The 114,399-nt window shown below is 60.1% G+C and carries 101 protein-coding genes, 6 tRNA genes, 1 other RNA gene and 4 pseudogenes (2 of these 112 running past the window's edge); 65 read left to right on the plus strand and 47 right to left on the minus strand.

What is annotated here, in order from left to right; genetic code table 11:
• The 3 genes from narJ to VDP81_RS11015 all read left to right on the plus strand — a co-directional run.
• Window positions 1-611 carry the 3' portion of a nitrate reductase molybdenum cofactor assembly chaperone gene (gene narJ / locus VDP81_RS11005; protein WP_322996313.1) on the plus strand. Its footprint begins 82 nt before the window's first position, so the window shows 611 of its 693 coding nt (coding positions 83-693); its start codon lies off the left edge, out of view; its stop codon occupies window positions 609-611.
• 10 nt (window positions 612-621) lie between these two features.
• Window positions 622-1,314 carry a respiratory nitrate reductase subunit gamma gene (narI, locus tag VDP81_RS11010; protein WP_322996314.1) on the plus strand — a complete coding sequence of 231 codons (693 nt, stop codon included), beginning with the start codon at window positions 622-624 and terminating at the stop codon, window positions 1,312-1,314.
• 74 nt (window positions 1,315-1,388) lie between these two features.
• The gene (locus VDP81_RS11015; RefSeq protein ID WP_322996315.1) at window positions 1,389-2,135 is read left to right on the plus strand and encodes a peptidylprolyl isomerase; all 747 of its coding nucleotides are present in this window, start codon (window positions 1,389-1,391) and stop codon (window positions 2,133-2,135) included.
• A gap of 7 nt (window positions 2,136-2,142) precedes the next feature.
• Here the strand turns inward: VDP81_RS11015 and VDP81_RS11020 are convergent, their stop codons facing one another.
• Genes VDP81_RS11020 through VDP81_RS11030 form a run of 3 tightly spaced genes read right to left on the minus strand, consistent with a single transcriptional unit; the run spans window position 2,143 to window position 4,301 of the window.
• The gene (locus tag VDP81_RS11020; RefSeq protein WP_323012318.1) at window positions 2,143-2,568 is read right to left on the minus strand and encodes an Rrf2 family transcriptional regulator; all 426 of its coding nucleotides are present in this window, start codon (window positions 2,566-2,568) and stop codon (window positions 2,143-2,145) included.
• Window positions 2,569-2,581: 13 nt separating this feature from the next.
• Window positions 2,582-3,901 (minus strand): NnrS family protein, encoded by a 1,320-nt coding sequence (locus VDP81_RS11025; protein ID WP_322996317.1) that lies wholly within the window; start codon window positions 3,899-3,901, stop codon window positions 2,582-2,584.
• Window positions 3,879-4,301 carry a group III truncated hemoglobin gene (locus tag VDP81_RS11030; protein WP_322996318.1) on the minus strand — a complete coding sequence of 141 codons (423 nt, stop codon included), beginning with the start codon at window positions 4,299-4,301 and terminating at the stop codon, window positions 3,879-3,881. Before VDP81_RS11030 ends, VDP81_RS11025 begins: the two co-directional genes overlap by 23 nt.
• Before the next feature lie 172 nt (window positions 4,302-4,473).
• Here VDP81_RS11030 and VDP81_RS11035 point away from each other — a divergent pair, with 172 nt between their 5' ends.
• Together VDP81_RS11035 and VDP81_RS11040 are read left to right on the plus strand one after the other, a co-directional pair.
• Window positions 4,474-5,454 carry a glycosyltransferase family 2 protein gene (locus VDP81_RS11035; protein WP_322996319.1) on the plus strand — a complete coding sequence of 327 codons (981 nt, stop codon included), beginning with the start codon at window positions 4,474-4,476 and terminating at the stop codon, window positions 5,452-5,454.
• Window positions 5,451-7,106 carry a glycosyltransferase family 39 protein gene (locus VDP81_RS11040; protein WP_323012319.1) on the plus strand — a complete coding sequence of 552 codons (1,656 nt, stop codon included), beginning with the start codon at window positions 5,451-5,453 and terminating at the stop codon, window positions 7,104-7,106. The genes VDP81_RS11035 and VDP81_RS11040 overlap by 4 nt, the downstream gene beginning before the upstream one ends.
• Here VDP81_RS11040 and VDP81_RS11045 read toward each other — a convergent pair.
• Window positions 7,066-7,458 carry a GtrA family protein gene (locus tag VDP81_RS11045; protein WP_322996321.1) on the minus strand — a complete coding sequence of 131 codons (393 nt, stop codon included), beginning with the start codon at window positions 7,456-7,458 and terminating at the stop codon, window positions 7,066-7,068. The genes VDP81_RS11040 and VDP81_RS11045 overlap by 41 nt on opposite strands.
• Between VDP81_RS11045 and VDP81_RS11050 the strand changes: the two genes are divergently transcribed.
• From VDP81_RS11050 to mobA, 5 genes are all read left to right on the plus strand, one after another.
• On the plus strand, window positions 7,457-8,287 hold the full coding sequence (locus VDP81_RS11050) for a ChbG/HpnK family deacetylase (protein ID WP_322996322.1): 831 nt from the start codon (window positions 7,457-7,459) through the stop codon (window positions 8,285-8,287). The genes VDP81_RS11045 and VDP81_RS11050 overlap by 2 nt on opposite strands.
• Entirely contained in the window at window positions 8,287-8,652 is a 366-nt protein-coding gene (locus VDP81_RS11055) for a TIGR01244 family sulfur transferase (RefSeq protein ID WP_322996323.1), read from the plus strand. The genes VDP81_RS11050 and VDP81_RS11055 overlap by 1 nt, the downstream gene beginning before the upstream one ends.
• 68 nt (window positions 8,653-8,720) lie before the next feature.
• Window positions 8,721-9,182, plus strand: coding sequence for a universal stress protein (locus VDP81_RS11060; RefSeq protein ID WP_322996324.1), 462 nt, complete (start codon window positions 8,721-8,723; stop codon window positions 9,180-9,182).
• A 48-nt stretch (window positions 9,183-9,230) separates the two neighbouring features.
• On the plus strand, window positions 9,231-10,313 hold the full coding sequence (moaA, locus tag VDP81_RS11065; protein ID WP_322996325.1) for a GTP 3',8-cyclase MoaA: 1,083 nt from the start codon (window positions 9,231-9,233) through the stop codon (window positions 10,311-10,313).
• Window positions 10,306-10,893: a molybdenum cofactor guanylyltransferase gene (gene mobA, locus VDP81_RS11070; RefSeq protein WP_323012320.1), complete on the plus strand. Its 588-nt coding sequence runs from the start codon at window positions 10,306-10,308 to the stop codon at window positions 10,891-10,893. Before moaA ends, mobA begins: the two co-directional genes overlap by 8 nt.
• A 5-nt stretch (window positions 10,894-10,898) precedes the next feature.
• Here the strand turns inward: mobA and glp are convergent, their stop codons facing one another.
• The 5 genes from glp to moaC are packed head-to-tail and all read right to left on the minus strand — an operon-like array spanning window position 10,899 to window position 13,862.
• The gene (gene glp, locus VDP81_RS11075; RefSeq protein ID WP_416233249.1) at window positions 10,899-12,107 is read right to left on the minus strand and encodes a gephyrin-like molybdotransferase Glp; all 1,209 of its coding nucleotides are present in this window, start codon (window positions 12,105-12,107) and stop codon (window positions 10,899-10,901) included.
• A 2-nt stretch (window positions 12,108-12,109) separates the two neighbouring features.
• The gene (locus VDP81_RS11080; RefSeq protein ID WP_322996328.1) at window positions 12,110-12,631 is read right to left on the minus strand and encodes a molybdenum cofactor synthesis domain-containing protein; all 522 of its coding nucleotides are present in this window, start codon (window positions 12,629-12,631) and stop codon (window positions 12,110-12,112) included.
• Window positions 12,628-13,098 (minus strand): molybdenum cofactor biosynthesis protein MoaE, encoded by a 471-nt coding sequence (locus tag VDP81_RS11085; RefSeq protein WP_322996329.1) that lies wholly within the window; start codon window positions 13,096-13,098, stop codon window positions 12,628-12,630. The genes VDP81_RS11080 and VDP81_RS11085 overlap by 4 nt, the downstream gene beginning before the upstream one ends.
• Window positions 13,099-13,135: 37 nt before the next feature.
• Window positions 13,136-13,387 (minus strand): MoaD/ThiS family protein, encoded by a 252-nt coding sequence (locus VDP81_RS11090; RefSeq protein WP_322996330.1) that lies wholly within the window; start codon window positions 13,385-13,387, stop codon window positions 13,136-13,138.
• A complete protein-coding gene (gene moaC / locus VDP81_RS11095; RefSeq protein ID WP_323012322.1) occupies window positions 13,368-13,862 on the minus strand; it encodes a cyclic pyranopterin monophosphate synthase MoaC in 495 nt (164 codons plus the stop codon). Before moaC ends, VDP81_RS11090 begins: the two co-directional genes overlap by 20 nt.
• A gap of 71 nt (window positions 13,863-13,933) precedes the next feature.
• On the opposite strand from moaC, the gene VDP81_RS11100 reads away from it, so the two are divergent.
• Window positions 13,934-15,328, plus strand: a complete 1,395-nt coding sequence (locus VDP81_RS11100) for an MFS transporter (RefSeq protein ID WP_322996332.1) — start codon at window positions 13,934-13,936, stop codon at window positions 15,326-15,328.
• Here VDP81_RS11100 and VDP81_RS11105 read toward each other — a convergent pair.
• Together VDP81_RS11105 and bioB are read right to left on the minus strand one after the other, a co-directional pair.
• Entirely contained in the window at window positions 15,245-16,111 is an 867-nt protein-coding gene (locus tag VDP81_RS11105) for an EamA/RhaT family transporter (protein ID WP_322996333.1), read from the minus strand. The two genes, VDP81_RS11100 and VDP81_RS11105, sit on opposite strands and share 84 nt — an antisense overlap.
• Before the next feature lie 7 nt (window positions 16,112-16,118).
• Window positions 16,119-17,108 (minus strand): biotin synthase BioB, encoded by a 990-nt coding sequence (gene bioB, locus VDP81_RS11110; protein WP_322996334.1) that lies wholly within the window; start codon window positions 17,106-17,108, stop codon window positions 16,119-16,121.
• 503 nt (window positions 17,109-17,611) lie between these two features.
• On the opposite strand from bioB, the gene VDP81_RS11115 reads away from it, so the two are divergent.
• The 10 genes from VDP81_RS11115 to lnt all read left to right on the plus strand — a co-directional run bounded on the left by VDP81_RS11115 (window position 17,612) and on the right by lnt (window position 26,022).
• Window positions 17,612-18,937: a cellulose synthase subunit BcsC-related outer membrane protein gene (locus VDP81_RS11115; RefSeq protein ID WP_322996335.1), complete on the plus strand. Its 1,326-nt coding sequence runs from the start codon at window positions 17,612-17,614 to the stop codon at window positions 18,935-18,937.
• Between the two features lie 120 nt (window positions 18,938-19,057).
• Window positions 19,058-19,133, plus strand: a tRNA-Ala gene (locus VDP81_RS11120).
• Window positions 19,134-19,167: 34 nt separating this feature from the next.
• A tRNA-Glu gene (locus VDP81_RS11125) sits at window positions 19,168-19,243 on the plus strand.
• A gap of 16 nt (window positions 19,244-19,259) precedes the next feature.
• A tRNA-Asp gene (locus tag VDP81_RS11130) sits at window positions 19,260-19,336 on the plus strand.
• A gap of 90 nt (window positions 19,337-19,426) precedes the next feature.
• Window positions 19,427-20,395, plus strand: coding sequence for a 23S rRNA (adenine(1618)-N(6))-methyltransferase RlmF (gene rlmF, locus VDP81_RS11135; protein ID WP_322996443.1), 969 nt, complete (start codon window positions 19,427-19,429; stop codon window positions 20,393-20,395).
• A gap of 214 nt (window positions 20,396-20,609) precedes the next feature.
• The gene (gene miaB / locus VDP81_RS11140; RefSeq protein WP_323012422.1) at window positions 20,610-21,974 is read left to right on the plus strand and encodes a tRNA (N6-isopentenyl adenosine(37)-C2)-methylthiotransferase MiaB; all 1,365 of its coding nucleotides are present in this window, start codon (window positions 20,610-20,612) and stop codon (window positions 21,972-21,974) included.
• Window positions 21,971-22,996 carry a PhoH family protein gene (locus tag VDP81_RS11145; protein ID WP_322996336.1) on the plus strand — a complete coding sequence of 342 codons (1,026 nt, stop codon included), beginning with the start codon at window positions 21,971-21,973 and terminating at the stop codon, window positions 22,994-22,996. The genes miaB and VDP81_RS11145 overlap by 4 nt, the downstream gene beginning before the upstream one ends.
• A complete protein-coding gene (gene ybeY / locus VDP81_RS11150; protein ID WP_322996445.1) occupies window positions 22,986-23,468 on the plus strand; it encodes an rRNA maturation RNase YbeY in 483 nt (160 codons plus the stop codon). The genes VDP81_RS11145 and ybeY overlap by 11 nt, the downstream gene beginning before the upstream one ends.
• A gap of 89 nt (window positions 23,469-23,557) precedes the next feature.
• Window positions 23,558-24,439: an HlyC/CorC family transporter gene (locus tag VDP81_RS11155; protein ID WP_323012323.1), complete on the plus strand. Its 882-nt coding sequence runs from the start codon at window positions 23,558-23,560 to the stop codon at window positions 24,437-24,439.
• Entirely contained in the window at window positions 24,436-26,022 is a 1,587-nt protein-coding gene (gene lnt, locus VDP81_RS11160; protein ID WP_322996338.1) for an apolipoprotein N-acyltransferase, read from the plus strand. The genes VDP81_RS11155 and lnt overlap by 4 nt, the downstream gene beginning before the upstream one ends.
• Here lnt and VDP81_RS11165 read toward each other — a convergent pair.
• From VDP81_RS11165 to queA, 6 genes and pseudogenes are all read right to left on the minus strand, one after another.
• Window positions 25,926-28,862: an EAL domain-containing protein gene (locus VDP81_RS11165; RefSeq protein ID WP_323012324.1), complete on the minus strand. Its 2,937-nt coding sequence runs from the start codon at window positions 28,860-28,862 to the stop codon at window positions 25,926-25,928. The genes lnt and VDP81_RS11165 overlap by 97 nt on opposite strands.
• Window positions 28,863-29,307: 445 nt before the next feature.
• A complete protein-coding gene (secF, locus tag VDP81_RS11170) occupies window positions 29,308-30,243 on the minus strand; it encodes a protein translocase subunit SecF (protein WP_323012325.1) in 936 nt (311 codons plus the stop codon).
• A 12-nt stretch (window positions 30,244-30,255) separates the two neighbouring features.
• Window positions 30,256-32,128: pseudogene (gene secD / locus VDP81_RS11175) on the minus strand (protein translocase subunit SecD).
• A gap of 95 nt (window positions 32,129-32,223) precedes the next feature.
• Window positions 32,224-32,571 (minus strand): preprotein translocase subunit YajC, encoded by a 348-nt coding sequence (yajC, locus tag VDP81_RS11180; RefSeq protein ID WP_322996341.1) that lies wholly within the window; start codon window positions 32,569-32,571, stop codon window positions 32,224-32,226.
• Between the two features lie 92 nt (window positions 32,572-32,663).
• Complete coding sequence (tgt, locus tag VDP81_RS11185) at window positions 32,664-33,800, minus strand: tRNA guanosine(34) transglycosylase Tgt (protein ID WP_322996342.1); 1,137 nt, start codon at window positions 33,798-33,800, stop codon at window positions 32,664-32,666.
• Window positions 33,797-34,873: a tRNA preQ1(34) S-adenosylmethionine ribosyltransferase-isomerase QueA gene (gene queA, locus VDP81_RS11190; RefSeq protein WP_323012326.1), complete on the minus strand. Its 1,077-nt coding sequence runs from the start codon at window positions 34,871-34,873 to the stop codon at window positions 33,797-33,799. The genes tgt and queA overlap by 4 nt, the downstream gene beginning before the upstream one ends.
• Window positions 34,874-35,041: 168 nt before the next feature.
• On the opposite strand from queA, the gene dacB reads away from it, so the two are divergent.
• From dacB to VDP81_RS11215, 5 genes are all read left to right on the plus strand, one after another.
• On the plus strand, window positions 35,042-36,415 hold the full coding sequence (gene dacB, locus VDP81_RS11195) for a D-alanyl-D-alanine carboxypeptidase/D-alanyl-D-alanine-endopeptidase (RefSeq protein WP_322996446.1): 1,374 nt from the start codon (window positions 35,042-35,044) through the stop codon (window positions 36,413-36,415).
• Window positions 36,416-36,478: 63 nt separating this feature from the next.
• The gene (gene upp / locus VDP81_RS11200) at window positions 36,479-37,117 is read left to right on the plus strand and encodes a uracil phosphoribosyltransferase (RefSeq protein WP_322996344.1); all 639 of its coding nucleotides are present in this window, start codon (window positions 36,479-36,481) and stop codon (window positions 37,115-37,117) included.
• 90 nt (window positions 37,118-37,207) lie between these two features.
• Window positions 37,208-37,531, plus strand: a complete 324-nt coding sequence (locus VDP81_RS11205) for a DUF883 family protein (RefSeq protein WP_322996345.1) — start codon at window positions 37,208-37,210, stop codon at window positions 37,529-37,531.
• Window positions 37,532-37,539: 8 nt separating this feature from the next.
• Window positions 37,540-37,977, plus strand: a complete 438-nt coding sequence (locus tag VDP81_RS11210; protein ID WP_323012327.1) for a phage holin family protein — start codon at window positions 37,540-37,542, stop codon at window positions 37,975-37,977.
• Complete coding sequence (locus tag VDP81_RS11215) at window positions 37,974-38,318, plus strand: hypothetical protein (protein ID WP_323012328.1); 345 nt, start codon at window positions 37,974-37,976, stop codon at window positions 38,316-38,318. The genes VDP81_RS11210 and VDP81_RS11215 overlap by 4 nt, the downstream gene beginning before the upstream one ends.
• 28 nt (window positions 38,319-38,346) lie before the next feature.
• On the opposite strand, the gene ubiD is transcribed toward VDP81_RS11215, so the two are convergent.
• A complete protein-coding gene (gene ubiD, locus VDP81_RS11220) occupies window positions 38,347-39,894 on the minus strand; it encodes a 4-hydroxy-3-polyprenylbenzoate decarboxylase (RefSeq protein ID WP_323012329.1) in 1,548 nt (515 codons plus the stop codon).
• Between the two features lie 79 nt (window positions 39,895-39,973).
• Between ubiD and VDP81_RS11225 the strand changes: the two genes are divergently transcribed.
• Window positions 39,974-40,843 carry a lytic transglycosylase domain-containing protein gene (locus VDP81_RS11225; protein WP_322996349.1) on the plus strand — a complete coding sequence of 290 codons (870 nt, stop codon included), beginning with the start codon at window positions 39,974-39,976 and terminating at the stop codon, window positions 40,841-40,843.
• 10 nt (window positions 40,844-40,853) lie between these two features.
• On the opposite strand, the gene VDP81_RS11230 is transcribed toward VDP81_RS11225, so the two are convergent.
• On the minus strand, window positions 40,854-42,020 hold the full coding sequence (locus VDP81_RS11230; RefSeq protein WP_323012330.1) for a pyridoxal phosphate-dependent aminotransferase: 1,167 nt from the start codon (window positions 42,018-42,020) through the stop codon (window positions 40,854-40,856).
• Window positions 42,021-42,062: 42 nt separating this feature from the next.
• Between VDP81_RS11230 and VDP81_RS11235 the strand changes: the two genes are divergently transcribed.
• The 4 genes and pseudogenes from VDP81_RS11235 (at window position 42,063) to VDP81_RS11250 (ending at window position 47,035) form a co-directional block, all read left to right on the plus strand.
• Window positions 42,063-43,007 (plus strand): hypothetical protein, encoded by a 945-nt coding sequence (locus VDP81_RS11235; RefSeq protein WP_323012331.1) that lies wholly within the window; start codon window positions 42,063-42,065, stop codon window positions 43,005-43,007.
• Between the two features lie 88 nt (window positions 43,008-43,095).
• A pseudogene (locus tag VDP81_RS11240) lies at window positions 43,096-45,391 on the plus strand (NADP-dependent malic enzyme).
• Window positions 45,366-46,577: a patatin-like phospholipase family protein gene (locus VDP81_RS11245; protein WP_322996353.1), complete on the plus strand. Its 1,212-nt coding sequence runs from the start codon at window positions 45,366-45,368 to the stop codon at window positions 46,575-46,577. Before VDP81_RS11240 ends, VDP81_RS11245 begins: the two are co-directional and overlap by 26 nt.
• Window positions 46,574-47,035 carry a barstar family protein gene (locus VDP81_RS11250; RefSeq protein WP_323012332.1) on the plus strand — a complete coding sequence of 154 codons (462 nt, stop codon included), beginning with the start codon at window positions 46,574-46,576 and terminating at the stop codon, window positions 47,033-47,035. The genes VDP81_RS11245 and VDP81_RS11250 overlap by 4 nt, the downstream gene beginning before the upstream one ends.
• A 15-nt stretch (window positions 47,036-47,050) precedes the next feature.
• Here VDP81_RS11250 and VDP81_RS11255 read toward each other — a convergent pair whose 3' ends face one another.
• Window positions 47,051-47,767 carry a 16S rRNA (uracil(1498)-N(3))-methyltransferase gene (locus tag VDP81_RS11255; RefSeq protein ID WP_323012423.1) on the minus strand — a complete coding sequence of 239 codons (717 nt, stop codon included), beginning with the start codon at window positions 47,765-47,767 and terminating at the stop codon, window positions 47,051-47,053.
• Between the two features lie 145 nt (window positions 47,768-47,912).
• On the opposite strand from VDP81_RS11255, the gene tkt reads away from it, so the two are divergent.
• From tkt to recR, 7 genes are all read left to right on the plus strand, one after another.
• Entirely contained in the window at window positions 47,913-49,958 is a 2,046-nt protein-coding gene (gene tkt / locus VDP81_RS11260) for a transketolase (RefSeq protein WP_323012333.1), read from the plus strand.
• 12 nt (window positions 49,959-49,970) lie between these two features.
• A complete protein-coding gene (gap, locus tag VDP81_RS11265) occupies window positions 49,971-50,981 on the plus strand; it encodes a type I glyceraldehyde-3-phosphate dehydrogenase (protein WP_322996356.1) in 1,011 nt (336 codons plus the stop codon).
• Between the two features lie 146 nt (window positions 50,982-51,127).
• Entirely contained in the window at window positions 51,128-52,315 is a 1,188-nt protein-coding gene (locus tag VDP81_RS11270) for a phosphoglycerate kinase (RefSeq protein WP_323012334.1), read from the plus strand.
• Window positions 52,316-52,334: 19 nt separating this feature from the next.
• An RNA gene (ffs, locus tag VDP81_RS11275) (signal recognition particle sRNA small type) lies at window positions 52,335-52,432 on the plus strand.
• Window positions 52,433-52,464: 32 nt separating this feature from the next.
• On the plus strand, window positions 52,465-54,666 hold the full coding sequence (dnaX, locus tag VDP81_RS11280; protein WP_323012335.1) for a DNA polymerase III subunit gamma/tau: 2,202 nt from the start codon (window positions 52,465-52,467) through the stop codon (window positions 54,664-54,666).
• Between the two features lie 43 nt (window positions 54,667-54,709).
• Window positions 54,710-55,036, plus strand: a complete 327-nt coding sequence (locus tag VDP81_RS11285; protein ID WP_322996359.1) for a YbaB/EbfC family nucleoid-associated protein — start codon at window positions 54,710-54,712, stop codon at window positions 55,034-55,036.
• Window position 55,037: 1 nt separating this feature from the next.
• Complete coding sequence (gene recR, locus VDP81_RS11290) at window positions 55,038-55,640, plus strand: recombination mediator RecR (protein ID WP_322996360.1); 603 nt, start codon at window positions 55,038-55,040, stop codon at window positions 55,638-55,640.
• Window positions 55,641-55,712: 72 nt separating this feature from the next.
• Here the strand turns inward: recR and VDP81_RS11295 are convergent, their stop codons facing one another.
• The 4 genes from VDP81_RS11295 to tal all read right to left on the minus strand — a co-directional run bounded on the left by VDP81_RS11295 (window position 55,713) and on the right by tal (window position 59,765).
• A complete protein-coding gene (locus tag VDP81_RS11295) occupies window positions 55,713-57,203 on the minus strand; it encodes a tripartite tricarboxylate transporter permease (protein ID WP_323012336.1) in 1,491 nt (496 codons plus the stop codon).
• Between the two features lie 3 nt (window positions 57,204-57,206).
• Window positions 57,207-57,689, minus strand: coding sequence for a tripartite tricarboxylate transporter TctB family protein (locus VDP81_RS11300; RefSeq protein ID WP_322996361.1), 483 nt, complete (start codon window positions 57,687-57,689; stop codon window positions 57,207-57,209).
• 5 nt (window positions 57,690-57,694) lie between these two features.
• Entirely contained in the window at window positions 57,695-58,651 is a 957-nt protein-coding gene (locus tag VDP81_RS11305) for a tripartite tricarboxylate transporter substrate binding protein (protein WP_322996362.1), read from the minus strand.
• Window positions 58,652-58,820: 169 nt separating this feature from the next.
• On the minus strand, window positions 58,821-59,765 hold the full coding sequence (gene tal, locus VDP81_RS11310) for a transaldolase (RefSeq protein ID WP_322996363.1): 945 nt from the start codon (window positions 59,763-59,765) through the stop codon (window positions 58,821-58,823).
• Window positions 59,766-59,923: 158 nt separating this feature from the next.
• On the opposite strand from tal, the gene carA reads away from it, so the two are divergent.
• The 5 genes from carA (at window position 59,924) to greA (ending at window position 67,380) form a co-directional block, all read left to right on the plus strand.
• Entirely contained in the window at window positions 59,924-61,087 is a 1,164-nt protein-coding gene (gene carA, locus VDP81_RS11315; protein WP_416233233.1) for a glutamine-hydrolyzing carbamoyl-phosphate synthase small subunit, read from the plus strand.
• A 19-nt stretch (window positions 61,088-61,106) separates the two neighbouring features.
• Window positions 61,107-64,346: a carbamoyl-phosphate synthase large subunit gene (gene carB, locus VDP81_RS11320; RefSeq protein ID WP_322996365.1), complete on the plus strand. Its 3,240-nt coding sequence runs from the start codon at window positions 61,107-61,109 to the stop codon at window positions 64,344-64,346.
• 3 nt (window positions 64,347-64,349) lie between these two features.
• A complete protein-coding gene (locus tag VDP81_RS11325; RefSeq protein ID WP_323012338.1) occupies window positions 64,350-65,120 on the plus strand; it encodes an SDR family oxidoreductase in 771 nt (256 codons plus the stop codon).
• Between the two features lie 158 nt (window positions 65,121-65,278).
• Entirely contained in the window at window positions 65,279-66,598 is a 1,320-nt protein-coding gene (locus tag VDP81_RS11330) for a solute carrier family 23 protein (RefSeq protein ID WP_322996367.1), read from the plus strand.
• A gap of 305 nt (window positions 66,599-66,903) precedes the next feature.
• On the plus strand, window positions 66,904-67,380 hold the full coding sequence (gene greA / locus VDP81_RS11335; RefSeq protein ID WP_322996368.1) for a transcription elongation factor GreA: 477 nt from the start codon (window positions 66,904-66,906) through the stop codon (window positions 67,378-67,380).
• 37 nt (window positions 67,381-67,417) lie between these two features.
• Here greA and VDP81_RS11340 read toward each other — a convergent pair whose 3' ends face one another.
• On the minus strand, window positions 67,418-68,032 hold the full coding sequence (locus VDP81_RS11340) for a YhbY family RNA-binding protein (RefSeq protein ID WP_323012339.1): 615 nt from the start codon (window positions 68,030-68,032) through the stop codon (window positions 67,418-67,420).
• Between the two features lie 17 nt (window positions 68,033-68,049).
• Here VDP81_RS11340 and VDP81_RS11345 point away from each other — a divergent pair, with 17 nt between their 5' ends.
• The 4 genes and pseudogenes from VDP81_RS11345 (at window position 68,050) to glmM (ending at window position 72,956) form a co-directional block, all read left to right on the plus strand.
• Window positions 68,050-68,703, plus strand: a complete 654-nt coding sequence (locus tag VDP81_RS11345) for an RlmE family RNA methyltransferase (RefSeq protein WP_322996370.1) — start codon at window positions 68,050-68,052, stop codon at window positions 68,701-68,703.
• A 131-nt stretch (window positions 68,704-68,834) separates the two neighbouring features.
• Window positions 68,835-70,742: an ATP-dependent zinc metalloprotease FtsH gene (gene ftsH, locus VDP81_RS11350; protein ID WP_322996371.1), complete on the plus strand. Its 1,908-nt coding sequence runs from the start codon at window positions 68,835-68,837 to the stop codon at window positions 70,740-70,742.
• A gap of 20 nt (window positions 70,743-70,762) precedes the next feature.
• Window positions 70,763-71,617: a dihydropteroate synthase gene (folP, locus tag VDP81_RS11355; protein ID WP_322996372.1), complete on the plus strand. Its 855-nt coding sequence runs from the start codon at window positions 70,763-70,765 to the stop codon at window positions 71,615-71,617.
• Window positions 71,614-72,956: pseudogene (gene glmM / locus VDP81_RS11360) on the plus strand (phosphoglucosamine mutase). Before folP ends, glmM begins: the two are co-directional and overlap by 4 nt.
• 17 nt (window positions 72,957-72,973) lie before the next feature.
• Here glmM and VDP81_RS11365 read toward each other — a convergent pair.
• Window positions 72,974-74,473, minus strand: coding sequence for a Ppx/GppA phosphatase family protein (locus VDP81_RS11365; RefSeq protein WP_323012340.1), 1,500 nt, complete (start codon window positions 74,471-74,473; stop codon window positions 72,974-72,976).
• Window positions 74,474-74,540: 67 nt separating this feature from the next.
• Here VDP81_RS11365 and ppk1 point away from each other — a divergent pair, with 67 nt between their 5' ends.
• From ppk1 to VDP81_RS11405, 8 genes are all read left to right on the plus strand, one after another.
• Entirely contained in the window at window positions 74,541-76,610 is a 2,070-nt protein-coding gene (ppk1, locus tag VDP81_RS11370) for a polyphosphate kinase 1 (RefSeq protein ID WP_416233234.1), read from the plus strand.
• 127 nt (window positions 76,611-76,737) lie between these two features.
• The gene (gene pstS, locus VDP81_RS11375; RefSeq protein WP_322996376.1) at window positions 76,738-77,784 is read left to right on the plus strand and encodes a phosphate ABC transporter substrate-binding protein PstS; all 1,047 of its coding nucleotides are present in this window, start codon (window positions 76,738-76,740) and stop codon (window positions 77,782-77,784) included.
• A 115-nt stretch (window positions 77,785-77,899) separates the two neighbouring features.
• The gene (pstC, locus tag VDP81_RS11380) at window positions 77,900-78,835 is read left to right on the plus strand and encodes a phosphate ABC transporter permease subunit PstC (RefSeq protein ID WP_323012341.1); all 936 of its coding nucleotides are present in this window, start codon (window positions 77,900-77,902) and stop codon (window positions 78,833-78,835) included.
• A gap of 7 nt (window positions 78,836-78,842) precedes the next feature.
• Window positions 78,843-79,703 (plus strand): phosphate ABC transporter permease PstA, encoded by an 861-nt coding sequence (gene pstA / locus VDP81_RS11385; protein ID WP_322996378.1) that lies wholly within the window; start codon window positions 78,843-78,845, stop codon window positions 79,701-79,703.
• A 15-nt stretch (window positions 79,704-79,718) separates the two neighbouring features.
• A complete protein-coding gene (pstB, locus tag VDP81_RS11390; protein WP_322996379.1) occupies window positions 79,719-80,501 on the plus strand; it encodes a phosphate ABC transporter ATP-binding protein PstB in 783 nt (260 codons plus the stop codon).
• Between the two features lie 259 nt (window positions 80,502-80,760).
• The gene (locus VDP81_RS11395; RefSeq protein WP_322996380.1) at window positions 80,761-81,099 is read left to right on the plus strand and encodes a PepSY domain-containing protein; all 339 of its coding nucleotides are present in this window, start codon (window positions 80,761-80,763) and stop codon (window positions 81,097-81,099) included.
• Window positions 81,096-81,767: a response regulator transcription factor gene (locus tag VDP81_RS11400; protein ID WP_322996381.1), complete on the plus strand. Its 672-nt coding sequence runs from the start codon at window positions 81,096-81,098 to the stop codon at window positions 81,765-81,767. Before VDP81_RS11395 ends, VDP81_RS11400 begins: the two co-directional genes overlap by 4 nt.
• Window positions 81,764-83,161, plus strand: coding sequence for an ATP-binding protein (locus VDP81_RS11405; RefSeq protein WP_322996382.1), 1,398 nt, complete (start codon window positions 81,764-81,766; stop codon window positions 83,159-83,161). Before VDP81_RS11400 ends, VDP81_RS11405 begins: the two co-directional genes overlap by 4 nt.
• A gap of 4 nt (window positions 83,162-83,165) precedes the next feature.
• On the opposite strand, the gene VDP81_RS11410 is transcribed toward VDP81_RS11405, so the two are convergent.
• The 5 genes from VDP81_RS11410 to VDP81_RS11430 all read right to left on the minus strand — a co-directional run bounded on the left by VDP81_RS11410 (window position 83,166) and on the right by VDP81_RS11430 (window position 88,639).
• Window positions 83,166-83,573 carry a DoxX family protein gene (locus VDP81_RS11410; protein ID WP_322996383.1) on the minus strand — a complete coding sequence of 136 codons (408 nt, stop codon included), beginning with the start codon at window positions 83,571-83,573 and terminating at the stop codon, window positions 83,166-83,168.
• 202 nt (window positions 83,574-83,775) lie between these two features.
• Window positions 83,776-83,852: transfer RNA gene (locus VDP81_RS11415), tRNA-Pro, on the minus strand.
• 39 nt (window positions 83,853-83,891) lie between these two features.
• Window positions 83,892-85,790, minus strand: a complete 1,899-nt coding sequence (locus VDP81_RS11420) for an LTA synthase family protein (protein ID WP_323012342.1) — start codon at window positions 85,788-85,790, stop codon at window positions 83,892-83,894.
• Between the two features lie 22 nt (window positions 85,791-85,812).
• Entirely contained in the window at window positions 85,813-86,964 is a 1,152-nt protein-coding gene (locus tag VDP81_RS11425; RefSeq protein ID WP_323012343.1) for a phospholipase A, read from the minus strand.
• 109 nt (window positions 86,965-87,073) lie between these two features.
• A complete protein-coding gene (locus tag VDP81_RS11430) occupies window positions 87,074-88,639 on the minus strand; it encodes a sensor domain-containing diguanylate cyclase (protein ID WP_323012344.1) in 1,566 nt (521 codons plus the stop codon).
• Window positions 88,640-88,942: 303 nt separating this feature from the next.
• Between VDP81_RS11430 and VDP81_RS11435 the strand changes: the two genes are divergently transcribed.
• Together VDP81_RS11435 and VDP81_RS11440 are read left to right on the plus strand one after the other, a co-directional pair.
• Complete coding sequence (locus tag VDP81_RS11435; RefSeq protein ID WP_322996387.1) at window positions 88,943-89,356, plus strand: cupredoxin family protein; 414 nt, start codon at window positions 88,943-88,945, stop codon at window positions 89,354-89,356.
• Between the two features lie 59 nt (window positions 89,357-89,415).
• Window positions 89,416-89,853: a c-type cytochrome gene (locus tag VDP81_RS11440; protein WP_416233250.1), complete on the plus strand. Its 438-nt coding sequence runs from the start codon at window positions 89,416-89,418 to the stop codon at window positions 89,851-89,853.
• A gap of 57 nt (window positions 89,854-89,910) precedes the next feature.
• Here VDP81_RS11440 and VDP81_RS11445 read toward each other — a convergent pair whose 3' ends face one another.
• The 3 genes from VDP81_RS11445 to VDP81_RS11455 form a co-directional block, all read right to left on the minus strand.
• Window positions 89,911-90,555, minus strand: a complete 645-nt coding sequence (locus tag VDP81_RS11445) for a LysE family translocator (RefSeq protein ID WP_322996389.1) — start codon at window positions 90,553-90,555, stop codon at window positions 89,911-89,913.
• A gap of 78 nt (window positions 90,556-90,633) precedes the next feature.
• Window positions 90,634-91,449, minus strand: a complete 816-nt coding sequence (locus VDP81_RS11450) for an AraC family transcriptional regulator (RefSeq protein WP_322996390.1) — start codon at window positions 91,447-91,449, stop codon at window positions 90,634-90,636.
• Window positions 91,450-91,459: 10 nt separating this feature from the next.
• A tRNA-Arg gene (locus tag VDP81_RS11455) sits at window positions 91,460-91,536 on the minus strand.
• 156 nt (window positions 91,537-91,692) lie between these two features.
• Here VDP81_RS11455 and VDP81_RS11460 point away from each other — a divergent pair.
• Complete coding sequence (locus tag VDP81_RS11460) at window positions 91,693-92,904, plus strand: aminotransferase class I/II-fold pyridoxal phosphate-dependent enzyme (protein ID WP_323012346.1); 1,212 nt, start codon at window positions 91,693-91,695, stop codon at window positions 92,902-92,904.
• Window positions 92,905-92,907: 3 nt separating this feature from the next.
• Here the strand turns inward: VDP81_RS11460 and VDP81_RS11465 are convergent, their stop codons facing one another.
• From VDP81_RS11465 to VDP81_RS11485, 5 genes are all read right to left on the minus strand, one after another.
• The gene (locus tag VDP81_RS11465) at window positions 92,908-93,387 is read right to left on the minus strand and encodes a carboxymuconolactone decarboxylase family protein (protein WP_323012347.1); all 480 of its coding nucleotides are present in this window, start codon (window positions 93,385-93,387) and stop codon (window positions 92,908-92,910) included.
• A gap of 141 nt (window positions 93,388-93,528) precedes the next feature.
• The gene (cls, locus tag VDP81_RS11470) at window positions 93,529-94,983 is read right to left on the minus strand and encodes a cardiolipin synthase (RefSeq protein ID WP_322996393.1); all 1,455 of its coding nucleotides are present in this window, start codon (window positions 94,981-94,983) and stop codon (window positions 93,529-93,531) included.
• Window positions 94,984-94,993: 10 nt separating this feature from the next.
• The gene (locus tag VDP81_RS11475; RefSeq protein WP_323012348.1) at window positions 94,994-95,242 is read right to left on the minus strand and encodes a hypothetical protein; all 249 of its coding nucleotides are present in this window, start codon (window positions 95,240-95,242) and stop codon (window positions 94,994-94,996) included.
• 65 nt (window positions 95,243-95,307) lie between these two features.
• On the minus strand, window positions 95,308-95,736 hold the full coding sequence (locus VDP81_RS11480) for a multidrug/biocide efflux PACE transporter (protein ID WP_323012349.1): 429 nt from the start codon (window positions 95,734-95,736) through the stop codon (window positions 95,308-95,310).
• Window positions 95,737-95,828: 92 nt separating this feature from the next.
• Window positions 95,829-95,904: transfer RNA gene (locus tag VDP81_RS11485), tRNA-His, on the minus strand.
• Window positions 95,905-96,028: 124 nt separating this feature from the next.
• Here VDP81_RS11485 and VDP81_RS11490 point away from each other — a divergent pair.
• From VDP81_RS11490 to bamC, 4 genes are all read left to right on the plus strand, one after another.
• Window positions 96,029-96,652, plus strand: a complete 624-nt coding sequence (locus VDP81_RS11490) for an L-threonylcarbamoyladenylate synthase (protein WP_322996396.1) — start codon at window positions 96,029-96,031, stop codon at window positions 96,650-96,652.
• 63 nt (window positions 96,653-96,715) lie between these two features.
• Complete coding sequence (locus tag VDP81_RS11495) at window positions 96,716-97,369, plus strand: site-2 protease family protein (protein ID WP_322996397.1); 654 nt, start codon at window positions 96,716-96,718, stop codon at window positions 97,367-97,369.
• 97 nt (window positions 97,370-97,466) lie between these two features.
• A complete protein-coding gene (gene dapA / locus VDP81_RS11500; RefSeq protein WP_322996398.1) occupies window positions 97,467-98,369 on the plus strand; it encodes a 4-hydroxy-tetrahydrodipicolinate synthase in 903 nt (300 codons plus the stop codon).
• A gap of 1 nt (window position 98,370) precedes the next feature.
• Window positions 98,371-99,495: an outer membrane protein assembly factor BamC gene (gene bamC / locus VDP81_RS11505; RefSeq protein WP_322996399.1), complete on the plus strand. Its 1,125-nt coding sequence runs from the start codon at window positions 98,371-98,373 to the stop codon at window positions 99,493-99,495.
• Window positions 99,496-99,575: 80 nt separating this feature from the next.
• Here bamC and cysG read toward each other — a convergent pair whose 3' ends face one another.
• From cysG to VDP81_RS11540, 7 genes are all read right to left on the minus strand, one after another.
• Window positions 99,576-101,096, minus strand: coding sequence for a siroheme synthase CysG (gene cysG / locus VDP81_RS11510; protein ID WP_322996400.1), 1,521 nt, complete (start codon window positions 101,094-101,096; stop codon window positions 99,576-99,578).
• Window positions 101,097-101,118: 22 nt separating this feature from the next.
• The gene (gene cysI / locus VDP81_RS11515; RefSeq protein WP_323012350.1) at window positions 101,119-102,780 is read right to left on the minus strand and encodes an assimilatory sulfite reductase (NADPH) hemoprotein subunit; all 1,662 of its coding nucleotides are present in this window, start codon (window positions 102,778-102,780) and stop codon (window positions 101,119-101,121) included.
• Between the two features lie 38 nt (window positions 102,781-102,818).
• On the minus strand, window positions 102,819-104,621 hold the full coding sequence (locus VDP81_RS11520) for an assimilatory sulfite reductase (NADPH) flavoprotein subunit (protein ID WP_322996402.1): 1,803 nt from the start codon (window positions 104,619-104,621) through the stop codon (window positions 102,819-102,821).
• Between the two features lie 103 nt (window positions 104,622-104,724).
• Complete coding sequence (gene mutS / locus VDP81_RS11525) at window positions 104,725-107,346, minus strand: DNA mismatch repair protein MutS (RefSeq protein ID WP_323012351.1); 2,622 nt, start codon at window positions 107,344-107,346, stop codon at window positions 104,725-104,727.
• A gap of 5 nt (window positions 107,347-107,351) precedes the next feature.
• On the minus strand, window positions 107,352-108,617 hold the full coding sequence (locus VDP81_RS11530) for a tyrosine-type recombinase/integrase (protein ID WP_323012352.1): 1,266 nt from the start codon (window positions 108,615-108,617) through the stop codon (window positions 107,352-107,354).
• 23 nt (window positions 108,618-108,640) lie between these two features.
• Complete coding sequence (locus VDP81_RS11535) at window positions 108,641-108,865, minus strand: XRE family transcriptional regulator (RefSeq protein WP_323012353.1); 225 nt, start codon at window positions 108,863-108,865, stop codon at window positions 108,641-108,643.
• Window positions 108,866-108,980: 115 nt separating this feature from the next.
• On the minus strand, window positions 108,981-109,184 hold the full coding sequence (locus tag VDP81_RS11540; protein WP_323012354.1) for an excisionase: 204 nt from the start codon (window positions 109,182-109,184) through the stop codon (window positions 108,981-108,983).
• Window positions 109,185-109,673: 489 nt separating this feature from the next.
• On the opposite strand from VDP81_RS11540, the gene radC reads away from it, so the two are divergent.
• On the plus strand, window positions 109,674-110,183 hold the full coding sequence (gene radC, locus VDP81_RS11545; protein WP_323012355.1) for a RadC family protein: 510 nt from the start codon (window positions 109,674-109,676) through the stop codon (window positions 110,181-110,183).
• Window positions 110,184-110,324: 141 nt separating this feature from the next.
• On the opposite strand, the gene VDP81_RS11550 is transcribed toward radC, so the two are convergent.
• Entirely contained in the window at window positions 110,325-111,302 is a 978-nt protein-coding gene (locus VDP81_RS11550) for a hypothetical protein (RefSeq protein WP_323012356.1), read from the minus strand.
• Window positions 111,303-111,889: 587 nt separating this feature from the next.
• Between VDP81_RS11550 and VDP81_RS11555 the strand changes: the two genes are divergently transcribed.
• Window positions 111,890-112,714: a DUF932 domain-containing protein gene (locus tag VDP81_RS11555; RefSeq protein WP_323012357.1), complete on the plus strand. Its 825-nt coding sequence runs from the start codon at window positions 111,890-111,892 to the stop codon at window positions 112,712-112,714.
• An 84-nt stretch (window positions 112,715-112,798) separates the two neighbouring features.
• Window positions 112,799-114,399, plus strand: a pseudogene (locus VDP81_RS11560) (ParB/RepB/Spo0J family partition protein); it runs 418 nt beyond the window's last position.

Raw genomic sequence — 114,399 nt, forward strand, 5'->3', positions numbered from 1 at the left:
TGGCAGCGCTGCCCGACCTGTCTGATAGCTTGCCGACCCAGGTGCGTCCAGGCATTCAACCCTTGTTCGATTATTTGCGGGGATTCGATGACCTGATCGATTTACAGGAAGAATACGTGGCGACCTTTGATCGGCGGGCCGCGCATTCCCTGCACTTGTTCGAGCACGTCCATGGCGAGTCTCGCGACCGGGGCCAGGCCATGGTCGATCTACAGCACGAATACCTCAAATACGGCCTGGAACCTTCCACCACCGAGCTGCCGGATTATGTTCCGCTGTTCCTCGAATTTCTGGGGCAGATCCCGCCTCCGGCGGCCCAGGAGCTGCTGGGGGATGCCATCCATGTGCTGGCGCGTCTGGGCGATAAGCTGACTGAGGCCGACAGTCCTTATGCCGGCATCTTCGCCCAGCTGCGCAGCATGACCGACGTGCAGCCCGAGGCCCTGCCCGATCCCCCCGAGGGCGAAATGGAGGAAACCATGGTTACCTTCGGTCCGCAGGCCGATGGCACCGAACCCCTGATGATGCGTCGTCCGGGCGATGGTGCGCAGCCCATTGTTATGCACCCGCCCCGTGTGCGAGCCAAACGCCCAAACGGTAGCCAGGCCTAAGGAGACCATCATGAAAGACGCACTCAATTTGTTTTTCTTCGGGGTGTACCCCTATGTCGCGCTGACTGTTTTCTTTTTGGGCAGCCTGATTCGCTTCGAGCGCGAGCAATATACCTGGAAGAGCGATTCCAGCCAGATGCTGCGCCAGGGTAGTTTGCGCTGGGGCAGCAATCTGTTCCATATCGGGATTATTTCGCTGTTTTTGACGCATCTGGTGGGCCTGCTGACGCCGGCGCCTTTGTATCATGCGCTGGGTGTGACCACTGAATTCAAGCAGTTGATGGCAATCATCGTGGGGGCAGTTCTGGGTATTATGTGCCTGATCGGTCTATTGCTGCTGATTCATCGCCGCTGGTCGGAATACCGCTTATTGCATAATTCCAAGGTCTCCGATTGGATCACGCTAATCTGGATTTTGCTCGTGCTGTGCATGGGGCTGGCAACCCTGTTCACCTCGGTTCAGCACCCCGATGGGGCCATCATGGAGCTATTGGCCGATTGGGCTCAGGCCATCGTGACTCTGCGTCCGGAGGCTGCTGTGGCCCATATGATTCCTGTGCCGCTGGTCTACCATATCCATATGGTGCTGGGCATGACCCTGTTCGTCATTTTCCCGTTTACCCGACTGGTGCACGTGTGGTCCGGCTTTGGCGCGGTTACTTTTCTGGTGCGCCCGTGGCAGTTGGTGCGTCCGCGCCGCTGATCCGCTTGTGAGGATCCGGTGCCTGCTCGACACAGGCACCGGCGCTTGCTTAGTCGTTGCATCTAGGAATTTTCATGATCACAGTGAATGACATCACCATTACCGAGGCCGATATTCTGGCCGAGGTGCCCAACCACGAACACGATACTAATCCGCGCTTGGCGGCGGGCCAAGAGCTGGTCCTGCGTGAACTCATTCGCCAACGAGGGGCAGATCTGGATATCCGCGCTGATACCGATGAAGCCCTGCTGGCGGCCGTGCTGGCTGAAGATGTTCGCACCCCTCAGGCTGACGAGGCCAGTTGCCGACGATATTACGAGCAACACGCCGAAGAGTTTCGCGAAGGTGACCTGATTGAGGTCTGGCATATTTTGTTTCAGGCCACGGCGGGACTGGATGTGCAGAAGCTGCGTTCCCATGCCAACCAGCACCTGGCCGAGCTGCATCGCCAGGGGATGGGGCAATTTGTCCATTTTGCGCGGCAGTTCTCCAACTGTCCCACGGGTGCGCAAGGTGGCTCACTGGGCGAACTCACGCGCGGTGAGATGGTGCCGGAATTTGAAAAAGCCGTGTTTGCCATGCCTGAATACACGCTATGGGGCGAACTCATCGAAACCCGTTTCGGTTTTCACATTGTGCGGACTGGCCGCAAGATCGAAGGCCATGTGCTGCCCTTCGAGTCCGTGCACGAACGGCTGGCGACCTGGCTGGAAGAGTCCAGCTATCGGCGGGCCGTGCATCAATATCTGCAGCAATTGGTCGGCGGTGCCCAGATCCAGGGCATCCCCATGCAGGGATCGGATTCTCCGCTGGTGCAATAGGGTTTTATTAGTCAGGTTGCCCGGCTTTTATTTTGCTGGGAGGCAGCACATCTGCCAGCGTGTGGGCGTCCAGATAGTCCATGAATGCTTTCAAGGCCCCGGCGATGACGGGTTTCAGGCCGCAGTGGCTGGCTAGAATGCATTGGTTGTCTGCCCCCATGCATTCGACCAGGGCCAGGTCGTTTTCCATGTCGCGGATCAGCGCACCCAAGGAAATATCAGCGGGGTCGTGGGCCAGTTCCATGCCGCCGTTTTTACCGCGCACTGTCCGGATCCAGCCGTGCTGGGCCAGACGGTGCGTGATTTTCATCAGATGCGGCTCGGAGATCCCATAAAAGCGGGCGACTTCGGCAATGGTGCATAAGCGATCGCGGTGATTGCTGAGATACATCAGCAGCCGCACCGCGTAGTCGCTCATGTTGGTCAGGCGCATGTCTGTGGCCCGCCTATTGAGCCTGTGCCGGCTGGCTGGCGGCAGGTTTTTTAGGGGTGGCGGCAGGGGTGGGTTGGTCTGCGCGTGGTCGGATCAACATCGGAACAAAGCGCCACAGATACAGACCCAGCGACAGAATCCAGGCCACGGCAGCCAGGTGCAGCAGATGCAGGCTGGCCGAAGAAGGCCACAGGGCGGCAAGCCGCAGGATGACGGCAGCGACCATCAGCCAGTGTCCGGCCAGCATGCTGCGGTCCAGCGCCAGGGGGTGGCCCAGGTGACCCAGGGCAGTGCGTGTCAGCATGCCGATGATCAGGATGCAGAAGCCCGCCAAGCCGATCAGGTGGACGTGGGTGGCAGTACGAATCAGGACACCATCGAGGATTGCCGGATCAAACAGGTTGCTGAACTGCCAGGCGGCCGCCAGCAGCCCGATGCCCAGGAACGCATAGCCCAGGTAAAGTATCCACAGCATGGGATTTCGGATGATTGCCAGGGGTTTCCAGTAAAACAGTTGGCCCAGACTGATCAGTCCGGTGATGGCCAGACTGGCCGCCATGATCAGCGGCAATAGATGCGGCCCGCTGCCGGGGGTCATGGGCGTGCCGGTGATTTGGACCAGTACGCCGGCGATAAGCGCCAGGGCGCTGAAGATCATTTGTGCCTGACCGGATTTCATCAGCATGGGGATTTTCAGGCCCTGCACCATGCGCATGGCAAAAAACGGCACCACGCGGCGGGCAATCAGCAGGGCCACGGTCGCCATGCCGATCAACCCCAGATCAAAGCGCTCCATCAGGATGATGTAATTGCCATCCAGAACGGCCAGCAGAAACAGCAGATCGGCAATGCCCAGGGCCAGAATCAGGATGGGCAAACCATAATTGCGACGGCTGCGGCCCTTGAGCATGACGCGTCCCAGCGCGATGGCCGAACCCAGGAAAAACAGCAGCTCGGCAGCCGTGGCGATCCAGAAGCCAGTGATGCCACCCACCAGAAACCCGATTCGGGCAATGCACCAGAGGATGCAGAGCAGCGCCAGTGGCTTGCCGTGCAGGGGGTTGAAGCCTGTCCAGGTGGCGCTGGCCGTCAACAGAAAGCCGATGGCGATGGTGATGATGAAGCCCCACAGCATTTCGTGAGCGTGCCAGGCCACCAGGGTCAGGGGTTCGCCCAGTAACTGCGGGGAAAAAATCCACAAGGCCATCGAGATGACGGCCCAGCTTGCGCCGGCAATATACAGGGGGCGAAAGCCCAGGGCCAGAAAGGCTGCCATCGAAGGCCCGGCGGGCGCTGCGGCAGCAGGCTCTTCAACGTTCAACAGACGAGACATTTTCGTCGAACTCCGTCACAGGTTGGGTGGGCTGGTGGCTGATTTGGTAGCCATACCAGAGGCTGCGCGCGATGCGCTGGGCAAAATCCTGGGCCTGGGCCGCGAAGGCAGGATTATCGAATTCGGCCAGTGTCTGGCGAAACAGATCCAGCCAGCGCACGAACATGGGAGCATCCAGGCCGGGCAGGGCCACATGGCGCGGCATGGGGGTGCCGCTGTACGTGCCTGCACGGCGCAAGAGCGAAGACCAGAAGCGCACCATGCGTTCCAGGTGTTCGTCCCAGTCATCGATATGGGCATCGAATATCGGGCCCAGCACATCGTCCTGGCGTACCCGTTGATAAAAGTGGTGGACGAGGGTGACAATCTCGTCTTCGGTGCAGACAAATGGCTCGTCCATGCAGGTCTCGCAGTCCGTCGATTTTAAAGGTTCCTATTATAGGAATCTTTATGGTTGAACGTAAAGCGAATTAACCTGACGGGCTGTACAGGTTTGCCCCAAGCTTCAGTTATGATCAGCGTCATCTCGTCGGGGCTGGCTCGGCGGGTTTACTGTTTCGATTCTACTTTCTATGCCCCAAACCGTTTTTTTGTCCTGTGTCGTGCCGTGCCTGAACGAACAGGCCAATCTAGGCATTTTATTGCCCGACTTGTTGGCTACATTGGGAACACAGGTGGATGCCCTGGAAATCATCGTTGTCGATGATGGCAGCACAGACGGCACGCCCGATCTGCTGCGGCATTGGTGCAGTCTGCATCCACAGATTCATTATGTGCGTTTGTCCCGGAATTTTGGCAAGGAAGCCGCCCTGACTGCTGGCCTGGAGGCCGCCCGGGGCAATGTGGTGGTGTGCCTGGATGCCGACCTGCAGCATCCGCCCCAAATGATACTGGCTATGCTGGCGCGCTGGCGCGAAGGCATCCAGATGGTCTATGCCGTGCGCGCCACGCGCCAGGACGAAAGTCCCTTCAAACGCATTGGCACCCGCCTGTTCTACTTGCTGATGCGTACGTCCGATGGGCTGAAGGTTCCCCTCAATGCCGGGGATTTTCGCCTGATGGACAGGATGGTGGTGGATGCTTTGTTGCGGCTGCCCGAACGTGATCGTTTCATGAAGGGCTTGTTTGCCTGGGTGGGCTTCGAGGCCGAGCCCATGCCCTATATTCCCCAGCAGCGGCGCCATGGCAGCACGACCTTCAGGCCGCTGAAGCTGCTGCGGTTCGCCGTGGATGGCCTGACGGCCTTCACCACCTGGCCACTACGGCTCCTGAGCCTGGTGGGGGCAGGGCTGTCGCTGGCCACCTTTGCCTATGGCCTGTATATCGTCGTCACGCATTTGATATTTGGCGATCCGGTGCGCGGCTGGGCGACCTTGATTACAGTGGTGCTGTTCTTTGCCGGTGTGAACCTCATGTCGCTGGGGGTGGTGGGCGAATATATCGCCCGTATTTTCACCGAGGTCAAGGCTCGACCCGTTTACCTGGTGCGCGAGCAGATCCGCCCGACGACGGGTGATCAGCCGCCGATGGGGGTGCCGGAGGATCAGCCATGAGGCTCTCAGGAGTGCGTCAAGCCGGCCGTTGGCTGGTGGATGCGGCTGAAGTGGTCTGGGCAGGTCTGCAGGCCCGCACTGCCTGGGGTTGGGTGGCGCTGTGGACATTTTTATGGCTGGCGGCCACCACCTGGACGTATGCCTTGTTGCTGCCGGATGAAGGCCGCTATGTGGGAGTGGCCTGGTCCATGCTGGCCAGCGGGGATTATCTGACGCCCATGCTGAATGGCTTGCCCTTTTTTCATAAGCCGCCGCTGTTTTACTGGCTGACCGCCGGATCGCTGGCGCTGTTTGGCGACAATGCCTGGGCGGGTCGCTTGGTTTCGGTGCTATCGGCGACAGTGATGGTTACCGTCTTCTATGTATTCCTGCGTCGTTACGCCCGGCATTCGGCTGCCCGTCGCACGGTATTGATTCTGGCGGTGCAGCCTTTCTTGTTTGGCGCGGCCCACTATGCAAATCTGGACATGTTGGTGGCGGCGCTCATCAGCCTGACCGTGATGGCGGGGGCGGATGCCGTGTTTCGTCGCGAACAGTCGCGAACAGACCGGGGAGCCTTGTTGTTGATGTACGGGCTGGCAGCGGCCGGGTTTCTTGCCAAAGGCCTGATTGGTGTGGTGTTGCCTGGCGGCGTGCTGTTGTTCTGGTTGCTGGGCAGGCGCCGCTATCGCGCCATCGGCAGACTGCTGTGGTGGCCGGGCATCCTGCTGTTCCTGGTGCTGACGCTGCCCTGGATGGTGGCGATGCAACTGCGCTATCCCGGGTTTTTTGATTACTACATCGTCTACCAGCATTTTCAGCGTTTTCTGGAAACAGGCTTCAATAATCCGCATCCCTTCTGGTTTTATGTGCCGGTGGTGTTGGGTCTGACCCTGCCTTGGTCGATCCAGCTGTGGCGCTGGCTGACTTTGCATGGGCCGCTGCAGGGGGATTTTGTCCCGCCTGCGCATAGCCTGGAACAGGTGGATCGTCGTGTATTGCGCGGTTTGATGCTGTCCTGGCTGGCGGTGGTGTTGGTGTTTTTTTCCATTCCCACGTCCAAGCTCATTGGCTATGTGATTGCGCTGTTGCCGCCTTTGGCCTGGTTCATCCAGGAGACCTTCGAACAACGCGAGGCCGAGACCGCCCCCGGGGTGACGCGCAGTCTGATGCGACATGCGCTGGTCGCGGTGGCGATTTGCCTGACGGCAGTGGTGGCCTTACTGGTTTTTCCTCGGCACAGCACCAAGCCGCTGGCGCAAGTCCTGGCCCGCTCGGTGGTGCCCGGGGAGCAACTGGTGATGTTCAATCTATATGCCTATGATGTGCCGCTGTATGCCAACTGGCGTCAGCCTGTCATTGCGGTGGCGGATTGGGATCAGGTCAAACAATCGCACATTGACGACTGGCGCCGCGAACTGGTCGACGCGGCTGATTTCGCGCCGGTCGCCGGGCAGCAACGTCTGTGGTCTGCCGCCCGCTTGCAGGCGGATCTATGTGGCGCCAGTCATCCTGGTACCTGGCTGCTGGCCTGGCTGGATGAGGTACACCGGCTGCCGGTGCTGGCTGGGCTGGTGCCTGTGGCGCAGGCTGGTCAGATGGGCTTGTGGCATATCCCACCCCTGACAGTGCTCAATGGCTGCGACGGAATGCCCAGTAGCGCCCCAGAATAAATGTCATGCCCGCAATGCCGATCAGGACCAGCGCCAGCAGGATGTCGTAGGGGATGGTGGTCATGGTCAACAAGGTGGCATAGGCGGCCTCGTTGATCGCGAACCCCAGCGCCGATACCAGAAAAAACCGACTGGCCGAGCGCCACAAGGAGGCGTGCTGGTGCCGGAAGGTCAGGCGGTAATGTCCTACGAACGATACCCAGAAAGCCACCAGCCAGCCTGCCACATTGGCCAGTAGCGGAGGCAGGCCCGCTTGAGCCACACAGGTCACGGCCACCGCCCAGTGTGTGGCGGCAGCGGCGCAGCCTACAATGACAAACCAGCCAATTTGGGTAATGAGTTTCCTGAACATGAGTCCTGACTGCGTGAATAACCGCCGCATTGTAGTGTGCGCCGATGACTACGGGATGAGCCCCTCGGTGAATGCCGGCATCCTGGCCTTGGCAGCCCAGGGACGCCTATCGGCCACAAGCATCTTGGTGGATGGCCCGGCGGCTGCCGTGGGCATGCCGGGGCTGCTGGAGACCGGCTTACAGTTGGGTCTGCATCTGAACCTCACCGAGTCCTTTGGACAGCCAGGCCTGTGCCTGCCGTTGCGACAACTGATTCTACAGGCCTATGCTCGTCGTCTGTCGTGTGATCAAGTGCAAAGGGATATCCAACGTCAACTGCAACGATTTCAAGACCTGACCGGTCGCGTGCCTGACTACATTGACGGGCACCAGCATATTCACCAGTTGCCGGGCATACGGACGCCGCTGCTGCAAGCCTTGGATGGGCTCGCCGGGCCGCGGCCCTGGATACGCCATACGGGGCGCCCACGCATGGCGGGACTGCCCTGGCGGCTGCGCTTCAAGGCATGGGTGATTGCCGGGCTAGGGGCGGCCGCCTTGCATCGGCAAGTACAGGCATCAGGGTTTTGTGATAATCCTGGGTTTCTGGGCGTGTATGATTTCACGGGTGGCGTCTCGGCGTATGCCGCTTGGATGGCGCGTTGGCTGGCAGCAGCCCAGGATGGCGACGTGCTGATGTGTCATCCGGCCTTGGGGCTTGATCCCCAGGATGCATTGTCGTCACAGCGCCAGGCCGAATATGCGGTGCTGGCCGGTGCGCAGATGACGCAATGGCTGGCCCAGTACCAGTTGACTATGATGGGGGCGCGTTCCCCCAAGGAGCCCTGATGAGCAACCTACCCATCCAAACCCTCAGTCCGGATTTTTCCGTGGCCCCCCAGTTGCAGGCCGACGATATGCAGGCGCTGGCGGATGCGGGCTTCAAGTCCGTCATTCTCAATCGCCCCGACGGTGAGGGCGGCCCTGATCAGCCCTTGTCAGCGGATGTATTGCAGGCTGCCCAGGCGGCTGGGCTGCAGGCGCGCTACCAGCCGGTCAATGGTGCCGCCATCACCATGGCTGATGTCGCTCAGTTCGCCCAGTTGTTGGCCGAACTGCCCAGCCCGGTATTGGCCTTTTGCCGATCCGGGGCGCGCTGCACAAAACTCTATCAGGCAGCACAGGATGCTGCGCCACATCAATCCCAGGGCTGATCCGACTGTCATTTATGCGACGCAGCAGGTATGCTGAAGTTTCCTGAAACGCTTTTTGGGTGTTCTGCATGTTCAAGAAAATCCTCATCCCCACCGACGGTTCAAAACTCTCGGCCCAGGCCGCCAACAAGGGCGTCTGTTTCGCCCGCACCATTGGGGCTGAAGTCGTGGCGCTGCATGTTTCGCAGCCCTTTGCCGCCACGGTCGGCTTTGATGGCATGGCGGCCGCCTATGCCATTACCGACGAAGATTACGACCGTACTGCGGCCGAACAGGCCCAGAAATACCTGCAACAAGTGCTGGATCGCGCCGCCACCGCAGGGGTCAAGGCCAGCGCAAAAGCCGTGTCCAACTTCAATGTGGCCGATGGCATCGTGCATGCCGCAAAAGAAGAAGGCTGCGATCTGATCTTTATTGGCAGCCATGGCCGCAGCGGTTTGTCCCGCCTGCTGCTGGGTAGCGTCACCGTCAAGGTCCTGGGCTTGGCAAAGGTCGCCACTCTGGTTTACCGCGTCAAAGAAAACGATTAAACCCTTACTTTCGGCCTGGTCGGCCCGATGGCTGGCCAGGGCTGCACCATGAGCCGCGTCATCTATCACCACCCCAAAGACCAGCCTGCGTCCGCGCCCGAGCTCGCTCCCGGCGAGGCCGTGCGTGACACGCACGGGCGGCCGTTGCGCGATTTGCGCATTTCCGTCACCGACCGCTGCAATTTTCGCTGCACCTATTGCATGCCGCGCGAAGTCTTCGGGGCGGACCATGTGTTCCTGCCGCATAGCGCCTTGCTCACCTTCGAGGAAATCACCCAGGTGGCCGCAGTGGCGCTGTCTCAGGGGGTGCGCAAGATCCGCCTGACAGGGGGCGAGCCCCTATTGCGCAAGCAAATCGAAGTCCTGGTGGCCATGCTGGCGGATTTACGCACGCCCGATGGTCAGGTGCCGGAAATCACCCTGACCACCAATGGCACGCTCTTGGCACGTAAGGCCGCATCCTTGGCCCAGGCTGGGCTGAGTCGGGTGACCGTCAGCCTGGATGCGCTGGATGATGCTCTTTTCGAGCGCATGAGCGATAGCGGGGTGCCGGTGGCGACTATTTTGGCGGGTATCCAGGCGGCAGCCGATGCCGGGCTGGCTCCAGTCAAAGTCAATATGGTGGTGCGCAAGGGCATGAACGATGCCCAGATCCTGCCCATGGCGCGCCATTTCCGCCATAGTGGTCATGTCCTGCGGTTCATCGAATACATGGATGTCGGCAACAGCAATGGCTGGCGCATGGACGAGGTCGTCACCGGGGCCGAGATCGTGCGCCTGATCGGCAGCGAATTTCCACTACAGCCCGCGCAGGCACACTATCGGGGCGAGGTCGCAAGTCGCTGGACCTATGCCGATGGTGCCGGTGAGATCGGCCTGATTACCAGCGTTTCTCAGCCGTTTTGTGGGGATTGCACGCGCTTGCGCCTGTCGCCGGAAGGTCGTCTGTTTACCTGTTTGTTCGCTGAACAAGGCCATGATTTGCGTACCCTGCTGCGCTCGGGGGCCAACGAACAAGCCTTGCGGGATCGTTTGGCGGGCATCTGGCAGATGCGCGGGGATCGTTATTCCGAATTACGCGGCCAGGCCCATCGCGACCATAAAATCGAGATGAGCTATATCGGTGGCTGATGCTCATGCCACCGAAGCCTTGGTGCTGGCCGGTGGCCAATCGCGGCGTATGCGCACTCACGCCTTGCCCGCCATTGATAAAGGCTTGATGTATAGACACGGTCAGCCGCAGATATATCACGTTTGCAATTATCTCAGGACCCAGGGGCTGGATCGTGTCTGGATCAGTTCCAACCGCCACGCTCAGGATTACGCGCTATATGGCCAGGTGGTGGCGGATGATCCTGAGTTTCAGGACTGCGGGCCGTTGGCAGGTGTGCTGGCGGGCCTGCGCAATATGCAAGGACAATGGTTGTTTGTCCTGCCGGTGGATGTGGTGCATTGGCCCGATCACATGCTGGCGAGCCTGATGGCTGCAGTCACGCCGTCCCAGCCCGCCTATGCGCGCACGCCGGATGGTCCTCATCCTTTGTGCCTGGTGTTGCATCGCAGTCTGCAAGATGCTTTGGCGGTTTATTTGCGTTCCGGGCAGTGCCGGGTTCAGGCTTGGCTGCGGGTCTGCAATGGGCAGGCGGTGGATTTTCCGGATGCCGACTGTCTGCGCAATCTGAATACGCCAGAGGACTGGATTCAGACCTAGGGCCCCTAGGCCAACCAGTCCGTCAGTGCATACCAATCGACCTCAGTGCCGGGCTGCAATGGCGTGCCAGCAGGAATCCGGGCCAAGCCATCGGCCCAGGCCAGGCTGCTGAGTGCGCCCGAGCTTTGCTGGGTGTGCGGGGTCAGTGTCGGCAAACCTGACGCGGGTTGTCGGGCCTGGATGCGGATGAAGTCATCGCGCTCGCCGCCCAGCGGGCGGTCGCTGGCCAGGATGCCGCGCCGCACGGTGGGCAGGACCTGCTTGCGGCCCTGCAGGCCGCGGATCAAGGGGCTGACCAGCAGAGCGAACACCACAAAGGCGGATACCGGATTGCCGGGCAGGCACACCAGCGTGCGTGCGTGCAAGGTAGCCAGGGCCACCGGCTTGCCGGGTTTCATGCGCACCCGCCAGAGATCCAGGCTGCCGCCCAGGGCCTCGATGGCGGGTTTGACCAAGTCTTTTTCGCCCACCGAGGCGCCGCCGACACTGAGTACCAGGTCGCACTCGTTGGCGAGTTCTGATAGCGCTTGCTGGATGGCGTGATCATTGTCACGGGCATGGCGTAGCTGAACCGGGGCCGTGTGCAGGCCTTGGCATAGGCTGGCCAGCATGGGGGCATTGGAGTTGTAGATTGCTGCGGGCGGCAAGGGCTGACCAGGGGGGACCAGTTCGTCGCCCGTGGTCAGGATGCCGATTTTCAGCCGGGGGAATACAGCCACCTGGTCGATGCCCTGGGCGGCCAGCACAGCGATTTCGCCGGGGGTCAGGATAGTGCCTGCCGCCAGGATGCGGTCACCTTGGCGCATGTCTTCGCCCTGGCGGCGGATATGGCGGCCGACTTGGGCTGTAGCCGTGAAGGTCACGCCGGTTTCATCTTCGTGGCAGTCTTCCTGCATGACGATGGTATCGGCCCCAGCGGGCAGCACGCTGCCGGTAAATAGGCGAATGGCGTGACCGGGCAACAAGGCCTGGGGAGTCTGGCCGGCAAAACAGCGCTGTTGCACAGCCAGGGTAATGGGAATTTGGTGCGTGTCTGCGGCACGCAGGGCATAGCCGTCCATGGCGCTGTTGTCTGCGGGCGGCAGGTTCAGCGTGGCTTGGATATCGGTTGCCAGCACGCGCCCAAGCAGCGCGGCCAAGGGCAGGGTTTCCTGCCCCACCGGGGGCTGGGCACGCTCGGCCAACTGTGCCTGGGCACGATCAAAATCCATCAACATCAGGCATGTCTCCGATACGCGCTGGCAAAATTACAAGGTGGCTGACGACTGTTCAGTTGAGGCTGCAGGATTTTTTCCCAGGCGAGGTGGCAGGCTCCTGTTGAGCCCGGCAGGCAAAACACCAGGGTGTGATTGGCCGTTCCGCCCAGCGCGTCGGATTGCAGGGCCGAAGAACCGATATCCAGCCATGACAGGTGGCGAAAGAGTTCACCAAACCCAGGGATAGCCTGATCCAACAAGGGGCTGACGGCGGCAATCGTGGATTTTTCGTGGGTAAAGCCTGTGCCGCCATTGCAGATGATCACTTCAATGGCCGGGTCGGCAATCCAGTCGCTCAGGACTTTACGAATCTGGTAGCGGTCGTCGACGCACAGCCCCCGGGTGTGCAGGATATGTCCGGCATCTTGCAGGGCGGTACTGAGGTAATCGCCGCTGCTGTCGTCAGCAGTTGTGCGGCGGCTGGAAATCGTCAGTACGGCACAGTGCAGGCTGACGGCGGGAAGAGAGGGGTCGGCTTTCATGGATGGTCGGGGAGAGATTCCCATTGGGCGGTTTTTTGAGCATCGGCGTCTTGCTGCTGGACCCAGAACGCCTGGCCATCGGCCAGGGTTTCGCGTTTCCAGAAAGGTGCCCGGGTTTTCAATGTGTCGATGATGTATTCACAGGCGCGAAAGGCGTCGCCACGGTGGACGCTGGAGACGCCAACAAAAACAATGGGCTCGCCTAGTGCGAGTTCGCCGACCCGGTGCACCACCAGCGTATCCAGAATATCCCAGCGCTGCTTTGCGTGATCGCAAAGTAATTGGATTTCGCGTTCGCACATGCCGGGGTAGTGTTCCAGGGTCAGGCTGTGGGATTGCGTATCGGGGCTGTAATCGCGCACGGTACCAAGAAAATGGACAAATGCGCCTGCCTGGCCCGCGCTGCGTACTTGCAGCTGATTGATCAGTGCAGCCGTGTCAAAGCATTCGGTCTGGATTAGAACCATGGTTGGTCTCGGGGAAAATCGTGCCGTGCGTCGGCCATCAGCCGCCGGTGACGGGTTCGAAGACGGCGACTTCATCGCCGGGGGAAATCAGGGCATCGCGCCCGGCGTGCTCCTGGTTAATGGCGATTTTCAGGCGATTTGCGGCACCCAGGGCTGGGCAACGGGTCGCCAGGGCGTCCAGCCAGGCCCCGGCCTGCACCGGTGCGTTCAATGGCAGAATTTCCTGGCGGGTGCCCAGGTGTTCGGCCACCTGGGCAAAATACAGGACCTTAATCGTGGCGCCATTCACCGCTTTTACCTCCGGATTTATAGACCAGTCGCACCTGATCGATGACGATGCCTTTGTCGGCAGCCTTGCACATATCGTAGACCGTCAGCGCGGCGACGGTGCAGGCGGTCATGGCCTCCATTTCGACGCCCGTTTGATGGTTGGTGCGGCAGGTGCTGCGAATGGTCAGGGTATGGCTGGCATCGTCGGCCACGAAGTCCACCCCCACAAAACTGAGGGGCAGGCTGTGACACAGGGGAATGAGTTCGGCACAGCGCTTTGCCGCCAGAATACCGGCCACGCGGGCGGTGTTCAGGACTTCGCCCTTGGCGTTATCCTGGGCTGAGAGCAGGCGCCATGCGTGTGGGCTGAGACGTACCTGGCCTTGGGCAATGGCGCAGCGCGCCGTGGCAGCCTTATCGCCGACATCCACCATACGTACTTGACCGTTTTCGTCCAGGTGCGTCAGGGTGGGAGAGACTTCGTTTTCTTTCATCGTTCTATCATATCGGATATTTCGTTCAGATTGCCGCCGAGTCGGTCGTGCGGTATCCACCGGATTTGTTCATGGCCAAGACCATCGGCGCTTTCTTTTCCCTTTATCTCGCTACCCTGATTCTGTTGCTCAGTTCGGGGCTGTTCAATACCTATCTGGGGCTGCGGCTGACGGCGGAATCCGTTTCCGAGGTCTGGGTCGGTGCCATGATTGCATCGTACTACCTGGGCCTGGTGCTGGGGGCCAGGTTCGGGCACCGCCTGATCATCCAGGTGGGGCATATCCGTGCTTATGCGGCCTGCGGGGCGATCACCACCATCAGCATCCTGCTCATGGTCATGGTGCATGATCTCTGGTTCTGGCTGGTGTTGCGCCTGATCGCTGGTCTGTCCATGGTGTGCTTGTTCGTGTCCATCGAGAGCTGGCTGAACGAGCAGACCGAAAATGCCTCCCGGGGCACGGTATTTGCGTTTTACATGGTGGCCACAGGATTGGGGACGGTCTTTGGGCAACTCACCTTGGGGTTGTTCCCGGACCTGGATTATCAGCCGCTGGTGTTTGCCGCGATCTGCTGTGTCCTCAGTTTGCTGCCCATCACCTTGACGCGGCGCATGCACCCGGCTTTGCAAGTACCTGCCCCCCTGGCCGTGCGTTATTACCTGGCTCGTGTCCCCCTGTCTCTGACCGTCTTGTTCATCGCCGGCCTGCTGAATGGCGCTTTTTATGGCCTGGCACCGGTGTATGGTCTGCAACAAGGCATGGACAATCATCAGGTGGGGGTTTTTCTGGCGGCTTCGTTGGCGGCTGGCCTGCTCTGCCAGTGGCCAATAGGCTGGTTGGCCGATCGCGTCAGCCGGGTCACCCTGATTCGGGTGGGTGCCTTGGTGCTGGTGGTGCTGGGGGTGCCGTTGTGGGGCTGGTTGCAGTTTTCCTATCCAGCCCTGGTGGGGTTTTCGATTGTGCTGGGGGTGGTGCAGTTCACGCTCTATCCCATGGGCACATCGTTTGCCAACGATAACGTCGATCCAGAACGGCGGGTGGGGCTTAGCGCCCTGCTGTATATGGTCTATGGGGTAGGAGCCTGTCTGGGCCCGCTGCTGGTGGGTCTGCTGATGCGTGTCTGGGGTGGCGATATGTATTTCGTTTTTGTCTCGGCATGTGCGGCGGTGCTGGTGATCTTTATCCGGGAACAGCGTGTTCGCGGCGATCACGTCAGTGTGGATGCGCCGACACAGTTTGTGCCCATGGCCGATACCTTGCAAAATGCCCACGTCATGGCCGTGCTGGACCCCCGGGTCGATATAGAACGCGATATTTCGCATGATCCGATCCCTGAGGCGGAAATTCCTTTGCCCGAAGGCCCAGCAGCGGATCAGGCTGACTCAGCGGGGAAAAAGCAGGACGATGGCAATCAGGGCCAGGGCGATACCGCCCAGGTTGGTTCGGCTAAGCCGCTCTCTGAATAATCCGGCCCCCACCAGCGCTCCCACTGAAATCACCCCGATGTTCATGGCGGCAAACACCAGGGTGGGGTTTTCCGGATAGGTCTGATGGGCGCGGATATAGAAATAAATATTGCTGAAATTCAAGCCTCCCAGCAAGGCGCCGGATGCCAGGCTGCGGATATCCCAGGTGGTCCGACGTAGCACCAGCCACAGCCCCATCAGCGTCCCGGCCAACATAAAGCTCAGTAGCAGCGTACTGGTGAAGCCAGACCCGGTGCGGGCCATTTGCTTGAACAAAATATCGATGATGCCGTAGCCCGCCCAGACCCCCAGCAGGGATAGCCAGAACAGCCGTCCGGTGTAGCTGGCTGGTGCTGTGCTGTCGGCGGGAACCCTGGGGCGGCGCAGCAGGCAGGCCAAGGCGGCCAGGGCCAGCATGATGCCGATGATCTTCTGTCCGGACGGGGACTCGTTGAAAATCAGAAATGCGGCGGCGATCGGCACAATCAGCGAGAGGCGCTGGGCAGTGTCGCTGAGGACAATGCCGGCCTGACGCACGGCCGTCGCCATGATCAAAAATACCGAAGGCAGCAACACCCCCAGCAGGATCAAGATGGTCCAGCCTGTCGGCGTTTGCTGGCCCAGGGTCTCCAGGGGGGGGCGCAGCAGCCACAGGCACAGGGCGCAGGCCATCACGTAATTCATGAAGATAGCCTGCTCGATCTGCAGTCGATAGTGCCGGGCGAGCTTCAGGAAAACGGACACCAGAACGCTGAAGCTGATGCTGAGAATTAATGTATGCATGGTGGGCTCAGGCCTTGTGCAGATCAGAGGACATGGGCATGCTCACCAGGCCAAGGCGCTGGAACAGGCTGGCATCGGCCTCGGCCCTGGGGTTGGCGGTGGTCAATAGCTGTTCACCGTGAAAGATTGAATTGGCGCCGGCCATGAAACACAGCGCCTGGGTGCTGTCGTGCATGGATTCGCGGCCTGCCGACAGGCGCACGACGGTTTTGGGCATCACGATCCGGGTCACTGCAATGGTGCGCACGAATTCCAAGGGGTCCAGGTCCGGCGCGTCGGCCAGCGGGGTGCCGGGCACCTTGACCAGTTGGTTGATGGGGACGGACTCTGGATAGGGCAGCAAGCTGGCCAGCGTCGCAATCAGGTCGGCACGGACTTCGCGGGACTCACCCAGGCCGACGATGCCGCCACAGCAGACTTTCAGGCCCGCGTCACGCACGCGCTGCAGGGTCTCCAGACGGTCGTCATAGGTGCGGGACTGAATGATTTCGCCATAGTAATCCCGTGAGGTATCCAGGTTGTGATTGTAATAATCCAGTCCTGCCGCCTTCAGGCGTTCGGCTTGACCGGGCTTCAACATGCCCAGCGTGACGCAGGTCTCCATGCCCAGGGCCTTGACAGCCTGTACGTGTGCGATCACGCCATCCAGTTGCTTTTCGGTGGGCGAGCGCCAGGCAGCCCCCATGCAAAACCGTTGGGCGCCGGCTGCCTGGGCTGTGCGGGCGGCCGCCAGCACCTGGGGCAAGGGCATCAGAGGGGCTGATTCCACGTCGGTGGCATGGCGCGAAGACTGAGGACAGTAAGCGCAGTCTTCCGGACAGGCCCCGGTCTTGATGGATAGCAGGCTGGATTGCTGCACAGCGTTGGCGGGGTGGTGTTGGCGATGCACGGTTTGGGCGCGTAGCAGCAGATCGTTCAGGGGCAGGGCAAACAAGTCCAGAATTGCCTGGGCGGGCCAGGCGGATTCCAGTGTTTCGTGTCGCAGACAGTCAGGCATGGAAAGCAGCCAAAGAGATGAAAACAGCGGCGATGGTAGGCCGCGCAGGACGTGAATGCAATTGCCCGAGCTTTGTTAAAAATCATTAAGTTTTCTCTATTTCTTTCTAATGTCATTAAAGTGTGTATCTGAAGCGTGTGTTAGGCATTGAATTTCCTGGAGGGGACATGCCAAATTTCTATGTTAATAATTGTAATTTCTGCGAATTTATCTATTTTTTGGCACCACGCGAAAAGGTGCAAGTTGTTTGATAAATAAAAAAAATACATTTTAATTATGTAATTTATGTATTATTAGCTGAATAATATGTTACTTAGCAATACGACTTGGTGACATAATTTATTTTCGTGCCTTGTACGGCCTCTGCATGACAAATCACGTCCCACATGAGTACCAATGACTTCGCATCTCACGCCTGTTTCTGGAAACTCAATCGATCATATTGATCTGCACCTGCAGGAAACGCCTGTCGAGCGTCGGCGCTTACAGGCCGGAGGGGTGTATTGCATTGGTTTGCCGCACATCTCAGCTTTGTCTGTCCCGTGGCGCTGACCCGGGCGACGCGCCTGCGTGATGACGATGATTGGCGCGTGCGTAGCGTGCGCAGCGAAACCGCTGAACTGTATGAGCGCCGCAATCCTACCCTGACTGTGCAGGAAGACACGGCTTTCCGCCGTGATGGTGCGCCTGGCGTGTCACGCTTGTGGTCAGGCACCAGCATTGCGCGTTTGGATATCCCGCTAGGCCGGGGACGGGCATTTATTCAAGCCGATCATGTGCGCCTGGATGCCGGTACTTTTGATACGGATGACACGGGCAGCCACACGGAATGGTTTGGTACCTGCAATATGCAGGGTGCGGATGCAGGCGGGGTCACCCGATCCTTGCCGGGCTGCTCAGGTGGCCTGAGCCAGACCGCCATAGGGACCGGCGTAGCCCTGGGCTATGTCGATGATCGGTGGGCCGTCGATCTGGGGCATAGCCCCTTTGGATTTGAAGTCAGTAATTGGTTGGGGGGTATCAGCTATCGGGGGGATCTGGGCCAGTTGGGCTGGCGCCTGAGCTTGTCGCGCCGCCCCATGAGCAACTCTCTGTTGTCTTATGCGGGAACTGTCGATCCGCGTACAGGGCAGGCCTGGGGCGGGGTGGTGGCCACAGGGCCCAGCCTGGGCTTAAGCTGGGATCAGGGCGGGCGCGACGGCGTGTGGGCTGACATCAGCCATCAGCGCCTGACTGGAAAAAATGTCGCCGACAATACACGCACGCGGCTAATGGGCGGGTATTACCGTCGTCTGATCAATCGGGTGGATACCGAGTTCACCCTGGGATTGAATGCCATGTACTGGACCTATCAGAAGGATCTCAGCGAATACACCCTGGGGCAGGGTGGCTACTACAGCCCGCAACGGTATTTTTCCTTGTCGCTGCCGGTGCGCTACGCCCACCGCACTGCGGATTGGTCTTACACCATCGGCGGCTCTGTCTCCCGATCTTGGTCCAGAACGGCGGATGGGACGTATTACCCGCTGCCGGGCCTGCTGGGCAGTCCACTGAATACGCTGGCAGGCCAAGGCGTTTCGGCGGCCAGCGTGATGGCGGCCAGTCAGACCACGGGTTCTGGTGGCGGGGGCTTTGGCTATCAGTTGCAGGCGTCTGCGGAACGTCGGCTAAATAACCATTGGGTGTTGGGTGCGGCGCTGGACCTACAGAAAAGCCAGGATTATTCTCCCAGTAGGGCATTGATTTATTTGCGTTATACCTTTCAGCCCTGGCAGGGCAACCTACCCTTGCCGGTGTCGCCGATCACCGCCTATTCCGAGTACAAGTAGCTTGGGATCGGCGTTGCTTACAATTTGTTTCCACGTATTTTGGTCAAAAGCCCCAATCGACTTGCACACGTCTAAAAAATTGTGCATAATCTCGCTTCTTCGTTGATGAAGACCTTGTTTGGGGGTATAGCTCAGCTGGGAGAGCGCTTGCATGGCATGCAAGAGGTCAGCGGTTCGATCCCGCTTACCTCCACCAAACTCTTCAACGATGAATGAAGTATCGATGTACTGTCCCCTTCGTCTAGAGGCCTAGGACACCACCCTTTCACGGTGGGTACAGGGGTTCGAATCCCCTAGGGGACGCCAGTTAATGGCATCGCTTGGAGCGGTAGTTCAGTTGGTTAGAATACCGGCCTGTCACGCCGGGGGTCGCGGGTTCGAGTCCCGTCCGCTCCGCCAACTATTCAAAAACCTGATAGCTTAACAGCTATCAGGTTTTTTTCGTCTTCACCGTGGAAGCCGACACTATCCTAAAAATCAGGTGATTCCATTTCCAAGTCAACAACACCTGTCAAAACGACGGTCCAGCTCCATCCACGCAACCGCCATCAAGGCCGTTACGACTTTGACTCTCTCATCGAAGGCACGCCCGAACTGGCCGCTTTCGTCTTCTTGAATCCGCATGGCAACGAAAGCATCAATTTCGCCGACCCTGCTGCAGTCAAGACCCTCAATCGTGCCTTATTAAAGTCCTTTTACGGCATCGAGCATTGGGATATCCCTGCAGATTATCTATGTCCGCCTATCCCGGGTCGTGCCGATTACGTGCACTATCTGGCCGATTTGCTGGCCAACAGCAATACAGGAATCATTCCCCGTGGAGCGTCAGTACGCGTCCTCGATATCGGCGTGGGTGCGAATATCATCTATCCCTTAATTGGTCATGCCGAATATGGGTGGTGGTTTTTGGGATCGGACATCGACACGAATGCGCTGGCATCTGCGCAAACCATGATTCACGCTAATCGTGGCTTATCCGTCGCAATCAAACTACGCCAGCAAAAATCGCACAAGCATATTTTTCAGGGCTTACTGAGTGCAAACGACTATTTCGACCTGACGCTGTGCAACCCTCCCTTCCATATGTCACGAGAAGATGCATTAAGCGGCACGCGACGTAAATGGCGTGGCCTGGGCAAGGCCATACCCAAACAAACACCTTCTGTGTTGAATTTTGGCGGGCAAAGTACTGAACTGTGGTGCGAGGGCGGCGAAGCGCGCTTTATACGCAGCATGATAGAAGAGAGCATAGCCGTTCGCAGTCAAGTGCTTTGGTTCAGTACGCTGGTGTCCAAGGCGTCTAACTTGCCCAGTGTGTTGTATGCCCTAAGAAAGGCTGACGCGTTCGATGTGCGCGTCGTGGAAATGACACAGGGGCAAAAGAGAAGTCGCTTCGTTGCCTGGACGTTTCTAAACGCTGCAGCACAAGCGGCTTGGCGCAATGAGCGCTGGGGCTAGACTCGTACCAACGGCAGCGTCCCATACGCTAAAATGCTCGATTACCCATTTTTTCGCCCCCGGGATATAAACCCGCACCGGCGCTTATTACATGCAAGACATCCCTGCGCGCCGTCCTGGCGTCATTCCCGCCTCTCGTGAATCTGCCGAACATCTGAAAGACCAGGCCTGGCGCCAGGCCCAGGATGAAACCCTGGCCGGTCTGCTGCAGCCCATGGAACCCGGCCAGCATAAAAAACTGTTCATCCGCACCTTTGGCTGTCAGATGAACGAATACGATTCCCAGAAGATGGTGGATATTCTGCGCGCCACTAAAGGCGTCGAGCTCACCGACACGCCGGACGACGCCGATATCATTTTGTTCAATACCTGTTCGGTGCGCGAAAAGGCCCAAGAGAAAGTTTTTTCCGACTTGGGTCGTGTGCAGCACCTGAAGCAGGCCAATCCCAATCTGGTGATCGGCGTGGGCGGCTGTGTCGCCAGCCAGGAAGGCGAGGCCATCGTGCGGCGCGCGCCCTATGTGGATGTGGTCTTTGGGCCGCAAACCCTGCACCGCTTGCCGGAACTGATCGATCGCCGCCGTGCCTCCGGCCGGTCCCAGGTGGATATTTCCTTTCCGATGATCGAGAAGTTCGACGCCTTGCCCCCGGCGCGGATCGAAGGCCCCAGCGCCTATGTATCCATCATGGAAGGCTGCAGCAAATACTGCAGCTTCTGTGTGGTGCCCTATACCCGGGGGGCAGAAGTCTCGCGTCCCTTTGATGACGTCTTGACCGAAATTGCCGATCTGGCCGACCAAGGGGTACGCGAGGTCACTTTGCTGGGGCAGAACGTCAACGCCTATCGTGGCCTCATGGGTGATGCAGGTGAAATCGCTGATTTCGCCATGCTGCTGGATTATGTGCATGATATTCCCGGCATCGAGCGCATCCGCTACACCACCTCGCACCCCAAGGAAATGACCGCCCGCCTGATCGAGGCGCATGGCCGCCTGCCAAAGCTCGTGCCTTTCCTGCATCTGCCGGTGCAGGCGGGCAGCGATCGCGTGCTGGCCGCCATGAAGCGTGGCTATACCGCCCTGGAGTACAAATCCATTATCCGTCGCTTGAAGGCCGTCCGTCCGGACATGACCTTGTCGTCGGATTTCATTATTGGCTTTCCCGGCGAGACCGAAGATGATTTCCAGAAAACGATGGATCTGGTGCGCTTCGTCGGCTTTGATCAGTCGTTTTCCTTTGTTTATTCCAAACGCCCAGGGACGCCGGCAGCCGATCTGGATGACCCCGTTTCGCAGGCTGACAAGCTGGACCGCCTGCATCGTCTGCAGACGCTCATCAATGAACAGGCCGCCGCCTACAGCCAGGCCATGGTGGGCAGTATTCAGCGCTTGCTGGTCGAAGGGCCGTCCAAAAGAGATCCGGCCGACATGAAAGGCCGCACCGAAAACAACCGCATCGTCAATTTTGCCGGTCAGCCGCGCCTGATCGGCCAGATGGTGGATGTGCGGATTACCCAGGCTTTGGCCAATACCTTGCGCGGTGAAATCGTTACCAGCGAAACCGATGGAATCACTGCATGAGCACCCGTCGTACTCCCGCCACGGGCAATCGCCCGTTGACGTTCCAGATCAGTGGCAGCAATACCCAGCTGGCCAATCTTTGCGGTCCGTTGGACGAAAATCTGCGGCGGATCGAACAAGCCCATGATGTCATCATCAGCCGGCGCGGCAATCATTTCAGCATCCGGGGCGCCCGCGCCGCCGAGACCAGCCAGGCCTTGCGCTGGTTTCACGAGCGTGCCGCTCATAAGCCTTTGGCCCTGGACACCCTGCAGCTAGGCCTGGTCGAGCTGGGTAGCCGCGGCGTGGTGGCGCCTGCGGGGGCGGATGATATTGCCAGCCACCTGCCGGAACTGCCCCCGGTCGATGACGAAGAAGGCATCAGCCTGCGTACCCGCAAGTCCGATTTGCGCCCGCGCACCCCGCGTCAGCGCGATTACTTGAAATCCATTCTTAACCATGATGTGACCTTTGGCGTGGGGCCTGCCGGGACCGGCAAGACCTGGTTGGCGGTGGCCTGCGCCATCGATGCGCTGGAACGTGAATCCGTGGCGCGTCTGGTGCTGACCCGCCCGGCCGTCGAGGCTGGCGAGCGTTTGGGTTTTTTGCCGGGTGATCTGGTTCAGAAAGTCGATCCTTATCTTCGACCCTTGTACGATGCGCTGTACGATTTGTTGGGCTTTGAAAAAACCCAGCGGTTCTTCGAAAAACAGACGATTGAGATTGCGCCCCTGGCCTATATGCGCGGACGTACGCTGAATCATGCTTTCATCATCCTGGATGAGGCCCAGAACACCACGCCGGAACAAATGAAAATGTTTCTGACGCGCATCGGTTTTGGCAGCAAGGCCGTGATCAATGGCGATCCGTCTCAGGTGGACTTGCCGAAAAACCAGCAAAGTGGTCTTTTGCATGCGCTGGATGTTCTGGATGGTGTGCCGGGCATCGCCCAGACCCGGTTTACCAGCCGCGATGTGGTGCGTCATCCTTTGGTGGCAAAAATTGTGGATGCCTATGAAAAAGCCGGTGACCATGTATCCTGATTTTTCCCTCAGCATTCAGTACGCCACGGATGCGCCCGAACTACCGCGCTGGCGCTTGCGCCGCTGGGTAGGCCGCGCCCTGGCTGTCGCGCTGGCCGCGCCCGATCCGCGTGCCGGGCAGCCTGTGGCCCTGACCTTGCGGCTGGTGGATGCCGACGAAGGCCGCAGCCTGAATGCCGCCTGGCGGCAGCGCGATTACGCCACCAATGTACTGACTTTTGAATATGGGGCAGATCCTTCCGGCTTGATCAGTGGCGATATTGTCTTGTGCGTGCCGGTACTGCACCAAGAAGCCGCTGAACAAGGCAAGCCTCTACAGCAACACGCCGCTCATCTGGTGACTCACGGGGTACTGCATGCCCTGGGCTATGACCATATTGATCCTGACGAGGCCGAGCAGATGGAGTCGTTGGAGACCGCGATCCTGGCTGGCCAAGGGTATCCCGATCCTTATCTTTCTATATCCGATTAAATCTGCACGCGCGGCACGGAGATTCCGATATCTCTGATGTGCTTGGGTTTTCGGTTATGCTAGAGCATTCCTTACTCGTCCTTCGGACAATGCCAGACCCTCACTCCCCAGACCCCGACCCTCGACCTAAGCCGTCGATCTCTTTATTTTCCCGTCTCAAGGCTTTGTTGCGGCCTGCGCCGCCCGCCGATCGCGAAGGTATTCGTGCCGTGCTGGAGGCTGCCCATGATCATTCCATTCTGGATGGCGAATCCTATGCGATGATCTCCGGGGCACTGGAAGTCGCAGACAAGACCGTCGCTGACATCATGGTGTCTCGATCCCGCATGGACCTGCTGGATGTCACTCAGCCGCTGGCCGAACTCATGCCGATCATCACGGACACAGGGCATTCGCGCTTTCCTGTCTACGAAGGCGACCGCGACAATATCATCGGTGTATTGCTGGCCAAAGACCTGCTGTTGGCGCTATCGGATCATGCCCTGGATATCCGGGCGCTGGTTCGGCCCGCTGTCTTTATTCCCGAATCCAAGCGCCTGAACGAGCTGCTGCACGAATTCCGCGTCAGCCGTAACCACCTGGCCATCGTCATCGACGAGCATGGTGGCATCTGTGGCTTGGTCACCATGGAAGACGTGCTGGAACAAATCGTCGGCGAGATCGAAGATGAATTCGACGACGAAGATGAAAAAACCATCTTTCGCACCGGCGACAATAGCTGGCGGGCCATGGGAACCACCGAGATCGAGGACTTCAACGAGGCCTTCGATGTGAATCTGCCGGATGAAGAATGCGATACCTTGAACGGTTGGCTGGCCGCCGAACTTGGCCATATTCCGCGCCGGGGTGAACGCTACGAAGCCCAAGGGCTGGTCTTTACCGTGGTGGGTGCCGACGGGAAGCGTGCGCGTTGGCTGCATCTCCAGCGCCTGACTCCTCCTGAAGATACCGCCGATACGCCTACACCATGATCACTGTGTTGCTTGCCGGGGCCTTGCAGGCCCTTTGTTTTGCCCCAGGTCCGCTGCCCGGCTGGAGTCTGCCGTTTGTGCAGATCGCCAGTCTGGCCGTATTGGCCACCTATACCTGGAAGGCGCACAGCGTGCGCCGGGCTGCCTGGTATGGCTGGCTGTTTGGCCTGATGCAGTTTTCAATTGGGGTGTACTGGCTGACCATCAGCATGCACCAGTACGGGGGCCTCTCTCTGCCTCTGGCCGTGGCGGCCTTGCTGTTGTTTGCAGCGGCCATGGCTTTGTATGCGGCTGGGGCGTGCGCCCTGAGCGCCTGGCTATGCGCGGGTTGCGCCCAGCCCGAGCAAGGCGCTCCGCGCCAAATCCTGAACGCCCTGACCTGGGCCAGCGCCTGGACTTTATTCGAATGGCTGCGTGGGACGCTGTTCACGGGGTTTCCGTGGTTGAACGCGGGCTATGCCCATGCCGAAGGCATGTTTGCCGCCTGGGCGCCCTTGGTGGGTGTGTATGGCTTGGCCTGGTTGTCCGCCTTTGCAGCGGGCGCCATCGCCCTGATGCTGCGGGCCAAGGACACGGCCTATGATCGCAGCGCCGCCAGCACCATTGCCTTGGCCTTGGCCAGCGGGCTGCTGGGCATTGCCCTGGCGCATATCGAGTGGGGACGGCCCCATGGTGAACCGATGCTGGTGCGCCTGGTACAGCCCGCCACGCCCCAGGAAATGAAATTCCGGCCTGAGGCATTCATGGCGACTCAGCAGCATCTGCTGCAGCTGGCCGGGCTACCCGCCAAGGTGCCTGCCGATCAACCAGCCTTGATCATCCTGCCCGAAACGGTCATGCCTTATATGCAGGACCGCATCCCGCCCGCCGTCTGGCAACCTTGGCTGGATCTGGCCAGCCGCACCCAGGCCGGGATTCTGCTGGGCCTGCCGCTGCACACCCAGGCCGACGGCCGCGACCGCTATACCAACAGCGCCACCTTGATCCAGCCACAGGACACAGAGGCACCGCTGGTATCAGAGCGCTGGCACTATGACAAACACCATCTGGTGCCTTTTGGGGAATTCATTCCGCCAGGCTTTCACTGGTTTGTTCAGGCCATGAATATTCCACTGGGGGATTTTGACCGAGGGTCGCTGGGGCAGGCGCCTGTGGCCGTGCAGGGTCAGAATTTTGCGGTCAATATCTGTTATGAAGACGCCTTTGGCGAGGAGATCGCCACGGCCATCCATGCACAGCGGGAATCCGACGCCAATATTCTGGTGAACATCAGCAATCTGGCCTGGTTCGGCAATACCTGGGCATTGCGCCAGCACTTGTGGATCTCGCGCATCCGGGCACTGGAGACTGCCCGGCCGATGATTCGAGCCACCAATACTGGCATTACAGCGGCTATCGACCCTCATGGCGAGGTGCGCGGCATGCTGGACCCGGCCAGGCCAGGGGTGCTGGACGTGGAGGTTCAGGGGACGACAGGTACTACACCTTATGTGCGCTGGGGCAATGGCCCGATTTTGGGGTGGTTGGCATTGGGTTTGTTGCTGGCGTTCAGGTCGCGCAAACGCTGCTCGAAGGCTGCCTGACAGAGCGGCTGATCCAGCCAGTAGCCCTGGCCCGCATCGCAGCCCATGGCTTGCAGCCGAATATATTGGTCCTGGCTGACGATGCCCTCGGCCACGATGCGCATGCCCAATCGGTGGGCTAGCTGAACGACAGACTCACACACCACCAGCGCCGTATTGCTAGTGCAAATTTCCTTGGTGACCTGGGGTTCGAGCTTGAGAATTTCAAAGTGCAGCTGCTGTGATGCCAGCAAGGCGGGCAGCCCGACGGAGACGGCGCCGATGCTGAAACGCATGCCGGATTGATGCAGGGTCCGCAGGCGGTCCTGGGCGAGAGGCGACAGGTCCAGCAACATGCGTTCGCTGAATTCCAGGGACAGGCTGTCGGCAGGAATTCCCATCGAATCCAGCAGCTCCAGCACCATGTCCAGCCCGGATTGTGCCAGTCCAAACTGCCCTGGTGAAATATTGATGGTCAGTCGCAGGTCTGGTGCCAGGGTTTCGCGCCAGAACCCCAGTTGGGTGATCGCCTGTTGGAATACCCACTCGCCCAGCGGCTTGATCAATTGACGTTCTTCGGCAAAAGGGATGAATTCCATCGGGGAAATCACCCCAAATATCGGGTGGCGCCAGCGCAGCAGGACTTCGGCCTTGAGGATCTGGCCGGTCTCAAAGGAATATACCGGCTGATAAAGCAGAAAAAACTGCCCGGCCTGCAAGGCCTGCGGTAGCGCCGTCAGCAGGTCGTGCTGCATATTGACCCGATCGCGCATGGACTGGTCAAAGAAATAGTACGTATTGCGTCCAGCAGCCTTGGCTTCATACATGGCCATGTCCACGTGGCGCATCAGAGTCTCGGCGTTGGTGGCGTCCTGGGGATACAAGGCAACCCCCAGGCTGGCTGAAATCCGTACGCGATTGCCCGCCAGCAGATAAGGCTCGGTGATCGAGTCCAGAATCAGCTGACACAAAGTATCCAACTGCGATTTGCTTGGGTTATCGGTGACGGCGATGACGAACTCATCCCCGCCCAGCCGCGCGACAAAATGCTGGTCCGTATTGGTGCAGTCTCGCAGCCGTTGGGCAACCTCGATGAGTAGCTGGTCGCCTATCCCATGTCCGAGAGAGTCGTTGACTTCCTTGAAGAGATCCAGATCCAAAAACAGCAATGCCAATGGCTGTTCGTTCTGATTGGATTCTGTCACCAATACGTTCAGTCTTTCATTGAAATACTGTCGGTTGGGCAGGCCGGTCAGGGGGTCGTGGTGGGCCTGGTGCCAGATCGTGGCTTCGATATGTTTTTTCTGGGTGATGTCACTGAGCATCACGACCCGGCAGTTCACCGAGCCGTCGTGATTCCAGGCCGTATCCAGTACGACTCGCTGGGCGTATTCCTCGCCGGATTTTCGCTGCAGCCAGTATTCTCCTTCCCAGCGGCCCTTGGTGTTGATGGCATGCCACATAGGGTCGTAAAAGTCACGGTTATGGCGTCCTGGGCGCAACAAGAGCAGTTGTTCGCCGGCCACTTCGTCGGGCCAATAGCCAGTCATCCGGGAATAGGCTGGGTTCACGTCGATGATGACCCCGGTGGCATCGGTGATGACGATGGCCTCACTGCTGTTTTCATAGGCAATCGCCGCCAGTTGGGCGGAGGACTCCGCCTGTTTGCTTTCGGTGATGTCTTGCACCAGCCCGATCACAGCCGTGTCCTGGCCTGACCCCACCCAAGTGATATAGACCTCGATGTCGAACAGGCTGCCGTCCTTGCGGCGCCCGTGGCGCTCAAAACGCAGTGTCGTGGATCGGTCACCGCCTGATTTCAGGGCTTCGTCGACCAGATAGCGTTCGCGCGGTGCAATCACCGACAGCAGCGTCATGTGCCGGATCATTTCATCCGGGTCATAGCCAAAGATATCCGCCATTTTTTGGCTGACGAAGCTGAAGCGATCATGCGCCAGCAGAAAGATCCCCACAATGGCGTTGGCGGCCAGTCCTTGGAAAATGATCTCTGCGCGTTCCAGGCCCACCTGTTTCTCGTGCATTTGGGTCAGCAGGTCATGGACCTGTTGGATGCCCAGATTGTAGTTTTGGGCGATCTGGACAAGCTCGGGCGCGCCTGCCGGGACAATACGGGTGGTGTAATTGCCCCGGGTCAGATCCTGCACGGCGCGGCGTAGATCGGTCAGGGGCAGCACCAGGCCGCGACGCACGAGCACGAACACCAGCAGCAGCATCGCTGAAGCGACCAGTAAAAGGCTTGCAATCCAGGCCAGGGCCTGGCTTTTCTCTTTGCGTAGCAGCGGCACCAGTACGTCGGATGCCGTGTTCAAGCTGGTCAGAAAAGCGTTGGCATCATCGGCAATCCATTGACGCTGGATGCCAAAGGTATTTTCCCGGGAATCGTCCCGTGTGCTTTCGGTCTGCGAATAGGAGGCCAGTATGACGGCGCGTAGCCGACTTTTCAGGACCATCCAATCGCGCTGGATTTTGGGCAATAGCTGGCGCGCCTGGGGTTGCCGCAAAGCGGAGATTTCGCGGTCGTTGACAACGCCTCCGCGCTCCAGCGCCAACAAGGCCTGATCCAGATCCTGGGTTTCCTGGGTGATCTGGCTGGTTTGCAGCAAGCCGCCATCGGATAGCTGCATGGCGCGTACCGCCACTTTTTGGCTGAGCGTGCGCATGGCGTCCAGTGTCATGGTCTGGTCCAGGACCCTGTCGTAGCGCGACAGCGCCGTCACCATGACAGCCGTATTGCCCAGGACGAACACCAGCATCACGACGTAAAACGCGATAGACAGTGCCCTAAGCCCGGGGAACCTGAAGATGGTCAAGCCTGATTTTTTGGACAATGGTGAACGCATGCAATTGGGTGGAGTCTTTTGACAGACAACGGCACGACAGCAAAGAATGCATTGACAGTCCTGTCGCTATTGCTCATGTTAGCGGATAAACAGTCCTGCTGAATTGAACAAAAGCCTGACTCCCAGGGGGGATATCAGGCTTTTGATGGAGGGGGGAATATGAGGCTTGCTTAAATGCGTAGCGCCCCCCACGTCGTGGCCTGCAGGCCACTCCGATAATTCCTGCACAAAAGAGTCCGCAGGGGAGGGATAGGGGATTGCTTAGATGCGTGGCGCCCCCCACGTCGTGGCCTACAGGCCACTCCGATAATTCCTGCACAAAAGAGTCCGCAGGGGAGGGATAGGGGATTGCTTAGATGCGTGGCGCCCCCCACGTCGTGGCCTGCAGGCCACTCCGATAATTCCTGCACAAAAGAGTCCGCAGGGGACTCTTTTGTGTCTGGAATTATCCCAATTCCACTTCGGGGCCTTCTTTTTTGATGGGCTTGATCAAGTCTTCGCGTTGGATGCCCATCCACATGGCCAGTGCCGCCGCCACGAAGACTGAGGAGTAAATCCCGAACCAGATGCCGATGGTGAGCGCCAGGGAAAAATTATGCAGGGTGGGGCCGCCAAAGAAGAACATGGACAGCACCATCATCTGGGTGGAGCCGTGGGTGATGATGGTGCGCGAAATGTTCTGTGTAATGGAAGTATTGATGATTTCGCGTACCGAGGCCTTGCGCTGTTTGCGGAAGTTTTCCCGGATACGGTCCATCACCACCACGGACTCATTGACCGAGTACCCCAGCACGGCCAATACCCCGGCCAGCACCGCCAAGGAGAATTCCCACTGGAAGAAGGCAAAGAATCCCAGGATGATCACCACGTCGTGAAGGTTGGCAATGGCGCATGAGGCCGCCAGCTTCCATTCGAAACGCACCGCCAGATACGCCATGATTCCGGCCACGACAAACAGTAATGCCATGAGGCCGTTATGCAGCAGCTCCTCGCCCACCTGGGGGCCGACGAATTCCACCCGGCGCAGTTGGACATCCGGGTGCTGAACCTGCAGGGCCTGCAGCACGGTGCGGCTTTGGGCCGAGGCGTCTTCACCCTGGCGTATTGGCAGGCGGATCATGACGTCCTGCGAGGTGCCGAAGTTCTGGACTTGGAAGTCTGAATAGCCCAGCGTTTCGATGGCGCTGCGGATTTCGCCCACGGGCGCCGTCTGGCTGTAATGGACTTCCATCACGGTGCCGCCAGTGAACTCGATCGACAGGTGAAAGCCGCGGGTGGCAATGAAGAACACGGCGGCGATGAAGGTAAGCAGGCTGATGAGGTTCAGGATCAGCGCATGCCGCATGAACGGAATGGTGCGATGGATGCGAAAAAATTCCATGATGAATCCTGATTAGTCCTGATTGGGTTTCCAGATCTGGCCGATAGAGACGGTTTTGAGTTTGCGCTTGCGACCGTAATACAGATTGGCCAGGGCGCGCACTCCCACCACCGACGAGAACATCGAGGTCAGAATGCCAATGCAGTGCACCACGGCAAAGCCGCGCACCGGCCCGGTGCCGAAGGTCAGCAGGGCAATCCCCACGATCAGGCTGGTCAGGTTGGAGTCGAAAATCGTGGCCCAGGCGCGATCAAACCCCAGGTGGATGGCCTGCTGCGGCGGTAGTCCTGCTCGCAGTTCTTCACGGATGCGCTCATTGATCAGCACGTTGGCGTCGATGGCCATGCCCAGGGTCAGGGCGATGGCGGCAATACCCGGTAAAGTCAGGGTGGCTTGCAGCATGGACAGCACGGCCAGCAGCAGCAGCACATTAAAGGACAGGCCCAGCGTGGAGAACAGGCCAAACAGATGATAGTAGGCAATGATGAAGATCGCGATGGCGACGAAGCCATACAAAGTCGAATCAAAGCCTTGTTTGATGTTGGCGGCACCCAGGCTGGGGCCGATGGTGCGTTCTTCGATGATGTGCATGGGCGCGGCCAGCGACCCCGCACGCAGCAGCAGGGACACATCGGCGGCCTCTTGGGCCGTCATGCTGCCGGAAATCTGTACCTGTCCGCCGGGAATTTCAGAGCGGATGACCGGAGCGGTGACGACCTCGCCCTTGCCGTTTTCAAACAGCACGATGGCCATGCGCTTGCCGATGTTGTCACGGGTGACGTCCCGGAAAATTCGGGCGCCCTTGGAGTCTAGCGTCAGGTTGACGGTGGCTTCCTGGGTTTGTTGGTCACGGCCGGGTTGGGCGTCCTGCAGGTTTTCGCCGGTCAGGATGACTTGCCGGCGCAGCAGCAGTGGCCGACCGTCGCGGTCGGTATAGCGCACCAGGCCGAAGGGCACGCGGCCTGATTGCAGCGCAGCTACGGCGGCGGGTGAATCATCCACCATGTGGATTTCCAGCGTCGCGGTGCGGCCCAGGATGTCCTTGGCCTTGGCCACGTCCTGCACACCAGGTAGCTGGACGACGATGCGGTCCCCCCCCTGTTGCTGGATCACGGGTTCCGCCACGCCCAGTTCGTTGATCCGGTTGTGCAGGGTCTGGATATTTTGTTTCAGGGCGTTGTTCTGTACCTGCGTGATGGCGGTTGCGTTCAGCTTGCCATCCAGCAGCCAGCTGTTGCCGGACTGGGCGGTGGTGAAATCCATCTCGGGCATGGAGCGGCGCAGGGCGTCGATTGCCTCGTCGCGGGCGTCTTGGGTGGCAAAGCTTGCCCGGACGGATTGCTGGTTGCGCTCGACGTCCTCGAATTTCAGCTTATTGTCCCGCAGCGTGGTGCGGACCTCGCTCGCCATGGAGTCATAACGACTGGTCAGCGCGCCTTCCAGGTCCACCTGCAGCAGGAAGTGCACCCCCCCCCCGCAGATCCAGCCCCAAATACATGGGGTGGGCGCCTAATGCCGACAGCCAGGCGGGCGAGGCCGACATCAGGTTCAGGGCGACGGTGTATTCCGGTGCCTTGGGGTCGGTATTCAAGGCCTGTTCCAGCGTGTCTTTGGCCTTGAGCTGGGTGTCGGTGGAATCAAAGCGCAGGCGTACCGTGCCCACTGGGCCATTCATTTCGAACGAGCTGGCGGTGGGGTGGATATCAGCCTGTTGCAGGATCTGATTGGCCTTGTCCAGCGTATTTTGGTCGATCTTGATCGATGTCTTCGCCCCCGCGATCTGGACGGCAGGTGACTCGCCATAGAGATTGGGCAGCGTGTACAGCACGCCGATCAGGGCGGCCGCCAGCACGATGAGGTACTTCCAGAGGGGGTAGCGATTCATGGTCTGTCGAGAGGGAGAGCGGAAAAGACCGGGCGCCGATTGGATACTGCCGGATCAAACGGACAGAGCACCGAAGCAGCGCCGGATGGGACGGATCAGAGCGCTTTGATCGTGCCCTTGGGCAGCACGGAGGTCACGGCGCTGCGTTGCACGATGGATTCGATGGCTTTGTCGCCAGACTGACCGATCTCGACAGTAATGTAGCTGTCGCTGACTTTGCTGATCTTGCCCAGCAAACCGCCGGACATGATGATTTCGTCGCCCTTGGCCAGCGCCGAGACCATTTTCTTGTGTTCTTTCTGGCGTTTCATCTGAGGGCGGATCATCAGGAAATACAGGATGACGAACATCAAGATGATGGGCAGCATGCCCATCAGGCCGCCAGTGGCGTCAGTGCCTGCAGCCTGGGCTGGTAGCAGGGTCAGGGTGTCGACTAGGGACATGAAATCTCCTGGGGGATCGGTGTTAAGTAAGAAGGATATATAAAATTAACTCTTGATTGTAGCGGCATCCGGCCTAGCCTGCGCAAGCGGGCCTATTCAATGCCGCGTGCACGATCCTGCAGGAAAGTCTCGCGCCAGGCATCAAAGCGGTCTTCTTCGATGGCGCTACGCATTTGAGCCATCAAATCCAGGTAGAAATGCAGATTATGCAAGGTATTCAGTCGCGCCCCCGTGATTTCCCCCACCCGCTGCAGGTGGTGCAGGTAGGATCGGGAAAACTGCTGACAAGTGTGGCAATGGCAACTGGGGTCCAGCGGGCGCGTGTCGTCGCGATAGCGGGCGTTGCGGATCTTGATGTCACCGTAGCGCGTAAATAGCCAGCCATTGCGGGCGTTGCGGGTAGGCATGACGCAGTCGAACATGTCCACCCCCCGGCGCACGCCTTCGACCAGGTCTTCGGGGGTGCCCACGCCCATCAGGTAGCGTGGGGCGTGCGTTGGCATGCGCGGGGCCACATGGGCCAGGACGCGCATCATGTCTTCCTTGGGCTCGCCCACCGACAAGCCGCCGATGGCATAGCCTTCGAAGCCGATTTCGGTCAGGCCGGCCAGGGACTCGTCGCGCAGGTCTTCATACATGCCGCCCTGGATGATGCCGAACAGCGCATTGGGATTGTGCAGTTCATTGAAGGTCTGGCGCGAACGCTTGGCCCAACGCAGCGACATCCGCATGGATGCAGCGGCTTCTTCATGAGTGGCCGGGCGGTCGTCGATGCGGTAGGGCGTGCATTCGTCCAGCACCATCACGATGTCGGAATTCAGGCTGCGCTGAATGCGCATGGATTCCTCTGGCGACAGGAATTTGCGTGAGCCATCGATCGGCGAGGCAAAGCGCACGCCTTCTTCGGTGATTTTACGCATGCTGTCCAGGCTGAATACCTGAAACCCGCCCGAATCTGTGAGGATGGGCTTATCCCATTGCATGAAGCCATGCAGCCCGCCGTGGCGGTCCAGAATGTCTGTGCCGGGGCGCAGCCACAGGTGGAAGGTATTGCCCAGCACGATCTGGGCACCGATCTCGGTGAGTTCGTGCGGCAGCATGGCCTTGACGCTGCCATAAGTGCCTACCGGCATGAAAATGGGGGTCTGGACCACGCCGTGGTTCAGGGTCATGCGACCGCGCCGTGCGGCGCCGTCCGTGTGGAGCAGGTCGAATTGCAATCCGGTCATGGGGTCTGGGTGGCCTCGATGAACATGGCGTCGCCATAGCTGAAGAAACGATAGCGTGATTGTACGGCGTGGGCGTAGGCCCGCCGGATGGGTTCTATGCCCGCCAGGGCCGACACCAGCATCAGCAGGGTGGACTGGGGCAGATGAAAATTGGTGATCAGCGCGTCAACGTAGGCAAACTGATAGCCTGGGGTAATAAACAGGCGCGTGTCTCCCTGGGCATCCTGCAAGCCATCGCTTTCGCGTGCCGCTGCCTCCAACGACCGTACGCTGGTCGTGCCCACGGCAATCACACGTCCGCCGCCTGCGCGTGTTTCGCGGATTTTCTGCAAAGTGTCGGCGGGGACTTCATAGCGCTCGGCATGCATGACGTGGTCGCGGATATGGCTGACGCGCACGGGCTGGAAGGTTCCTGCACCGACATGCAGGGTGACGAATGCCTGGTTCACCCCCATGGCTTGCAAATGATCCAGCATGGCTTGGTCGAAATGCAGCCCGGCGGTGGGGGCGGCCACTGCCCCCGGTTTTTCGGCATAGACCGTCTGGTAGCGCGACTCGTCTTCGTGATCGGCTGCGTGGCTGATATAGGGCGGTAGCGGCACGCTGCCGTGCAGGGCCAGCAATTCCAGCACCGGGCCCGGAAAGGCCAGCTCGAATAATTCGTCCTGACGCCCGAGTACGGTGACCTCGAAGGGCGTGTCGCCCAATCGCAATCGCGTGCCTGGACGCGGGGATTTGCTGGCGCGCACGTGGGCCAGGGCGCGGTCCGCGTCCGTGATGCGCTCGACGAGGACTTCGACCTGGCCGCCGCTGGCTTTATGGCCACGCAGGCGGGCCTTGATGACGCGGGTATTGTTGAAGACCAGCAGATCGCCTGCCCGCAGCAGGCTGGGCAGGTCGGTGAATTGGCGGTCGTGCAAATCACCCGAGCCATCCAGGTGCAGCAGGCGGCTGGCATCACGTCGTTCGGCAGGGTGCTGGGCAATCAGCTCGGGGGGCAGGGGGTAGTCGAAATCGGCTAAATCTAGATCAGCAATCACAGGGGTACAGTGGCGCGGTAAGAAGAGAGGCATGTATTTTAGCGCCTGCCATATTTTGGATTATGCTGATGGCTTTTGTCGCCGACAGGGATGAATCGCACCGTGCCACAGAATCATGCGCCAATCAATCAGCGGGCAAAATCCCCCTTGTGTTTGCGGCCTTTATCTCGGGTGCTGGCCGCCGGTGCACTGTCTGCGCTGATGCTGGCCACGGCAGCCGCTCAAGCCCTGCCTCCCGAACTGCAAAAGGCCTGGAAGGCCACCAAGCTGCCGGACTCCGCCTTGTCCCTGGAAATACGCGAGGCCGGTGGCCCCGTGGTCGCCAGCATCAATGCCAGCCAGCCACGCAATCCAGCCTCGGTGATGAAGACCGTCACGACTTGGACGGCGCTGTCGGCCCTGGGGCCGGATTATGTCTGGCGGACCCGCTTCCTGGCCGGCCCGGGGATGAAAATTGATGCCCAGGGATCTTTGCAGGGGCCTTTGTATATTCAGGCCTCGGGCGATCCGCTGTTCACCATCGAGGATCTCTGGAACGGCCTGCGCGAATTGCGTTTGCGCGGGGTCAAGAATCTGTCCGAAGTCATTGTTGATCGCAGCCTGTTTGGCCGGGTAGAGATCGACCCCGGTGATTTCGACGATTCGCCGGATCGACCTTATAACGCCAGCCCGGATGCCATGATGGTGGGTTTTGGGGCGACTCGCGTGTTGTTTCAGGCGGATGTCGCACATCGTCAGTGGGTGCCGGTGATTGATCCACCAACCCGCAATGTGCGCATCGAAGGCCGTTTGGAATGGCTGGATGGGGGCTGCAAGCCCGCCCGTAATTTTTCTGCCAGCACACAGATACAGGGAGCAGTGGCCACGATACGCATCAGCGGGCAGGCCTATGGTGCCTGTGGGGACTTCAGCCTATTTCGTTTGGCAAGCACGCAGGCGGACCACTTTGAAGCCCTGTTTCGCCTGCTCTGGCGCGAGTTGGGCGGCACCCTGGCGCGCGGCTTCGCCGAAGGCAAGGCCCCGGCCAAGGCCGAGGTGCTGGCGTCCCTGGATTCTGAATCCCTGGCCGACGTCATTCGTCTGATCAATAAGCGCAGCAATAATGTCATGGCGCGCATGCTGTTGCTGACCTTGGGGGCCGAACTCAACGGCCCCGGGGCTACCCCAGCGTCGGGCGGCCAGGCTGTCCAGCAGATTCTGAAGAACCAGCAGGTCGACATCACAGGCTGGGTGCTGGACAATGGTTCCGGACTCTCGCGCCAGGGACGGATCACGGCCCATGGTCTGGCGCAGATGCTGGATGTGGCTTGGCGTTCGCCCATGATGCCGGAATTTATCTCCTCCCTGGCCATCTCCGGGACGGACGGCACCATGCGGCGGCGTTTGCGGGCGGACGACACACGCGGCCAGGCGCACATGAAAACCGGCACTTTGCGGGATTCCAGGGCCCTGGCAGGCTATGTGCGTGGGGCCAGCGGGAAACGCTACATCCTGGTCAGCATGGTCAACCACCCTCAGGCGGGGGCGGTGCGGGCGTTTGATGATGCGGTTGTGCGCTGGCTGGCCAGCCGTTGATTCACCAGCAAGGCAGGGCGGGGGTTACACTGCAATTCAATCTTATTCTGCCCCCTGATGACCATGCCTATCCACGAAATTCGCCACCCCCTGATTCGCCATAAGCTCGGGCTGATGCGCCGGGCCGATCTCAGCACCAAGAACTTCCGCGAGATGGCCCAGGAAATCGGTGCCTTGCTGACCTACGAGGCCACCAAGGACCTGCCTTTGGAACCTGCCCAGATTACGGGCTGGGCCGGTGATCTGGCAGTCGAAAAGCTGGCCGGCAAGAAAGTCACCGTAGTGCCTATCCTGCGCGCGGGCATCGGCATGCTGGATGGCGTACTCAGCCTTATCCCCGGGGCCAAGGTCAGCGCGGTCGGCATTGCGCGCAACGAAGAAACGCTGCAGGCCCAGCCTTATCTCGAAAAACTGGTCGGGCAGCTGGATCAACGGCTGGCTTTGATCGTCGATCCCATGCTGGCCACCGGCGGGTCGATGGTGGCGGCCATCGACATGCTGAAACAAGCCGGCTGCCGTAATGTGCGCGCCCTGGTTCTGGTGGCTGCCCCAGAGGGCATTGCCGCTGTTGAAAAAGCCCATCCGGATGTACATATTTACACGGCCTCCATCGACAGCCACCTGAACGAGGACGGCTATATCATCCCTGGCTTGGGCGATGCGGGGGATCGTATCTTCGGTACGCGGCAAAAACCGGATTAAAACGAATCGGTACACAGGTAGCAATTTCTGACTTTCCATCCGATCTGATCGGTTAGGATAAGCTTGTCTGTACACAAACCAGGAGTTCTTATGGCCACCCGCAAGCCCATTGTCACGCAGTCCGTCGGTGACGCCTTGATTGAAGACTTGAAAACCAGCCTGGATCAGGCTGAACGCTTATTGCGCGAAGCCGCCGACGCTACCGGCGACAAGGCCGCCGATTTGCGTGCGCGTGCCTTGCAAGTCCTGGAAAGTGGCCGCACTACGCTTTCCGAAACCCAGGCCACGCTGGTCGAGCAAGGCCGAAAGGTTGCCCATGACACCGACGAATACGTCCAGGCAAACCCCTGGAAGGCCGTTGGCATGGCAGGGGTGGCCGGCTTGTTGCTGGGTGCCTTGCTGTCGCGCCGCTGATCGCGCCGATGGCTTTCAGACGCGCCCTTCAGGACCTGACCAGCCAGACGCTGGCGTTGGTCGTTACCAGGCTTGAACTCGCCAGCCTGGAGGCCCTGCAGGTGCGCGACCGCCTGCTGTGTCGGCTGGCCGTGCTGCTGTTATCGGCCATCTTTATCCTGCTGGCCTTGTTGGTGGCGACCTTGGCCTTTGCCTTGTGGGCCTGGCCCACAGAACAGCGCTATGTTGCCCTGGCCTGCATGGCGGGCCTGTATGCCGTGCTGGGGCTGGGATTGATCGGCTGGCTGGTGCGCCAGTCGCGTCGGGATGCGCCCCCCTTTTCAGTCACTTTGGATGTGTTGCGCCAGGACGCCCAGGTGCTGCATCCTGAGGCTGGTGCTGCCGAGCATGACGCTGCGCTGAGAGCAGCCGCTGAGCCATCTGTTGCCGAGACGGAGGCCCCATGAGTTCACCCGTTCCATCGACTAGCCGCCAGCGCGATCTGCAGATCGAGGTTTTGCGTTTGCGGGCGGACTATCAGCGCCTGGCCTGGAAACGCAGCGCCTGCCAATTGCTTAGCCAAATGCAGCCGGCTGCCTTGATTGGCCAGACGCGGGACCAACTGGGGTCCGCAGGCCTGGGCTGGATAGGCACTGGCCTGGGTTTATTGCGTCGCTATCCGATGGTGCTGTCGCTATTGGGATCGGTGATCGGCACCCCGAAACGCCGTCGCCTGGCCCTGAAAGCCGCCCTGATCGCCGGCTTGGTATGGCTGGGCAAACGCAAACCACCCTCGGATCTTGCTTGATGGCTTGGCGTATGCCTGCTTCAGAGAATCAGGAAATCCCCAGTTGATCCCACATCGCGTCTACGCGTTGCTTGACCTCGGCTGACATCTCGATGGTGCGACCCCATTCGCGCTGGGTTTCGCCCGGCCATTTGTTGGTGGCATCCAGCCCCATCTTGCCGCCCAGGCCAGAGACCGGCGAGGCAAAATCCAGATAGTCGATGGGCGTGTTTTCTACCAATAAAGTATCGCGTACCGGGTCCATGCGGGTGGTGATGGCCCAGATGACCTCAGGCCAGTCGCGAGGATTGATGTCCTCGTCGACCACCACAATGAACTTGGTGTACATGAATTGCCGCAGTACGCTCCAGAGGCCGAACAGAATGCGTTTGGCGTGGCCCGGATATTGCTTGCGGATGGACACCACCGCCAGGCGGTAGCTGCAGCCCTCGGGGGGCAGATAAAAATCCGTGATCTCCGGGAACTGGCGTTTCAGCAAAGGCACGAAGACCTCGTTCAGGGCGACGCCCAGGATGGCAGGCTCGTCGGGGGGTTTGCCGGTGTAGGTGCTGTGGTAAACAGGCTGGCGACGGTGCGTGATGCGCTCGACGGTGAATACTGGAAACCAGTCCTGTTCGTTGTAGTAGCCGGTATGGTCGCCATAGGGGCCTTCCAAGGCCATTTCGTAGCCGGTATCTGGTGGCATCGGGGCACCGTCTGGTACCACAGGGGCCAGTGCGCGCGGGTCGGAGGCCGGCAGCAAGTGGCCTTCCAGCACGATTTCAGCCTGGGCCGGGACTTGCAGGTCGCTGCCCAGCGCGGCGGCTAGTTCAGTGCGTGATCCGCGCAGCAGACCGGCGAATTGATATTCGGACAGGCTGTCGGGAATCGGGGTGACGGCCGCCAGCAAGGTCGCGGGATCGGTGCCGAGGGCAACTGCAATCGGAAACGGCTTGCCGGGGTGGGCCAGGCAGTGATCGCGGAAATCCAGCGCGCCCCCTCGATGCGATAACCAGCGCATGATGAGTTTATTGCGCCCGATCAGTTGCTGGCGGTAGATGCCCAGGTTCTGGCGGCGGGCGTTCGGACCACGAGTGATGACCAGCCCCCACGTCAGCAAGGGTGCGACATCGCCGGGCCAGCAGCTTTGTAGTGGCAGGCTGTGCAGATCGACATCGGCGGCCTCGATGACGATGTCTTGGCAAGCTCCAGCGCGGACTTGGCGGGGATTCATGTCCCACAGGGCGGATTTCAGCATGGCGACTTTGGATAGGGCATCGCGCATGCCGTGCGGCGGGCTGGGCTCGCGCAGCGAGGCCAGTAATTCGCCCGTGTCGCGCAGGGCCGAGACATCCTGGGCGCCCATGCCCCAGGCCACCCGTTGCGGGGTGCCAAACAGGTTGGTCAGCACCGGCATGGCACTGGGCTGGCCTTGGTGGCTGGGGTTTTCAAATAATAGGGCAGGCCCCCCAGCCCGCAGGACGCGGTCGCTGATTTCAGTCATTTCCAGCGTGGTGGACACGGGGTGCGTGATGCGTTTGAGCTGCCCCTGGCGCTCGAGTTGGGCGATGAAATCCCGGAGATCGCGATATTTCACAGATAGAGCCAATCAGGTTACAGTGTGGTCGTGCCCAAGATTACCATTCTCCCCGCCTTGACGGCTGCCGGATCTGCTTATGCATGCAGGGTATTTCCATGACCGCCTGCAGCATGGCATGCGTGCCGTGCTGCATTCTCTGGGTGAATTCATCCACGTCAGCGCGATTTATCTGGGCTTGGCGGTCCTGACGACCTTGGTACTCAGCCTTGTGTTGCCTTCCATGCGCCAACAGTCTCAGCAACTGCATCAGGTTGTGCTGGCCATGTTTCAGGCGGATGGCTCAAGCTACGGCGGCAATGATGCCGAATACGCGTGGGCGCCGCCGGACAGCCAACGGCCGGTGTCTGAAGACGAAGCCGCTGAAGCCTCCGAGGCCGTGGAGACCGAGCCAGCGCAGGCCGGTGCGGGAGAGACCTCTGCTTCGGTCGCCCAGCCCGAATTCATGCAGGCACTGGCTGCCAGCATGCGTGATCAGGCCATTCCGGGCGTCACGGCAGCCCAGGCCCAGGGTCTGCGCAGCTATCTGGCCCGTAAGTACCGGATTGCCGCCAGCGTGGCGGGGGCCTTGGTACGAACGGCATTTTTGGTGGGCAAGGAACTCAAGGTCGAACCTCAGCTGATCCTGGCCGTCATGGCGATTGAGTCCCGCTATAACCCGTTTGTCGAGAGCGCGGTAGGCGCGCAGGGCCTGATGCAGGTGATGGCCCGGGTGCATCGCGACAAGCTGCTGGATCATGGCGGCCCGGCTGCGATCTTCAACCCAGTCGTCAATATCCGCATCGGCACGCAAATTCTGTCGGACTGTATCCGGCGGCGTGGCTCGATCGAGGGGGGCCTGGCTTGCTATGTGGGGGCCTCCGGCCCCGGCGATGGCGGCTATGGGGCCAAGGTCCTGGCCGAACGCCGCCGCATTGCCCTGGCTTCGGGCATTCCCCTGGGCAAATAGGCCTGGACGGCTATCGGATCTGGCCCAGAAAGGTTTCCATACGGGTGATGGCCTCGCGCAGGCGGTCCAGCCCCGTGGCATACGAAAACCGCACCGTGTGCTGCGCATGAGCCTGTCCAAAATCCAGCCCCGGCACTGAAGCAACCCCGGCTTCGTGCAGCAGCCGTCGGCAAAATTCGGCGCTGTCCAATCCAAATTCGCGAATATCCGAAAAAATATAAAACGCCCCGTCCGGCGCCGCCGGAACAGTCAGGCCCAGCCGCGCGAATTCCGGCAGCAGGTAGTCTCGTCGTTCCTTGAAGGATAGGCGGCGGCGTTCGTAAATCTGCATGACCTCGGGCTCAAAGCAGCTCAGGGCGGCATGTTGGGACAGGGCCGGTGCGCAGATGGCCAGGCTGGCGGCCAGGCGTTCGATGGCAGGCATCATGGCTGCCGGCGCCATCAGCCAACCCAGGCGCCAGCCCGTCATATGAAAGTATTTCGAGAAGCTATTGATGACGATAATGTCATCGTCCAGGGTCAGGGCGCTGGCAGGCGGCTGGTCGTAGTGCAGCCCCAGATAGATCTCGTCCATGATGACAAAGCCGCCTCGGGCGCGCACGGCGGCAATCAGGGCGCGCAATGCTTCGCGCGGCATGGACGTGCCGGTGGGGTTGCTCGGGGATGCGATCAGCACGCCTCGGGTATCGGGCCCCCAATGAGCATCGATGTCCGAAGCGTCCAACTGGAAGCGGTTTTCGGCCGTCGTCGGAATCAGGCGGGTGCGCCCGCCCGCCGCCGTGATGAAGTTCTGGTTGGCCGGGTAAGATGGATCAGGCATCAGCACTTCGTCGCCTGGGTTGATCAGGGCCAGGGTAGCCAGCATCAGGGCGCCCGAGGCACCCGAGGTGACCAAGATCCGGGATGGGTCTACCGTGGCGCCGAAATGGCCCTGGTAGTAATGCGCAATGGCCTCGCGCAGCGCCGGGATGCCTGCCGGGGCGGTGTAGCCGCTCAGGCCGGCGTCCGCTGCGCGGTTCAGTGTTTCCAGCACTCGGGCCGGCGCCGTGAAATCCGGTTCGCCGATGCCCAGGCTGACGATGTCGTGGCCTTGTGCGGCCAGCGCCTGTGCCTGTTTCAGGACTTCTACAGCGTAAAATGGAACCGTGCGTTCGGTTCTGTCGGCCAATCGGACCATGACGATTCTCTACCACATTGTTCAAGAATAAGGATTGTAGCCTTGGCACCAGATAATTCCGGCATGCCGTTGCCGTCACGCCGCGCCTTCCTGTCAGGTCGTCGCGCCGAACGCTCTCCCTGGGATGCTTTCCTGACCCGTCTGCGACGTGGATCGGATGGTCAGGTCTTTGATTTCTCCACCTCGGCGGGCAGTGCCCGCCTGGTGCCGGCCAATATGCAGGACGTTTACCGGGCGCGCAGCCTTTGCCTGGAGCACGGCATCACCATGGCCCTGGACGGCGTGCCGACAGCGGCTTCCCTGACGGATGCGCCGGTGCTGTGGATCGAACCCGGCACCGCCTTGTCGCGCCACGAGCGCCTGGGGCCGGATGACTCGCGCTGGTTTGTTCAGCCCGGCTGCCTGATCGGGGATCTTGAGGCTGCCGGTTTGCCGCAGTTTCGCGACCAGCCCCCGCACCTCACGGTGGCTGCCTGGCTGGCTGACCGGCGGGCCTGCGACTGGGATCGTGGGCACACCGCCGATAGCGGCCTGGTGCATGCCATGGTGCTGCTGTCTGACGGCACCCAGGCCAATTTTGGGGCCTTTGGGGTGGATAATCAGAAGCCGCTGGATAATCTGCGGGTTCAGGCCATGATTCCGCGCTTGTTCGAATTGCATGCGCAATCCGGGGCAGTTGCCGCTGCCTCGACCTGGGAGTCGCGTTATCGCTTGGATGCACTGGGCCCGGCAGAGGGCCAGACCATCAATCTGGCGCACTTGCTGCTGGGCCATGGGGGCGAACTCGGCTGGGTCGAATGGCTGGTGTTCGACGAACGCCAGGGACAAGCCGCAGATCGCCCTTACCAGTCGCGTTGGGGTAACCGGCCAGGGCCCGATGCCGCTGGACAGGCGCTGGACGAAACAATCCGCAGTCTGTTTGATCCCGATGGCCTGTTTCCTGCGCTTGGCCAGATGTTTCATAGCCCCTATGGGTCCGGCGCATGAACCGCATACGCGGCAACTCATACCCCTGACGGTTTCTAGCAGCTAGAATGGCTGGCGTAACTCCCTCATTACTCATCAAGGTATCACCATGGAAGAATCCCTGCGCAAGGCAGCGCTCGAGTATCACGAGCATGGGCGTCCCGGAAAAATCTCTGTCACACCCACTAAACAGCTATCCAATCAGCGGGATCTGGCGCTGGCATATTCGCCAGGGGTGGCTGCGGCCTGCGAAGAAATCGTCGCCGATGCCCACAACGCATTTCGCTACACCGCTCGGGGCAATCTGGTCGGGGTGATCACCAACGGCACAGCCGTGCTGGGCCTGGGCAATATCGGCCCGCTGGCTTCCAAGCCCGTGATGGAGGGCAAGGCCGTTCTATTCAAGAAATTCTCCGGCCTGGATGTCTTCGACATCGAGATCAACGAACAGGACCCGGACAAGCTCGTCGATATCATCGCCGGGCTTGAGCCCACCTTTGGCGGGATCAACCTCGAAGACATCAAGGCTCCGGAATGCTTCGAGGTCGAGCGCAAACTGCGCGAGCGCATGAAAATTCCCGTGTTTCACGATGACCAGCATGGCACGGCGATTTGCGTCACGGCGGCCTTCATCAACGGCCTGGAAGTCATCGGCAAGGACATCGCCCAGGTCAAGGTCGTGGTCTCTGGCGCGGGGGCTGCGGCCCTGGGCTGCCTGGACCTGATGATGGACATGGGCTTGCCGCTGGAAAACATCTGGGTATCCGACATCGAGGGCGTGGTTTATCAGGGCCGCACGGCCTTGATGGACGAAAAAAAAATCCCGCTTCGCCAAGGCCACCGATGCCCGTACGCTGGACGACATCATCGGTGATGCCGATGTGTTTCTCGGTTTGTCCGCCGGGGGGGTGCTGAAACCCGCCATGGTCAAGAAAATGGCCGCTCGGCCCCTGATCCTGGCCTTGGCCAACCCCAACCCGGAAATCCTGCCCGCCGATGCCCTGGCGGTGCGCGATGATGCGGTCATCGCCACGGGGCGTTCCGATTTCCCCAATCAGGTCAATAATGTCCTGTGCTTTCCCTATATTTTCCGAGGCGCGCTGGACGTCGGGGCCACCACGATTACCCGGGGCATGGAAAAAGCCGCCGTGATGGCGATCTGCAAGCTCGCCCGCGAAGAACAAAACGACGTCGTGGCGGCGGCCTATGGCCTGTATGACGTGTCATTCGGCTCCAGTTATTTCATCCCCAAGCCCTTTGATCCCCGCCTGATCGTGCGGATTTCTCCGGCAGTCGCCCAGGCGGCCATGGACGATGGCGTGGCCACTCGGCCCATCGCCGACATCGAAGGCTATGCCGAGCAACTGGAACAGTTCGTCTACCACTCAGGGGCCTTCATGAAGCCCTTGTTTTCGGCGGCGCGCGCCATGATCCGCGAGGGAGGCAGGGCGCGCATTGTGTTTGCCGAAGGCGAGGACGAACGCGTCTTGCGGGCCGTCCAGATCATCGTCGACGAGCGTGTCGCCAAGCCCATACTCATTGGTCGCCCGGCCGTGCTGGCTGCCCGGATCGAGAAATACGGGCTGCGCATCCGTCTGGGCGAGGACGTCGATGTGACCAACCCTGAACACGACGAACGTTTCCACCATTACTGGACGACCTACTGGGATCTGATGTGCCGCCGGGGCATCACCAAGGAAATGGCACGCGTCGAGATGCGTCGCCGCCTGACCTTGATTGGTGCCATGATGGTGCGCATGGGTGATGCCGACGGCATGATTTGCGGGACGGTGGGCTCGTATGCCAATCATTTGCGCTTCATCGACGAGGTCCTGGGTCTGCAGCCTGGGGCCAAGACCTATGCCGCCATGAACATTCTGCTGCTGGAAGAACGCACCATTGCGTTGGCGGACACGCATGTCAACGACATGCCGGATGCCGCCCAGATTGCCGAGATCACCCTGATGGCCGCCGAGGAACTGCGCCGCCTGAACATCGAACCCAAGGTCGCCTTGTTGTCGCGCTCCAACTTCGGCACCGGCAGCTCGTCTTCCGGCGAGAAAATGCGGGCGGCCCTGAATATCGTGCGCGAACGCGATCCAGGGCTGGAAGTCGATGGGGAAATGCACGGCGATTGCGCCCTGGACCCTGAACTGCGTCAGCGCATTCTGCCGTCCACCACCCTGCAGGGCGAGGCCAATCTTCTGATCTGCCCCAGCGTCGATGCCGGCAATATCGCCTATAACCTGCTGAAGACTGCAGCGGGCGGCAATGTGGCCGTGGGGCCGTTCCTGCTGGGAGCCAATGCGCCGGTGCACATTCTCACGTCCAGCTCCACCGTGCGCCGGATCGTCAATATGGCCGCTTTGACGGTGGTCGATGCCAATAAGCCACGACGCCACTGATCGGCCCCGTATCGGGCTGATCATGACGGGAGGCGGCGCTCGCGCCGCCTACCAGGCCGGGGTGTTGTCCGGGGTCATGCAGGTGCTGGACCCCGACGGCAGCCCGGCTTTTCGTAATCCATTCGATATTATTTGCGGCACATCGGCAGGGGCCATCAACGCGGCTGCCCTGGCCTGTCGCGCCCATCAGCCGCATCGGGCCGTCAATCACCTGTGTGCCCTGTGGCAGGCCCTGCATGCTTCGGATGTTTATTATGCCGATGCCCCGCGTCTGATACGTACCGGCCTGCAGTGGCTCGGCATGTTGACCCTGGGATGGCTGCGGCCCCAGTGGTCGCGCCATGCGCCGCACTCCTTGTTGGATAACCAACCTTTATCGCGCCTGTTGGGGCGCACGCTGAATTTTTCGCGCTTGCAGACCAATCTGTCCCGTGGACATCTGCAGGCGCTGGCGATCACGGCCACGGCCTACACCACGGGCGAACACCTGACGTTCTATCAGGCCAGGGGCGCCATCAAGCCCTGGACCCGTACTTTGCGCCGGGCCGTGTCCTGTCCCATCGGGGTGGATCATCTGCTGGCCTCCAGCGCGATTCCTTTTGTGTTCCCGGCGCGGGCGATCTTGTTGGGCGACCGCACCCTATGGTGCGGCGATGGCTCGATGCGCCAATTGGCGCCCATCAGTCCAGCCATTCATCTGGGGGCTCAGCGCGTCTTTGTCATCGGGACCAACTACCAGGATGAAACCCTGCCCGGCATCCGCGAGCTCAGCCCGGACTACCCCAGTCTGGCCCAGGTGGCGGGGCATACGCTGTCGAATATTTTCCTTGATGGGGTCTCGGTCGACATCGAACGCATGACGCGCATCAATGAGCTGCTTGCACGAATCCCTGCAAATGGATTAAAAAGCGAGACATTGCGCCCCATTCAAACCTTGATGATCGCACCCAGCCGGTCCTTGGACGACATCGCCCTGGACCATCTGCATGAACTGCCCCGCGCCGTGCAGACTTTGTTCCGGGTGTTGGGGGTTTCACCCCGGAAACACAAGGCCGGGGGTGGGGCGCTGGCATCCTATCTCTTGTTCGAAGCAGGCTATACCAAAGACCTGATCGCGTTAGGCAGGGCAGACAGCATGAATCGTGCTGATGAAATCATCGCTTTTTTCAAGGAGTGGTCCGCATGAGTCTGGTCCAGTCAAACAAATTATTTGCCCTGGGCGCAGTAGACGCTCAGACAATCTCCGAAGCCGATGCTCTGGCGGCTGCCACCGAGGCCGGACTGACGGCTTTCGTCGTGGATTGTGACCGCGCCCGCAGCCGCTCTGCGGTGTTGCGCGCGGTGGTCAAGGCCATCGACTACCCAGAGTTTTTTGGCAGCAATCTGGACGCGCTGTACGATTGCTTGTGCGATACCGTCAACGACCAGAAAACCGGCTTGTTTCTGTGGTTCCGGCACCTGCATTCCGGTGATCCTGCTCTGGCCGATGATGCCCAGGCCATTCGCAGCGTGTGTGATGATGTCGTCGAATACGGTCAGAACAACGAGCGCGTGTTTTCTTATGCCATTCAGCACGCGGGTGCGCATCCCGATCCAGAACCAGGTGTCGACCCCACGCCGTATTCAGGCCGCGAAGAAGGCTGATTTCATCCGCCTGGCTTACCAGTCCAGCAGGGCGGTAGCCGCTGCGGCCATGGCCAGGCCTGCGGTTTCTGTACGCAGCACGCGGGTGCCAAACCGCACCGGCTGCAGGCCGTGGCGTTGGGCCAGGTCCAGTTCGGTGTTCGACCACCCGCCCTCGGGGCCCACCATCAGCGTTAACTGCTGTGTAACCGGCTGCAATGCCTGCGCAAACGGTTGGGCACCGTCGGGGTGGGCAAACAAGACGGGGCCGTTCAGCGTCGGCAGGCAACTGGCCAGCGGGGCTGGCTCACGCACTTGCAGCAGGCGATTGCGCCCACACTGCTCGCTGGCGGACTGCACGATAGCGCGCCAGTGGGCCAGGCGTTTTTCCAGGCGTGGGCCGTACAGGCGCAGCACGCTGCGTTCGGCGGCGACGGGCACCACCGTCTGCACGCCCAGCTCAACTGCCTTTTCGATGATCCAATCCATTTTGTCGCCCGAGGCGATGCCTTGCACCAGCGTCAGCTGGCCTTGCAGCTCGCATTCGATGGCCATCTGCGGCCCCAGTTGGGCCCAGGCCCGTCGGCCTTCAGCCTGCAGCACGGCAGGGTATTGCCCGCCTTGGCCGTCAAACAAGGTGATGGCCGTCCCGGCAGGCAGGCGCAGCACCCGCAAAGCATGATGGGCCAGCGCGTCAGGCAGGTCGATACTGGTGTTGGCCTGCAAGGCCACAGGACAGAAAAATCGAGGCATAGGGGCGGGGATTTTGGCAATGACCACGAAGGGTGTACGCCGGGACTATAAACCGTGGCGGGGGCAGTGGTAAAATTCAGGGCTTTGTCATCCTAGATTATGGCAAGACCCACAGCACAGGCTGCATGGCTTGCCCCAAGACCCTATGAGCGCTTTGCCTGCCCCCGACTCTTCCATGGCCAATGCTATCCGCGTGCTGGCAATGGACGCCATTCAACAAGCCAACTCCGGACACCCAGGCGCACCGATGGGCATGGCCGATATTGCCCATGTGTTGTGGACGCGCCATCTGCGCCATAATCCGTCTGATCCTGCCTGGATGGATCGTGACCGCTTTGTGCTGTCCAATGGTCATGGCTCGATGCTGCTGTATGCCTTGCTGCACCTCAGCGGTTATGACCTTCCCATGGAAGAACTGCGCAATTTCCGCCAGTTGCATTCGCGCACCCCAGGTCACCCCGAAGTCGGCATCACGCCGGGGGTCGAAACCACCACCGGGCCGCTGGGCCAGGGGCTGGCCAATGCGGTGGGCATGGCCCTGGCGCAGGCGCTGCTGGCGCAGGAATTTAATCGCCCCGGCCATGCCATCGTCGATCACGATACCTATGCGTTTGTCGGTGACGGCTGCCTGATGGAGGGCATCTCCCACGAGGCCTGCTCGCTGGCCGGCACGCTGGGCCTGTCTCGCCTCATCGTCTTTTACGACGATAACGGCATCTCGATCGATGGCCAGGTCCAGGATTGGTTTGCCGACGATACCCCGGCACGTTTTGAGGCCTATGGCTGGAATGTGCTGCGCGGCGTGGACGGGCACGACATGAATGCCCTGGATGCCGCCATCACCCAGGCCCGGGCACACGCTGCCGCAGGCCGTGGCCCCACCCTGATCTGCTGCCGTACTGTCATAGGCCAGGGCGCGCCGACCAAGGCTGGCTCCGAAAAAATCCATGGCTCGCCCCTGGGGGCGGAAGAAATCGCCGCCGCTCGCAAAGCCATGGGCTGGGCTCATGCGCCGTTCGAGATTCCCCAGTCGGTATACGACTACTGGAGCGGCCGCGAACGCGGCGCTCACTTGCAGTCCGACTGGCAGGTGCGTTTCGATCACTATGCCGAGGCCTACCCAGAACTCGCCGCCCAGCTTTGCCGCCGCATGGCAGGCGAACTGCCCATCGACTTTGCCCAGCGCGCCCAGGCATACGTGTTGTCCACCCAGGACAAGGCCGAATCCATCGCTTCGCGCAAGGCCTCGCAACAGGCCATCGCTGCCTTTGCCGAGATCCTGCCAGAGCTGCTGGGCGGTTCGGCTGACCTGACCGGGTCCAATTTCACCGATTGGCCTGGTGTCATGCCGGTGCGCCGCACTGCCGATGGCCTGCAGGGCGGTCGTCACATCAATTACGGCGTGCGCGAATTCGGCATGGCCGCCATCATGAACGGCATGGCCCTGCATGGCGGCTACCTGCCTTTTGGCGGCACATTCCTCACGTTCTCCGATTATTCGCGCAATGCCTTGCGCATGGCCGCGCTGATGAAGCAGCGGGTCGTGCATGTCTTCACTCACGATTCCATCGGCCTGGGCGAAGACGGTCCCACCCACCAGTCCATCGAGCACGCCGGCAGCCTGCGTCTGATTCCCAATCTGCATGTCTGGCGGCCTTGCGATACCACCGAGACCGCCGTGGCCTGGCAGGCCGCGCTGGCGCGGCCTGCCAGCATCGGCATGGCCGTGCATGGGGGGGGGCCATCGGCCTTGTTGCTGTCGCGCCAGAATCTCCCGTTTGTCGCGCGCGATCCGGCCACTACTCAGGCGATTGCTCGCGGCGGCTATGTGCTGCGTGATATGGTCGGTGCTTGCGCCGTCATTATCGCGACGGGCTCCGAAATCGAAATCGCCTTGCAGGCCCAGGATCAGTTGGCGGCGCGTGGCGTGGCCACTCGCGTGGTGTCCATGCCTTGTACCCAGGTCTTTGATGCCCAGGATGCCGACTGGCGCAACAGCGTGTTGCCTGCGGTGCTGCCCCGTGTGGCAGTCGAGGCAGGCGGCACCGCCACCTGGTACAAATATGTCGGCACCACCGGGGCGGTGGTGGGTATCGATACTTACGGCGAATCGGCGCCTGCCGGTGTGTTGTTCAAGCATTTCAACCTGACGGCCGACCACGTGGCGGCCACGATCGAACAGCTTTTGTAAAGGAGATCTTTCATGACTATTCGTGTTGCCATCAATGGGTACGGCCGTATCGGCCGCAACATCCTGCGCGCTCACTACGAGGACGGCAAAAAGCACGATATCCAGATCGTGGCCATCAACGACCTGGGCGATCCGGAAACCAATGCCCACCTGACCCGCTATGACACGGCGCATGGCCGCTTTCCCGGCACGGTCGAAGTCGACGGTGACAGCATGGTGGTCAATGGCGACCGCATCCGTGTGCTGGCCGAACGGAATCCCGCCAATTTGCCCTGGGGCGAACTCCAGGTCGATGTGGTGCTTGAATGCACCGGCCTGTTCACTTCCAAGGAAAAGGCCTCGGCCCACTTGGCTGGCGGCGCTAAAAAAGTCATTATTTCCGCTCCTGGCGGCAAGGACGTGGATGCCACCATCGTCTACGGTGTCAACCATCAGGTCCTGAAGTCCACCGATACGGTGATCTCGAACGCTTCGTGCACCACGAACTGCCTGGCGCCGCTGGTGCATCCTCTGCATCAACAGATCGGCATCGTCAACGGCCTGATGACCACGATACACGCCTACACCAACGATCAGGTGCTGACCGACGTCTATCACTCTGATCTGCGGCGTGCGCGTTCGGCCACGCACAGCATGATTCCCACCAAAACCGGCGCGGCTTCAGCGGTGGGCCTGGTGTTGCCCGAGCTCAACGGCAAGCTCGATGGCTATGCCATCCGCGTGCCCACCATCAACGTGTCCATTGTCGACCTGTCTTTTGTGGCGGCGCGCGCCACCACCGTGGACGAAGTCAACGGCATTCTGAAGGCTGCCGCCGAAGGCCCCCTGAAGGGCATTCTGGCCTACACCACCGAACCGCTCGTTTCCATCGATTTCAACCACGATCCGGCTTCCAGCACCGTGGATGCCGCCCTGACCAAAGTCTCTGGTTCACTGGTCAAGGTATCTTCCTGGTATGACAACGAATGGGGCTTCTCCAATCGCATGCTGGATACGACCGTGGCCCTGATGTCGGCTAAATAGTTCGCACCATCCATGATTGCATGCTGGTGGCTGCCAGTTGCACAAGGGCAGGGTAACCTGCCCTTTTTTCGATTAACCGATGTGCTGGCCGGATGCGCACAACATGTTGCGCGATGGCTGGCTGTCATGCCCCCCCAAGGACTCTCATGACGATACAAACACTCTCCGATCTGGCGCAGGCTGGCGCCCTGGCCGGCAAGCGGGTCTTCATCCGCGCCGATCTCAATGTTCCGTTGGCTCATGGGAAAATTACGGAAGACACTCGGGTCCGGGCTTCTGTGCCAGCCATCCAGCTGGCCTTGAAGGCGGGTGCCGCCGTGATGATCACCTCGCACCTGGGACGGCCCAAAGAAGGCGTGGTCAATCCTGAGGACAGCTTGCAGCCGGTTGCGGATCGTCTCAGCGAGCTGCTGCAACAGCCCGTGCGCCTGGTGGCCGATTGGGTCGATGGCGTGCAGGTTCAGCCCGGTCAGGTGGTCTTGCTGGAAAACTGCCGCTGCAATCCCGGCGAAAAGAAAAACGACCCCGATCTGGCCCGCCGCATGGCGGCACTGTGCGATGTCTATGTCAATGACGCCTTCGGCACAGCACACCGCGCCGAAGCCACCACCGAAGGCATGGCGCGCTTTGCCCCCGTGGCCTGCGCCGGCCCCCTGCTGGCTGCCGAACTCGATGCCCTGGGCCGTGCCCTGCAGGCCCCACGCCGCCCCCTGGTGGCCATTGTGGGGGGCTCGAAGGTCTCTACCAAGCTATCCATCTTGCAGGCCTTGGCCGATAAGGTCGATCAATTGATCGTCGGCGGCGGGATTGCCAACACTTTTATGCTGGCCGCTGGTCTGCCCATCGGAAAATCCCTGGCCGAGGCCGAGCAGGTGGATCAGGCCAAGGCCGTGATCGATGCCATGCGCGCACGCGGCGTGCAGGTGCCTATTCCGGTGGATGTCGTCGTGGCGACCCGCTTTGCCGCCGATGCGCCGACGACGATCAAGGCTGCCGGCGACGTGGCGGCAGACGACCTGATCCTGGATATCGGTCCACAGACGGCGGCCTTGTTGGCCGAGCAATTACGCCAGGCGGGTACGATAGTCTGGAATGGCCCGGTGGGCGTGTTCGAATTCGACGCCTTTGCCGAGGGGACTCGGGTGATCGCCCAGGCGATTGCTGATTCCTCTGGGTTTTCCATTGCCGGGGGGGGCGATACGTTGGCCGCCATCGCCAAATACGACATCGCCGACCGCGTGGGCTACATTTCCACCGGGGGCGGGGCCTTTCTGGAATTCCTCGAAGGCAAGACTCTGCCTGCGGTGGCAGCCCTGCAGGCACGAGGTGCCTAAGGTCTGTTAGAATTCATGCGGCGGGCCCCTTCGCATGGTTCGGCGGTCAACCTGGTCAGGTCGGGAACGAAGCAGCCACAGCCGTGCAGAACCAGTGCCGAAGTCAGGCTCGCCTTTCATTTCAGTCTTTTCCGGGTGGCGGCCGTCCCATGAGCTATCTCGTTCTGGCGCGCAAGTGGCGCCCCCGTTCCTTTGACACCCTGATTGGTCAGGACCACGTGGTCCGGGCGCTCTCGAATGCCTTGTCATCCGGTCGGCTGCATCATGCCTGGCTGTTTACCGGCACGCGGGGGGTAGGCAAGACCACCCTGTCACGCATCCTGGCAAAGTCCCTTAACTGTGCCGATGGCGTTACCGCCACGCCTTGTGGGCACTGTCAGGCCTGCACAGAAATCGATGCAGGCCGTTTTGTTGATTATCTCGAACTGGACGCCGCCTCCAATCGCGGGGTGGACGAGATGACCCAGCTGCTGGAACAGGCGGTGTATGCCCCGTCCTCGGGTCGCTACAAGGTCTACATGATCGACGAAGTCCACATGCTGACCGGGCATGCGTTCAACGCCATGCTCAAGACCCTGGAAGAGCCCCCCGAGCACGTCAAGTTCATCCTGGCGACCACCGATCCACAGAAGATTCCCGTGACGGTGCTGTCGCGCTGTCTGCAGTTCAATCTCAAGCAAATGACCGTCCCGGCCATCACCGGACACCTGCAATACATTCTGGAACAAGAATCGATTCCGGCGGATGGCACCGCCCTGCGCCTGATTGCCCAGGCGGCGGCAGGCTCGATGCGCGACGCCTTGTCACTGACCGATCAGGCGATTTCCTATGCCGCCGGCAACCTGACGGCTGCCGCTGTCAGCGACATGCTGGGCACGCTGGATCAGGATCACCTGGTGGCTTTGTCGCGCGCGCTGGCCGTGGCTGATGCCCGGGCAGTGATGGCCGTGGCCGATGAACTCTCCGCCCGTGGGCTGTCGTTTCAGGCGGCGCTGGCCGATCTGGCGATCCTGCTGTCGCGCGTCGCCATTGCCCAGCGTCTGGGGCATGCGCAGGCGGATGATCCGTTGGCCGATGACATCACGGCCTTGGCCGGGATGCTGTCGCCCAATGATTTGCAGCTGTTTTATGCCGTCGCGGTTCACAGCCGCCACGAACTCTCCCTGGCGCCTGACGAATATGCAGGTTTTGTCATGGCTTGCCTGCGCATGCTGGCTTTGCTGCCGCCAGACCGCCTGCCGCCCGTGCATCTGAATCCACCGGTGGCGGGGGCTGTTGCCCCGGCCATCTCAGACCAGGCTCAAGCTCAAGCTCAAGTTCCGGCTCAGACTCAGGTCCCGGCTCCGGCTCAGGCTCAGGCTCAGGCTCAGGCTCCGGCTCCGGCTCCGGCTCCGGCTCCGACTCCGACTCCGACTCCGACTCCGACTCCGACTCCGACTCCGACTCCGGCGACTCAGCCGCCGATGGCGGCTTTGTCCCCAGAGCCTCCCGCCTGGGAAGACATACCGCAACCTGTCCCCCAGACGCAGTCTGCCGATGCTGGTGCTTTGCCTGTTCAGCCTGAATACGCGGTCGCCGTTGATCAGACAGTTTTGCCGGATGGCGCACAGACATCGGCGCCCACAGCAATCCCTGTCCCCGCGCCCGTCTCCGCCCCTGCGCCCGTCTCCGCTTCTGTCCCCGCCGCACCCGTCTCCGCCCCTGCGCCCGTCTCCGCTTCTGTCCCCGCCGCACCCGTCTCCGCGCCAGAGGATCTGCCAAGCAATGCCGATTGGACGGCCCAAGTCCCTGACAGTGCGGATGTTTCGTCCGACGACTGGACTGCCCAGGTCTCTGATATACCGGATGATTTTGATTCGGCTGTCGCCCCCGGTGATTTGTTGCCGGACGACGAACTACCAGCAGGACTGGCGGGTTTGTCTGCCGCTGGCAGCGCCGATCCGGCACCATCCATTCCTGATCCACTCAGCCTTGCGCCTGCCGACTGGCCTGCGGTTGCTCAGGCCCTGTCGGTTACTGGGGCTGCCCGGGCGCTGGCCCTGAACAGTGAATGGCTCTCAGGTGACGATCATCAGATTCGCCTGCGGGTGGCCATTCATACCCTGACCGAGGGTGGGGCGCTGGATCGCCTGCGGACCGGACTGACAGAATACTTTGGCCGCGTCATGCGCTTGGAGGTGCAATACGGAAATACCGGCAGTGACACGGCGTATGCCGTCGATCAGGCTGCCCAGGCCCAGCGCCAGGAGGCCGCCGAACAGGCCGCCGACCAAGACCCGATCGTCCAGGCGCTGATCACGCAGTTTGGGGCGCGTCTGGTGCCCGGGTCGGTGCGGCCGTCTGCGGTATAGTGCCTGTTTCCATTCTTACCCCTTACCCAATCAGGACTCCACAATGATGAAAGGTCAGATTGCCGGCTTGATGCGTCAGGCGCAGCAAATGCAGGAAAACATGAAAAAAGCCCAGGACGCCCTGGCCGATATCCTGGTCGAAGGTGCGGCTGGCGGCGGCTTGGTCAAGGTCTCCATGAGCTGCAAATTCGACGTCAAGCGTGTCACGATTGATCCGTCCCTGTTCGATGACGACCGCGACATGATCGAAGACCTGGTCGCCGCCGCTTTCAATGACGCTCAGCGCAAGGCAGAATCCACTGCCCAGGACAAAATGTCCGAGGTCACCGCTGGGATGTCCTTGCCTGCCGGGATGAAGCTGCCCTTCTGATATGGCCACCAGCCTGCCCGAACCAGAGCCTCTACGAGCCCTGATCGATGCCTTGCGCAGCCTGCCTGGTGTAGGCGTGCGTACAGCGCGGCGCATGGCATATCACTTGCTGCAAAATGATCCTGATGGGGCCGTGCGCCTGGGGAAAGCCCTGCATGCTGCTGTGGATGGCCTGTGTCATTGCAGCCGCTGTAATTCGTTCTCTCAGACGCCCATATGCGCCATCTGTCAGGACCCTGACCGCGATGGCGGCCAGATATGCGTGGTCGAAACGCCTGCCGATCAGAACATGATCGAGTCCAGCCACGGCTATCGTGGCCTGTACTATGTGTTGATGGGCCGTTTGGCGCCCCTGGAAGGGGTGGGTCCCGATCAGGTGCGTTTTGCCCAACTGCTGCAGCGTGTGGCCGACGAGCAAGTCCGCGAGGTCATTCTGGCCACGAACTTCACCGCTGAAGGTGAAACCACCGCCTATTATCTGGCCGAGATGCTGCGTGACCGCGGCCTGGCGGTTACCCGCCTGGCCCGTGGTGTACCCAGTGGCAGCGAACTTGAATATGTTGATGCAGGCACCATTGCCTGGGCCTTGATGGAGCGCCGTTAGCCGCTTCGTCGGGTAGTGCCGTGGTTGCAACACGGCCTAGGCGCAGATGCTGTACGCGCCCGGGCGGGATGCTCAGCCTGCCGCCGCCTTGATCTTGCGCAGCAGGATCGGCATCAGCAGCACCAGCACCGCCAGCACCAGAAACGTCAGCGACAGAGGGTTCGTGACGAATACAGAGGGATCCCCGTTATTGATGGCCAATGCGCGGCGTAGCTGGGTTTCCGCCATGGGCCCCAGGATCAAGCCGATCAACAGGGGTGCGATCGGAAAATCGTAGACGCGCATCACATAGCCTGTGACCCCGATCACGAACATGATCAACAGGTCCATCCAGGACGTGGATAAGCCCCAGACCCCCACCATGGTGAAGACCAGGATGCCTGCGTACAGATAGGGACGGGGGATCAGCAGCAAGCGCACCCAGATGCCCACCAGGGGCAGATTCAGCACCAGCAGCATGACGTTGCCGATGTACAGCGAGGCGATAATGGCCCAGACCAGATCATGGCTGTTGGTAAAGAGAAACGGCCCAGGCTGCAGGCCATAGCTTTGGAAGGCAGCCAGCAGCACGGCGGCGGTGGCCGAGGTTGGCAGGCCCAGGGTCAGCAGAGGCACCAGGGTGCCGGCTGCCGCCGCGTTGTTGGCGGCTTCGGGGCCGGCGACCCCCTCGATGGCACCGTGGCCGAATTCCTCGGGTTTCTTGCATAATTTGCGTTCTGCCATGTAGGACAGAAACGTCGGGACCTCGGTGCCGCCGGTCGGCAGCGCCCCAATGGGAAAGCCGAGCAGCGTGCCGCGCAGCCAGGGCCTCCAGGATCGCTGCCAGTCCTCCTTGGTCATCCAGGTTCTGCCCGACAGGGGGTTGATTTGCGGCGGCATGCTGCGGTAGCGGCTGGCAACAAACATGACCTCGCCCACGGCAAACAGTGACACCAGCACGACGGTCAGTTCAATGCCATCCAGCAGCGCGAATGCGCCGAAGGTCAGGCGTGCCTGGCCAGTCTGGGCATCGATGCCGACGACACCCAGGGCCAGCCCGAGCAGCAGCGCGATCATGCCGCGCACGCGCGATGCACCCAGCACCACGGATACCGACATCAGCGACAGCAGCATCAGAGCGAAGTAATCGGCGGCGGTAAAGACAAAGGCTAATTCAGCCACCAAAGGGGCGAAAAAAGTGATGCCCAGCGTGGCCAGAGTACCCGCGACAAAAGACCCGATGGCGGCGGTGGCCAGTGCCGCCGCGCCCCGGCCGGATTTGGCCATTTTGTTGCCTTCGAGCGCGGTCATCATGGAGCCGCTTTCGCCTGGGGTATTGAGCAGGATGGAGGTGGTGGAGCCGCCATACATGGCGCCATACAGGACGCCGGCAAAGATGATGAAGGCAGCCGTCGGGGCAATTTGCACCGTGACCGGCAGCAGCAGGGCGATGGTCAGGGCCGGGCCGATGCCGGGCAGCACCCCCATGGCGGTGCCCAGCATCGAGCCCAGCAATGCCCAGAACAGATTGATGGGTTCCAGCGCGACGCTGAAGCCCGACATCAATGAGGAAAATGAATCCATGAGTCAAGCGCCCAGAAAAGGGAATGCAGCGCCGAGACTGACACCCAGCGAGGAAAATCCGTACCAGCAAATCAGGCCCAGCACCAGGCCGATGGCCGCATCCAGCAGGATGAGGCGCGAGCCAAAGGCACGTGTGACCAGGGCGAAGCTGATCATGGCCGTCAGGGGGAAGCCTAGCGGCTGCATGGTCAGCAAGGGGGCGGCGGCGCCGCTGGCGGCCCAGAGCAGCGCCGGCCAGGAGGCCTTGGCGCCGGCCTCGGCGTCTTCGGAGTCCTGAGGGGAGAAGGTTTCCCCGCGGGCGATCTGAATCAGCAGGATGATGCCGAGCAGGACCAGCAAACCCCCGATTACAGTAACGAAGAAACCGGGGCCCAGCGCGGCGTAGCCGCCCAGTTGAGGCAGACTGCGTCCCTCGAAAAACCACAGTAGGCCGATGGCGACGATGACCAGCCCCAGCCACCAGGGACGCGAAGTCTTGGGCGACATAAGGCTTACTTGATCAGGCCGACGGATTCGAGGACTTTCTGCTGACGGACTTTTTCCTGGTCAAGGAAAGCTGCGAAGTCATCGCCGGCCAGATAGGCGTCGGTCCAGTTGTGATCGGCCAGCGTTTTTTTCCATTCGGGCGTGGCGTGCATCTTGGCAAAACGGTCCAGCCAGACCTGCCGACCCTTGTCGGACATATTTGGCGCACCCACGATGCCGCGCCAGTTGCCGATGACCACATCCACGCCCTGTTCCTTCAGGGTGGGGACGTCGAGATTGGGCAGGCGGTTTTCCGAGGTGACGGCCAGCAGGCGCAGACGGCCTTGTTCAGCGTAAGGGCCGAGTTCGGACAGGCCGGAGATCGCGACTTTGAGTTGACCGCCCGCCAGGGCTGTGATCATTTCGGCGCCGCCATCATAGGCCACGTAATTCAGTTTTTTCGGGTCCAGGGGGATGGTCTGGGCCAGCAGTGCCGCTGTGACGTGGTCAACGCCGCCGATGGACCCGCCGCCGATTGGCGTGGCGCCCGGATTGGCTGCCAGCGCCTTGGTGACGTCCTCGATGGTCTTGAAGGGAGAGTCGACAGGGACCGCCACGGCACCCGCGTCATCGGTCAGGCGCACCAGCGGGGTGACATCGTCGAGCGAGACTGGGGATTTGTTCAGGATGATGGCGCCGACGATGATGGAACCCAGGGACATGATGCCGTTGTCGTTGCCCTTGGCGGTCCGCACGAATTCGGCCAGGCCAATGGTGCCGCCTGCGCCGCCCTTGTTGGTGACTTGGGCGCCATCGGTAAAGATGCCGGTGTCTTGCATGACCTGCAGCGGCACGCGAGCCGCAGCGTCGTAGCCGCCGCCTGCGCCGCCCGGCGCCATGACGATGGCAGGATCGGCCATGGCCATGGACAGTGGCAGTGCCGTCATGGCGATGGCCGTGCAGAATTTGCGTATGAAAGTCATCCGTGTCTCCCGGAATATTGCGTGGACAAGAAAGCCCAGACATTGGGCGGCTTGTGGCGCGGTTCTTGCCTAGCATACCGGCTTGTGCGCCAAAACTGCATTGGGGAAGTTCCTCAATTTTGGCGCGTTGCCGGTGCCTTTCGGGTAACGGGGATGCGGTGTGGCGATATCAGCTTAACAAGGTATCCAGTTTGACGGCATCTGCCGTGAAGATGCGGATGCCTTCTGCCAGTTTTTCGCTGGCCATGGCATCCTGGTTCAGCTGCGTCCGGAAGGCGACTTCGTTGCTGGCCAGCCATTCGGGGGCATTGGCCTTTGCGTCTTCGACGGACAGGCAGGCGGGCAGGGGGTCGGTGGATGCGGCCAGCTCGGCCAGCAGGGCCGGGCTGATCGTCAGCAGGTCGCAGCCCGCCAGTGCGCGGATCTGGCCGATATTGCGAAAGCTGGCGCCCATCACCTGAGTAGGCAGGTCGTAGGCCTTGAAATATCGATAGATGCGGGTAACCGACTGCACCCCGGGGTCGTTGCTCCCGGCTTGGGCGGCCTCGTCCCATCCGGCCCCGGCGGATTTTTTATGCCAATCGTAGATGCGCCCGACAAATGGTGAAATCAGGGTGACCTTGGCCTGCGCGCAGGCAATGGCCTGGGTCAGGGAAAACAGCAGGGTCAGGTTGCACTGAATGCCTTCGGCCTGCAGCACCCGGGCTGCCTGGATACCCTCCCAGGTGGCGGCGAGTTTGATCAGGATGCGCTCGCGGTCGATGCCGGCGGATTCGTACAAGCCGATGATCTGGCGGGCGCGTTCGATGCTGGCCTGGGTATCGAAGGACAGGCGGGCATCGACCTCGGTGGAGACCCTGCCCGGCACGATGGCCAGGATGGCACGGCCAAAAGCCACCAACAGCCGGTCTACTTGCTCGGTCAGCGGAGCGCTGGGGTAATCGCGCAAGACCCGATCCAGCAGTGGACGGTAGGCATCTTGTTGAACGGCCTTGAGAATCAAGGACGGATTTGTGGTGGCGTCGGTAGGTTGGTACGCCTGCATGGTTTCAAAATCGCCGGTGTCGGCCACAACGGTGGTCAGTGCGCGCAGGGCATCGAGTTGGTGGGTCATGAAGACAGAAACCTTAGGGGAGACAGTGGAGAAGACTCACTGTAGATCATTTTTGTGGTGGGAACAGGGTGGACTTTTTACCTGGGCATGAGGAAAAACCCTGATCCGGTTGTATAATGGGAAGGTTTATATATCGACTTTACAACCGGGGTACCATTTTGCTGTCGTCAATCTTTCCAGAGGGGCCCGCAGGGCATGTTCCCGCAATTCTTGCCTTGGCTGATGGTACTGTATTCCAAGGCGTTTCCATCGGCGCCGACGGTTTCACCGTCGCCGAGATCGTCTTCAATACATCCATGACGGGTTACCAGGAAATCCTGACCGACCCCAGCTATAACGGCCAGATCGTCACCCTGACCTATCCCCATATCGGCAATACCGGCGTCAATGGCGAAGATGTCGAATCCAATCAAGTCCATGCCGCAGGACTGGTGGTGCGTGATTGCCCAGCCCGGATGTCTAATTTCCGCGCAACGCAGACCTTGCCCGACTACCTGAAATCCCAGGGTATCGTGGCCATTTCCGACATCGACACCCGCAAGCTCACGCGTATTTTGCGCGAACGCGGCACCCAGGGTGCCTGCATTCTGGTCGGCGATGATGTGGCGCGTGCGGTGGAACTCGCCCGCGGATTTTCCGGCATGGAAGGCCAGGATCTGGCGCTCAAGGTCACGACTGCGCAGGCGGGCGCCTGGGTGCAGGGCACTTGGCAGTTGGGCCATGGTTTTCGCCGCCAGGACCGCGCTGACTACCACGTCGTGGCCTACGACTACGGCATCAAGACCAATATTTTGCGCCTGCTGGCGGATCGCGGTTGCCGCATCACGCTGGTGCCCGCCACGACTCCAGTGGACGAAATCCTGGCCCAGAATCCCGACGGCATATTCCTGTCCAATGGCCCAGGTGACCCCGCCGCCTGCCAGTATGCCGTGGATACCTGCAGGGCTGTGCTGGATCGTGGGATACCCTTGTTTGGCATTTGCCTGGGCCAACAGGTGCTGGGCCTGACCTTGGGCGGTCGCACCCTCAAGATGAAAACCGGCCACCATGGCGCAAACCACCCGGTCCAGGATCTGGATTCCGGACGGGTCTTCATCACCAGCCAGAATCACGGCTTCACGGTGGATGGCGACAGCCTGCCGGCCAATGCCCGCGTGACGCATGTGTCGCTGTTCGATGGTTCCTTGCAGGGCTTCGAACTCACCGACAAGCCAGTATTTTGCTTCCAGGGCCATCCCGAGGCCAGCCCCGGCCCGCACGACATTCTGGTGCTGTTCGACAAGTTCATCGACCTGATGGCCCAGCACAAAGTCCAGTCCTAATAATAGATACCCTTATCTCATGCCAAAGCGTACAGACATTAAAAGCATTCTCATTATCGGGGCTGGCCCCATCATCATTGGTCAGGCCTGTGAATTCGATTATTCCGGTGCCCAGGCCTGCAAGGCCTTGAAAGCCGATGGTTTTCGCACCATTCTGGTCAACAGCAACCCCGCCACCATCATGACCGACCCGGAAACGGCGGACGTGACCTATATCGAACCCATTACCTGGCAGGCGCTGGAAAAAATCATCGAGATCGAAAAGCCCGATGCCGTGCTGCCCACGATGGGCGGCCAGACCGCCCTGAACTGCGCGCTGGATCTGGACCGCGAAGGCGTGCTGGCCAAACATGGGGTCGAACTCATCGGCGCCAATGCGGCTGCCATCGAAAAGGCCGAGGACCGATTGAAATTCAAGGACGCCATGACCGCGATTGGTCTGGAATCCGCGAAATCCGGCGTTGCTCATAGCATGGAAGAAGCCTGGGCCGTCCAGAAACAGATTGCCGCTGAAACCGGCACCTCGGGCTTTCCAGCGGTGATTCGGCCCAGCTTCACTTTGGGTGGTACGGGCGGGGGCATTGCCTACAACGCCGAGGAATTCGAAACCATCTGCCGCCGTGGTCTGGAGGCCTCGCCGACGCGCGAACTCCTGATCGAGGAATCGTTGCTGGGCTGGAAAGAATTCGAGATGGAGGTCGTGCGCGACAGCGCCGATAACTGCATCATCGTGTGCGCCATCGAGAACCTGGACCCCATGGGCGTGCATACGGGTGATTCCATTACCGTGGCGCCGGCGCAGACGCTGACCGACAAGGAATACCAGATCATGCGCAACGCCTCCATCGCGGTGCTGCGCGAGATCGGCGTGGATACAGGCGGCTCGAACGTGCAGTTCGCCGTCAATCCGGCCAATGGCCGCATGATCGTCATCGAGATGAATCCGCGCGTGTCGCGCTCCTCGGCGCTGGCCTCCAAGGCCACGGGGTTCCCCATCGCCAAGGTCGCTGCCCGTCTGGCCGTGGGCTATACGCTGGACGAATTGCGCAACGAGATCACCGGTGGCGCCACGCCGGCATCCTTCGAACCGGCCCTGGATTATGTGGTCGTCAAGGTTCCGCGCTTTGCGTTTGAAAAATTCCCGCAGGCGGATTCGCGCCTGACCACGCAGATGAAGGCGGTGGGCGAAGTCATGGCCATTGGCCGCACCTTCCAGGAAGCCTTTCAAAAAGCCCTGCGCGGCCTGGAAGTCGGGGTGGATGGCCTGAACCAAAAAACCACCGACCGCGAACGCCTGCAGATCGAACTCGGCGAGCCCGGTCCTGAACGCATCTGGTATGTGGGCGATGCTTTTGCCCAGGGCTTCAGTCTGGACGAAGTCCACCAGATCACCAAGATCGATCCCTGGTTTCTGGCTCAAATCAAGGAAATCGTCGATATCGAACTGGCCCTTGAACAGCGTACCCTGACCGAGCTGGACGACGAGACCATGCGCCGCCTGAAGCGTCGGGGTTTTTCTGATCGTCGCCTGGCTTTCCTGCTGGATGCCACCGAATCCGAGGTGCGTAAATTACGCCATCAGATGAACGTGCGCCCGGTCTATAAGCGTGTCGATACCTGCGCGGCGGAATTCGCCACCACCACGGCCTATATGTATTCCACCTACGAGGATGAAGACGAGGCCGCGCCCACCAATCGCAAGAAAATCATCGTGCTGGGTGGCGGACCAAACCGTATCGGCCAGGGCATCGAATTCGACTACTGCTGCGTGCATGCCGCGCTGGCGCTGCGCGAAGACGGATACGAGACCATCATGGTCAACTGCAACCCGGAAACCGTCTCCACCGACTACGACACCTCGGATCGCCTGTATTTCGAACCGCTGACCCTAGAAGACGTGCTGGAAATCGTCCACAAGGAAAACCCAGAAGGCGTGATCGTGCAATACGGCGGCCAGACCCCGCTGAAGCTGGCCCGTGCCCTGGAAGCCAATGGCGTGCCCATCATCGGCACCAGCCCAGACTCCATCGACGTGGCCGAGGACCGCGAACGCTTCCAGAAGCTACTCACTAAGCTTGGCCTGCGCCAGCCTGCAAACCGCACTGCCCGCACCGAAGGCGAGGCCCTGGCCCTGGCCGGTGAAATCGGCTATCCCCTGGTGGTGCGCCCCAGCTATGTGCTGGGTGGCCGGGCCATGGAAATCGTGCACGAACCGCAGGATCTTGAACGCTACATGCGCGAGGCCGTCAAGGTCAGCAATGACTCTCCGGTGCTGTTGGATCATTTCCTGAATAACGCCACCGAGGTCGATGTGGACTGCCTGGCCGATGGCGAACAGGTCGTGGTCGGCGGCGTCATGGAACACATCGAACAAGCAGGCGTGCACTCGGGCGATTCGGCCTGCAGCCTGCCGCCGTATTCGCTGTCCCCCGAAATAGTGGACGAAATCAAGCGCCAGACAGCCTTGATGGCGCGCGCGCTGAATGTCAAAGGCTTGATGAATGTGCAGTTCGCCATCCAGGATGGCGATGTCTATGTGCTGGAAGTCAATCCGCGCGCTTCGCGTACAGTGCCCTACGTGTCCAAGGCCACGGGTCGCCAGTTGGCCAAAATCGCTGCCCGCATCATGTCGGGTCGCACGCTGGCCCAGCAGGGCGTGGCATCCATTCCCTCGCCGGTGCATTATTGCGTCAAGGAAGCCGTCTTCCCCTTCGTCAAGTTCCCGGGGGTGGATACGATACTGGGGCCGGAAATGAAATCCACCGGCGAAGTCATGGGCGTGGGCGAGACCTTTGGCGAGGCCTTTGTGAAATCCCAGATTGCCGCTGGCGCCTGGCTGCCGGAATCCGGCAAGGTCTTCATCAGTGTGCGCGCCCAGGATAAACCCCGTGCCGTCGAAGTCGCGCGCGGCTTGGCCGCCATGGGCTTTCAGTTGATCGCTACCCGTGGCACTGCGGCGGTCATCGAGGCGGCAGGCCTGACAGTCGAGGTCGTCAACAAGGTCACCGAAGGCCGTCCCAATATCGTGGATATGGTGAAAAACGGCGAGATCGCCATGGTGATCAACACGGTCGAGGAACGCCGCAACGCCATTGCGGATTCGCGCATCATCCGCACCCAGGCGCTGGCCAACCGGGTCACCTTCTTCACCACCATCGCCGGTGCCCGGGCGGCGGTCGAAGGTCTGCAATACCTGCGTCACGGTGATGGTCTGAAGGTCTACGCGCTGCAAGACATGCACGCAGCCATCGCAGGCTGATCCATGGACGCCCGTGATCAACAGCGGGTGTTCATCACGGGGGCCAGCAGCGGCATCGGCCAGGCGCTGGCGCGGCAGTATGCCGCCCGTGGCGCCGTCTTGGGGCTGGTCGGGCGTCGTCAGGACGCCTTGCAGGCTGTTTGCGCGTCGCTGCCGGGTCAAGGCCACCGGGCCTATGTCCTGGATGTCAGGGATCGGCCTGCCTTGCAGGCCGCCGCCCAAGACTTTCTGTCAGTCGGTCCGGTCGATTGCGTGATTGCCAGTGCTGGCATCAGTGCTGGTACTTTGACCGACGCGCCCGAAGACTACGAGGTTTTCAAAGCCATTCTGGACACCAATGTGCTGGCCATGATGGCGACTTTTCAGCCCTTTATGGATTCGATGCGGGTGCGCCGTCGAGGCGTGCTGGTGGGCATCGGCAGCGTGGCGGGAGTGCGGGGTTTGCCGGGGGCAGGGGCCTATAGCGCGTCCAAGGCGGCTGTGCGGGCGTATTGCGAAAGCCTGCGAGTAGAACTGCGTGGTTCGGGCGTGCAGGTCGTCACGCTGGCACCGGGTTTCATCGCCACCCCCATGACGGCGCATAATCCCTATCGCATGCCGTTTCTGATGCCGGTGGATCGATTTGCGGAGCAAGCCGTGCGCGCCATCGAGGCGGGCGACCGCTATCGTGTCATTCCCTGGCCGATGGCCTGGGTAGGCCGCTTGCTGCGCCTGGTGCCGGATGCGCTGTACGACGCCGCAGCGGCAGGTCGCAAGCGTAAGCCCAGATTATGAGAAGAAAATAATGGGGTCAGACACCAAGAAATAATGGGGTCAGACACCATTTAACGACATAAATGGTGTCTGACCCCATTATTTCCCGTGGTCAACTGACGGAATTTCGCCGTAAACTTGCGCAACTTCCATTTTGGCGGTCGTCAGACTGCAAAACCATGACAACAAGCTATTTCCCTCGTTGGCGCCGCGTCTCCGGTACGGCTGATGGTGCCGTCGTGCAGCCCGATGAAACCATGCCCTTGCCACAGACCGTGGCCATGGGGGCGCAGCATGTGGTGGCCATGTTCGGTTCCACGATTCTGGCCCCGCTGATTATGGGGTTCGACCCCAATATGGCCATCCTCATGTCGGGGGTGGGGACCCTGGTGTTCTTCCTGTTTGTAGGCGGGCGGGTGCCCAGCTACCTGGGGTCCAGCTTTGCCTTTATCGGCGGGGTGGTGGCAGTGACCGGTTATGCCGGCAGTGGCCCCAATCCCAATATCGGGGTGGCCCTGGGGGCGATTGTCATTTGTGGCCTGATTTATGCAGGGATTGGGCTGTTGACTATGTTCATCAATGCCCGCCAGGGCGGGGCGGCCGACTGGATCGACCGCTGGATGCCGCCCGTGGTGACCGGGGCGGTGGTGGCCGTCATCGGCCTGAATCTGGCGCCGATAGCAGCCAAGGGCGCCATGGGCGGTTCATTGTTTGATTCAGCCATGGCGCTGGCCACCATTCTGTGCGTGGGCGGCGTGGCGGTCTATACGCGGGGTCTGGTCCAGCGTCTGTTGATCCTGGTGGGCTTGTTTCTGGCCTGCGTCCTGTATGCCGTGTTGACCAACGGCATGGGGTTTGGGACACCTATTGATTTTTCCGCCATTATCGCAGCCCCCTGGCTGGGCCTGCCCCAGCTGACCGCGCCAGTATTTGAGGCGCATGCCATCAGCGTCATTGCGCCTGTCGCCATTATTCTGGTGGCCGAAAACCTCGGCCACATCAAGGCCGTCAGCGCCATGACCGGGCAGAATCTGGACAAATACCTGGGTCGCGCTTTTCTGGGGGATGGCGTTGCCACCATGATTTCCGGCTCTGTGGGGGGCACAGGCGTCACGACCTACGCGGAAAACATCGGCGTCATGACGGTCACCAAAATCTATTCCACTTTGGTATTTGTGGTGGCGGCATTGGTGGCTTTGCTGCTGGGTTTCTCGCCGAAATTCGGGGCCGTCATTCAGGCTATTCCTGGGCCGGTGCTGGGCGGCATGGCCGTTGTGGTCTTTGGCTTGATTACGATTGCCGGTGCTCGGATCTGGGTCGTCAATCAAGTGGATTTCAGCGACAATCGGAACCTGATTGTGGCCGCCGTCACCTTGATTCTGGGGGCCGGTAATTTCTCGCTGGAGCTGGGCAGCTTCAAGCTCGATGGTATTGGTACCGCAACTTTTGGGGCCATCATCCTGTACGCCCTGTTGCGTGGCCGGAAAACTGCTACATGAACCCTGGATAAGTGCCCTGGGGCTTGCATTTTCTAAGCGGATTGTCCACAATACCAATCAGCACCCCGGTTTTGGCCGGGGTTTTTCACGAGCGCTTCAGCAGGCCACACCAGGGCAGATGCAGGACATTTGTTCTGTCACCCAATGCCAGCAGGCATTCAGGTCGCGACGCTCGGTAGCTTCCCTTCTGGTCTACCTTATCCAGGCATCCGGGATACAACGCCGGGTTTCCCCGATCTTGTATTTTTTTAATGTTGTCAGGCGTCCCGCGCATGGGACGTCTTTTTACTTTGAGTCAGAAAATTATGGCTGCGATTCCTTTGACAGCTCGTGGGGCCGAGCGTTTAAAAGCCGAACTTCAACGTCTGAAGACCGTCGAACGCCCTGAAGTCATTAGTGCCATCGCCGAGGCGCGTGCCCAGGGCGACTTGTCCGAGAACGCTGAATATGATGCGGCTCGCGAACGTCAGGGCTTTGTCGAGGGCCGCATCCAGGAACTGGAAGGCACGCTGTCCAACGCCCAGATCATCGACCCTGCAGATTTGGATCTCGAGGGCCAGGCCGTGTTCGGTGCGACCGTCGAAATCGAGGATCTGGCATCCGGCGAACGCCTGACCTACCAGATCGTGGGCGACCTGGAAGCCGATATCCGCGCCAATATGATCTCGGTTTCCAGCCCGGTGGCGCGTGCCCTGATTGGCAAGAGCCAGGGCGACGTCGTCGAAGTGCGCGCCCCGGCCGGGGTGCGTGAATACGAAGTCTGTTCCGTCAGCTATCAATAATCAGCCAGGGGCCTGGCGGCCCCTGAAGCCTGATCAATCAGCGTGACCCGCGTCGGGCGCCAGCCCGTAATGACAGGGCACTGTTGTTGCCGCGACGCGGGATGCCGTGTGCGGCAGCGGCGGTACGGCCAGTATCGGATGGTCGGGCGCGGCGAGCGCCAGGGCGGCCATCAGCCGGGTCGCGGCGCTCATCGGTTTGTCTGCGGCGTCGGGCATTCAGGCTTTCGTGATCTGACGCATCGCCTGTTTGTTTGGGCTTGTGTCCGGTGCTGGCGGAAGCCGGGTTTGCCGCTTGTTTTTTCGGCACATAGGGATCGGATTTTTTCCGCAAGGCCCTGGTGGCATTCAATGCATCAGCTGCCGCCTGTTGCGCAAGCACATCGGGACGGTAGATAATTAGGGTTTTGCCCAAATGATGCACAGGCGCGCACGACAGTGCGTCGCAAATAGTTTCCAGCATGGCATCGCGATCAGGGCGTTCTGCACCTGATGCACGAATTTTTATCAGTTCGTGGGCCGTCAGGCTGCGGTCGATTTCACCCAGCACGGCGTCGGTCAGGCCTTTGTCACCGATCATGACGACGGGATGCAGAGGGTGGGCGGCAGCACGCAGGTCGCGGCGCTGCTGGGGAGTTAGTTCAAGTTTCGGCATACTGGAATTGTACGGGAATGGCCAAGAAAAAATTCTCCAAAGCCTGGGTACAGCGTCACATTCAGGACCCTTACGTCAAAATGGCGCAACAAAAGGGCTATCGTGCGCGGGCCGCCTTCAAACTTACCGAGATTCTCGACACCGAAAAGCTCCTGCGTGGCGGGGATATCGTCGTCGATCTGGGGGCTACGCCGGGCAGTTGGTCGCAGATCGTGCGCGAAAGGCTCCTGGGGCCTGGCGGCGTGATCAATGGCCGTGTCATTGCCCTGGATGTCCTGCCCATGGAACCCATTGCCGGTGTCGAGTTCATTCAGGGTGATTTTCGCGAGGATGACATCCTGCAACAACTGCATGAGCAATTGCAAGGGCAGCCCGTAGACCTTGTAATTTCCGACATGGCCCCCAATCTATCCGGTGTGGCCTCTGCTGACTCGGCCCGCATAGCGCATCTTTGCGAGCTGGCCATGGAATTCTCCCGCAGCCACCTGAAGCCTGATGGCGTACTGGTGGTCAAGGCGTTCCACGGCAGCGGGTTTTCCCAGATTGTGCAGGCCTTCAAGCAGCACTTCGTGCGGGTGGTGGAACGCAAGCCCAAGGCCTCGCGTCGCGAATCCTCCGAAACCTTTCTGGTGGCGCGCGGGTTGAAGGCTGTGCAGGACCAAGCCGACTGAACGCCATGGTTTGTCCGTGGTGCGTGCCTGGATTCAGGTAGAATGAAATATTGACGAAATTGTCAGCTTGTTGTAATCGCGCACCAGGTAGCGCGGCAGGCCGACAGCAGTAAAACCCCAGGAGATTTGTTTTGAACAACTCGTTTTCCAAGATTGCGGTCTGGCTGGTGATCGCGCTCGTGCTCTTTACGGTGTTCAAGCAGTTCGACGGACGCCCGGTAGCCGGTAACGACGCCGTCACTTATACGCAATTCATGAATGATGCACGTGCCGGCCGCATCAATAAGGTCGATATTCAGGGCGACACGATTTATGTCACCCCTGAATCCGGTCGTGCTTACAGCCTGACCTCGCCGGGCGATCTCTGGATGGTGCCCGAACTCGTCAAGGACGGTGTTCAGGTCTCCGGCAAGGCCCGCGAGGAACCCTCTTTCCTGGCCAGCCTGTTTATTTCCTGGTTCCCCATGCTGTTGCTGATCGGGGTTTGGATTTTCTTCATGCGCCAGATGCAGGGCGGCGGCAAGGGCGGGGCATTCAGCTTTGGTAAATCCCGTGCCCGCATGATGGATGAAAACAACAATAACATCACGTTTGCGGATGTTGCCGGCTGCGACGAGGCCAAAGAAGACGTCCAGGAACTGGTCGACTTCCTGCGCGACCCCACTAAATTTCAGCGCCTGGGCGGTCGTATTCCGCGTGGCGTCCTGATGGTCGGGCCTCCGGGGACGGGTAAAACCCTGTTGGCCAAGGCCATCGCAGGCGAAGCCAAGGTTCCTTTCTTCAGTATTTCAGGTTCCGACTTTGTTGAAATGTTCGTCGGGGTGGGTGCTGCCCGCGTACGTGACATGTTCGAAAACGCCAAGAAACAATCCCCTTGCATCATCTTCATTGACGAAATCGATGCGGTAGGCCGCCAGCGCGGCGCCGGCCTGGGTGGCGGCAACGACGAACGCGAACAGACCCTGAACCAATTGTTGGTCGAAATGGATGGCTTCGAGACCGGCCAGGGCGTGCTGGTGATCGCCGCCACCAACCGTCCCGACGTGCTGGACCCGGCGCTGCTGCGTCCGGGCCGCTTCGACCGTCAGGTGGTCGTGTCCTTGCCCGATATTCGGGGCCGCGAACAAATCCTCAAGGTCCACATGCGCAAGGTTCCCATTGCCCAGGACGTCGATGCCAGCGTCTTGGCGCGTGGCACGCCCGGGTTTTCGGGTGCGGATCTGGCTAACCTCATCAACGAGGCCGCCTTGTTCGCCGCCCGCCGCAATGGGCGCACGGTCGACATGAACGACCTCGAAAAGGCAAAAGACAAAATCATCATGGGGGCCGAGCGCCGTTCCATGATCATGCCCGAAGAAGAACGCCGCAACACGGCATACCATGAATCCGGTCATGCTCTGGTGGCGCGTATGCTGCCCAAGACCGACCCGGTTCATAAGGTCACCATCATCCCGCGTGGGCGGGCTCTGGGGGTCACCATGCAGTTGCCGGAAACCGATCGCTACAGCATGGATAAAGACCGCCTGCTGAACACGATTGCGGTGCTGTTTGGTGGCCGTATCGCCGAAGAAGTCTTTATGCATCAGATGACGACGGGCGCCTCGAATGACTTCGAGCGTGCCACGGCCATCGCCCGCGACATCGTGACACGCTATGGCATGACGGATTCCCTGGGGCCTGTGGTGTATGCCGAAAATGAAGGCGAGGTCTTTCTGGGCCGCAGCGTGACTAAAACCACGCATGTCTCCGAAGCCACCATGCAAAAGGTCGATGCCGAGATCCGTAGCATCATCGACGAGCAATACAGCATTGCACGCAACCTGATCGAATCCAATCAGGACAAAATGCACGCCATGGCCAATGCCTTGCTCGAATGGGAAACCATTGATGCCGAGCAGATCAACGACATCATGGAAGGCCGCCCACCGCGTCCGCCCAAGACCTCGTCATCCAGCAACGACACGCCGCATACCCCGCCATCGGCAGGCCCATCGGCCGCAAATCCCGATCAAGGGCCTGCGGCTACGACACCTGTCTGATCTGTTCCTTTCCAAATTTTATGTTTGCCACTTTGCAATGCGGGCGTTTTCAGCTATCCCTGAAACGCCCGTTGGTCATGGGGGTCGTCAACGTCACCCCCGATTCATTTTTTGATGGCAATGTTCATTTCCGAGTGAACCAGGCCATCGAGCATGGCTTGCGTCTGGTGCAGGATGGTGCCGATATTCTGGATATCGGCGGAGAATCCACCCGGCCTGGGGCCCAGGTAGTGGCCGCCGACGAAGAATTGCGCCGGCTCCTGCCGGTCATCCAGGGCTTGCTGGATGCCGGTGTGCCTTTGTCTGTGGATACCTGCAAACCCGAAGTCATGCGCCAGGTGCTGCACGCGGGTGCCGACATGATCAATGACATCCGGGGCTTTTCCTCAGATGAAGCCATCCAGGCTGTACAGGATGCGGATTGTGCCCTGTGCCTGATGCATATGCAGGGTGAACCCCGCACCATGCAGCAGACTCCTTGCTATGACGACGTGGTGGCCGAGGTCCAGGCCTATCTGGCCGCAGGTGCCCAGCGCCTGCGCGACGCGGGTATTGCGGCCAATCGCATCGCACTGGACCCTGGCTTTGGCTTTGGCAAGACAGTGGCCCACAATTACACCTTGTTGAACCAGCTGCCGCAGGTGATGGGGGATGCATATCCCTGTATGGTGGGGCTCTCGCGCAAGTCCATGATCGGCGCACTCACTGGCAGGCCTGCCAGCCAGCGCCTGGGGGGCAGCGTCGCCGCTGCGTTGGCGGCAGCAGTCCGGGGGGCGCATATCTTGCGGGTGCATGATGTGGCTGATACCGTGGATGCCCTGACTATCTGGTCGGCAATCAATGATCCAACCCTCACAGAAGGAGCCCGTGCATGAGCGCGCGCAAATATTTTGGGACCGATGGGGTCCGCGGTGTCGTGGGCGGCGAGCTGATCAATGCCGAGTTTGCCCTGCGCCTGGGCTATGCGGCTGGCCGGGTGCTGTCTCAGGGGGCAGTCAGCGGTAGCGGTCGGCCCACGGTGGTGATAGGCAAGGACACGCGGATTTCTGGCTATATGCTGGAAGCCGCCCTGGAGGCCGGCTTGTCGGCTGCGGGGGTGGATGTGTTGCTGGCCGGGCCGATTCCGACGCCTGCCGTGGCCTATCTGACCCGGGCCTGGCGACTGGCTGCCGGGATTGTCATCAGCGCCTCGCACAATCCCCACTACGATAACGGCATTAAATTCTTTTCTTCCGGTGGCACTAAATTACCTGATGCCACCGAGGCTGCGATTGAAACCATGCTAGAGCAGCCCATGGGTTGCGCGGATTCCCCGGCCTGGGCCGTGCCCGGCGTATCAGCGATGCCGCTGGCCGCTACATCGAGTTCTGCAAAAGCACCTTTCCCAACGAACTCGATCTGCAGGGCTTGAAAATCGTGGTGGATGCCGCGCACGGGGCGGCTTATCACATTGCTCCGCATGTGTTTCGCGAACTAGGCGCCGAGGTCAGTGTCATCGGCTGCGAGCCTGATGGCTTCAACATCAACGAAGGGGTCGGAGCCACACACCCAGAGGCCTTGATTGCCGCAGTGGCCGAGCAGGGTGCTGATCTGGGCATTGCCCTGGATGGCGATGCCGACCGTCTGCAGATGGTGGATGCCGCCGGTCGCCTGTATAACGGCGACGAACTGCTGTATGCCATCGTCCGTGATCGTGCCAAGCTGCACCCCATCAATGGCGTGGTGGGTACCCTGATGACCAACTTCGGTCTGGAACGCCGTCTGAAAGAACTGCATATTCCCTTTGTGCGTGCTCAGGTGGGTGATCGCTACGTGCTGGAACGTCTGCGGCATCATGGCTGGCTGTATGGGGGCGAGAGCTCAGGACATTTGCTGTGTCTGGATTGCCACACCACCGGGGATGGCATTGTGGCGGCATTGCAGGTGCTGGCTGCCATGCGCCATGCCAATCTGCCCCTGGCGGCACTGGTGGCAGATCTGAAAATGTATGCCCAGAAAATGGTCAATGTGCCTCTGGCCGCTGGTCTGGACTGGCAGGCCCATGCCGGTTTGCAGGCGGCTGCTCAGGCAGTGCAGGCCACCCTGGGCGAGCGCGGCAGGGTCTTGATTCGCGCCTCAGGCACCGAGCCCAAGTTGCGTCTCATGGTCGAGGCTGACGATGCCGCTTTGGCTGACGAATGCGTGCGTCAGTTGGTGGCAGTCAAGCTGACTTAAAGCGCTGGTACGCAGGGCTAGGTAGTGCCTTCTGTGATTTCCAGCGTGAATCCAGCCTTGCGCCAGACGTCGATTTCACCTTTCAGCATAAAACTGCTAAGTGGGTGATCCGATAGCCAGCCGTCGGGCACGGACAGGGTGATTGCCTGGCCCTGGGCCTGCAAATGGATGGGCAGGGCGTCGCGGGCTTCGCGGCGGCGCAGCAGCAGCACAGCCAGGCGCAGGCAGCACAGCGCCAGCCATTGCTCGCGGGTGGGTGCATAAGGGCGCAATTTGGCCAGCTTTCCTTGTTGGCCCAGCGCTAAAAAGGCCAATAATTGCTGGTCATCGTGCGAAAAGCCCGGCATGTCCGCATTTTCCAATACATAGGCACTGTGCTTGTGATAATGATTGCGGGCAATGGCCAGGCCGATTTCATGCAGCATGGCGGTCCAGCTTAAGGCTTTGCGTAGTTCCGCCCCCTGTGGGTGGGCGGTATCCAGGTTCAATTGGTCAAAAAAGACCAGGGCCAATTGGCGCACATGTTCTGCCTGCTGGGCGTCGGCCTGGTAGCGCAACCCCATCTGGCGCACGGTTTCGTCACGCTGATCATGGTGCGAATCCCGGCCCAGTAAATCATGCAGCACCCCCACCCGCAAGGCCCCGTCGCCTGCGCCCATGTGGCTGATGCCCAGCTCCAGGAAGGCCGCGATCATGATGGCCAGCCCTCCCGCCAGCACGGGTGCGCGCTCGGCCTTCAGTCCTGCCCAGTCCTGCAGGTGGACTTGGCCGACTTTGATCAGGGCGGCAGACAACTGTTGCATGCCATCCAGGGTAATGTCGCGCTGGCTAAAGCCGTTTTCGACCAGAACGGCCAACAGACCCTTTGCCGTGCCGGACGACCCATAGGCCTGCTGCCAGCCAACGTGGCGATAGCGTCGGCTGATGGGCTCGATGGTGCTGCGGGCGGCGACGATGGCGCGCTGCATGCGAGCCTTGGTAATCTGTCCACGCGAGAAAAACTGTTTGCTCCAGGTCGTGCAGCCTAGCTGCAAAGAAGCCAGTTGTAGAGGAGTCTGACCCCGACCGATGATGAATTCAGTAGAGCCGCCACCGATGTCGATGACCAATCGCCGGTCTTCTGATGGTGGCAGATCCTGGATCACACCCAGGTAGATCAGGCGGGCTTCTTCCTGCCCCGAGATGATTTCGATGGGAAAGCCCAGGGCGTGTTCGGCGTGCGGAATGATTTCGGCAGCATTGCGTGCCACCCGGAATGTATTGGTGGCCACCGCCCGCACATTGGCGGGATCGAAGCCGCGCAATCGCTCGCCAAAGCGCTGCAGGGCTTCGATAGCCTGAGCCACTGTATCGGGCCGGATGCGCTGATGCTCATCCAGGCCATTGGCCAGGGCGATGAGTTCGCGCATACGGTCTTCAGTATAGACCTGGACGGTGTCGCCCTCGCGCACGACCCGTCCGATGGACAGGCGAAACGTGTTGGACCCGAGGTCAATGGAGGCCAGACGATCGTCCATGGGCTTACCTGAAAATGTCACACTGTGCGATTATAGAGGCCGAATCCCGATTTCTACCGGAGCTCCCATGCAGGGTATGGCAGTTACGCCTCTTTTACTCAACCGAGAACTTTCCGTGCTCAAGTTCAACGAGCGCGTCCTGGCCATGGCCGAGCGTCTGGATGTGCCGGCGCTGGAGCGTCTACGCTATCTGTGCATTGTTGGCTCGAATCTGGATGAATTCTTCGAGATTCGCATGGCCAGCCTTAAAGAGCAGCAGCGTCAGACGCCGGATCTTGCCGGGGATGATGGCCTGCTGCCTGCCGAAGCCTTTGACCGCGTCCAGCGTGCAGCCCATGCCTTGGTCGACCGCCAGAACCGCCTATTGACGGGCGAAGTCATGCCGAAACTCATGGAATGCGGGGTAGGGCTGATTTATTCGACCGGCTGGACCGATCTGCAGCGTGAATGGGCCTATGGAATTTTTCAACGCGACGTGATGCCGCTGTTGACCCCTATCGGCCTGGACCCGGCCCATCCATTCCCCCGGGTCTACAACAAGAGTCTGAATTTCATTGTGTCGCTGACGGGCGAGGACGCCTTTGGCCGCGAGGGCAATATCGCCATTGTCCAGGCCCCGCGGGCCTTGCCGCGCATGCTGAAGGTGCCGCCGGAAATCGCCGGCATCCCGGATGGCTTCATGTTGCTGACGACGGTCATCAATGCTTTTGTGGGGGATTTGTTTCCCGGCATGGATGTGCTGGGCTGCTATCAGTGGCGGGTCACGCGCAACAGCGATCTTTTCGTGGACGAAGAGGAAATCACGAATTTACGCCAGGCTTTGCAGGGCGAACTCTCCCAGCGCAATTTTGGTGCCTCGGTGCGTTTGGAAATCGCGCATGCCATGCCGCCGGATCTCGAGCTTTTCCTGCAGCGCGAGTTCAATTTGGCCACCGCTGATACATACCGGGTCAATGGGCCGGTGAATCTGGGCCGCCTGATGCAGTTGTGCAACCGAGCCAATCGACCTGACTTGGAATACCCCGTCTATCGGCCGCGCACGCCTGCACCATTCGATGGTGATATGCAGCGGCCCGAAGCCCTGTTTGCGGCTTTGTCTGTGCGGGATCACTTGCTGCACCATCCGTATCAGTCCTTTCAGCCGGTCCTGATGTTTTTGCGGGCCGCTGCCCTGGACCCGCAGGTGGTGGCAATCAAACAAACCATCTACCGCACCGGCGAAGATTCCGAACTGATGGGCGTGCTGCTGTCGGCGGCCCGCGCAGGCAAGGAAGTGACCGTGGTGGTGGAACTCATGGCGCGTTTCGACGAGCAGACCAATATCAATTGGGCGGCACGCCTGGAGGAGGTAGGCGCCCACGTCAGCTATGGGGTGGTCGGGCACAAGACCCATGCCAAAATGGCATTGGTGCTGCGCCGCGAAGATGGTCGCATCCGGCGCTATGGACACCTGGGCACGGGCAATTATCATCAGCGCACCGCAAAGCTCTACACGGATTTTGGCCTCCTGACGGCCAACCAGACCATCTGTGAGGACATGGATCAGGTGTTTTCCCTGCTCACGGGCCTGGGCGCGCGCCGCGAGTTGAAGCTGCTGTTGCAATCGCCCTTTACCCTGCACGAAACCGTCCTGAATCTCATCCGCAGTGAAGCCGAGTTCGCCCGAGCAGGCAAACGCGCCCGCATCCGTGCAAAGATGAACTCCCTGCTGGAGCCCTCTGTGATCCAGGCCCTCTACGAAGCGAGCCAGGCAGGGGTGCGGATCGACTTGATCGTGCGTGGCGCCTGCGCCTTGCAGGCCGGGGTGCCGGGCCTGTCCGAACGCATCCGGGTGCGTTCAGTCATCGGTCGGTTTCTGGAGCACTCCCGCGTGTTTTATTTTTACCAGGACGGCGCCGAACCCCTGTACTTGTCGTCGGCTGACTGGATGGACCGTAATTTCCTGCGCCGGGTCGAGCTGGCCTTCCCGGTGCTGGACAAGACCCTGCGCCGCCGCGTCATCGACGAGGCCTTCACCTTCGCCTGGCGGGATAACCAACTTGCCTGGGCCGTCCAGCCCGATGGCCGCTACCTGCGCGTACGCAACCGCCGCGCCCCCGTCAACCTACACCAACACCTCATGGCTAGGTTAGGGTGAGCGGCCTGCAGGCCGCGAGGTGGGGGCCTGCAACCCTGTCACGAATCTGTCATATCCGCCCTTTATCATCCCACCCTGAGAGTCTTCTAATCCTCTCATCTCCGATATCCATACAGGGATTATTCATATGTTCAAACGGATGCTGGTTCAATGTGCAACAGGCCTGACGCTGATGGCGACGGCTAGTGCGGCTGCCCTGGCGGTAGATCTGACTGGGGCGGGGGCTTCCTTTCCGTACCCGATCTATGCCAAATGGGCGTCTAAGTACCAGACGGTCTCGGGCCATCGAGTCAATTATCAATCCATCGGCTCTGGCGGTGGGCAGCAGCAGATCATTGCCAAAACAGTCGATTTCGGTGCGTCGGACGACCCCATGAAGCCCGAAGCGCTGGAAGAAAATGGCCTGCTGCAATTCCCGGCTGTGGTCGGTGGCACCGTGCCGGTGATCAACGTACCTGGTATTGAAGCCGGGCAGATGAAGCTGACCGGGCCTGTGCTGGCCGACATTTTTCTGGGCAAGATCAAAAAATGGGATGATCCGGCTCTGGCGCAGCTCAATCCGGATTTGAAGCTGCCATCCAAGGGCATTATTGTGGTGCACCGCTCGGATGGTTCGGGAACGACCTTTGGCTGGACCAACTACCTGTCTCAGGTATCCCCCGCCTGGAAGGATACTGTTGGACAGGGCAAGGCGGTCAAATGGCCCACGGGCCAGGGTGGCAAAGGCAACGAAGGGGTGGCCGCCTATGTGCGTCAGCTGACTAACTCCATCGGTTACGTCGAATATGCCTATGCGCACCAGAACGGTTTGGCCTGGACCCAGCTGCAGAATCGTGACGGCCAATTCGTGCAACCCGCGCAAAAGTCCTTTGCGGCTGCGGCTTCTCATGCCGACTGGGCTTCTGCGCCCGGCATGGGCTTGGTGCTGAACAACGAACCTGGCGCAGATTCCTGGCCTGTGACGGCAGCCACCTTCATTCTGCTGCACAAGCAACAGGAAAACGCGGCACAAGCGCGCGAGATCCTGGCATTCTTTGACTGGGCTTGGCGCGAGGGGGCCGATATGGCCAGTGAATTGGATTATGTTCCCTTGCCGACAGCCGTGACTGACCAGATCCGTCAATTGTGGACCCAGGAAATCCGGACCAAGGACGGCGCCTCCGTCTGGCCCTGATGCCCTCAAGCCGCTGGGCGTAAAACCGGCGGCTTGACCCATTTGTGGGAAAATACTGCTTTTTGAATCCTGATCGGCCTGCGCATCTGCAAGCCGGTCACCACCTGGCCTTCTCATGATCAATCAACATCGCACCCTGCTGGTGGATGCGGGCTTTCGACACCTGACACGGGCTTTCGCGTTCCTGGTCTTTGTTTTGCTGGCCGGTATTTTGGTGTCCCTGATCTACGGCAGCCGCGACACGCTGATCCGGGATGGCCTGGCTTTTTTGTGGACCAATGACTGGGACCCGGTCAAACAGCACTATGGTGCCCTGGTGCCCATTCTGGGGACAGTCATCAGCGCCTTGCTGGCCCTGTTGATTGCCGTGCCGGTGTCGTTTGGCATTGCTATGTTTCTGACCGAGCTTGCCCCCGCCTGGGTGCGCCGCCCCTTAGGAATTGCCATTGAAATGCTGGCAGCCATTCCTTCTATTATCTATGGCATGTGGGGTTTGTTTGTCTTTGTCCCGCTGTTTCAGCGCTATGTGCAGCCTGTGGTGGTGGACCTATTCGAGGGGGTGCCCGTCCTGGGCAGTTTGTTTGCCGGGCCTCCCATGGGGATCGGCCTGTTCACCGCCGGTCTGATTCTCTCCATCATGGTGATTCCCTTCATCACCGCCGTCATGCGGGATGTCTTCGAGCAGGTTCCTCCGATGCTCAAGGAATCCGCCTACGGCCTGGGCAGCACCACCTGGGAAGTCGTCTGGAAGGTCGTGCTGCCCTATACCCGTCATGGGGTGATCGGTGGCATCATGCTGGGCCTGGGGCGGGCCTTGGGCGAGACCATGGCAGTCACCTTTGTTATCGGCAATGCCTTTAACCTCCCCAACTCTATATTCTCGCCTTCCAATTCCATCGCCTCGGCCTTGGCCAACGAATTCAACGAGGCCGGTGGCCTGCAGAAATCCGCCCTGCTGGAACTAGGCCTGATTCTGTTTTTGATCACGACGGTGGTGTTGGCCATTTCCAAGTTCATGCTGTTGCAACTATCGCGCAAAGAAGGCGCTTGAGCTGACCATGTCTGTTTCTGATTCTCCCATCATGCTCGGCAACCCGATCTATCGCCGTCGGCGGCGCTTCAATCGTCTGATGCTGGGCCTGTCCAGCTTGGCGCTGGGCATCGGCCTGTTCTGGCTGGCCTGGATCATCGCAACTTTGCTGATCAAGGGCGGCGGGGCATTGTCCATGACCCTGCTGACCGAGAGCACCCCCCCGCCAGGCGAGGCCGGTGGCCTGCTTAATGCCATTGTCGGCAGCGTGCTGATGTCGGGGGTGGGGACGTTGATCGGTACCCCCATTGGGGTGCTGGCCGGCACCTACCTGGCCGAATATGGCCGCCGTGGGTGGCTGGCGCCAGCCACCCGCTTCCTGAATGATGTGCTGTTGTCGGCGCCATCCATCGTGATTGGCTTGTTCATTTATGCGGTATATGTGGCCCAGGTAGGACATTATTCAGGCTGGGCGGGGGCCTTTGCCCTGGCCATCCTGGTGATTCCAGTGGTGGTGCGGGCCACGGATAATATGCTGTCTCTGGTACCCAACAGCCTGCGCGAGGCTGCCGCCGCGCTGGGCTGCCCCCAGTGGCGCGTGGTGGTGTTCATCTGTTATCGGGCGGCGCGCTCCGGGATTTTGACGGGCATTTTGCTGGCGGTGGCGCGCATCGCGGGCGAGACCGCACCGCTGCTGTTTACTGCGCTGAATAATCAGTTCATGTCCTGGAACATGAACGCGCCGATCGCTAACCTGCCTGTGGTGATTTTCCAATATGCCGCCAGCCCTTTCGAGGACTGGAATCGTCTGGCCTGGGCCGGGGCAGCCCTGATCACACTGCTGGTGCTGGGCATCAATATCGCTGCCCGCAGCCTGTTTCGTAAATAATTCGATTACCTGACCATGACCCTGTCCTCGACCCCTATCACCGAACGCACCAAGCTGGCAGTGCGCGACCTTAATTTTTATTATGGCAAATATCATGCTTTGCGTGACATCAATATGCAGATTGCCGAGCACAAGGTCACGGCTTTTATCGGCCCATCGGGCTGCGGTAAATCCACGCTGTTGCGCACTTTCAACCGCATGTTCGAACTGTATCCTGGGCAGCGGGCCGAAGGCGCCATCGAACTTGATGGCGAGGATTTGCTGAATTCCCGTTTGGATATCTCTTTGATCCGCGCCAAGGTCGGCATGGTGTTTCAAAAACCCACGCCGTTCCCCATGAGCATCTATGACAATATCGCCTTCGGTGTGCGCCTGTTCGAGCGCCTCAGCAAGGGCGAGATGGACGAGCGCGTGGAATGGGCCTTGACCAAGGCTGCCCTGTGGACAGAGGTCAAGGACAAATTGGGCCAAAGCGGCAATGGCCTGTCTGGTGGCCAGCAACAACGTCTGTGTATTGCTCGCGGGGTTGCCATCAAGCCCGAGGTCTTGTTGCTGGACGAACCCTGTTCCGCCCTGGACCCGATCTCTACCGCCAAGATCGAAGAATTGATTGCCGAATTGAAGGCAGACTACACCGTGGTCATCGTCACCCACAATATGCAACAGGCAGCCCGCTGTTCGGACTATACAGCCTACATGTACCTGGGTGAACTCATGGAATTCGGGCCCACGGACCAGATCTTCGTCAAGCCCACCCGCAAGGAAACCGAAGACTACATAACAGGTAGATTTGGATGAGATCGGACACAGGACAGTCCCAATGGACTGTCCTGTGCCGATCGAATCGGAGCGCCTTGCAAGGCGCGAGGTGGAGAGCTGTTTCGGCTTGAGGAAGTCCTGTGCCGATCGAATCGGAGCGCCTTGCAAGGCGCGAGGTGGAGAGCTGTTTCGGCTTGAGGAAGTCCTGTGCCGATCGAATCGGAGCGCCTTGCCATTCATCCTTCATTCATCCCCATCTTGCTATTCTGCCTGCATCATTACTCAGGAGGATAGCCTCATGAACCGCCGTCAATTACTCGCCGCCACCCTGGTTCTGGGCGCTTGGGCTACAGGTGCCCAAGCTCATAGCCACGACCGTGAAAAAGCCGAACTTTTGCAATCCATGGGTGAAGTCATGCCCTTGCAAGATGTACTGGCCCTGGTCGCCAAGGATTATCCTGGCCAGGTTTTGAAAGTCGAATTCGAGGACGAAAAGGGTAAGTGGATCTACGAATTCAAGGTCTTGCAGGATCAGGGCAGATTGGTCAAACTAGAGGTTGATGCCCGCGACGGCAAAGTCCTGTCGGTGCGTCAGCGATCCATCCACGACAAACACGATAAAGACAAGCACTCATGAGACTGCTGGTAGCCGAGGACGAGCCTTTATTGGCTTCACAGCTCAAGAGCGCCCTGGAGTCCGCCGGCTACGTCGTGGATGTTGTTCATGACGGTCTGGAGGCCCAGCATCAGGGGATGGTAGAGCCCTACGATCTGGTGGTGCTGGACTTGGGCCTGCCCGGACGGGATGGCCTGACTGTGTTGCGGTCCTGGCGGGAATCCGGCCAGACCACCCCGGTCCTGATCCTGACCGCCCGCGATAACTGGCATGACAAGGTGGCGGGGATCGATGCCGGGGCCGATGATTACCTGACGAAGCCTTTCCACCTCGAAGAACTCCAGGCCCGGGTGCGGGCCTTGCTGCGCCGGGCCGGGGGGTTTGCCTCTAGCGATATCCGCTGTGGCCCCTTATTGCTGGATACCCGCCAATCCCGGATCACGGTGGATGATATGCCGCTGGATCTGACCAGCCACGAATACCGTGTGTTGGCGTACCTGATGATGCATCAGGGCGAGGTCGTCTCGCGCAGCCAACTGGTCGAGCACATTTATGCCCAGGATTTCGATCGGGATTCCAACACCATCGAAGTCTTTGTGGCGCGGCTGCGACGCAAGATCCCGGCTGGCTTGATCCAGACCGTGCGCGGTCTGGGCTATCGTCTGGACGATACTGCCGTCGCGTCATGATCCGTTTGCGCGACCGCTATCACTCATTGCGTCTGCGCTTGTTGGCAGGAATGCTGGCCTGGGTGCTGCTCAGTGTGGCGGTGGCGGGCTGGGGCATCCAGAAGATGTTTCACCAGCATATCCTGGCGCAACTGCAGTCAGAACTGAACATCCACCTGGACCAGTTGACCTCCGTTTTGCAGGTGGATGCGGCAGGCCAGGTGTCCTTGTCGTCGTTTCCCAGTGATCCGCGATTCAGTCATCCCTTCTCCGGTTTGTACTGGCAGATTTTCCGGCCGACGGATGACGGCCAGCCTGCCAAGCTCCTGGCGCGTTCGCGCTCCTTATGGGATACGCACTTGCCGGAGGCCTATGCGGCGCTACTGCCGGGCGAGGATCTGGAGACCCAGGCTCCAGGGCCTGAGGGCAGCCATTTGTGGCTGCGGGTGCGCAAGATCGAACCCGCCGAGGGGCCTTACAACGAATTGATCCTGTCGGTTGCCGTTGACCGGGATTTGTGGGCCGAGCCCATCAGTCGTTTCAACCGCATGCTGGGGGTGTCCCTGGGGGTGCTGGTGTTGGGAATGCTGATTGCCGCCTGGCTGCAGGTGTCTTATGGTCTGCGCCCCCTGGTGCGTCTGCGCCGCAGCCTGGCGGATCTGCGCGAAGGCCGCGCCCAGGGGATCGAGGGAGCTTTCCCCACCGAGATTCAACCGCTGGTGGATGATTTCAACCAAGTCCTGCAGCGCAATGCCCAGGGGCTGGAGCGCGCGCGCCAGCAGGCGGGCAATCTGGCTCACGCGTTGAAGACGCCCTTGGCAGTCATGTCCAATGCGGCAGAGGCTCAGGACCCAGCTTTGCCACGCCTGGTGACGGAACAGATTGCCACGGCACGGCGTCAGGTAGATTATCACCTGGCCCATGCGCGGGCGGCGGCAGCGGTGCGCATGACGGGGTTGCGTAGCCCTGTACTGCCGCTTTTGCAGGGGCTGGTCAGGGTGATGCAGCGAGTGCATGCCGAGCAAAACCTGCGCTATGACCTCAGTGCGGTCGAGTCCGATCTTGTTTTTCGGGGAGAATCCCAGGATTTCGAAGAAATGCTTGGCAACGTGTTGGACAATGCCGGGAAATGGGCCAGGCAGCAGGTCCGCGTGCTGGCCAGCAGCCGGGATGGCGAACTGGAAATCCGGGTGGAGGATGATGGTCCGGGCCTGAGCCCTGAGCGTGCCGAGGCAGTATTCCAGCGCGGCACGCGTGCAGACGAACGCACGCCTGGTTCGGGGCTTGGGCTGGGGATTGTGCGTGATCTGGCGGATCTATATGGCGGCTGGGCCCGTATCGAGCCCAGCCCCCTGGGTGGCGCCTGTGTCGTGATCAACCTGCCGGGTGCCAGCGCAAGCCCGCAGCCGGATTAGCGGATCAGTTATAGCGGCCGTTGCGTCCGCCCAGGCTGTAGCCACCAGCACCCAACAGGGCCACGGCGATAGCGCCGAACAGGAACATGCCCTGCAGTTCCAGCGCCCAGGCGCCGCTCTTGCCGAGAGTAAAGAGTTCGTTCATGTGCACCAGGCCGATGACGAACAGCATATTGATGGCGACCACCAGAGCACCAATACGGGCCCAGATGCCGATGATCAGGAGAACAGGGGCCAGAATTTCGCCAATATAGACGCCATAGGCGATAAAGCCCGGCAGTCCGTGGGATTGCAGCATGCCGCTGATCCAGTCGACACCGCCGAGCTTGCTCAGACCATGCAGCAGAATCAGGATGCCTAATGAGAGGCGCAAGACGAGCTTGCCCAGGTCGTCTGTGGAAGTCGATGACATTGATGAGTCCTTGGCTATTGGAGAGAGTGGTGCCGTGCAGCAGCCAGACAAATGGCCCTATATGCAGCATGGATGCTTGGGAATTGTACGCGATTACTATTGAAAATCTACGTTTTGTCTCTGTCGGCAGGTCTTTTTTACGCCGGGTTTTGGGCACAAAAAAAGACTTGTCGGCTGCGCCGTGCAAGTCCTTGATTTGATCTGGTCGGGGCGACATGATTCGAACATGCGACCCTCTGCTCCCAAAGCAGATGCGCTACCAGGCTGCGCTACGCCCCGACTGATCCAGAACACGGGATTCTACCACGAGCGAAGGGCTTATGCTGTGTGGCCATGACGTAGCTCAGGCAGGGAGTGCGCCTGGTGGCGGTAGGCCCAGGTGGGCCACAGCGCATGTGCCAGGGCAATCCGGCCCAGGGCGGGGTCGGCAGGCAGTGGCGTATAGGTATCGGGGGCCTGATAGGCAAAGAACAAGGGGGGGTGTTGGGGTTCCAGCACAGTCAGGGTGTCGCCGCTGAGGTAACCATAATGGTCTTCGTACTGCATCATGGCCCGCCCGCCCGTGCCCGTTTGGGTCAGGTCATGGCCGATCATGGGATGGGTATCGCTGATGCCCGCCAGCGATAACAGTGTCGTGGGCAGGTCGATCTGGCTGATGATGCGGTCGTCGCGGCGGCTGGGAACGCCCGCCCCCAGGATCAGGGCCGGGATATGAAAATGCCGCAGCGGGATGCGTTGGGCGCCGCCCACCCGGGCATCGTGGTCGGCCACCACCAGAAATACGGTGTCTTTCCAATAGTCACTGGCCTGCGCGCGCTCGAAGAATTGCCCGATGGCCCAGTCGGCATAGCGCACGGTGTTTTGCACGGTTGCAGGGTCGCCATCCACGGCGATGCGCCCGGCAGGGTATTCCCAGGGTGTGTGGTTGCTGACAGAAAAAGCCAGGTGCAGGGTCGGCTGGCCTGCGCCATCCGACAGCAGGGTATGGAGCTTGTTGAACATGTCTTCGTCGCTGGCCCCCCAGGTGCCGACGAATGCCGGAGACTGAAAGGTGGGCAGGTCGTGCAGCTCGTCGAAACCATTGCCCAGAAAAAAGCTCTTCATGTTGTCGAAGTGCGCCTCGCCGCCATAGATGAAGCGTGATCGATAGCCATGTCGGCGCAAGAGCTGAGCCAGCGTGAAGAATCGGCTCTGGGCATTGGTCAGGCGCAGTGCCGCATCGGACAGTGTCGGAGGGAAGCCTGCTGTGACGGCTTCCAGGCCGCGCACGGATCGGGTGCCGGTGGCGTAGGCGCGGGTGAAGTTCCAGCCCGTGGCCGCCAGCGCATCCAGGCAAGGGGTCAGCCCTGCGCCACCCAGGTTGCCGACGTATTGGGCGCCCAGGCTTTCCTGGACGATCAGCACGATATTGAGTGGTCGGGCGGGAGATTGACTGGCTGGCTGATGGTGCAAGGTGGGGAGTTCTGGTGGCCCGGCAGGGATGCCTGCCTGTTCACAGATGATGGCCTGGAGTTCGGCGTCGGGCAGATCGCCATAGACATCGGCCGCCGAGCGTTCATTTTTAATGGCGTACAAGGCGAACAGCACGTTGTATAGGGAATTGAGCGGCAGGGTATTGAGCAGGCTGTCGCCGCACCACGCGGCCGAGGCCGGATTGATGGGCCGGTGGCCCAGGGTGCCGCGCACGGCCAGCAGGATTGCCGCTGCAATCAGCAGCGTCAGGCCCACGCGCCAGGGCCAGGCGGGCAGGGGATCTGGTTGTGCGTGGGCGAACAAGCTGTGTCCCAGCCAAGCAGCCAGCAGCAAGACCAGGGCAGCGGCAGCCAATACCGGCTTGTAGCCCTTCCACAGCATGCCGAAGACTTCCTTGGGGTATTTCAGGTAATCCAGATACAGGCGGTTTGGGCGGCTGTCGTATTCCTGGATGAATTGCGGGGTGGATATTTCCAGCAAGACGAACAGCAGCCAGACCCCTTGCAACCATAGGCCCGTGATCCAGATGGCCAGGGGCTGGTCGGCCAGCCAGGGCGCCAGCAGGGCGGGGATGCCTGCCCACATGGCCACCTGGTTCAGGTCGATGCGCAGTCCCCAGCGCACGATGGCCCAGGGGCCGCCTGCGGCCTGTACCCGCGCCCATTGCCAGGCAGTCAGCAACAGCCGACTCAGCATCAGCATCAGCAATAGCGACAGGGTGAATAGGCCGATCTGGGTAAACATGGGGTTTCCTTGGTTTTCCTGATCAGGGGACCAGGGCGATGCCGATGCGAAACTGCGGGCTGGACTTTTCACGGTAGCCCAGCAGGGTTTCGCCATAGCCTTGGAAGTACTGGGCGTATAAATGGCCGTTCATGTGCAAAGCCGTCCGCTGCAGGGGCCAGGTCGCCTCGATCTGAGTGGCGTGGCCGCTGCTGCCCTGGCGGTACAGGCCGGATAGGGTCATGCCGTTATCCTGAGCCCAGCGCAGCTTCCAGTCCACGTAACCCAAGTAGGCAGGATAGTCCATGTCTGAGTCCGTCCCTACATATGCCTTGAAGCGCGGCATGAAGCTCAGGCGGCTGCCGCCATCCAGTCGGTAGCCGATTTCCGGTTGCAGGTATGCGTTATTCAATGATCGGGATTCCTGACCATCCTTGCCGTTGGACTTGTGTTCGACCCCGGTATTCAGACCCAGCGCCCAGCGCTGATCGGTAGTTTCCCACAGGGCTTCCCGGGCCCAGAACAGGCTGGGATTATAGGTGGTGTCCACGAAGGGGATGGAATCCGAGTGCAAGTCCCAGAGTGAAGTCTGCGTGTAGCCAATGTACCAGTGGTCCATGAAGCCGGGGTTGGCCGGATCAGTTGGGCTGAAGGGGCGGTATTTGAAGCTGAGTTGGAATCGGGCGTTGGCCCCGCCGCGACTGCCCAGCGCAAAATAGATGGGCTCGTAGGGGGATAGGGCATTGCGAAAAGTCTCGAAGGGAGACAGCCCGACGTTGGTCTGTGGCGCAGGCGGCATCTGATCGGTCGTGTCCACAGGCTGTGCAGGCAATGCGTTTTCAATCGGCAAGGAGGGGGTGACACCACTCACTTGCAGCGCGAGCAAGGTATTATCCGCCCCCTGGATAGTCAGGCGCAGCAGGCCCTGGGCATGGTCTGGCACGGACCCGGCCCAGACCATGCGGGTAAAGGCGTTGACCGGCAGATTGGCCGTGTTGGCCGACGTGCGCAACTGAAAACTGGCAGGCGTGGTGCGGCCTTGGAGGTCGGTCCATTGCCCATGCAGTTCGTGGGTTATCGGGGCGCTCAAGAGGCTGCCGGTGTCATTGATCAGCAGACCTTCAAGGTCGATGGCGGTACCTGGGGCCGCCTGGGTGCTGCCCAAGCGCAGCACCAGTTCTGCATGCGTGGCCATGGCAGTGGTCGACAGTATGAATGCCAGCAGAAAAACATGAAATGAACGGCAGCGCAGGGCAGGCATAGGACAGGGCAGGCGAGGTAGGCAGTGCCCAAAACTGTAGCATTTACGATAGAACCTCGACGCGGTTGCGCCCGGATTTTTTTGCTTTGTAAAGCATTTCGTCAGCCGCCTTGAGGACTGTGACTATCTCATTTGAGCTATCCGGCCAATTAGCGACACCCAGCGATATGGTTATTTTTCCAGCGGCATCAAAAGCCGAGGATTCCACCAGCGCGCGCAATCGCTCTGCGACTTGAGCTGCAATTTGTGCATTTGTGCTGGGTAACAGCATTAGAAATTCTTCACCGCCAATGCGGCAAATCACATCATCTGCGCGGGAGACATCGCGCATGTGCTGTGCTAGTTTTTGCAGGACAATATCACCCACATCATGACCGAAAGTATCGTTAACGTGCTTGAAAAAATCTATATCAATCGCGAGAACAGAGAATGATGTCTTTGTGGCTTTCCACGAGGAAAGTGCCAAGTCCATACTTCTGCGATTGCCCAGACCAGTTAATGGGTCTGTGTGCACGTCATCTTTCAGCTTGTTTATGTTTTTGTGCAATATTCCGATGCCAGTCAGCATGACTCTTTTTAGCTCGGAAGACTCAAAATACCAGGATTTGACGTCTTGGATGTTTTTTTCAGTTTCAGGCTTGTCCATGGCGTCGGCGCTGTCAGCAAGCTTTCGCAGAGGATTTGAAATCAGCTTGGCGCACCACCAGATCATCAGCAGAGAAAGCAATGCGATCGGCAAAGTCTTGCTGATCACTTCGAGCATCAGTGAATCAAGCGCAGCAAGTGTTGCGGATTTTGGTCGTTGAGCGACAATGCCCCAACCCGTTGTGGTGACAAGCGCATAGCCCGCGAGCATCTCCGTCCCCTGGCTGTTTTTCGTTTGTGCTTTTCCTGATTTTTGCTTGGAAAAATTATCAATCACTGAGTTGTCGTCTGCGATTATTCCAACGCGATCAATGTCAGGGTGATAAATGATGCGTTTATTTTGATCGGCAACATATATATAAGAACCATCGTTATAGTAGTGTTTTCCAAGAAGGCGGTTAAGAACGCTTGCTTGCTTGAGATATATGGTTCCACCGACGGCTCCGGCATATTCGCCGGAATCCAGAATGATTGGGTGAGAGATGAAAATCAATAGATTTCCAGCTGTTGAGACGTAAGGTTGGCTGATTGATGGTTTCTTGTTTTTGATGGCCTCGATTGCCCCTGGGGTTTCTAGCGTCAGGCCTTTTATTTGCAAGGTATCCGGAGACGTGGCAAGCACTTCGGCATATCGATTGATCACCATCACAGAGTTGAAGCTGTCTGTTTGAAGCCTCAGTCTTTTGGTTTCCGATTCAAGAATTGTTTTGTTTTGAAAGTTGGCTGCAATGACTGCCGCGCTGAATTTCAATTGCTGTTGTACGCCGGAAATGAAATCTTCGGTGCTGGCTGCCAATTTGGTTGCGTAAGCGTGATTGCTTTCAAGCGTATTTTCAATCAACTGCTGGCGCTGAACTTGGTAGCTGGCATAAAAAGTATTTGCAAGAGAGATTAACGCGCTTGCAATAGTAAGTGCGAGTATAAGCCGCCGCAAATCTATTCTGGTGATGGATTGGTAAGTCATTTTAAATATTCAAAAACCAAGAGTTATCGGCGTGGAAGTGCTGTTTATGCACGCAATTTTATGCGCTCGTCAGGCAGCGTTGTGGTAGGTAGGTTACAAAGCTGTTATATGTGTTTTTGGTAAAAACCGACTATCCTATGAGATGCCCCCGCGTATCACTGGGTGCAGGTCCATTTGGACGATATCATAGACAATAATCTGATTATGAAAAAGACACTGACTGTACTGATCTTAAGCACACTATCCGCCCTCGCCATGGCTTCCGGGAGCCACAGTGGCGGCCACCAGGTGAAAGCTGGCACCATGATGCAAGAACATGATATGTCTGGCATGGAAGTCGGTAGCCCTGCGGTAGGGCAACCGGGCGATGGGGCTCAGGTCACCCGGACGGTAGACATCGTCATGGATGACACCATGCGTTTTACGCCAGACGACATCCATGTCAAGGCCGGCGATACGGTCCGGTTCTTGATTAAGAACGTCGGCAAACTCCCCCATGAATTGGTGATCGGTTCGGTCGCTGAAATGCGCGATCATGCAGCCATGATGCGCAAGATGCCCGATGTACAACATGCCGAGCCCAATATGATTTCACTGAATCCCGACCAAGCCGGCGAGCTGGTCTGGCAGTTCACGCATGCTGGTACCGTTGACTTTGCCTGCTTGATTGCTGGACACATGGAGGCAGGCATGGTTGGCAAGGTCATGGTCGGGTAGCAACTGATGCCAGGCAAACAAGCATGAGGAAGTCAACGGCACTGATTGGCGCGCTTGGTATGTCGGGGCTTGCCTTGGGCTTATTGGTTGATGGGTCTTCAAGCAGCCCGCAGTCGGCCTATATTGATCCTTCAGATCAGGCCCTGGTGACAGCCGGACGGCAAATCTATGCCAATCATTGCGCGGCTTGTCATGGGGCAAAGCTGGAAGGCCAGCCATCCTGGCGGATGCGCCGCGCAGATGGACGCCTGCCGGCACCACCCCATGATGAAACAGGACATACGTGGCATCATCCAGATACGGTCTTGATGGATATCATCAAAAATGGCCTGGTGCCTGGCAAGACAGCGCCCCCTGGATACATAAGCGATATGCCGGCCTATGGCGGACAGCTGGGCGATCATGAGATCGCAGCGGTCCTGGCCTACATCAAGAGTTCCTGGCCGCCTCAGGTACGGGCTGACCAGAAACAAATCACGCTGCAGCCGCCACAGTAAGCGCTTATCGTTTTGCGGTGGCCCGCCCTGCAGGCCAAGAGATGCTTAACAGCACAATCAACGCACCAACAATGCTGCGAGTACGCCTAAGGCAAGCACAATGAGCATGCCGCCCGATACGCGCTCCAACCAGGGCAGTGCATGGGCAAAACGCCGTAATACGGCCTTATTGCCAATCATGATCGCCACCAGTACATCCCACAGCAGCACGATGCTGAACATCCAGACGCCATAGATGGTTTTCCAGCCCGCGCTGGCATATGGGCCTGTCAGCATCGCAGCCAGGCTGGCATAGAACAATGCATTTTTTGGATTGAGAATACCTGAAAGAAAGCCTATTCCAGCGGCACGCCACCACATGATGGCTTGTTGCGCGAGCAGGCCATTGCGCCCTTGTGATACAGGCATTTCCTCCAAGGTGTTAGTGCCCGCAAAGCGGATGAACAGGACGCCGAGATAGATCAAATAAGTGCAACCTGCAAGCTGCAGGGCCACAAATAGTACGCTATCTGGCTGTAATACAGCCGTACCGGCAAATGCGGTAACGATGAAAATGCCATTGGCCACGGCGATACCCAGACAGGCACCACTGGCAGTGCGCCAATTCGTAGACAGAGAGGTTCGGGCAATCAGGAAAAAATCGGGGCCAGGCGATAACAGCGCCAGAAAATGTGCTGCGGCGACAATCATAAACTGCTGCATTCAGAGTACGCATCCAAGTGGTTTTCCCCAAGTGTGCCGACTTAGAGGCGCTCTGTATTGAAGAAAATTGCAGTTGGCTTATGTTCGAAAGCCGCCTGGCGTGATGCCTGCATGTGCCTTGAAGACGCGCTGAAAATGTGCTTGATCTGCAAAACCCAGGCGATATGCCACCTCTGCGAGGCCTTCGCCAGTTCGTATCCACTCACGCGCAAGATTGATACGTTGGTTCAATTGCCAGGCATGGGGCGTCATGCCGGTGGCTGCCCGGAAAGCTCGGATCAATTGGTAGCGGCTCATTCCTGCCAATTGCGCCAGATCGCTCAAGTCCATGTTAATGGCAGGTTTCTCCTGCAATAAATCCAGGATGGGGTCAATCTGTCTGCCCAGGTTTGGGGATATGACGCGAGTACTGATGCGTTGACCCCGTCCCTCATCCCACTCGCCAATGAACTCGATCAGCGCTGCTTCTTTATCGCGTGGGTCGATCTGAGAGAACAACAGCGTGTTGAGACGACAGAAACGCACATAGATCGCTGGTTCGGCCACGATGCGGATGGGTTCGTTCTCCCGGTTTTTCATGTTTTCTGGTGCGCATTCCGCGCGAACAGCCTGGAGCCAGTCCGCGTCCAGATGCAGCATTTGGTAGCTCCAGGCAGTACCGAGCTCCGGATTGCAGGCGTGGACGCAGAAAGCAGGGACGAACACAAGCGTTCCTGCCTGCAGGGTCAAGGGCCCTTCGGCTGCGCCGGTAAAGCAGCTGACGCCCTGATCGACCGCACCGATTGAAAAGGTCGGGTGGCTGTGGGGCTTATAGCAGGCCCGGCTATGACAGGCGCGTCGGCTCTCGGCATAAGGCATCGCCGGATCGCGCCAGAACTGTGTAATAAGGTTCATGGATGACTTGTGGCCCGCCCTACTGGATTCGAACCAGTGACCTACGGCTTAGAAGGCCGTTGCTCTATCCAACTGAGCTAAGGGCGGTATGGCTGTGGCCAGCCTCCGAACCCTGGATTCTACCGTGCAAACGCGGGGCCGGTGTTGACCCTGAATTTGATGGGCGATTGTGTTCAGTGTGCGGATCATGAGTTTGTGTGCGCGGCGTATCATGATGGCTTTGTCTCTTTTGGATTTGACCCCATGATTACCCTGCCGCCCGATGTGTCCGATCCGTCCACCTGGCATGAACAGACCTTGGTGCTGCATGGTGATGCCGCCTGCCATCACGATGCTGCGGTGGTGCCGCCCATCCATTACAGTGCCACATTCCGGGCCGAGTCCGCCGAGCAGTTTTCGGCCATGGCGACCTCGGTGCGCCCAGCTAATTTTTATACGCGTCATGGCAATCCGGTGAATAAGCACGTCGAGGCAATTCTGGCTGGACTGGAGGGCACGGAAACCGCCTTGTTGACCGGGTCTGGCATGGGGGCGATCTGCACCACCATCTTGGCCTTGTTGCAGGCAGGCGACCATGTGGTTGCTCAACAGCGCCACTACATGAGCACGTCCAAGCTCTTTACCGAAGTCCTGCCCCGCTATGGGGTGCGGGTCAGTTTTTTTGACCAGACGGATCTGGATAGCCTGCGAGCGGCTTTGCAGCCCGACACCAAGCTGATCATGGTGGAAACCCCCGTCAACCCCAGCCTGTCCATCACGGATCTGGCTGCGGTGGCCGAAATCGCCCGGGCGCGCGGCATACTGACGGTGGTGGACAATACCTTTGCCTCGCCGCTGAATCAGCGCCCCCATGCGCTGGGCATTGATATTGTGGTGCACAGCGCCACCAAGTACCTGGGCGGCCACAGTGACATCATGGCTGGGGCGATTTGCTGCAGCCAGGCCTTGGCCGAACAAATCTGGAAAATGCACGTCACGCTGGGGGCGGTGCTGTCGCCCATGGACGCCTGGCTTTTATTGCGCGGGCTGCGGACTTTGTCTTTGCGCATGGAGCGCATCAATGCCAATGCCCTGGCGGTGGCGCAGTGGCTGGAAGCCCGGCCAGAAATCGAACAAGTCCTGTATCCGGGCCTGCCCAGCCATGCCCAGCATGCCCTGGCAGCCCGCCAGATGAAGGGCTTCGGCGCCATCGTGGCCTATTCGATTCGGGGCGGATATGCGGCAACCCAGCGCTTTGTGTCGGCGTTGCGGCTGGCCACCCAGGCGGTCAGCCTGGGCGGGGTCGAAACCCTGGCCGTCCATACGGCGTCGATGTGGGCCAGCTCTATGACCGAGGCCGAAATGACCGCCGCCGGTATCCAGCCTAATTTTGTCCGTATGTCGGTGGGCGTGGAGCACATCGACGACCTGATCGCCGATCTGGATCAGGCGCTGGCGGCATCAAAGAGTGTGTAAAGCTTAAGCCAGCCCGGCTTTATCCAGCCCGAATTGCTGGTCAGACGAGCCTGGGACCGGCTGAAAAGCCACCCCCAGGCGGTTCCAGCCATTGATCCCCACGATCAGGAACGACAGGTCCGCCAGTTCTTGTTCGGACAGTTGCTGGCGCACGCGCTGGAACAGCTCGTTCGGGATGCCGTGGGGTGGCAACTGGGTCAGGGCCTCGGTCCACTCCAGGATGGCTTTTTCCTTGGCATCGAACAAAGGAGATTCGCGCCAGACAGCCACGTGGTGCAGGCGTAGTTCGCGCTCACCGGCCAGCTTGGCTTCCTTGACGTGCATATCGACACAAAAAGTGCAGCCATTGAGCTGGGATGCCCGCAGGGTGACCAGATAGCCGATTTTGGCCAAGAAAGGGTTTTCGTGCAGGGTTTGGCTGAATGCCGAGAACTTTTTGGCAGCTTCGGGTGAGGCTTGATAATAATTAAGACGTTGCGTCATGGTGTGTCCATAGAGGTTGCTTCAACATACCTGTTTATTCTGCACCACTTTGGTCCTGTTTGCAGGAAACACTTACATGCTGAGGGGGATTTTGCGTGCCTGACAATGCAGGCCCGGCATTGGCTTGAAGGCCGCTAAATATCAGAGATACGGGCTGGCCAGCCAGATAAGACGGTTGCGCAATTGCTTCCAGAAAGGAATCGCCTGCAGGGATTCGGGTGTGACCAAATCCGCATTGGCAATTTCCTGATCGATGCGCCCGGCGATCTGGCGGGCCAGGGTCGGGTCGTAGATCTCAAGATCCAGTTCGAAGTTCAGGCGCAGGCTGCGGGGGTCCAGGTTGGACGAACCTACATAGGACCAGCCATCGTCGATGGTCAACAATTTTGAGTGGTCGAAATTGCCCCGGCTGGCCCAAACCCGGCAGCCTGCCGAAATCACCTGCGCTAACTGAGCATCCATGGCATAGCTGACCAGGCGCAGATTATTGCTGCCCGGAATCACGATATCCACCTGGATGCCGCGTCGTGCGGCAGTGTTCAAAGCCCCCATCAGGGTCTGGTCGGGCAAAAAATAGGGCGACTGGATGCGCACATGGCGCTGGGCCACCGCCAGGGCCCCCAGCAAGACATTGTGAGTGGCGGCGATGAATCGGTCCGGGCTGGAGCGTATGCAGCGCGCTGGTACTTGCGGGTGCGGTGCATCGGGGATCTGGCGGCACCAGTCCTCGATGGGCAGGCGTTCTCGGGTGGTGAATTCCCAGTCGTTGGCAAAGACGGCGAAAAGCTGGGTGGCCACGGGGCCTTCGATGCGAAAGTGGGTGTCGTGCGCGGCGTGAGAACCCATCAACGAGACCAGGAAGCTCTCGCGAATATTCATGCCGCCCATAAAGCCCAAATGGCCGTCGATGAAAAGAATTTTGCGGTGACTGCGCAGGTTTGCGTAGGGCATGCGCAGGCCCAGCACATGCGACATGAAGAGTTCGGTGCGAATGCCGTCGCGCTGCAGCAGGCCCACGATGGGGGGATGCGAGTATTTGGACCCCACGGCGTCGATCAGGACGCGGATCGTGACGCCGCGTTCGTGGGCGCGGCGCAAGGCCTGTGCAAACTGCAGGCCGATACGGTCGTGGTCGAAGATGTAGCTTTGCAGCGCAATGCAGTATTGGGCATTGTCGATGGCCTGCAGCATGGCCGGGTAGGCCTCGTCGCCGCTGTCCAGCAAGGTGATGTGGTTGCCGTCGTGCAGCGGAAACCGGCTGACCCGGTCGCACAGCAGGCGCAGCGAATCAAATTGGGGCCCAGAGATGGATGAGACTCTGGAAACGGGGTCGCGGGTGTGGTTGACGTAGTCTTTGATCAGGCGGCTGCGCTGGGTGGATAGCTGGTCGTGGCGGATGCGGTTGATGCCGGCTACCAGATACAGGAACGGTCCCAGAAAAGGCGACATGATCACGACCCCGACCCAGGCGATGGCGGCGCGCACGTCATTTTTGTTCATGGCGACGTGGATGGCGGCCACGATGCTCAGGGTGAACGAACATAGGGCCACCAGGTGGGGCCAGTAGTCGGACAGAAACTGCGAGATGGCTAACATGGGCGCGCTTCTAGGTGGATGAGCTGGGACGCTGTTGCAGGGTATCCAGCCAATCGGGGTTTGGGCTGGCCGTGCCGGCCAACTGCTGATTGCGGGAATTGGCGCGCCAGATGCCGCCGCCGATGCCGGGCAGGGGTAAGGTGCGATACCAGAACCAACGACCGTCGGCGTCCTGGGCTGCCCAGTCCCAGCCATCGGGGGCGGTGGACCAGTCGGGTGTCGAACCAGGGGAACGGAGATGATCGGGATTGGGATTCATGGAGTCTCGCAGGTGATGAATAGCGAAACTGGGCCTGTCACCCATCAAGATTGTTCGGACAGCGATCAGTGGGCAGCGACCAGATTCTGACGAATCTTGTCATAACCCAGGTTGAAAAGAAAGCCGTAGGGTAGGTAAAACAGTACAAAGCCGATATCCAGCAGCAGTGCCTGCCAGACCGAGATGTCCAGCCACCAGGCCACGAAGGGGATGGCAATGACCACCAGGCCGGCCTCGAAGCAGCAGGCGTGGCCCACTCGTATCCAGTAGCTGCGGTCGAAGCCCCAGCGTGCCTGCAATCGATCGAACAGCCAGTTATAAAGCATGTTCCAGACCACCGCGATGGTGGCGATGACGGCAGTAAGAATGCCCATGCTGAGAATGGATCGACCTGTAATCCAGGCGGCTAGCGGGGCGGAAATGCCAATGGCCAGAACCTCGAAGGTCAGTGCGTGGAGGATGCGTTCTGACAGTGAGCGATGATGGATCTGCATGGAAGAATGATGCGGATGGAGGTGGTGTCGTCACCACGTTCATGCATCGCAGGCGGGTCGTCCCTGCCTGGCCGGGGAAGCCGGGGAAATTTTGGGGTGACCGATGGGGCTCGAACCCACGACAACCGGAATCACAATCCGGGACTCTACCAACTGAGCTACGGCCACCGCCGAAAGAAAAGGAATTCTAGCATGACTAATTTGCTTTTGCAGGATGTCGTATTTGCCTCTTGATTCTGCCTCGGTTTTCAGTCATGTTATGGGATGATGGATTTCATCTAAAGGAAAAAACATGGCCCAGATTTTTGTCGTCCATCCCGATAACCCGCAGTCGCGCCTGTTGGAGCAGGCAGGCGATCTCCTCACCCAAGGAGGCTTGGTGGCAGTGCCCACCGATTCCAGTTATGCCGTCGTCGCCCGTCTGGACGACAAGGCCGCCGCCGAGAGCCTGCGCCGTCTGCGCGGTTTGGACGAACGCCATCACCTGACCCTGTTATGCCGTGACCTGGCTGAAATCAGCCACTTCGCCAAGGTCGAAAATACCCACTACCGCCTGCTGAAGATGGCCACGCCGGGGCCCTGGACTTTCATCCTGGAAGCCACCAAGGAAGTGCCGCGCCGGGTATCGCACCCCTCGCGCAAGACCATTGGCATCCGGGTGCCGGATCATCGGGTGGCCCGGGCGCTGATCGACGCAGCGGGTTCGCCGCTGCTGTCCACCACCCTGATCCCCCAGGGTGAGACTCACGCCCTGAACGACGCTCAGGACATACTTGCACGCTATCAGCATGATCTGGCTGCCATTGTCGATGGCGGTCCCTGCCCGATGGACTCCACCACGGTGATTGACCTGACTGGTGATGAACCTCAGGTGGTGCGTGTCGGACGCGGCGATCCGTCCACGCTGGGTATTTGATCAACTCAGCGGTTATGCTTACGGGGATTGTCGGCATGGGCCGACTCCCTGTGGCGTTTTTTCATGGATCAACTCATCCAGACCATCTCGGTCTATGCCATCCCTGTGCTGTTTGCCATTACGCTGCACGAGGCTGCGCACGGGTATGTGGCACGCTATTTCGGCGACCCTACCGCCTATCAGGCGGGCCGCATCAGCCTTAATCCCTTGCGCCACATTGATCCCATGGGCACTATCGTGGTGCCGCTGGTACTGCTGTTTGTCACACGTTTCATGGGGGGAGGGCTGCTGTTTGGCTGGGCCAAGCCGGTGCCAGTCAACTGGAGCCGCCTGCGTCGCCCTAAACAAGACATGCTTTGGGTCGCCTTGGCCGGGCCGGCATCCAATCTGCTGCAGGCGATTTTCTGGGTGCTGTTTCTGCGCGTGATGCTATCGGCCGGCATGATTGAGCAGCCAGGCAGCTTCTGGGCCCTGATGGCCCAGGCCGGGGTCGAGATCAATCTCATCCTCATGGCGCTCAATCTCTTGCCTTTGCCGCCGCTGGATGGCGGGCGTATTGTCTTTAGTCTGCTGCCCCCGCGCATGGCCTGGCAATATGGGCGCATTGAGCCCTATGGCCTGGCAATTCTCATTGTGCTGATGGTCATGGGGTGGCTGTGGCCTTTGATGACGCCTTTGCTGCAATTCGGCCAATGGGTGGTGCGTGGGTTTCTTTAGGCAGATTCAGCCGGTTTCTGGCGCCCGAATCCGGTAAACTTGCTTTTTTATCTTGCCTGGGTCTGTGCCCGGGTGCATTACGGAGACAATTTTTATCATGGCCGGTGTGGATTCATCCTTTCCCTCGTTTCAGGGCAGTATGGTGGCCTTGGTAACGCCCATGCACCCTGATGGGCAGCTAGACCTTGAAGCCTTTCGTAAACTCATAGACTGGCATATCGATCAGGGCACAGATGCCCTGGTGGTGGTGGGCACTTCTGGTGAATCCCCCACGGTGACTGTCCAGGAACAGGCAGAACTCATCGAGCTTGCCGTGCGTCATGCGGATGGGCGCGTGCCCGTGATTGCCGGGACCGGGGGAAACTCCACCGCCGAGGCAATCGAGTTGCAGCGCCACGCTTATGCGGCGGGGGCATCCGCCGGCCTGACCGTGGTGCCTTACTACAATAAGCCCACCCAGGAAGGCCTATACCAACACTTCCGGGCGATTGCCGAGTCCGTCGAACTCCCCAGCATTCTGTATAACGTGCCGGGCCGCACCGTGGCGGATCTGTCCAATGACACGATTTTGCGTCTGGCCCAGGTGCCGGGCATTATCGGGGTCAAAGACGCCACCGGCAATATTGGCCGGGGCGCCCAACTGATCGCTGCTGCCCCTGCGGGCTTTCATGTCATCAGTGGTGATGACCCCACTGCCGCTGCCCTGATTCTTCTGGGCGGACGGGGCAATATTTCCGTCACGGCCAATGTCGCTCCGCGTCTGATGCACGAACTCTGCGCGGCAGCCCTGCGGGGGGATATCCCGGAAACCCGTCGTCTGAACAATAGGCTGGCGGTTCTGGGCCAGGTGCTTTTCCTGGAAGCCAATCCCATCCCGGTCAAATGGGCCGTGGCCGAAATGGGCCTGATCCAAATGGGCTATCGTCTGCCCCTGACACCGTTGTCTGACTCCTTCCGCACAGTTGTGCGCCAAGCCCTCGTTGATGCAGGTTGCCTCTGACATGACCATGAAACGCGCTTCGCTCTCCCTGACCAGTCTGGCCCTGGTTTCCTTGCTGGCTGGTTGTTCCACTTTGGGACAGCTGACAGGGCAGTCCGAGTCCATCGAATACAAAAGCACCGTTACCGGGGACCCCCTGGTGATTCCGCCCGACCTGACTCAGGCCAACAGCAATACACACTACAAGGCCCCCGAGGGTGTTGCCACCCTCAGTGCCTATTCGGCCAGCCAACGCAACCAAAGCGTCAATCCCGCTGAACGCGTGCTGCCTCAAAGCGATGATATCCAGGTAAAGCGCGATGGCGAACTGCGCTGGTTGGTGGTCAATCAGCCTGCCGAGGTCCTGTATCCCAAGCTCATCGAATTCTGGGGCGAACAGGGCTTTACCATCCAGTCCCAAAACCCCAAAGCCGGGCTGATCGAGACCGATTGGGCCGAGAACCGCGCCAAGATCCCCGAGGGTTGGCTGCGCAACGCCTTGGGCAGCATATTGGACCAAGTGTTCGACAGCGGCGAGCGCGATCGCTTCACCATGCGCCTGGAGCGTGCCAGCGGCAAGACCGAGATCTACCTCAGTCACCAGCATATGGTCGAAACACCGACAGGCGATGGCACTGCGTTCAAATGGGTATTCGGTAAGGAAGACCCAGGTCTCAATGCCGCCATGCTGGCCCGCCTGATGGTTTATCTAGGGGCCGATCAACAAAAAACCGCGCAGGATATTCAGGATGCCACCCAGGATCGGGGGCCAGGCACCACCGCCCAGTTGGCCGATGGTCAGGCGGCTTTGTTGGTCAACGAGCCCTTTGATCGTGCCTGGCGGCGTGTCGGGGTGGCCATTGATTCGGCGCGCTTTACCGTCGAGGACCGCAATCGCGACCAGGGGGATTACTACATCCGCTACCTGGATACCGATACGGGCGAACAGATCGAACAACAAACCGTCTTCGGACGTCTGTTCGGTACGCGCAATGCCGCCGAGCCCCTTAAGTTCCGGGTGCATCTGGCTCAGCAAGGCGGTGCTACCCAGGTGACCGTGCTGGATCAGGACGGCCAGACGCTCACGGACGGAACCGCTCGACGTATCCTGACCGTGCTGGAGCAAAACCTCAACACGACTCGTTAAGCGCATCCGTTTGCGATCAACAAGAATCCCCGCTTCAAGGCGGGGATTCTTGTTTTTACAGCAATGGTGATGGCGAGTCTTCAGGCTTGCAGGGAATAGGGCTGGTTGTCGAGCTGTTGTTGTGGTGGTTGAAGGTCCAGGGTCTTTAGTCCCAGGGTCTGGCCGAACCAGTGCAGTTGGGCGCCTAGGCGGCTGACCTCACCGACAATGATTAAGGCAGGCGATGCAATGGCCTGCGCTTGCGCCTGGGTCGCCAAGGTCTGCAGCGTTGCGTGCAAGACGCGTTGATTGGATCGAGATCCGTTTTCTACGATTGCGCACGGCGTGGTTGCGGTCAGCCCGTCGTTGAGTAGTTGCTGGCATAAGCTGGGTAGGCGACCGATGCCCATGTAATAAACACGCGTGTGACCATCACCAGTTGTTGTGACTTCTTCGATGGTATCCAGAGAAGAATCAGGTGCTACCGGATGATTTCTCGTGACGGGGGATAGCACGATGCTTTTGGTTGTGCTGGCTCGCCGATGCGCCGTGGCCAAAGTCAAGGACTGCGCATGGTCGCGGTGTGTCAGCGGAATCCCGGCATAAGCCCCGCAGGCCAGGGCGGCCGTGATGCCGGGGACCACCTCGTAAGCAATGCCGTGTCTTTGCAGATATTGCAGCTCTTCGCCGCCTCGGCCAAAGACCAGCGGGTCACCGCCCTTCAGGCGTACGACGCAGCGCCCCTGGCGGGCATGGTGCACCATCAATGCGTGTATGCGTGCCTGGGTATCTTCGTGAGGGCCGCCGATGGCCTTGCCGACATCAAGCACCTGGGCATCACGTCGCGCCAGTGCCAGGACTTCCGGGCTGACCAGACGGTCGCTCAGGATGACATCGGCTTCGTTCAGGGCGCGCAGGCCGCGCAGCGTCAGCAGGCCGGGATCACCGGGACCGGCGCCCACCAACAGGACCTTGCCGACGGGGGCCTGGGTGTCTTGGGCCAGTGCCTGGTCCAGCGCGGCCTCGGCTTCCTGGTGCTGACCGCGCCGCAAGGCGCCCAGCACCGGGCCGTCCATCAGCCAGTCATAAAATGCCCGTCTGGCCCGTAGCTGTGGCCGTGCCTGGCGGATGGCCTGGCGCTTATGCCGGGCCAGGCTGGCCAATGGCCCCAGCGCGGGTTCCAACAGGGTTTCGATGCGTTCGCGCAGACGGCGGGCGATGACGGGGGCGCTGCCACCCGATGAAATCGCGATGGTCAGGGGCGCGCGGTCCACAATAGCCGGGACTTGGGCGCTGGACAGCGCCGCATCGTCCACCACATTGCAAAACAGCCGCCTGGCCTGGGCTGCCTGGGCGATGCGTTGATTCAGGGCACGGTCATTGGTGGCCGCGATGACCAGCCAGGCTTCGTCCAGCCAGGCGGGGTCAAAAGGAGCCAGCCGCAGTTCGATTTGCCCGGCCAGTGCACGCGCCTGGACTTGGGGGTGGGCCGCATGGGCGCCTACCACGACCTGGGCACCGGCCGACAGCAGCAGGCTGATCTTGCGGTCGGCCACGACCCCGGCGCCCACCACCAGAACGGTGCGCCCGTGCAAGTCTGCGAAGAGGGGAAAATGTTGCATACGTTTTCAGCTTAGAAAGTCCTTAAACAACGCCGGTGCGCACCAGGAAGTCGCCAAAGGCTTCACCGGTCTGACGCTGGCCGGCATAGTTGCCGAACAAAGCATCCAGGCTGTCCAGAATTTCTGCTTCGGCGATGTTTTCCTTGTAGGGACGATTCATGCGTTCGCCCACGAAATCGGCCCCCAGACGCAGGTCATAGCGTCCCAGGGCGCGGCCAACCAGGGCAATTTCGCCCAGGTAGGGGCGTGAGCAGCCATTGGGGCAACCGGATAGGCGCAGCAAAATATCCGCATCACGCAGGCCGTGTTGATCCAGCAGGGCTTCCAGCTTAGGCAGCAGCACAGGCGCATAGCGTTCGCTTTCCGCCATGGCCAGGCCGCAGGTGGGCAGTGCCACGCAGGCGATATGGTGGCGGCGGATGCCGCTTTGTTCTTTGTAGCCGTCCAGTCCGTACTGCTGCACCAGGGCGTCAATCGCGGCGCGGTCGGCCTCGTCTACGTTGGCAATGACCACATTCTGGTTGCAGGTCAGACGGAATTCGCCCTTCAGAATCTTGGCGATTTCGCGCATGCCGGTCTGCAGGGTAAGCCCGTCGTGGTCCCATAGCCGCCCCGAAGCGATGTAAAGACCCAAGTGCCAGCGCCCGTCTTCGCCGCGCGACCAGCCATAGCGGTCGCCGTTACGTTCGAAGCGATAGGGGCGGGCATCTTGCAGTGTGCAGCCGCTGCGCTGCTGGATTTGTTCGCGAAACCAGTCCACCCCCAGGCGGTCCACCGTGTATTTCAGGCGGGCATGCTGGCGTTCCCGGCGGTCGCCATGGTCGCGCTGCAGGGTGACCACGGCCTCAGCCACGGCAATCAGGTCGTCGGGCGTGACAAAACCCACCATGGACCCCAGCCGCGGATAGGTACTGGGATCGCCCGCCGTGGCGCCCATGCCGCCGCCCACCGCCACGTTAAAGCCCTGCAGCTGACCGTTTTCGATAATCGCGACCAATCCCAGGTCATTGGCGAATACATCGCAGTCATTGGTGGGCGGGATGGCGATGCCGATCTTGAATTTACGCGGCAGATAGGCTGAATTGTTGCCGTAGATCGGTTCTTCGTCCGCCGCCTCGCCCACGCGTTCGCCTCCCAGCCAGATTTCGGCATAGGCGCTGGTTTGCGGTAAGAAATGGTTTGACAGGCGCAGCACCCAGTCCTGGGTCAGGGCATGTTGGCTGGACAGATGTGGATTGACCGAGCTGATCACCTGGCGGTTGACATCGCCGCAGGCGGCGATGGTCGTGGCGCGGGCCTGGTGTATGCCTTGCATGAAAGGGCGCAGATCGCGTTTCAGGATACCGTGCCACTGAAAGGTCTGGCGGGTGGTGATACGCAAGCCCCGGGTGGCGTATTGCTCCGCCAGGCCATCCAGCGCCAGCCATTGTTCGGGCGGAATCACGCCGCCGGGCAACCGGGCCCGCACCATGAAGGTGTAGGCTGGCTCCAGTTTTTGCTTGCGCCGTTCGTCGCGGATATCGCGGTCATCCTGCATGTAGCTGCCGTGAAATTTCAGCAGCTTGGTGTCGGACTCCGGGATGGCCCCGGTGATTGGATTATCCAGCTCGGGGGCAATCGTGCCGCGCAAGAAGTGGCTGGCGGTCTTGATGTCTTCCAAAGGAGACAAGGGAGAAATGCTCATAATCAGTCTGCTGCAGTATTGGTGTTGGGAACGAGGAGTCAGTAAACATCCCGGGCATAGCGGCCCTGGGCGGTCAATTCATCCAGCCATAGTCGAGCACCTTCGTCACTCAGACCGCCCTGGTCGCAGGCAATGTCCAGCAAGGCAGCTTGCACGTCGCGAGCCATGTGGTTGGCATCGCCGCAGACATAGACGTGGGCGCCCGCCTGAATCCATTCATAGACTTCTGCGCCGCGCTCCAGCAGGCGGTGTTGCACGTAGACCTTTTCTGTCTGGTCGCGTGAGAACGCCAGGTCGATGCGGCTCAGGTCGCCGTCCTTCAGGGCCTGCTGCCATTCTGTCTGGTAGAGGAAATCGCTGGTGAAATGCGGGTTGCCGAAGAACAGCCAGTTGCGGCCACTGGCCCCGGCCTCGCTGCGGGCCTGCACAAAGGCACGGAATGGCGCGACGCCGGTGCCAGCGCCAATCATGATGATGTCGCGGCTGCTATCAGCGGGTAGCCGGAAACGCGTGTTTTCCTCGATGAAGATCGGTACGGTATCGCCTTCGCTGCGCTCGGCCAGATAATGCGAGGCCACCCCCCAGCGGGATTCGCCCGCTTGTTCAAAGGCCACATGGGCCAGTGTCAGGTGGACCTCGTCCTCGGCCACGCTGGCGCAAGAGGCAATCGAATACAGCCGGGGCGTCAGGGGACGCAGGGCGCCGACCAGGTCTGTGCCGTTCCAGCCGACCGGCCATTGCCGCAGCGCGTCGATCAGTTGATGGCGGCCTAGATAAGTGGCCAGGGCATCGCGAGACTCGGGTTGCAGCAGCGTGTTGAGGTCTTCTTGGCCAGCGCGCGCGGCCAGGGCGGTCAGAAAGGGCCGGGTCAGGACGGTCAGTTCGCGGTAGCGGCCCAGCCATTCGCCCAGCGGACGCTGTGTCCCTTGGTGATCCACGGTGTCGGCTGCATTCAGGCCGGTGGCTTCCAGGATGAGGGCAACCAGGGTGTCGTCTTGCACAGGCCAGACCCCCAGCGCATCACCTGGTTCGTAGGCCAACCGACTGCCTTCCAGGGACAGTTCCAGGTGGCGGATGTCCTTGTCGCTCTCTCGGCTGGTAATGGCCTGGTTTTGCAGCACCTCTGCCTGGAACGGATGATCCCGGGTGTATTTTTCAAGTTGTGGGTGCAAGGGCGTGACGGTGGCCTGGGGTACGGCTCCGGCAGACTTCAGGGTCTCGGCGGCCTGCTTCAATGCCTGAATCTGCCAGGGGGCGGCCACCGTATCGATATCCAGGTCTGCCGCGCCGGCGTCTTGCAGGCGCTGGGCGCCCAGCTCGGCCAGGCGGACGTCGATTTTGTGTGAAATGCCGCAAAACGAGGGATAGCTGGAGTCCCCCAGGCCTAATACTGCGTACTTCAGCCGGGCCAGCTTCGGGGCGCGCTTGCTGAGCAGGAATTCGACCCAGGCAATGGAGTCATCGGGGGGATCGCCATCCCCCTGGGTACTCATCACGATATACAGCAGCTCTTCGTCTTTGAGTTCCTTGGGCTTGTATTGATCGGCACGCACCAGCCGTACGGCCAGGCCCTGGGCCTGCACCTGGTCATGCAGTCGGGTGGCGATGCGCTTGGCGTTGCCAGTCTGGCTGCCGTACAAAATCGTCAGCCGCTGGGCGGCGGCAGTAGTGGGGGCGGCAGCCACGGCCAGCGGGGGCGCGGCTTCACGAGCAGGCTGGCGTGCCTGGGCCACCCCGGCAAAATATCCAGATAGCCAGTGCAGGCTGGGGGATTCCAGCGCATCGGCCAGTTCGGCAATCAGGGATTGATGTGTGTCGGGCAAATAGTTCGGCGCGAGCATGACGAGGCCTGGTCAAAACGAAAGAAGCGTCCATTCTGGGACGCTTCTGCCTGACTGTGAACGACAGGATGCTTATGTTTTTATGCCGATATAAGCAAATAGCCTACAGGAAGTCCCGCCGTAGCTGATAAATCAGTTCCAGGGCCTCGCGCGGGCTCAGCGAATCCGGGTTGAGTGCTTTCAATGCCGTGCGCAGCGGGGCCTCGCTATCGTTTTCTTCTTCCTCGACCTGCTCGATAAAGAGCGATAGCTGAGAATCGGGGCGGTTGCGGGCTTCCAGTTCCGCCAGTTGTTTGCGGGCGTGGCGGATCACCACCGGCGGGATACCGGCGCGTTGGGCCACATGCAGGCCGTAGCTTTGGCTGGCCGGGCCAGGGCGTACCTCGTGCAGAAACACCACGCCATCGGGTGCGTCGGCAGCGGCCAGATGCACATTGGCCACGCCGTGGGCCTGTTCGGGCAGACGGGTGATTTCAAAGTAGTGCGTAGCAAACAGCGTCAGGGCGCGATTATGGATCAGCAGCCGGTGGGCGATGGCCCAGGCCAGCGCCAGCCCGTCGTAGGTCGATGTACCCCGGCCGATCTCATCCATCAGCACCAGGCTTTGGGGCGATGCCGAGGCCAGGATCACACCGGCCTCCATCATCTCCATCATGAAGGTTGAGCGTCCCCCGGCCAGGTCGTCGGCTGCCCCGATGCGCGTAAAAATGCGGTCGATGGGTCCGATCTGCGCCTGAACGGCCGGTACGTAGCTGCCCATCCGGGCCAAGAGGGCAATCAGGGCGATCTGTCGCATATAGGTCGACTTGCCCCCCATATTCGGCCCCGTGATCAGCAGCATGCGACGTTCTTCGTGCATTTTGCAATCATTGGGGGTGAAGGTCTCGATGCTGTGCTCGACCACGGGATGGCGCCCGTTCTGGATGTCCAGGCAAATGTCGTCGCAGAGCTGGGGCGCCACCCAACCGTGCTGGCGGGCATGGTGCGCCAGCGATGCCAGGGCATCCAGGCAGGCCAGGGCCGCAGCGCTGGCGGCCAGGGCGGGGGCATGCGGGGCTGCTTGTTCCAAAAGCTGGTCGAACAGCCATTTTTCCCGGGCCAGACTGCGCTCGCGGGCGGATAGCACCTTGTCTTCCCAGGTTTTCAGTTCGGGCGTGATGTAGCGTTCGACATTTTTCAAGGTCTGTCGGCGACGGTAGTCGTCGGGGACTTGATCGGCCTGCCCACGCGAGACTTCGATGAAAAACCCATGCACCCGGTTGTATTCCACCCGCAGATTGGCGATGCCGGTGCGTGCGCGTTCGCGGGCTTCCATCTCCATTAAAAAGGCGCCGTTATCGCCCGCCAGCTGTCGCAAGCTGTCGAGTTCAGCGTCGTAGGCCTGGGCGATCACACCGCCGTCGCGCACCATCAAGGCGGGCTCGGCAGCCAGGGACTGCGTCAGCAGGTCGGCTAAAACCGGGGGGATGGCAATGGTAGCCAGGCTGTCGGCCAGCAGCCCATTGATCTGGGGTTTTTCCTGCGCGCTCTCGGCTGAAGTCAGAAAGTTTGCTTGCGTTGCAGCTACTAGGGTGGGCAAGGCCTTCAAGGCATCGCGCAGGCTGGCTAGTTCTCGGGGGCGGATGGTGCCTAGAGCCAATCGGGTCGACATGCGTTCCAGATCGGGCAGGGTTTTCAGGCTGTCGCGCAGGCCCTGCAGCGCCTGAGGGCTGGCCTGCAACAACTGGCCGATGGCATCCTGGCGGGCCTGTGCCAGCGGGTTGGCACGCAATGGTGCCTGCAGCCAGCGGCGCAATTGGCGGCTACCCATCGGTGTGCAGGCATGATCCAAGGTGCTGAACAGGGTGGGGCCTTCGCCGTGGTTCAGGGTGGTGGTGATTTCCAGATTACGCCGGGTTGCCGGGTCCAGGATCACATAGTCGCCGCTGGCGTCCACCGCCAGGCTGTGGACGTGCTTGAGCGACTGAGATTGAGTAGTCCCGACATAACGCAACAGCGCCCCCGCCGCCTGGACCGCCAGCGGCAGATGATCCAGCCCAAAGGCCCCCGTGTCGTCCACCCCGAAATGGCGCAGCAGCACATCGCGTGCGCCATCTGCCTCAAAGTGCCAGTCCGGCACCCGGCTGATGGCAGCGTCCAGCCCCAGATCGATCAGGGTTTGGGCGTCAGTCTGGTCCGGGCAGACAAGTTCGGCGGGGGCAATCCGCCCCAGCTCGGTATCCAGCAGATCCGGCGTGCATTCGCCCGCCTTGAATTCGCCATTGGCCAGATTCATCCAGGCCAGCCCGATGCGTTCGCGCCCGTGGCTGCGGCTGCTGGTCCAGGCCGCAATGGTGCGGTCTTCACGGGCGGGCAGCAAAGCGTCGTCGGTCAGTGTGCCGGGGGTGACTACCCGCACAATCTGACGTTCGACCGGGCCTTTGCTGGTGGCCGGGTCACCGATCTGTTCACAGATGGCGATGGATTCGCCCAGGGCCACCAGCCGCGCCAGATAGCCCTCCATGGCGTGGTGCGGCACGCCCGCCATGGGGATCGGTACGCCATTGGAGGTCCCGCGCTTGGTTAAGGTCAGGTTCAGCAGCCGCGCCCCGCGCTCGGCGTCGTCGTAGAACATCTCGTAAAAATCACCCATGCGATAGAACAGCAGGTGTGAGCCCGCCTGCGCTTTAAGCTGCAGATATTGTTTCATCATGGGGGTGTGCGAAGAAATATCAGTTTTATTCATATAAATCAATTAGTTAGTGTTTCTTCGCGGTTTTTTTGGGACAAATTTGGGACAATTTTACGCATGTTTTGCATGCTCTCCCAGATGCGTTCCAGCTCGCTGGGGGACTCTGAGTCTATCCAGCGGGCATACACTTGCACGAGCATGGAGTAATCGTTATGGCCCATCTGATTGGCGATGAAGGCCAGGTTGCCGCGAGCCGTCAGGTTCCAGCATGCGTAGGTGTGTCGCGTCTGATAGGGCCGACGCGGGCGGATTTCCGCGCGTCGGGTCAGGTTACCCCATTTGGTATTCCAGGCGCTGGGCACAAAGAACTCGTTGACTTCTTTTTTGCGTGCCTGTGTCTTGGGTGATAGGAGAACGCGCACACGGTCAGTGCGTGATTCATGGCGGTTAAGCCAGACTTGCAGATCAGCGGGTTTGCGATGTTTGGCGTCCTCGATAAGCACTTGCAGCGCTTCTTGGGCAGGGGGGAATAGCAAGACAGTGCGTTCCTTGTTCGTCTTGGGAATCTTGAAAGTCATGGATTGGGTTATGGATCGGCGTACCGTGATTTTGCTCAGGTCGACGGCCACGTCCTCCAAAGCTAATGCCAGCAGTTCACCGGGGCGTAGCCCGGTATAGACCGCCAGCGTGACTGCCGCCCGGTCAATCGGGTGTATGCAGCCTCTATCAATGAGCAACTGATACTCCTCGAAGCTCAACGGATCGGGGTCTTTGTGGCTTTTGGTGAAGCGGGTGCAATGCTTGGCCAGATCCTTGCAGTATCCGTTGTCTTCGCACCAGTACAGGAAGCCGGAGAAGGTTGCGAGGTAGTGGTTGACGGTAGAGACCGCGCGGGTGGCGATCAGATCGACTCGCAATTGCTGGATATCAGCGGGCTTGAGCGCATCGGTTTGGCGGTTGCGGCCGATCGTCATCAGGCAGACGTTTAGCGCGTTCTCGTAGCGTGTCTGCGTTTCCGGGGTGATGTCCACCGCCTTGAGCGGTTTGTAGCGGTCGCACAAGTCGCCAAGGCGCTTGCTGGTCTGGACAGTGCTCTCTGCCGGGCGCGTATGCGGAAACATCTCTGCTTCGTTGTAGGTGCCGGTGCGCAATGCATACAGGGCTGCGCTGCGCAGACGTGCGGCGTGCTTGAGATTCGCTTTGGTGGGATCGAGGCCGAGAGTGTGCCGATGGCGCACGCCCTGGTGCATGAAGTCCACGCGGATCGATTTGCCGTGTATCCAGATGCCGGGGAAGCCGGTCTTCGCTACTGCTTCGACTGCCATCACGATGCTCCTGCTGCTTATGCTTACTCCGCCTTCGGTTTTTCGTTCAAGGGCCATTGGCGGGTCTTGAGCATGAAAAGCTCGAAAAGACCGGAAGGCATGGAACGATCGCCCGCCTCCCAACGCTGCCATGCGCGCAGCGATACTCGCACAATTTGCGCTGCTTCCGTTTGAGTGAGGCCAGCCACGATGCGGGCATCACGAATGATGGCGACCGGCGGGCTTTGCTGCTTCGTCGATTCAGACATAGACAAGAATGGTGGAAACCTGCGCGTATGCAGCCATTCTTTCAATTTTATACGGCCATTGGTCGTATTGCAAGACCGCCATCCTGTATAAGTGGCCATGCCTTGTGAGCGTTATTCAGAAGGATCTGGCGTGAGCTGTGCTTTCCACCCAGCGCTCGAACTCGGCAATGTTTAAAAAGATGCGGCCATCCGGCGCTTTGCGCCAAATGCGACCCTCCAGCCAAATTCCCCCTTTGACCTTGTGACGCACCGCGTTCTCGCTATAGCCGGTAATTTCGGCAAACCGCTTGACGAGTACCCATCGGCTTGGATTGCTCATGGCGTCCCGTCCCCCTGTGTGCCGGGGGCATCATACTGGTGACCGAAATGACATAGCAGCATTTTTGCCGGAACCCGCCGTCAAGGAAACTTGCGTGGGCGTAGATAGGCGTAGGTGAGCCTGAGGATAGTGTCGGTAAAAAGGCGGTATCGCTGATAAGCCGATTGAGTTTGGCATCCCGGCGTGCCGCCGTCGGGTTCGCGGGCTGCGCCCCACGCTTCGTGCCGAATCCCGGCCATCCGGCTTTGACCGCTGATGTCTCCGGCCCTTGCGGGCCTGCGCGCTGCGCTTGCCAAAATCAGGGTTTGTGACGGGTGGGGTGGGGCGGTCTTGCTGTTCCCTTCACCGTATCACGGGGGGGGGGGCATAAAGGGGGGGGGGGGCCGGCCCGCTTGCGGCCCGGCGGCCGTCTGCGACCCCTGACTGCTTGCGCTGCGCCGTGCTGAACACGGTTCTGGGCAATTCCGCCCGAGTAACCGGAGCACGATCATGTCGCAACAATTTTTTCCCACTTTCGATTCTGCCTTGCTGGTACGTGACGCGCAGGGGCGCTATCTGCCGGCGACAACCGACCAGATTCTTCAAGCGGCACGCCACGCGGTTGAGCAAAAACTGTCCCGAGGCACTGAATTTACGTCGCCAACGGTCGTCAAGGAGTATCTGACGGCGAAACTTTCGGGCTTCGATGTCGAGGTGTTCGCGGTTCTGTTCCTGGATTCGCAGCATCGCTTGATCGAATATGTGGAGATGTTCCAGGGGACGCTCAGTCAGGCGTCGGTCTATCCGCGTGAAGTCGCCAAGGCGGCATTGAATCGTCACGCGGCCGCTGTGATCGTGGCGCATAATCACCCGAGCGGCAATCCCGAGCCGAGCGCGGCGGACAGGGCGCTGACCGCGCATCTCAAGAAGGCGTTGGCGCTACTCGATGTCAACACGCTGGATCATGTCGTGGTGGCTGGGCAGGAAACGGTGTCGTTTGCCGAACGCGGCTTGTTGTAGGGATAGGGGTTTCGGCCCCTTTTTTGCGGCGCCTGGGTGCGTGGCACGAAACCTTGGGCCTAGTGGGCTACGGCCCTGTAACCAATCGCGTGACGCCTGAATCAAGCTGCGCTGGGAAGCGGCTTCTGCATGAAAGAATTATCAGGTGCTGCTAGTTGCAATATTTTCACGAGCCACATCCAAATTCAGGCAATAGTACTTGCTAGAACATCTGCTCATTGGTGAATGGTACCGGCCTGCCGGCTGGGCGTCTCGGTCGAACTCATGTCTCCATTGCAGCGACCTGTAGTAGTTGGAATCCAAGTAGAGCTGGTATGGGCCGTGTTTCTCAGATTTGATGGCCTGGTGGGCTGCCTGATCAACACTGAGGAGTTGCGCAAAAGGCAGGCCGAGGCTATTGAGAGAAATATGATTGCCTTTTGCTGAGCGGTGAATCACCTTCCCATCACTGTATTCGTTGAAGCCTTGTGTGATGCAGGCGTAGCAGCCCAAGCCGATATGTTCTTCGAAAGCGCCAAATATAACTTCCACAATATCTATTAGCTTTTCAGGGGCATAGGTATATGAAGTTTTATTATCGAATGCGCCGACAGTCCAGTCGAGTTTTACAAGCACACTGTCAGCAAAGCTGAACATGGCTATACCCGGGTTGCTTTCCGCAATGCTATCTAGAGCATTTCTTAAAGACAAGAGTTTGGATTCTTTGAGACTACCAGCATTAAGCGCTTTCTTCACTCCGATAGCATCCACCAGGGCGAAGGCGCTATAAGGTCTCCTGTGTAGATCTTCAATCCAATCGTTCGAAACAAATATTCTCGGTTTTTCATCAATATCCCGGCAGCCTACACAACATAAAAATTCGCTTCTGGGGAGTCTGAGAACTACTTCATGAAACCGATCGAGTACGTTCGGGTACCAAGAAATTTCCAGATGATCTTCTGAAATTGAATTAACTGCTGCGTATGAGATATAGCCGACAGGATCAGGATTCTTTCTCAAGTACACATCTTCTATGTATTGCTCGTAAGCAGGGAACCATTTCTCTTGCATCAGAAAAATGTCCTGGTTTAACGGAACATTCTCAAATTTGTAGTGGTTGATTTCTTGTCGAGAGAACATGGTGAATGCCTAACAGCAGTTGTTCGCATCGAATGTATCAGAATAAAGCGAGCAGGTGATGGGGTTTCCTGCGCTCAGGACATAACGTCATTATTTCATAGCGTCTCTGCTGCCGCAGACCGCGCAGCTCCAGGTTCGCTAACTGCTCATCCCTAACGGGACTGGCTAACGCCAGCCTTGCACATCCCTGACGCCTACGGCCCGCTCCCCGCTTCGGGCCTGCGCGCTGGCGCTTGCCTGCGGGCAGCACCACAGGATGGCCGTTACCTGTCCAGCCATCTTTCCTGACTTCATCACCTTATCCGCGACTGTAGCCCGTGGCCGCGGGCCGTCAAGGCGCGCCAGGCCGTGTCCTCGGCTGCACCTGCGGGCCGCACCAACCTGACGCTTTCTTCCTTGACGGCCCACGTTCGTGGGCTCCTGACCGTCGCGGGCGACGAACTCAGGAAAGACGGTGGCAACGAGGCCAACCGGGTTCTTCGTGCCGACCGCACATCAAAAAGCTCAAAAGCGTTGGGCTTCCGAATCTTGGAATCCGGTGTGCGGTGAACAGCAAACCCATTTTTTATTTGTCAGGAGAAATAACCATGCTTGCATCCCGTTTTGCTTCCCGCTCCCCTGTACTGCGCAGCGATTACCCGCTATCCGATGACCAAATCCGGGCCGTGGTTCCGTCCATCTATGCCGAGGCACCCCACGATAGCCGTTCAGAACGCTACCGCTACATCCCCACGGCGGCGGTACTGGCGGAACTACGGAAGGAAGGTTTTCAACCCTTCATGGTGACGCAAACCCGCGTGCGTAACGAAGACCGGCGCGAACACACCAAACACATGATTCGCTTGCGTCATGCCAATCAGGTTAATGACAGCATCGCCAACGAAATCATTCTGTTGAACTCGCACGATGGCACGAGCAGTTATCAGATGCTGGCTGGCGCGTTCCGTTTTGTTTGCGCCAATGGCCTTGTATGCGGCGACACCGTGGCCGATGTGCGCATTCCACATAAGGGCGACGTGACCGGGCACGTCATCGAAGGCGCTTATGAGGTATTGAGCGGTTTTGAACAGGCGCAAGAATCCCGCGAAGCCATGCAGGCCATTACGCTGGACGAAGGCGAAGCCGAAATCTTTGCCCGCGCCGCGCTGGCCTTGAAGTACGACGACCCCGACAAGCCCACACCCATCACCGAAAGCCAAGTTCTCATGCCGCGCCGGTATGACGACCGCCGCCCAGATTTGTGGATGGCGTTTAACCGCGTACAGGAAAACCTCACTAAAGGCGGTTTGCGTGGCCGCAGCGTCAACGGTCGCCGCCAAAGCACCCGCGCCGTGCAGGGCATTGATGCCGACATTCGCCTGAACCGTTCCCTGTGGCTGTTGGCCGAGGGCATGCGCCAGTTGAAAGCCTGATTCCCCTCACGTGGCAGGGGCAGGCAGCCACCCTTGCCGCGTCTTTCATGGCTGCATTTTCACAAACCAAAAGGAATTTTCATCATGAACGCTATCAACCAAACCGAAACCCAAGCTATCGAAACCACCACGCAGGAAATCGTAGCCCCGGCGCAAGACCTGATTTTGGTGCCGCTGTCGCAGCTTCGCGCCTCCAAGCGCAACGTACGCAAGACCAAGACCGCAGGCCAGTCTATCGACGCGCTGGCCGCCAGCATCGCCCGCGTGGGGCTACTGCAAAACCTCACTGTGATTCTGGCCAAAAATGATGAACATTACGAAGTCGTGGCCGGTGGGCGTAGGCTGGCTGCGTTAAAACTGCTGGCCAAGACGCGCCGCATACCGAAGGAATGGGAGGTGCCGTGCTTGCTGGTGCCTTACGCCAACGCCCGCACTATCAGCCTGACCGAGAACGTGCAACGCGAAGCCATGCACCCGGCAGACCAGTTCGAAGCATTCGCCGCGCTGGTGGCCGAGGGCCGACCCATTGAAGACATTGCGGCAGATTTCGGCGTTACCCCACTGGTGGTGCAGCGCCGTTTGAAGCTGGCGAACGTCTCGCCGCGCCTGCTGGCGGATTACCGCGCTGATACCGTGAACCTTGACCAGTTGATGGCGCTTGCCATCACTGACGACCATACGGCACAGAAAGCCGCGTTTTATGAAGCACCCGAATGGCAGCGCCAGCCCCCACGCCTTGCGTGATCGGCTCACCGAGCGGGAAATTGACGCAGGTCATGCGCTGGTGCGTTTCGTAGGGTTGGATGCCTACGAAGCCGCAGGCGGTGGCGTTCGCCGTGATTTATTTGCGCAAGACGATACCGGCGCCTATGTGACCGATGCCGCGCTGCTGGAAACCTTGGTGCGCGAAAAACTAGACGGCCACGCCGCAACAGTGAAGGCCGAGGGGTGGGCATGGGTGGATGCCGCACCCACCGCCACCTATGCCGATCTGCAAGTCTTTCAGCGTGCTCCGCGAGAACGACGCAACCCCACCAAGCGGGAAAGCGACCGGATGGAAAAGCTGGAAGCCAAGATGCAGGCCATTGGTGAAGAACTCGATATGGCGCTGGAAGATGACGACGAGGAAAAGGCCGACGCCTTGCAGGAGGAAGGCGACCGCGTGGGCCAACAGTTACAGGTGCTGGAAGATCGTTTGCTGGACTACGGCCCGAACGTTAAAGCCGCCGCCGGGGCTATTGTCACCCTTGATCGGCAAGGTCAGATTGTCGTGCATCGCGGCCTGATGCGCGAAGCCGAAGCCCGCGCATTGCGCACTTTGGAGCGGCTGCGCCAGGGTTTCAGCGACGAGGACGGCCCGAACGGCGACAGTGAGGATGACGACCAGCCCAAGATCGCTTCTATGTCCGACCGGTTGGCGCAACGCTTGAGCGCCCACCGCACCGCCGCGCTGCAAATCGAACTGACTCGGAATCCGCAAGCAACACTGGCGGCTGTGGTGCATGGCATGGTGCAAACCGTATTGCAACGTGACCGCTATCAACGCGACAGCATGCCGTTAGGCGTAAACCTGACCGTACAAGATCGGCTGGAAGGCATTGCCCCCGATTGGACAGAATCGCCCGCCGCCGTGGCGCTGGGCGAATTGCAACAGGATAGCCGGTGACACTTTGCCCGGGGATGAC

This window comes from Castellaniella sp. (genome assembly GCF_034675845.1).
Taxonomy (GTDB): Bacteria; Pseudomonadota; Gammaproteobacteria; order Burkholderiales; family Burkholderiaceae_B; genus Castellaniella.

Bases quoted from the DNA above. Each gene is read 5' to 3' on its own strand.
- VDP81_RS11460 (WP_323012346.1), top strand. From the start codon at position 91,693: ATGATTACCCTGCCGCCCGATGTGTCCGATCCGTCCACCTGGCATGAA.
- secF (WP_323012325.1), bottom strand. From the start codon at position 30,243: ATGGAATTTTTTCGCATCCATCGCACCATTCCGTTCATGCGGCATGCG.
- pstC (WP_323012341.1), top strand. From the start codon at position 77,900: ATGATCAATCAACATCGCACCCTGCTGGTGGATGCGGGCTTTCGACAC.
- cysG (WP_322996400.1), bottom strand. From the start codon at position 101,096: ATGCAACATTTTCCCCTCTTCGCAGACTTGCACGGGCGCACCGTTCTG.
- folP (WP_322996372.1), top strand. From the start codon at position 70,763: ATGTTTGCCACTTTGCAATGCGGGCGTTTTCAGCTATCCCTGAAACGC.
- VDP81_RS11085 (WP_322996329.1), bottom strand. From the start codon at position 13,098: ATGGTTCTAATCCAGACCGAATGCTTTGACACGGCTGCACTGATCAAT.
- tal (WP_322996363.1), bottom strand. From the start codon at position 59,765: ATGACCCACCAACTCGATGCCCTGCGCGCACTGACCACCGTTGTGGCC.
- VDP81_RS11475 (WP_323012348.1), bottom strand. From the start codon at position 95,242: ATGAATCCCAATCCCGATCATCTCCGTTCCCCTGGTTCGACACCCGAC.
- VDP81_RS11330 (WP_322996367.1), top strand. From the start codon at position 65,279: ATGACAACAAGCTATTTCCCTCGTTGGCGCCGCGTCTCCGGTACGGCT.
- VDP81_RS11550 (WP_323012356.1), bottom strand. From the start codon at position 111,302: ATGTTCTCTCGACAAGAAATCAACCACTACAAATTTGAGAATGTTCCG.
- VDP81_RS11105 (WP_322996333.1), bottom strand. From the start codon at position 16,111: ATGCATACATTAATTCTCAGCATCAGCTTCAGCGTTCTGGTGTCCGTT.
- pstB (WP_322996379.1), top strand. From the start codon at position 79,719: ATGACCCTGTCCTCGACCCCTATCACCGAACGCACCAAGCTGGCAGTG.
- moaC (WP_323012322.1), bottom strand. From the start codon at position 13,862: ATGAAAGAAAACGAAGTCTCTCCCACCCTGACGCACCTGGACGAAAAC.
- VDP81_RS11215 (WP_323012328.1), top strand. From the start codon at position 37,974: ATGAGTTCACCCGTTCCATCGACTAGCCGCCAGCGCGATCTGCAGATC.
- VDP81_RS11050 (WP_322996322.1), top strand. From the start codon at position 7,457: ATGAGTCCTGACTGCGTGAATAACCGCCGCATTGTAGTGTGCGCCGAT.
- yajC (WP_322996341.1), bottom strand. From the start codon at position 32,571: ATGTCCCTAGTCGACACCCTGACCCTGCTACCAGCCCAGGCTGCAGGC.
- mutS (WP_323012351.1), bottom strand. From the start codon at position 107,346: ATGAATAAAACTGATATTTCTTCGCACACCCCCATGATGAAACAATAT.
- VDP81_RS11045 (WP_322996321.1), bottom strand. From the start codon at position 7,458: ATGTTCAGGAAACTCATTACCCAAATTGGCTGGTTTGTCATTGTAGGC.
- VDP81_RS11450 (WP_322996390.1), bottom strand. From the start codon at position 91,449: ATGAACCTTATTACACAGTTCTGGCGCGATCCGGCGATGCCTTATGCC.
- VDP81_RS11410 (WP_322996383.1), bottom strand. From the start codon at position 83,573: ATGTCATCGACTTCCACAGACGACCTGGGCAAGCTCGTCTTGCGCCTC.
- VDP81_RS11425 (WP_323012343.1), bottom strand. From the start codon at position 86,964: ATGGCCACGCATGCAGAACTGGTGCTGCGCTTGGGCAGCACCCAGGCG.
- gap (WP_322996356.1), top strand. From the start codon at position 49,971: ATGACTATTCGTGTTGCCATCAATGGGTACGGCCGTATCGGCCGCAAC.
- VDP81_RS11155 (WP_323012323.1), top strand. From the start codon at position 23,558: ATGCCAGACCCTCACTCCCCAGACCCCGACCCTCGACCTAAGCCGTCG.
- recR (WP_322996360.1), top strand. From the start codon at position 55,038: ATGGCCACCAGCCTGCCCGAACCAGAGCCTCTACGAGCCCTGATCGAT.
- VDP81_RS11305 (WP_322996362.1), bottom strand. From the start codon at position 58,651: ATGACTTTCATACGCAAATTCTGCACGGCCATCGCCATGACGGCACTG.
- upp (WP_322996344.1), top strand. From the start codon at position 36,479: ATGCCTATCCACGAAATTCGCCACCCCCTGATTCGCCATAAGCTCGGG.
- VDP81_RS11035 (WP_322996319.1), top strand. From the start codon at position 4,474: ATGCCCCAAACCGTTTTTTTGTCCTGTGTCGTGCCGTGCCTGAACGAA.
- VDP81_RS11210 (WP_323012327.1), top strand. From the start codon at position 37,540: ATGGCTTTCAGACGCGCCCTTCAGGACCTGACCAGCCAGACGCTGGCG.
- VDP81_RS11145 (WP_322996336.1), top strand. From the start codon at position 21,971: ATGAGCACCCGTCGTACTCCCGCCACGGGCAATCGCCCGTTGACGTTC.
- VDP81_RS11270 (WP_323012334.1), top strand. From the start codon at position 51,128: ATGACGATACAAACACTCTCCGATCTGGCGCAGGCTGGCGCCCTGGCC.
- VDP81_RS11250 (WP_323012332.1), top strand. From the start codon at position 46,574: ATGAGTCTGGTCCAGTCAAACAAATTATTTGCCCTGGGCGCAGTAGAC.
- VDP81_RS11300 (WP_322996361.1), bottom strand. From the start codon at position 57,689: ATGTCGCCCAAGACTTCGCGTCCCTGGTGGCTGGGGCTGGTCATCGTC.
- VDP81_RS11405 (WP_322996382.1), top strand. From the start codon at position 81,764: ATGATCCGTTTGCGCGACCGCTATCACTCATTGCGTCTGCGCTTGTTG.
- ybeY (WP_322996445.1), top strand. From the start codon at position 22,986: ATGTATCCTGATTTTTCCCTCAGCATTCAGTACGCCACGGATGCGCCC.
- VDP81_RS11040 (WP_323012319.1), top strand. From the start codon at position 5,451: ATGAGGCTCTCAGGAGTGCGTCAAGCCGGCCGTTGGCTGGTGGATGCG.
- cysI (WP_323012350.1), bottom strand. From the start codon at position 102,780: ATGAGCATTTCTCCCTTGTCTCCTTTGGAAGACATCAAGACCGCCAGC.
- VDP81_RS11245 (WP_322996353.1), top strand. From the start codon at position 45,366: ATGCCAATAAGCCACGACGCCACTGATCGGCCCCGTATCGGGCTGATC.
- VDP81_RS11340 (WP_323012339.1), bottom strand. From the start codon at position 68,032: ATGCCGAAACTTGAACTAACTCCCCAGCAGCGCCGCGACCTGCGTGCT.
- VDP81_RS11440 (WP_416233250.1), top strand. From the start codon at position 89,416: ATGTCGGGGCTTGCCTTGGGCTTATTGGTTGATGGGTCTTCAAGCAGC.
- pstS (WP_322996376.1), top strand. From the start codon at position 76,738: ATGTTCAAACGGATGCTGGTTCAATGTGCAACAGGCCTGACGCTGATG.
- VDP81_RS11015 (WP_322996315.1), top strand. From the start codon at position 1,389: ATGATCACAGTGAATGACATCACCATTACCGAGGCCGATATTCTGGCC.
- queA (WP_323012326.1), bottom strand. From the start codon at position 34,873: ATGCCTCTCTTCTTACCGCGCCACTGTACCCCTGTGATTGCTGATCTA.
- VDP81_RS11255 (WP_323012423.1), bottom strand. From the start codon at position 47,767: ATGCCTCGATTTTTCTGTCCTGTGGCCTTGCAGGCCAACACCAGTATC.
- VDP81_RS11100 (WP_322996332.1), top strand. From the start codon at position 13,934: ATGGCCAAGACCATCGGCGCTTTCTTTTCCCTTTATCTCGCTACCCTG.
- tgt (WP_322996342.1), bottom strand. From the start codon at position 33,800: ATGACCGGATTGCAATTCGACCTGCTCCACACGGACGGCGCCGCACGG.
- VDP81_RS11325 (WP_323012338.1), top strand. From the start codon at position 64,350: ATGGACGCCCGTGATCAACAGCGGGTGTTCATCACGGGGGCCAGCAGC.
- radC (WP_323012355.1), top strand. From the start codon at position 109,674: ATGTCGCAACAATTTTTTCCCACTTTCGATTCTGCCTTGCTGGTACGT.
- miaB (WP_323012422.1), top strand. From the start codon at position 20,610: ATGGAACCCGGCCAGCATAAAAAACTGTTCATCCGCACCTTTGGCTGT.
- dapA (WP_322996398.1), top strand. From the start codon at position 97,467: ATGGCCGGTGTGGATTCATCCTTTCCCTCGTTTCAGGGCAGTATGGTG.
- VDP81_RS11435 (WP_322996387.1), top strand. From the start codon at position 88,943: ATGATGCAAGAACATGATATGTCTGGCATGGAAGTCGGTAGCCCTGCG.
- VDP81_RS11060 (WP_322996324.1), top strand. From the start codon at position 8,721: ATGTTCAAGAAAATCCTCATCCCCACCGACGGTTCAAAACTCTCGGCC.
- VDP81_RS11295 (WP_323012336.1), bottom strand. From the start codon at position 57,203: ATGGATTCATTTTCCTCATTGATGTCGGGCTTCAGCGTCGCGCTGGAA.
- VDP81_RS11165 (WP_323012324.1), bottom strand. From the start codon at position 28,862: ATGCGTTCACCATTGTCCAAAAAATCAGGCTTGACCATCTTCAGGTTC.
- VDP81_RS11465 (WP_323012347.1), bottom strand. From the start codon at position 93,387: ATGACGCAACGTCTTAATTATTATCAAGCCTCACCCGAAGCTGCCAAA.
- VDP81_RS11400 (WP_322996381.1), top strand. From the start codon at position 81,096: ATGAGACTGCTGGTAGCCGAGGACGAGCCTTTATTGGCTTCACAGCTC.
- bioB (WP_322996334.1), bottom strand. From the start codon at position 17,108: ATGCCTGACTGTCTGCGACACGAAACACTGGAATCCGCCTGGCCCGCC.
- VDP81_RS11490 (WP_322996396.1), top strand. From the start codon at position 96,029: ATGGCCCAGATTTTTGTCGTCCATCCCGATAACCCGCAGTCGCGCCTG.
- VDP81_RS11430 (WP_323012344.1), bottom strand. From the start codon at position 88,639: ATGACTTACCAATCCATCACCAGAATAGATTTGCGGCGGCTTATACTC.
- VDP81_RS11540 (WP_323012354.1), bottom strand. From the start codon at position 109,184: ATGAGCAATCCAAGCCGATGGGTACTCGTCAAGCGGTTTGCCGAAATT.
- VDP81_RS11080 (WP_322996328.1), bottom strand. From the start codon at position 12,631: ATGAAAGCCGACCCCTCTCTTCCCGCCGTCAGCCTGCACTGTGCCGTA.
- VDP81_RS11480 (WP_323012349.1), bottom strand. From the start codon at position 95,736: ATGCAGATCCATCATCGCTCACTGTCAGAACGCATCCTCCACGCACTG.
- VDP81_RS11230 (WP_323012330.1), bottom strand. From the start codon at position 42,020: ATGGTCCGATTGGCCGACAGAACCGAACGCACGGTTCCATTTTACGCT.
- tkt (WP_323012333.1), top strand. From the start codon at position 47,913: ATGAGCGCTTTGCCTGCCCCCGACTCTTCCATGGCCAATGCTATCCGC.
- VDP81_RS11025 (WP_322996317.1), bottom strand. From the start codon at position 3,901: ATGTCTCGTCTGTTGAACGTTGAAGAGCCTGCTGCCGCAGCGCCCGCC.
- greA (WP_322996368.1), top strand. From the start codon at position 66,904: ATGGCTGCGATTCCTTTGACAGCTCGTGGGGCCGAGCGTTTAAAAGCC.
- VDP81_RS11530 (WP_323012352.1), bottom strand. From the start codon at position 108,617: ATGGCAGTCGAAGCAGTAGCGAAGACCGGCTTCCCCGGCATCTGGATA.
- dnaX (WP_323012335.1), top strand. From the start codon at position 52,465: ATGAGCTATCTCGTTCTGGCGCGCAAGTGGCGCCCCCGTTCCTTTGAC.
- carB (WP_322996365.1), top strand. From the start codon at position 61,107: ATGCCAAAGCGTACAGACATTAAAAGCATTCTCATTATCGGGGCTGGC.
- bamC (WP_322996399.1), top strand. From the start codon at position 98,371: ATGACCATGAAACGCGCTTCGCTCTCCCTGACCAGTCTGGCCCTGGTT.
- VDP81_RS11020 (WP_323012318.1), bottom strand. From the start codon at position 2,568: ATGCGCCTGACCAACATGAGCGACTACGCGGTGCGGCTGCTGATGTAT.
- narI (WP_322996314.1), top strand. From the start codon at position 622: ATGAAAGACGCACTCAATTTGTTTTTCTTCGGGGTGTACCCCTATGTC.
- VDP81_RS11285 (WP_322996359.1), top strand. From the start codon at position 54,710: ATGATGAAAGGTCAGATTGCCGGCTTGATGCGTCAGGCGCAGCAAATG.
- VDP81_RS11535 (WP_323012353.1), bottom strand. From the start codon at position 108,865: ATGTCTGAATCGACGAAGCAGCAAAGCCCGCCGGTCGCCATCATTCGT.
- VDP81_RS11225 (WP_322996349.1), top strand. From the start codon at position 39,974: ATGCATGCAGGGTATTTCCATGACCGCCTGCAGCATGGCATGCGTGCC.
- ppk1 (WP_416233234.1), top strand. From the start codon at position 74,541: ATGCAGGGTATGGCAGTTACGCCTCTTTTACTCAACCGAGAACTTTCC.
- VDP81_RS11205 (WP_322996345.1), top strand. From the start codon at position 37,208: ATGGCCACCCGCAAGCCCATTGTCACGCAGTCCGTCGGTGACGCCTTG.
- VDP81_RS11520 (WP_322996402.1), bottom strand. From the start codon at position 104,621: ATGCTCGCGCCGAACTATTTGCCCGACACACATCAATCCCTGATTGCC.
- VDP81_RS11395 (WP_322996380.1), top strand. From the start codon at position 80,761: ATGAACCGCCGTCAATTACTCGCCGCCACCCTGGTTCTGGGCGCTTGG.
- VDP81_RS11345 (WP_322996370.1), top strand. From the start codon at position 68,050: ATGGCCAAGAAAAAATTCTCCAAAGCCTGGGTACAGCGTCACATTCAG.
- VDP81_RS11555 (WP_323012357.1), top strand. From the start codon at position 111,890: ATGCTTGCATCCCGTTTTGCTTCCCGCTCCCCTGTACTGCGCAGCGAT.
- pstA (WP_322996378.1), top strand. From the start codon at position 78,843: ATGTCTGTTTCTGATTCTCCCATCATGCTCGGCAACCCGATCTATCGC.
- lnt (WP_322996338.1), top strand. From the start codon at position 24,436: ATGATCACTGTGTTGCTTGCCGGGGCCTTGCAGGCCCTTTGTTTTGCC.
- VDP81_RS11445 (WP_322996389.1), bottom strand. From the start codon at position 90,555: ATGCAGCAGTTTATGATTGTCGCCGCAGCACATTTTCTGGCGCTGTTA.
- moaA (WP_322996325.1), top strand. From the start codon at position 9,231: ATGAGCCGCGTCATCTATCACCACCCCAAAGACCAGCCTGCGTCCGCG.
- VDP81_RS11030 (WP_322996318.1), bottom strand. From the start codon at position 4,301: ATGGACGAGCCATTTGTCTGCACCGAAGACGAGATTGTCACCCTCGTC.
- VDP81_RS11365 (WP_323012340.1), bottom strand. From the start codon at position 74,473: ATGGACGATCGTCTGGCCTCCATTGACCTCGGGTCCAACACGTTTCGC.
- cls (WP_322996393.1), bottom strand. From the start codon at position 94,983: ATGTTAGCCATCTCGCAGTTTCTGTCCGACTACTGGCCCCACCTGGTG.
- VDP81_RS11495 (WP_322996397.1), top strand. From the start codon at position 96,716: ATGGATCAACTCATCCAGACCATCTCGGTCTATGCCATCCCTGTGCTG.
- VDP81_RS11055 (WP_322996323.1), top strand. From the start codon at position 8,287: ATGAGCAACCTACCCATCCAAACCCTCAGTCCGGATTTTTCCGTGGCC.
- dacB (WP_322996446.1), top strand. From the start codon at position 35,042: ATGCTGGCCACGGCAGCCGCTCAAGCCCTGCCTCCCGAACTGCAAAAG.
- VDP81_RS11420 (WP_323012342.1), bottom strand. From the start codon at position 85,790: ATGTTTACCCAGATCGGCCTATTCACCCTGTCGCTATTGCTGATGCTG.